This window comes from Pseudoneobacillus rhizolycopersici (assembly GCF_054786815.1).
Window position 1 is genome coordinate 57672 of the sequence record NZ_JBTOOE010000011.1, and the last position, 95548, is coordinate 153219.

83 protein-coding genes and 1 riboswitch (1 of these 84 running past the window's edge) are annotated in these 95548 nt (G+C 40.6%); of the genes, 18 read left to right on the top strand and 65 right to left on the bottom strand.

What is annotated here, in order from left to right; genetic code table 11:
• From rapZ to ACX9YW_RS12900, 4 genes are all read right to left on the bottom strand, one after another.
• A protein-coding gene (gene rapZ, locus ACX9YW_RS12885) for an RNase adapter RapZ (protein ID WP_460346946.1) crosses the window boundary here: on the bottom strand, positions 1 to 744 show its 5' portion. 150 nt of this gene lie to the left of the window's left edge; the window shows 744 of its 894 coding nt (coding positions 1-744); it begins with the start codon at positions 742 to 744; its stop codon lies beyond the left edge, outside the window.
• Between the two features lie 30 nt (positions 745 to 774).
• Positions 775 to 1236, bottom strand: a complete 462-nt coding sequence (locus tag ACX9YW_RS12890; protein ID WP_460346948.1) for an NUDIX hydrolase — start codon at positions 1234 to 1236, stop codon at positions 775 to 777.
• A gap of 287 nt (positions 1237 to 1523) precedes the next feature.
• The gene (trxB, locus tag ACX9YW_RS12895) at positions 1524 to 2471 is read right to left on the bottom strand and encodes a thioredoxin-disulfide reductase (RefSeq protein ID WP_460346950.1); all 948 of its coding nucleotides are present in this window, start codon (positions 2469 to 2471) and stop codon (positions 1524 to 1526) included.
• A gap of 99 nt (positions 2472 to 2570) precedes the next feature.
• On the bottom strand, positions 2571 to 4073 hold the full coding sequence (locus tag ACX9YW_RS12900; protein WP_460346952.1) for a tetratricopeptide repeat protein: 1503 nt from the start codon (positions 4071 to 4073) through the stop codon (positions 2571 to 2573).
• A gap of 348 nt (positions 4074 to 4421) precedes the next feature.
• On the opposite strand from ACX9YW_RS12900, the gene ACX9YW_RS12905 reads away from it, so the two are divergent.
• The 3 genes from ACX9YW_RS12905 (at position 4422) to ACX9YW_RS12915 (ending at position 6678) form a co-directional block, all read left to right on the top strand.
• Positions 4422 to 5666: a CAP domain-containing protein gene (locus tag ACX9YW_RS12905; RefSeq protein ID WP_460346954.1), complete on the top strand. Its 1245-nt coding sequence runs from the start codon at positions 4422 to 4424 to the stop codon at positions 5664 to 5666.
• Between the two features lie 121 nt (positions 5667 to 5787).
• Positions 5788 to 5925, top strand: a riboswitch (guanidine-I (ykkC/yxkD leader).
• A gap of 115 nt (positions 5926 to 6040) precedes the next feature.
• Complete coding sequence (locus ACX9YW_RS12910) at positions 6041 to 6367, top strand: DMT family transporter (protein WP_460347106.1); 327 nt, start codon at positions 6041 to 6043, stop codon at positions 6365 to 6367.
• Positions 6364 to 6678: a DMT family transporter gene (locus ACX9YW_RS12915; RefSeq protein WP_460346956.1), complete on the top strand. Its 315-nt coding sequence runs from the start codon at positions 6364 to 6366 to the stop codon at positions 6676 to 6678. Before ACX9YW_RS12910 ends, ACX9YW_RS12915 begins: the two co-directional genes overlap by 4 nt.
• Before the next feature lie 103 nt (positions 6679 to 6781).
• Here the strand turns inward: ACX9YW_RS12915 and ACX9YW_RS12920 are convergent, their stop codons facing one another.
• The 5 genes from ACX9YW_RS12920 to hprK form a co-directional block, all read right to left on the bottom strand.
• Complete coding sequence (locus ACX9YW_RS12920) at positions 6782 to 7324, bottom strand: acyltransferase (RefSeq protein ID WP_460346958.1); 543 nt, start codon at positions 7322 to 7324, stop codon at positions 6782 to 6784.
• Positions 7321 to 8001, bottom strand: coding sequence for a pyrophosphatase PpaX (gene ppaX / locus ACX9YW_RS12925; RefSeq protein WP_460346960.1), 681 nt, complete (start codon positions 7999 to 8001; stop codon positions 7321 to 7323). The genes ACX9YW_RS12920 and ppaX overlap by 4 nt, the downstream gene beginning before the upstream one ends.
• Positions 7991 to 8938, bottom strand: a complete 948-nt coding sequence (locus ACX9YW_RS12930; RefSeq protein WP_460346962.1) for a nucleoside recognition domain-containing protein — start codon at positions 8936 to 8938, stop codon at positions 7991 to 7993. The genes ppaX and ACX9YW_RS12930 overlap by 11 nt, the downstream gene beginning before the upstream one ends.
• A 26-nt stretch (positions 8939 to 8964) precedes the next feature.
• Entirely contained in the window at positions 8965 to 9786 is an 822-nt protein-coding gene (lgt, locus tag ACX9YW_RS12935) for a prolipoprotein diacylglyceryl transferase (protein WP_460346964.1), read from the bottom strand.
• Between the two features lie 143 nt (positions 9787 to 9929).
• Positions 9930 to 10865 (bottom strand): HPr(Ser) kinase/phosphatase, encoded by a 936-nt coding sequence (gene hprK / locus ACX9YW_RS12940; protein ID WP_460346966.1) that lies wholly within the window; start codon positions 10863 to 10865, stop codon positions 9930 to 9932.
• Between the two features lie 180 nt (positions 10866 to 11045).
• On the opposite strand from hprK, the gene ACX9YW_RS12945 reads away from it, so the two are divergent.
• Entirely contained in the window at positions 11046 to 11774 is a 729-nt protein-coding gene (locus ACX9YW_RS12945) for an N-acetylmuramoyl-L-alanine amidase (RefSeq protein ID WP_460346968.1), read from the top strand.
• Positions 11775 to 11805: 31 nt separating this feature from the next.
• Here ACX9YW_RS12945 and ACX9YW_RS12950 read toward each other — a convergent pair whose 3' ends face one another.
• From ACX9YW_RS12950 to ACX9YW_RS12990, 9 genes are all read right to left on the bottom strand, one after another.
• Positions 11806 to 12171 (bottom strand): phage holin family protein, encoded by a 366-nt coding sequence (locus ACX9YW_RS12950; RefSeq protein ID WP_460346970.1) that lies wholly within the window; start codon positions 12169 to 12171, stop codon positions 11806 to 11808.
• 81 nt (positions 12172 to 12252) lie between these two features.
• The gene (locus tag ACX9YW_RS12955; RefSeq protein ID WP_460346972.1) at positions 12253 to 13359 is read right to left on the bottom strand and encodes a DUF4097 family beta strand repeat-containing protein; all 1107 of its coding nucleotides are present in this window, start codon (positions 13357 to 13359) and stop codon (positions 12253 to 12255) included.
• 37 nt (positions 13360 to 13396) lie between these two features.
• Positions 13397 to 13723 carry a magnetosome magnetite crystal formation protein family gene (locus ACX9YW_RS12960; RefSeq protein WP_460346974.1) on the bottom strand — a complete coding sequence of 109 codons (327 nt, stop codon included), beginning with the start codon at positions 13721 to 13723 and terminating at the stop codon, positions 13397 to 13399.
• A gap of 103 nt (positions 13724 to 13826) precedes the next feature.
• Positions 13827 to 16706, bottom strand: coding sequence for an excinuclease ABC subunit UvrA (gene uvrA, locus ACX9YW_RS12965; RefSeq protein WP_460347108.1), 2880 nt, complete (start codon positions 16704 to 16706; stop codon positions 13827 to 13829).
• Between the two features lie 82 nt (positions 16707 to 16788).
• Positions 16789 to 18768 carry an excinuclease ABC subunit UvrB gene (uvrB, locus tag ACX9YW_RS12970; RefSeq protein WP_460347110.1) on the bottom strand — a complete coding sequence of 660 codons (1980 nt, stop codon included), beginning with the start codon at positions 18766 to 18768 and terminating at the stop codon, positions 16789 to 16791.
• A gap of 180 nt (positions 18769 to 18948) precedes the next feature.
• Entirely contained in the window at positions 18949 to 19179 is a 231-nt protein-coding gene (locus ACX9YW_RS12975) for a CsbA family protein (RefSeq protein ID WP_460347112.1), read from the bottom strand.
• Positions 19180 to 19202: 23 nt separating this feature from the next.
• Positions 19203 to 20138, bottom strand: a complete 936-nt coding sequence (locus ACX9YW_RS12980) for a cation diffusion facilitator family transporter (RefSeq protein ID WP_460346976.1) — start codon at positions 20136 to 20138, stop codon at positions 19203 to 19205.
• A gap of 92 nt (positions 20139 to 20230) precedes the next feature.
• On the bottom strand, positions 20231 to 22387 hold the full coding sequence (locus ACX9YW_RS12985) for a heavy metal translocating P-type ATPase (RefSeq protein ID WP_460346978.1): 2157 nt from the start codon (positions 22385 to 22387) through the stop codon (positions 20231 to 20233).
• Positions 22384 to 22779, bottom strand: a complete 396-nt coding sequence (locus ACX9YW_RS12990; RefSeq protein ID WP_460346980.1) for an ArsR/SmtB family transcription factor — start codon at positions 22777 to 22779, stop codon at positions 22384 to 22386. Before ACX9YW_RS12990 ends, ACX9YW_RS12985 begins: the two co-directional genes overlap by 4 nt.
• Positions 22780 to 23040: 261 nt before the next feature.
• Here ACX9YW_RS12990 and ACX9YW_RS12995 point away from each other — a divergent pair, with 261 nt between their 5' ends.
• Positions 23041 to 24624, top strand: coding sequence for an ATP-binding protein (locus ACX9YW_RS12995; protein WP_460346982.1), 1584 nt, complete (start codon positions 23041 to 23043; stop codon positions 24622 to 24624).
• A 208-nt stretch (positions 24625 to 24832) separates the two neighbouring features.
• Here ACX9YW_RS12995 and narI read toward each other — a convergent pair whose 3' ends face one another.
• From narI to ACX9YW_RS13045, 10 genes are all read right to left on the bottom strand, one after another.
• A complete protein-coding gene (gene narI, locus ACX9YW_RS13000; protein ID WP_460347114.1) occupies positions 24833 to 25528 on the bottom strand; it encodes a respiratory nitrate reductase subunit gamma in 696 nt (231 codons plus the stop codon).
• An 18-nt stretch (positions 25529 to 25546) separates the two neighbouring features.
• On the bottom strand, positions 25547 to 26152 hold the full coding sequence (gene narJ, locus ACX9YW_RS13005) for a nitrate reductase molybdenum cofactor assembly chaperone (protein ID WP_460346984.1): 606 nt from the start codon (positions 26150 to 26152) through the stop codon (positions 25547 to 25549).
• Entirely contained in the window at positions 26149 to 27651 is a 1503-nt protein-coding gene (gene narH / locus ACX9YW_RS13010) for a nitrate reductase subunit beta (RefSeq protein ID WP_460346986.1), read from the bottom strand. Before narH ends, narJ begins: the two co-directional genes overlap by 4 nt.
• A complete protein-coding gene (locus ACX9YW_RS13015; protein WP_460346988.1) occupies positions 27641 to 31312 on the bottom strand; it encodes a nitrate reductase subunit alpha in 3672 nt (1223 codons plus the stop codon). Before ACX9YW_RS13015 ends, narH begins: the two co-directional genes overlap by 11 nt.
• Complete coding sequence (locus tag ACX9YW_RS13020; RefSeq protein ID WP_460346990.1) at positions 31293 to 31583, bottom strand: hypothetical protein; 291 nt, start codon at positions 31581 to 31583, stop codon at positions 31293 to 31295. Before ACX9YW_RS13020 ends, ACX9YW_RS13015 begins: the two co-directional genes overlap by 20 nt.
• Before the next feature lie 30 nt (positions 31584 to 31613).
• Positions 31614 to 31928, bottom strand: a complete 315-nt coding sequence (locus tag ACX9YW_RS13025; RefSeq protein ID WP_460346992.1) for a hypothetical protein — start codon at positions 31926 to 31928, stop codon at positions 31614 to 31616.
• Entirely contained in the window at positions 31918 to 32397 is a 480-nt protein-coding gene (locus ACX9YW_RS13030) for a hemerythrin domain-containing protein (protein ID WP_460346994.1), read from the bottom strand. The genes ACX9YW_RS13025 and ACX9YW_RS13030 overlap by 11 nt, the downstream gene beginning before the upstream one ends.
• Positions 32398 to 32924: 527 nt before the next feature.
• Positions 32925 to 33455: a GNAT family N-acetyltransferase gene (locus tag ACX9YW_RS13035; protein WP_460346996.1), complete on the bottom strand. Its 531-nt coding sequence runs from the start codon at positions 33453 to 33455 to the stop codon at positions 32925 to 32927.
• Between the two features lie 208 nt (positions 33456 to 33663).
• Complete coding sequence (locus tag ACX9YW_RS13040) at positions 33664 to 34863, bottom strand: PDZ domain-containing protein (RefSeq protein ID WP_460346998.1); 1200 nt, start codon at positions 34861 to 34863, stop codon at positions 33664 to 33666.
• Between the two features lie 230 nt (positions 34864 to 35093).
• Positions 35094 to 36566 carry a S41 family peptidase gene (locus ACX9YW_RS13045; RefSeq protein ID WP_460347000.1) on the bottom strand — a complete coding sequence of 491 codons (1473 nt, stop codon included), beginning with the start codon at positions 36564 to 36566 and terminating at the stop codon, positions 35094 to 35096.
• Between the two features lie 375 nt (positions 36567 to 36941).
• Between ACX9YW_RS13045 and ACX9YW_RS13050 the strand changes: the two genes are divergently transcribed.
• The 3 genes from ACX9YW_RS13050 to ACX9YW_RS13060 all read left to right on the top strand — a co-directional run bounded on the left by ACX9YW_RS13050 (position 36942) and on the right by ACX9YW_RS13060 (position 38302).
• The gene (locus ACX9YW_RS13050; RefSeq protein WP_460347002.1) at positions 36942 to 37145 is read left to right on the top strand and encodes a DUF1657 domain-containing protein; all 204 of its coding nucleotides are present in this window, start codon (positions 36942 to 36944) and stop codon (positions 37143 to 37145) included.
• Positions 37146 to 37218: 73 nt separating this feature from the next.
• Entirely contained in the window at positions 37219 to 37422 is a 204-nt protein-coding gene (locus tag ACX9YW_RS13055; RefSeq protein WP_460347004.1) for a DUF1657 domain-containing protein, read from the top strand.
• A gap of 19 nt (positions 37423 to 37441) precedes the next feature.
• Entirely contained in the window at positions 37442 to 38302 is an 861-nt protein-coding gene (locus tag ACX9YW_RS13060) for a DUF421 domain-containing protein (RefSeq protein WP_460347006.1), read from the top strand.
• 47 nt (positions 38303 to 38349) lie between these two features.
• Here the strand turns inward: ACX9YW_RS13060 and ACX9YW_RS13065 are convergent, their stop codons facing one another.
• From ACX9YW_RS13065 to ACX9YW_RS13115, 11 genes are all read right to left on the bottom strand, one after another.
• A complete protein-coding gene (locus ACX9YW_RS13065) occupies positions 38350 to 39609 on the bottom strand; it encodes a murein hydrolase activator EnvC family protein (protein ID WP_460347008.1) in 1260 nt (419 codons plus the stop codon).
• Between the two features lie 90 nt (positions 39610 to 39699).
• Positions 39700 to 40593, bottom strand: coding sequence for a permease-like cell division protein FtsX (gene ftsX, locus ACX9YW_RS13070; protein WP_460347010.1), 894 nt, complete (start codon positions 40591 to 40593; stop codon positions 39700 to 39702).
• Positions 40583 to 41269, bottom strand: coding sequence for a cell division ATP-binding protein FtsE (ftsE, locus tag ACX9YW_RS13075; RefSeq protein ID WP_460347012.1), 687 nt, complete (start codon positions 41267 to 41269; stop codon positions 40583 to 40585). Before ftsE ends, ftsX begins: the two co-directional genes overlap by 11 nt.
• 437 nt (positions 41270 to 41706) lie before the next feature.
• Positions 41707 to 42015, bottom strand: a complete 309-nt coding sequence (gene cccB, locus ACX9YW_RS13080) for a cytochrome c551 (protein ID WP_460347014.1) — start codon at positions 42013 to 42015, stop codon at positions 41707 to 41709.
• Between the two features lie 54 nt (positions 42016 to 42069).
• Entirely contained in the window at positions 42070 to 42939 is an 870-nt protein-coding gene (locus ACX9YW_RS13085; protein WP_460347016.1) for a YitT family protein, read from the bottom strand.
• Between the two features lie 204 nt (positions 42940 to 43143).
• Positions 43144 to 43461, bottom strand: coding sequence for a cytochrome c3 family protein (locus ACX9YW_RS13090; RefSeq protein WP_460347018.1), 318 nt, complete (start codon positions 43459 to 43461; stop codon positions 43144 to 43146).
• 254 nt (positions 43462 to 43715) lie between these two features.
• Positions 43716 to 45614 (bottom strand): cytochrome c3 family protein, encoded by a 1899-nt coding sequence (locus ACX9YW_RS13095; protein WP_460347020.1) that lies wholly within the window; start codon positions 45612 to 45614, stop codon positions 43716 to 43718.
• A gap of 101 nt (positions 45615 to 45715) precedes the next feature.
• On the bottom strand, positions 45716 to 46687 hold the full coding sequence (locus ACX9YW_RS13100) for a 6-bladed beta-propeller (RefSeq protein WP_460347022.1): 972 nt from the start codon (positions 46685 to 46687) through the stop codon (positions 45716 to 45718).
• A gap of 19 nt (positions 46688 to 46706) precedes the next feature.
• Positions 46707 to 47405 carry a tetratricopeptide repeat protein gene (locus ACX9YW_RS13105; protein WP_460347024.1) on the bottom strand — a complete coding sequence of 233 codons (699 nt, stop codon included), beginning with the start codon at positions 47403 to 47405 and terminating at the stop codon, positions 46707 to 46709.
• Between the two features lie 21 nt (positions 47406 to 47426).
• Entirely contained in the window at positions 47427 to 48590 is a 1164-nt protein-coding gene (locus ACX9YW_RS13110) for a NapC/NirT family cytochrome c (protein WP_460347026.1), read from the bottom strand.
• 30 nt (positions 48591 to 48620) lie between these two features.
• Positions 48621 to 49979 carry a NapC/NirT family cytochrome c gene (locus ACX9YW_RS13115; RefSeq protein WP_460347028.1) on the bottom strand — a complete coding sequence of 453 codons (1359 nt, stop codon included), beginning with the start codon at positions 49977 to 49979 and terminating at the stop codon, positions 48621 to 48623.
• A 449-nt stretch (positions 49980 to 50428) separates the two neighbouring features.
• On the opposite strand from ACX9YW_RS13115, the gene secA reads away from it, so the two are divergent.
• Together secA and prfB are read left to right on the top strand one after the other, a co-directional pair.
• Positions 50429 to 52939 (top strand): preprotein translocase subunit SecA, encoded by a 2511-nt coding sequence (gene secA, locus ACX9YW_RS13120; RefSeq protein ID WP_460347030.1) that lies wholly within the window; start codon positions 50429 to 50431, stop codon positions 52937 to 52939.
• A gap of 611 nt (positions 52940 to 53550) precedes the next feature.
• Positions 53551 to 54652, top strand: a protein-coding gene (prfB, locus tag ACX9YW_RS13125; RefSeq protein WP_460347032.1) for a peptide chain release factor 2 whose coding sequence is annotated in 2 segments (ribosomal slippage) — positions 53551 to 53622 and positions 53624 to 54652 — 1101 coding nt in all. Because the reading frame shifts where the segments join, the coding sequence is not laid out codon by codon here.
• Positions 54653 to 54766: 114 nt separating this feature from the next.
• Here the strand turns inward: prfB and ACX9YW_RS13130 are convergent.
• From ACX9YW_RS13130 to ACX9YW_RS13195, 14 genes are all read right to left on the bottom strand, one after another.
• Entirely contained in the window at positions 54767 to 55477 is a 711-nt protein-coding gene (locus ACX9YW_RS13130) for a response regulator transcription factor (RefSeq protein WP_460347034.1), read from the bottom strand.
• A 135-nt stretch (positions 55478 to 55612) separates the two neighbouring features.
• Positions 55613 to 56641: an ABC transporter ATP-binding protein gene (locus tag ACX9YW_RS13135; RefSeq protein WP_460347036.1), complete on the bottom strand. Its 1029-nt coding sequence runs from the start codon at positions 56639 to 56641 to the stop codon at positions 55613 to 55615.
• Between the two features lie 3 nt (positions 56642 to 56644).
• Positions 56645 to 57634, bottom strand: a complete 990-nt coding sequence (locus ACX9YW_RS13140) for an ABC transporter ATP-binding protein (protein ID WP_460347116.1) — start codon at positions 57632 to 57634, stop codon at positions 56645 to 56647.
• A gap of 23 nt (positions 57635 to 57657) precedes the next feature.
• A complete protein-coding gene (locus ACX9YW_RS13145; RefSeq protein WP_460347038.1) occupies positions 57658 to 58602 on the bottom strand; it encodes an ABC transporter permease in 945 nt (314 codons plus the stop codon).
• Between the two features lie 16 nt (positions 58603 to 58618).
• Entirely contained in the window at positions 58619 to 59581 is a 963-nt protein-coding gene (locus ACX9YW_RS13150; RefSeq protein WP_460347040.1) for an ABC transporter permease, read from the bottom strand.
• 181 nt (positions 59582 to 59762) lie between these two features.
• Positions 59763 to 61406 carry an ABC transporter substrate-binding protein gene (locus tag ACX9YW_RS13155; RefSeq protein ID WP_460347042.1) on the bottom strand — a complete coding sequence of 548 codons (1644 nt, stop codon included), beginning with the start codon at positions 61404 to 61406 and terminating at the stop codon, positions 59763 to 59765.
• A gap of 31 nt (positions 61407 to 61437) precedes the next feature.
• The gene (locus ACX9YW_RS13160; protein ID WP_460347044.1) at positions 61438 to 62682 is read right to left on the bottom strand and encodes an S-layer homology domain-containing protein; all 1245 of its coding nucleotides are present in this window, start codon (positions 62680 to 62682) and stop codon (positions 61438 to 61440) included.
• Positions 62683 to 63334: 652 nt separating this feature from the next.
• Entirely contained in the window at positions 63335 to 63883 is a 549-nt protein-coding gene (gene hpf / locus ACX9YW_RS13165) for a ribosome hibernation-promoting factor, HPF/YfiA family (RefSeq protein WP_460347046.1), read from the bottom strand.
• 243 nt (positions 63884 to 64126) lie between these two features.
• Positions 64127 to 64780 carry a ComF family protein gene (locus ACX9YW_RS13170; protein ID WP_460347048.1) on the bottom strand — a complete coding sequence of 218 codons (654 nt, stop codon included), beginning with the start codon at positions 64778 to 64780 and terminating at the stop codon, positions 64127 to 64129.
• A gap of 56 nt (positions 64781 to 64836) precedes the next feature.
• Entirely contained in the window at positions 64837 to 66261 is a 1425-nt protein-coding gene (locus ACX9YW_RS13175) for an ATP-dependent helicase ComFA (protein ID WP_460347050.1), read from the bottom strand.
• Between the two features lie 104 nt (positions 66262 to 66365).
• Positions 66366 to 67205 (bottom strand): DegV family protein, encoded by an 840-nt coding sequence (locus ACX9YW_RS13180; protein ID WP_460347052.1) that lies wholly within the window; start codon positions 67203 to 67205, stop codon positions 66366 to 66368.
• A gap of 137 nt (positions 67206 to 67342) precedes the next feature.
• Positions 67343 to 67504 (bottom strand): YwzD family small protein, encoded by a 162-nt coding sequence (locus tag ACX9YW_RS13185; RefSeq protein WP_460347054.1) that lies wholly within the window; start codon positions 67502 to 67504, stop codon positions 67343 to 67345.
• A 122-nt stretch (positions 67505 to 67626) separates the two neighbouring features.
• On the bottom strand, positions 67627 to 68316 hold the full coding sequence (locus ACX9YW_RS13190; RefSeq protein WP_460347056.1) for a response regulator transcription factor: 690 nt from the start codon (positions 68314 to 68316) through the stop codon (positions 67627 to 67629).
• A 22-nt stretch (positions 68317 to 68338) separates the two neighbouring features.
• Positions 68339 to 69484: a sensor histidine kinase gene (locus ACX9YW_RS13195; RefSeq protein WP_460347058.1), complete on the bottom strand. Its 1146-nt coding sequence runs from the start codon at positions 69482 to 69484 to the stop codon at positions 68339 to 68341.
• Positions 69485 to 69727: 243 nt separating this feature from the next.
• Here ACX9YW_RS13195 and ACX9YW_RS13200 point away from each other — a divergent pair, with 243 nt between their 5' ends.
• Positions 69728 to 70372 carry a YigZ family protein gene (locus tag ACX9YW_RS13200; RefSeq protein WP_460347118.1) on the top strand — a complete coding sequence of 215 codons (645 nt, stop codon included), beginning with the start codon at positions 69728 to 69730 and terminating at the stop codon, positions 70370 to 70372.
• Between the two features lie 148 nt (positions 70373 to 70520).
• The gene (locus tag ACX9YW_RS13205; protein WP_460347060.1) at positions 70521 to 71546 is read left to right on the top strand and encodes an LCP family protein; all 1026 of its coding nucleotides are present in this window, start codon (positions 70521 to 70523) and stop codon (positions 71544 to 71546) included.
• 787 nt (positions 71547 to 72333) lie between these two features.
• Here ACX9YW_RS13205 and ACX9YW_RS13210 read toward each other — a convergent pair.
• Positions 72334 to 73395: a glycosyltransferase family 4 protein gene (locus tag ACX9YW_RS13210; RefSeq protein WP_460347062.1), complete on the bottom strand. Its 1062-nt coding sequence runs from the start codon at positions 73393 to 73395 to the stop codon at positions 72334 to 72336.
• Between the two features lie 339 nt (positions 73396 to 73734).
• On the opposite strand from ACX9YW_RS13210, the gene ACX9YW_RS13215 reads away from it, so the two are divergent.
• The gene (locus tag ACX9YW_RS13215; protein WP_460347064.1) at positions 73735 to 73959 is read left to right on the top strand and encodes a hypothetical protein; all 225 of its coding nucleotides are present in this window, start codon (positions 73735 to 73737) and stop codon (positions 73957 to 73959) included.
• A 3-nt stretch (positions 73960 to 73962) separates the two neighbouring features.
• Positions 73963 to 75360 carry a SpoIID/LytB domain-containing protein gene (locus tag ACX9YW_RS13220; RefSeq protein ID WP_460347066.1) on the top strand — a complete coding sequence of 466 codons (1398 nt, stop codon included), beginning with the start codon at positions 73963 to 73965 and terminating at the stop codon, positions 75358 to 75360.
• Between the two features lie 75 nt (positions 75361 to 75435).
• Here ACX9YW_RS13220 and ACX9YW_RS13225 read toward each other — a convergent pair whose 3' ends face one another.
• From ACX9YW_RS13225 to ACX9YW_RS13255, 7 genes are all read right to left on the bottom strand, one after another.
• The gene (locus ACX9YW_RS13225) at positions 75436 to 76191 is read right to left on the bottom strand and encodes an S-layer homology domain-containing protein (RefSeq protein ID WP_460347068.1); all 756 of its coding nucleotides are present in this window, start codon (positions 76189 to 76191) and stop codon (positions 75436 to 75438) included.
• Positions 76188 to 77702 (bottom strand): murein biosynthesis integral membrane protein MurJ, encoded by a 1515-nt coding sequence (gene murJ / locus ACX9YW_RS13230; protein ID WP_460347070.1) that lies wholly within the window; start codon positions 77700 to 77702, stop codon positions 76188 to 76190. Before murJ ends, ACX9YW_RS13225 begins: the two co-directional genes overlap by 4 nt.
• Before the next feature lie 55 nt (positions 77703 to 77757).
• Positions 77758 to 78843 (bottom strand): glycosyltransferase family 4 protein, encoded by a 1086-nt coding sequence (locus tag ACX9YW_RS13235; protein WP_460347072.1) that lies wholly within the window; start codon positions 78841 to 78843, stop codon positions 77758 to 77760.
• Positions 78844 to 79998, bottom strand: a complete 1155-nt coding sequence (locus ACX9YW_RS13240) for a polysaccharide pyruvyl transferase family protein (protein ID WP_460347074.1) — start codon at positions 79996 to 79998, stop codon at positions 78844 to 78846.
• A gap of 129 nt (positions 79999 to 80127) precedes the next feature.
• Positions 80128 to 81810 (bottom strand): N-acetylmuramoyl-L-alanine amidase, encoded by a 1683-nt coding sequence (locus tag ACX9YW_RS13245; protein WP_460347076.1) that lies wholly within the window; start codon positions 81808 to 81810, stop codon positions 80128 to 80130.
• A gap of 88 nt (positions 81811 to 81898) precedes the next feature.
• On the bottom strand, positions 81899 to 84655 hold the full coding sequence (locus ACX9YW_RS13250) for an S-layer homology domain-containing protein (RefSeq protein WP_460347078.1): 2757 nt from the start codon (positions 84653 to 84655) through the stop codon (positions 81899 to 81901).
• Between the two features lie 233 nt (positions 84656 to 84888).
• The gene (locus tag ACX9YW_RS13255) at positions 84889 to 86331 is read right to left on the bottom strand and encodes an O-antigen ligase family protein (protein WP_460347080.1); all 1443 of its coding nucleotides are present in this window, start codon (positions 86329 to 86331) and stop codon (positions 84889 to 84891) included.
• A 259-nt stretch (positions 86332 to 86590) separates the two neighbouring features.
• Between ACX9YW_RS13255 and ACX9YW_RS13260 the strand changes: the two genes are divergently transcribed.
• On the top strand, positions 86591 to 87628 hold the full coding sequence (locus tag ACX9YW_RS13260) for an S-layer homology domain-containing protein (RefSeq protein WP_460347082.1): 1038 nt from the start codon (positions 86591 to 86593) through the stop codon (positions 87626 to 87628).
• Positions 87629 to 87650: 22 nt separating this feature from the next.
• Here the strand turns inward: ACX9YW_RS13260 and ACX9YW_RS13265 are convergent, their stop codons facing one another.
• The gene (locus tag ACX9YW_RS13265; protein ID WP_460347084.1) at positions 87651 to 88181 is read right to left on the bottom strand and encodes a L,D-transpeptidase; all 531 of its coding nucleotides are present in this window, start codon (positions 88179 to 88181) and stop codon (positions 87651 to 87653) included.
• A gap of 198 nt (positions 88182 to 88379) precedes the next feature.
• Between ACX9YW_RS13265 and ACX9YW_RS13270 the strand changes: the two genes are divergently transcribed.
• A complete protein-coding gene (locus ACX9YW_RS13270) occupies positions 88380 to 89558 on the top strand; it encodes a C39 family peptidase (protein ID WP_460347086.1) in 1179 nt (392 codons plus the stop codon).
• Between the two features lie 78 nt (positions 89559 to 89636).
• Positions 89637 to 90962, top strand: a complete 1326-nt coding sequence (locus ACX9YW_RS13275; RefSeq protein ID WP_460347088.1) for an S-layer homology domain-containing protein — start codon at positions 89637 to 89639, stop codon at positions 90960 to 90962.
• 86 nt (positions 90963 to 91048) lie between these two features.
• Here ACX9YW_RS13275 and ACX9YW_RS13280 read toward each other — a convergent pair whose 3' ends face one another.
• Both ACX9YW_RS13280 and ACX9YW_RS13285 read right to left on the bottom strand, forming a co-directional pair.
• Complete coding sequence (locus ACX9YW_RS13280) at positions 91049 to 91189, bottom strand: YwzD family small protein (RefSeq protein ID WP_460347090.1); 141 nt, start codon at positions 91187 to 91189, stop codon at positions 91049 to 91051.
• Between the two features lie 147 nt (positions 91190 to 91336).
• On the bottom strand, positions 91337 to 93589 hold the full coding sequence (locus ACX9YW_RS13285) for an S-layer homology domain-containing protein (protein ID WP_460347092.1): 2253 nt from the start codon (positions 93587 to 93589) through the stop codon (positions 91337 to 91339).
• A gap of 266 nt (positions 93590 to 93855) precedes the next feature.
• Here ACX9YW_RS13285 and ACX9YW_RS13290 point away from each other — a divergent pair, with 266 nt between their 5' ends.
• On the top strand, positions 93856 to 94653 hold the full coding sequence (locus ACX9YW_RS13290) for a hypothetical protein (protein ID WP_460347094.1): 798 nt from the start codon (positions 93856 to 93858) through the stop codon (positions 94651 to 94653).
• 63 nt (positions 94654 to 94716) lie between these two features.
• Here ACX9YW_RS13290 and ACX9YW_RS13295 read toward each other — a convergent pair whose 3' ends face one another.
• Complete coding sequence (locus ACX9YW_RS13295) at positions 94717 to 95142, bottom strand: VanZ family protein (RefSeq protein WP_460347096.1); 426 nt, start codon at positions 95140 to 95142, stop codon at positions 94717 to 94719.
• Positions 95143 to 95548: the final 406 nt, after the last annotated feature.

A 95548-nucleotide genomic window follows, 5' to 3' on the forward strand; every position in this document is an offset into this window, starting at 1 on the left:
CCCTTCACGCTTATAATGAGGCAGCATGAAAGCAAGTAGGTCGGTTACTTTTTCTAAAAACTTTTGCGTTTCGCTCCATTTGAGCACGTAAGTGAATACTTCTTCATCCAATCCCGTTTTTGGGCGCATATGCTCGATATAATGTGGGTTTGGCAAAAAGCGAACGTCAAACACAAGGTCCGCATCGATTGGAATGCCGTGCTTGAAACCGAACGACATGACGTTGACGGTGAAAATATTTTTCCGATCGGCTTTGTATTCGGTTAAAATCTTTTCCCGCAATTCACGAGGTTTCAATTCAGATGTATTGTAAATTTGTTGTGCACGTCCCTTTAATTCTTCAAGCAGTTGGCGTTCAAGCTTGATGCCTTCCAAAGGAGAGCTAGATGGCGCCAACGGATGGGATCGACGCGTTTCTTTGTAGCGTCTAACAAGTGCTGAGTCGTCTGCATCTAGGAACAGCACCTGCGGGGTAACCCATGATGTTTCCGCCAGTTCGTCGAGTGATTTAAATAGATGGTCAAAAAACTCTCGTCCACGGAGGTCCATGACAAGGGCGACTTTATTCATTTTATTACCTGATTCCTTCATCAATTCAAGAAATTTAGGCAACAAAGTTGGCGGTAGGTTGTCGACGCAAAAAAAGCCTAAATCCTCAAAACTTTGGATGGCTACCGTTTTACCCGCCCCTGACATCCCTGTAATAATAACGATTTGTGTGTCATTTGTTGAACCCGTACTCATCTTGTATCCCTCCTTCGAAAAAGTGCTTTATTATGAACTAGGATCTAAGCGATAGCTAAGCAATTTAAAATCAGGTGTGTACGTGAAGGCACCATAAATGATACCTTTTCCGTGAATCATATAGTCGAGAATGTGATAATCACCTTCGGCCATGGGAAGTTCGCGAATTTTTTCAGGTGCATGCCAGGCCAGAGTTCCTTCTTCTGATGACTCTAGATTGACCCCATCGGAATCGTTAGCCACAAAGGTAAACATCATCCACTCCGATGAAACGCTTCCATTTTCTTCTATTGAAATCGTAAAAATCCCTTTAATCTGGGGGTTTTTCAAGTAGATACCGGTTTCTTCGCGATATTCCCGGATGCAAGAATCACGAACCGACTCGCCTGGCTCCATTTTTCCGCCTGGAGCAACCCACCAACCACGACGCGGTTTTTGTAACAATAATAATTGGTTATTTTTGATTAAGACACAATTCGTCACTCGTTGCACGCTCTCACCCCAATAGAATGGATATGATTCTATTTATTATACTATTTTTGCAAAACAGTAACAATGAGGATAAAATAGGACTTTTTTTAACAAAAGAATAAAGAACCCGTTATAACTCCGTTGAACAAAAAAAAAGGGCACAGGAGTCATACTCCTGTGCGAGAAGGTATATTTTAAAAGGGGGTCAATTTCTTACTATTATCATACCCCAGCAATATTTCACTACTGTTACATTCTAATTAAAGCTGCGTTACTTTTCCGTGAAAAATATGTTAACAGCTTTCAGACTATTTGTTTTTTAGTTCTTCTAGTAGTTCTTCAATGTAGTGTTGAGCACTGGATGCAGCAATACTGCCGTCCCCTGTAGCGGTTACGATTTGTCGTAACGTTTTTTCACGAATGTCACCAGCCGCAAAAATACCAGGAACTTTCGTTTCCATTACTTCGTTCGTTTCGATATAGCCATTTTCGTTTGTAATTCCTAGAGATTCAAATGGCTTAGATAGCGGCAGCATTCCGACATAAATAAATACGCCATCTGCTTTGAATTCTTGCTCTTCACCCGTTACGGTCGAGACAAGCGTTAAGCTGCCAACTTTACCGTTTTCATCATTAATTTGTTTGACGGTATGATTCCAAATGAAATCCACTTTATCATTAGCAAAAGCGCGATCTTGAAGAATTTTCTGAGCCCGAAGCTGGTCGCGTCTATGCACAATCGTTACCTTAGAGGCAAAACGGGTTAAGTACACACCCTCTTCAACCGCTGAGTCTCCCCCACCGACAACTACGAGTTCTTTTCCTTTAAAGAAAGCCCCGTCACAGACAGCACAATAGGAAACCCCACGACCGCCTAAGTCCTTCTCACCTGGTACACCGATTTTTTTATACTCAGCACCGGTAGAAATAATAATCGCCCGTGCTTTATATTGTTTGGAACCAGCAATAACGGTTTTGTATTCCTTGCCGTCGATAATTTCCTTAATATCCCCGTAGGCATATTCTGCGCCGAATTTCTTGGCATGCTCAAACATCTTCGTAGAAAGGTCTGGCCCTAAAATATGGTCGTAACCTGGGTAGTTTTCTACTTCCTCGGTATTGGCCATTTGTCCACCAGGAATTCCTCGTTCCAACATTAAAGTAGATAAATTGGCGCGCGATGTATATACAGCGGCAGTCATCCCTGCTGGCCCTGCACCCGCAATGATCACATCATAAATTTTTTCTTCTGACATTTTTTACACTCCCTCTGAGTAACATCCCGTGTCTCGAGAATATTATTTCCTAATAACCTTATCCTATAAAAATAACACCGTCCGAGTCCACGAATATGCTCACTGAAGCAGGTTGTTCACTATTTTTCCATATTTTTGAACGGTAGAAAGCGATACATGATATTTTTCCGCCATTTCCGTTTGCGATACTTTCTCACCGCGCAACTTAAACCAGGTGTATTCCACCGCTGCTGCCCAAGCGGAATGATTTTTAAACGAATAATCTGAGTCCAACGATTCGCTAAAAATCGAAAACCATAATAAATAAATTCCAGCTTTTAAAGCACCTATTGGGCGGTGATGCTCATATAGTTGTTTTCCAATTTCATGGGCGTCGTCGGTGACCAATTTCTGCCGTCTCACATCTGTTTTAATTGATAATAAATAATCTTGCTCAAGGTTCGTTAGATTTGTCATTGATTTTGTTTCCAAAGTGGCTATAAGCTGATTTTTTTTCGCCGATATATCAATGAGAAAAATCGCAAATAAGCGTTCCTCGATATAGTCGCTTTCTAGCTTTTGGAAAATGGAGGCAGTGTGATCTTCATAGCCGCCTAATACCGGATATTCCGCATTCCATGGCTCATGGCCATCTTTATCAGGACTGAGTTCAAGAACGATTTTCCAAATCGATTTGGCAAACGAATCATGACCGGAATAATAGGCCGTGTAGGATAACCAATAATAAAAGGAACCGTCACCATCAAACCCCTTTTTATAAAGCTTTCTTAGCCAAAAATAACCTAACTCATACTCACCGATAAGAGCGAATGTAGCTCCAAGTTTAAATTGATGTTCTACGTTTAGTGGGTTAATTTTAGCAAGTGTTTCCTTCAGCTTAGTTAAAGGTACAGTCTGATTTTTGTAATAGGCGAAAACCGCTTGGTTACAAATGGCATGTAGGTTACCAGGATTTTTTCGCAGCACGTCTCCTAAAATCTTGTATGCCTTTTCTGACTCACCTAAGTAAAAATAAGCAAGCGCCAGATTATTATAAGCTGACCAATACTCAGGATAGTCCTCAATAACCTCTTTTAAAACTTCAATGGCTTTCGGGAAGTAGCCGGATTCTAGCAGCTCACGGGCTCGTTCTTGCTTGACCATGAGATCGTCCTGCTCATACAGATCTTCATCCAGAAAATCTGCTTCCATTGTTAACAGCTCGAGTAATTCATCTGTATCGGAAATAAACTCGCCGTCTGGTTCGAGTTGTTTATATAAATTAGCATGATGATAGGCGTCTTTAAACAGCCCTAGATGGGCAAAATTATTAGCCAAGAAATAGTGGCATTCCAACATTTCTTCATCAAGATCCTCGAGAATTTGATGTAATTGACGATTCGATTGCTCGAACTCACCCATTTCCGTAAGGACGATCGCTAACTGGCAAGCAATCATTGGTTCGCCTGGCTCCAATTGAAGCGCACGCTGTAAGTACTTTTTTGCGCGTGAAAAATCACGGCGCCCAAAAGCCTTCAGCCCCTTCGTAAAATAATATTCACCTGTAGGAATAAAGGAAAGTAACTTCCCCTTCTCATTCATTGCCTTAGAATCTCTAATCATCGATTCCTCCAAAAATATACACAATAATAACTAAAGTATTATAACACAACAACCAAGCCCTCGAAAAGCCATAATTTATCACATTAAAGTAAGTGCGGACTGTCCCGCTATACATTAACGCGTTAAAGCGTGTGGGGACTGTCCCGCTCTGCACTAACGCGTTAAAGCGTGTGGGGACTGTCCTACATAATTTAAAGGACGAAGTGCCATTAAATGTATGCCACTTGCTTTAAAGTGTTAAAGTGTTTTGGTTTTTCCTGTTTTCCTGTTATTTGCCACTTATGTTTTTTGGGGGGCAGTTAAAAATAGTAGTGCATCATGTTGTGCAAAAAGAGGAGGAATTGAAGAATGAAGAAACCGTTCAAAGTCCTTGCCACAAGTGGTTTATTATTAATGTTAGCTGCTTGTAATACGAACAACAACGCTGCTTATGATGCATTAAACCCTGGTGATAACAATAATCCGACAAGGGTTACCCATAGAGGGGATAATCTTGGTGATGCATTCCGTTTAAGAAATGGTCAAGACACTGCTGAAGAGATCAATACTAAAAGAACCAGTTATCGTGGAGGAACATCGAGAGACATTGATACCACCATTCGTGGGAATAATGTCAATAATTTTAATTACCAGAACGATAATCGAAACGGCTTCAACACTGCTTTTAACCGAGACAATGACAACGGATTCCTTGACGGAAACGCTGGGACTCGTGACTTTAGTTTTAATCGTGCAGGTAATCGCATCCGAAATGATTTCAGACAAGCAAAAAATAATATAGAGGATACGATTTCAGCTGATTATACAACGATGAATAGTGGGCAATTTCCACATACTAAAGCGGTTACCATTCAGGATGCCAAGTACGGCTATGTTGTGATGTCGCCACAAGGCCAACAAATCACAACGCCGGATCTACAATCCGTTACTGAGGAATATGCAAAACGTTTCCAAACACAACTTGCTCAGCAGTATGGGAACCGCAATAATATCCAGCCGTTTGGAAATCAGCAGCAAGCAGCTCGTCAAGGCCAGCAATGGAACCAGATGCAACCGCAGATGGGACAGGGTGGCCAACAGCAGACAACCCAACAAAAGCAGCAGCAAACTGTTCAACGACCTGCAGCACAAGCACAGCCAAAGCAACAAACGCAAACAACACAGCCTAAATCACAAGCAACTACACCTGCTAAAACAACCCAAACTACACAGGGTATTAGTGCTTACGAGCAAAAGGTGATAGACTTAACAAATGCTGAAAGACGTAAGGCTGGTGTCCGCGACTTAGTTGGTGATGCAAAGCTTAGCTCGGTTGCTAGAACTAAATCGAACGATATGCAGAAAAATAGTTACTTCTCTCATACAAGTCCGACTTACGGCTCTCCTTTTGACATGATGCGCGATTTTGGTGTTACGTATTCGACCGCTGGTGAAAATATTGCCCAAGGTCAACGGACACCAGAAGAAGTCGTAAAGGCTTGGATGAATAGTGAAGGACACCGTCGTAATATTTTAAACGGGTCATTTACTCATATTGGGGTTGGCTATGAATCGACAGGTAGCCATTGGACGCAAATGTTTATTGGAAAATAATAGCTACGTTAAGTTTCGATGCTTAATGTGGTGAATGATGGGGTCAGTCAGTTGACTGATCCCTTTTAATTTTTTCTTGCCACCCGGGCTAAGACGTGTATAATAAATTACATGTTAATAAAGAAGTGTTTTCTAGGGTTCCGCATTATGTTGGAAAAGTATCCGTTTTTCCATGTAATGGTCTGGACCGAGAGAAAACCCATGGCTCCAGTTCGGTTTATTTTTAGCCATGTCACGGAGGGATAAAAGCCCGGGAGATTATAAGTAATTATAATTTCCTGGGCTTTTTTTGTTTGGCTAAATAGGGATATGACCATTTTGCAACTGGGCAACTGGAAGGAAGGGTGGATTTTCAAGTGAATAGAGAATGGTTAATGGTATTTCTGGCAGCATTTTTTGAGGTTTTTTGGGTCATAGGTTTAAAACATGCAGATAATACTTGGGAATGGATAGGGACTGCAATCAGTATTATTATTAGTTTTTATGTACTGATTGCCGCAGGGAAAAAACTTCCTGTTGGTACCGTGTATGCGATATTTGTTGGCTTAGGAACAGCAGGTACAGTAGCTTCAGAAATCCTATTTTTTGGTGAGCCGTTTAAGTTCGTAAAATTATTTTTGATTTTACTTTTATTAATTGGAGTCATCGGTTTAAAGCTGGTAACTGGCGATAAGGTTGCTGATGGAGGTGAGGATCAATGAGTTGGTTATTTCTTTTATTTGCTGGTCTACTTGAGATGATTGGTGTGGTAATGATCAACCGACTCCATCAGAAACGAAACTGGCCATCGATGTTAGGTCTATTGGCGGGCTTTGGAGGTAGCTTCCTTTTTCTTACCCTCGCGATGAAAGAACTTCCAATGGGTACAGCTTATGCTATTTGGACAGGAATCGGCGCATCTGGGGGGGCCATCCTCGGCATCCTACTCTATGGCGAAGCACGCGACTGGAAACGTATCCTCTTCATTAGCTTGGTCCTACTCGCCGCCATCGGCCTCAAACTTGTCGGATAACTAAATATTGCTTTAGCGCTTTAAAGCATGTGGGGACTGTCCCCACTTACTTTAAAGCACTAAAGAGTTTTAGTGTTTTAAAAAATTCACATGCTTTAAAGTGCTAAAGCGGTTTGTTGGTTTGTTGGTAGATGGGGTCGTCTGACCAGCGTTGTTGGAGTTGTTCTTTGGTGTAGATGATGCGCATGGGGTTGCCACCTACGAAGCATCCTTCAGGAACGTTTTTGTGAACAAGAGTGCCGGCGGAGACGATGGCTCCGTCTCCGATTTCCACGCCTGGTAGAATCGTTGAATTCGCGCCAATCATCACTTCGCTCCCAATCTTAACATCACCAAGTCGATATTCCTTTATCAAATACTCGTGGGCCAGAATGGTCGTATTATAACCGATTACGGTATTCCGACCCACGCTAATTTTCTCTGGAAACATCACATCCAGCATGACCATTAAGGCAAATGAGGTATGCTCGCCAACCTTCATTCCTAGAAACGTCCGATACAACCAATTTTTCATCCCCAAAAACGGCGTATAACGTGCAAGCTGGATCACCATAAAATTTTTGACAACCTTCCAAAACGGCACGGTTTTATAAACATGCCATAAAGAATTAGCTCCCTCTACCGGAAAACGTTCCGTATTCCTCATGAATGACCATCGCTTTCGGAACCACCAATGCTTTTATCCCCTAGGATGCACAGCAAATCAGCCATCTCCTCGAGAATAATATCCGGCTGGTAGCTCTCGAGATACTCGCGCCCCTTCAGTGACCAAGCCACTCCAGCCGTCAAGGTCCCGGCATTTTTCCCCGCAAGAATATCATGGTGATTATCCCCTACCATCAATGTTTCCTCAGGACGTGATCCGAGTTGCTCCAATGCTTTAAAAATCGGTTCTGGGTCTGGTTTTGCCTTACTTACATGATCCAACGCCACAATCACATCAAAATAAGAATCAAGTTTCGTATGGATAAGACCTTTTTTTACAACATCTAAAATCTTTGTCGTCACAATTCCAATTTTGTAGCCGTGCTCTTTTAACGCTTTAACGGTATCCAAAACAGTCGGAAAATCAGTCACCAGCTCATTATGATGGGTAAGATTAAAATTCCGGTAGGTCGCAATCATCTCGTCGACATTCGCTCCATCCATTGTTTCAAATGTCTCCCGAAGCGTTGGCCCCATAAATGGGAGAACATCCTCCCTTTTATAACGGCTTGGGTAATAATGCTCCAATGTGTGTAAAAAGGAAGCAATAATGAGTTCGTTCGTATCAATTAATGTTCCATCTAAATCAAATAAGACGGTATTTATTTTACTGTTCATAGGTGACTTCCTTTCTTTTTGACACAAGGTTTCGATTCCAAATGAAGGAGACAATCAACGTTAGCACAACCGCTACACCAAGTCGGATTAATAATAACGGCAGGACAGGAATGCCGAGCGGCACAAAAATAAGTGTGTCCTCGACGACAGCGTGGCATGCCACAAGGAAAATGATCGCTGTCGTTACGTCCTTATAGCTAACTCCGTCTTCCTTAACCGCTTGAATCATCACACCGGCTCCATATGCTAAACCAAACAGTAAACCAGCTGCGAGTGTTGTTGAGGTATTCTCCTTCATCCCCAGCGCTCTTGTCACCGGCGACATCCAGCGCGAAAACACATCGAGCCATTTTTTATCTTTTAAAATTTGAATCGCAATCATTAAAGGGATTACAATGACCGCTAATTGGAAAATACCAATACCTGCTTTTTGAATAGCTTCGATTAAAATGGCTATGATCCCTGTGACTTTTTCCTCTTTTGCTGGAATGAGACCATACTGAGCAATCGAGCTGCCTCCATGCCAGACTAGATGGATGGTGATGGCTGACAAGAACGCCAGTCCAAGTCTGACCAACAATACCACCCACAGTTTAACGCCAACCTTGATGGCAACCCCACTCTCGACAAGAAGATTATGAGAAAATGACAACATCACGGCAATAATAAACACTTCTTTTACGGTTAAATCTAAGGTTAAAATGGCTCCAATTGCCGCATAAAGGTTTAAAAACGTCCCCAATACAAGTGGAATCGCCGCATCCCCGGAGAGCCCCAAAAGCCCCATCCCCGGTGCTATCAAATTCATTACCCACGGTAATACAGGGGTATATTGAAGTAGGGCAACGATTAAAGTAACTGGAAAAATAATTTTTCCGAGTGTGTAGGTTGTTTTTAAACCAACAAAAAATCCCCTTTTAATAGATCCCGCTAACATAACTGTCATTTCTCCCTTTTATACACTTATAAATTTGCCGCATCTAAGTATCGTTTATCTGCTAAACCTGATTTTCGGCGATAGATAATGAGGATGACTGAAAGAACAATTAAGAAAATCGAAATCGTTTGCGCGATCCGAAGATGTTCGGTCAGCATCAGACTGTCGGTCCGTAACCCTTCGACGAAGAAACGCCCGATAGAATACCAAATTACATAGGTTAAAAATAGTTCACCACGGCGCAGATTTACTTTTCGTAGCAAGATTAACAGAATGACCCCGAGAAAATTCCATAATGACTCATATAAGAACGTAGGATGGTAGTAAGCACCGTTTATATACATTTGATTAATAATAAACTTGGGCAAATGGAGATTCTCTAGGAACGAACGGGTAACTTCTCCCCCGTGTGCCTCTTGGTTCATGAAATTCCCCCAGCGGCCAATCGCCTGTCCCAAAATAATGCTTGGTGCGGCAATATCCGCTAGTTTCCAAAACGAAATTCCCCGTGATTTTGCGAAAAAATAGCCCGTTAGAACCGAACCGATTAACGCCCCATGGATGGCAATGCCGCCCTCCCATATCTTTGGGATTTGGGCTAGATTCTTGGAATAATAATCCCACTCAAAAATAACATAATAAATCCGGGCTGAAATGATCGCAATTGGTATCGCCCATAGCAGTAAGTCTGGGAAAGTCTCCTTCTGCAAATGGCGACGATCAGCCTCACGCATGGCAAGCCACATGGCAAGCACTAATCCAGTAATAATAATCACACCGTACCAATGTACCTGTAACGGCCCCAAATCAATCGCCAACGGATTCAATGGCTGAATATTCTCCTCCATACTTCCACACACTCCTCCTTTAGCACTTTAAAGCAAGTAGGGACAGTCCCCCACCACAACACCGCTTTAACGCTTTAAAGCATGTGGGGACTGTCCCCATGTGCTTTAAAGCGTTAAAGTGTGTTTGCTTTTGTTTTTGTTGGTTATTCTTCTTCTTGGTCGCCTTCTTCGATGCGATCGTGAAGTCGGGCGTTGAATTGTTTGGCGGCGTCCACACCCATTTTCTTTAGTCGGTAGTTCATGGCGGCTACTTCAATGATGACGGCAAGGTTCCGTCCGGGACGAACTGGGACTGTTAGTTTGGTGATATCGGTATCAATGATTTTCATTTTCTCCTCATCAAGTCCAAGACGGTCATATTGTTTGTTTTTGTCCCAGATTTCCAAGTTAATTACTAGTGTAATTCGTTTATTACTGCGCACCGCACCAGCACCGAACAATGTCATCACGTTGATAATCCCTAATCCCCGAATTTCGAGTAAATGCTCAATTAGTTCAGGCGAATTCCCCACTAGCATCCCCTCAGCCTCTTGGCGAATCTCTACACAATCGTCGGCAACAAGGCGGTGTCCACGTTTGACCAACTCCAGCGCGGTCTCGCTTTTACCAACGCCACTTTTTCCGGTAATTAGCACCCCAACGCCGTATATATCAACTAATACCCCATGCACAGCGGTCGTTGGCGCCAGTCTCCCCTCCAAATAATTGGTCAAAAGGCTGGAAAATCGTGTTGTTTTTTGTTTAGAGCGCATTAATGGAACTGCTTCTCGTTCACAAGCATCAATGAGCTCTTGAGGAATTTCCAGATCACGAGTAATAATGATTCCTGGAGAAATGTCTGTACATAAACGTTCAAGTCTGGACAGACGGTCAAAATGATTTAATTGTTGTAAAAAAGATAGCTCCGTTTTTCCTAGCAACTGGATTCGTTCAGCAGGGTAATATTCAAAATACCCGGCAATTTCCATCCCTGGCCGCGATATATCGCTTGTAGTGATTGGACGATTAATCCCTTCCTCACCACTAATCAGTTCTAAATCGAATTTTTCAATAATATCCTTTGTCCGGACTTTAACCAAAGATGCGCCACCTCTGTTCATTTGGATTATGTACTTTCCCTATTTTAGCACTATTTACACTAAAAGCGGAAGTGCGGAAGGTCTGCCCAGCATTTACCAATCATTTATCCATGTCCGTTTTAACGTTTCGTTCATATCTTAGGAATGAGGCAATATTTTTAAAAGGAGAGGAGCGAGAGTATGAAAATAATGTTAGATGCAGGCCATGGCTATAATACCCCGGGTAAAAGAAGCCCCGACGGTTTTCGGGAGTATGAATTTACCCGGTCAGTGGCCACTTATGCAAGGGGGTTACTAGAAACGTATAAAGATGTGAACGTCTACTTTTCCCATTCAGATGAACGGGACGTGCCCCTAAAGGAACGGACGGACACAGCGAATAAACTAGGAGTCGATTTATTCCTATCGATTCACGCCAACGCATATGGAACGACTTGGAACAGTGCCAATGGTATTGAAACATATGTATATGTCACGAAACCAACAAGATCATATGCACTGGCACAAAAAATTCAACGACAATTAATTACCGCCACTGGTCTTCGGAACCGCGGCGTAAAAACCGCTAATTTTCATGTTCTACGGGAAAGCAAAATGGATTCGGTATTAATCGAATGCGGTTTTTACACAAACCCCGAAGAAGTAAAGCTACTTCGTTCAGAGGCGTATCGCCGTACTTGTGCCGAAGCCATTACTAAGGCAATTGTCGAGCAATACAATTTAGTTAAAGAAAAAACATCTTCCACCTCCACCACGACTCCTTCACCAACAAAACCAAGCAACCCAACTGCCTCAAAAGGTCTTTACAAGGTTCAAGTCGGGGCCTTCTCCCAGCGGGAAAATGCCGAAGCACTGGTAAAGCAGTTGGAGTCAGACGGTTACACGGCTTTTATCACCTTCCAAGAATAAAGAAAAGTGAGCCGAAAAATCTACATTCGGCTCACCTTTTTTGTTTGTTTTTATCATCAAAAACTGTTTTTTGAATGATTGTATTAGCAACCGACATGATGATCGAAATAAGCAAGGTCATCCCAAAACTTGATATTTCAAAAACATCACCCATCATTCGATCTGTTATCATCAACGTAACCGCATTAATCACAAACAAGAACAGACCAAGAGTAAAAATCGTAAACGGCAAAGTTAATATAATCAGCAATGGTCGCACTAACACGTTTAGAACGGATAAAATAAAGCTTGCCGCCAAAGCAGCCCCAAATCCGCTTAAATGAAAGTCATCTTCGAAAAAACCCGCCAATGCCATAAATAGAACCGCATTGATAACAATACTAATCAGCCACCGCATCGATAGGTTGGCCTCCTTTTCCGAAAAATGGAAGCGCCAGTTAACGGAAAATAGCCGTCTAGGCGCCTCGTTTAGCCTATGTTAAAATAGCTTCTGATCGCGGTCAAGCGGTTTGATTTTAATCGTTCCCGTTTTTGTTTCCGATTGAATTTTTAAGACATTCTCCTGCTCTTTAATGGATTTAAAATAAAGAAATTTTTGTACCATTTCACTTTTCTCAGCGATAATTTCAATACCCTCCAGCTTCACATTAAAATTACCAAGATTTGTTTTTAAATCACCTGACACGGCTACCTCTTCTGGTACATAAAGGTCAATATTACCCGTTGTTGCCTTTAAAGTCACACGTTCAGTAGCCGGTCCAGTTAAAGCACATAGAATATTTCCATTAAAGGTGTGCAAATTGCCTTTTTGAAAATCACCTTCAAACTTAATCGCACCGTTAATCGTTTCAGCCTCAAAATTTTCAATCAAGCTTTTCTTCACTTGAATACGTCCATTTGCCGTTTCCAGTTCGCCCTTATGGCCTTTTAGATTCTCTATCGTAATTTTGCCATTAGCAGTATCCATTTTTAAATCTTGTATATTCATATTTTCTGCCGTAATTGGACCATTATACAAGCGGACTCGGACCTTATCGTAATCGGTCTGTGGAATATACATTTTCGCGTCAACTTTCATCCATTTATGTTGCGTCTGGAATGACAACCGATTGTTTTCAACAGAGAACACAACACCTTGTAAGAACGTCGTTCGTGCCTCCTCTAATGTTTCAACCCGATAGATTTTCGCTCCACATTCGACTCGAACCTCTTGTTGGTCCCATGGAATCAATTTTACCGAGCCATTGGCAACATGGACATCGATATCATTAAATTCAACAGCTGGTTGTTGAAAAATATGAGCGATCTCAATTGATTTACCGAAGTTAAAATCAATATCAATTTCCTTCATCTTTTTAAAAGCGGAGTCTACAAACTCAAAAATCTTCTCTTTCGTCGATTGGAATTTATAATACGACTCATCCTTCTTCTCAGTATTCTCTACCTTTATATGCGCGCTTAAATCGTCAACTGGTGGAGTGCTAGGCGCCTTCTCCAAACCTTCCAACAATGTTAAAGCCTCTTCAACCGTAAGCTTTCCTTCCTCGACCATTTTTAATATTCGAGCACGTTGTTGCTTCATCATTTTTCCTCCTCCTAATGTCCTATGTCTACTCTAAAACCTATTCATTTTGTAATACTTTTACGCCTTTAATAATGTTCCAAACGACCACAATTAAGCTTAACAAACTACCTATACCTACTCCCAAAAACATAAAAATAGGGAAAACACTATCTGTTCCTGTTGACAAATCTAATAAAACAGCGATGATGACTATTGGAATAACAATAAGTGGGATTAAATGCGACAAAAAAGCCTTTTTCGCATGGGACTTCACACGCTCATCATCACTCACAAAATACACGATAATTGGAAAAATAAACCCAGCAAATAGGACACTAAAATAACTTAACGCAGACAACACTTTATTCGTGTTTAAGTCCATCATTGATCATCTCCCTCATAACTAAATGTACGATTTACATTTTAGAAAGTTTCGCAAAAATAAAAAAACTAGCCTCGAAAAATCGAAGCTAGTTGTATTTTTTTATTTATACCTTCGCTACATGGTTCTCCATAGCTTGAAGGTCCTTTTCCATCCGAGCTCGGTCGCGTTCGAGAATTGGTTTTAAGTATTTACCGGTGTAGGATTGCGGAACTTCGGCAACCTCTTCAGGCGTTCCTGTCGCGATGATTGTCCCACCTTTGTCGCCACCTTCTGGCCCCAAATCAATAATATAATCGGATGCCTTTATCACATCGAGGTTATGCTCAATGACTAACACGGTATCTCCGTTGTCAACTAGGCGTTGTAAAACGACAAGCAAACGGGAAATATCATCAACATGCAAACCGGTTGTCGGTTCATCCAAAATATAAATGGAACGACCAGTGGAACGACGGTGTAATTCCGATGCGAGCTTGACACGTTGTGCCTCTCCACCAGATAAAGTTGTCGCCGGCTGACCGAGCTTAATATAACCGAGTCCGACATCATAAATCGTTTGCAGCTTGCGCGCAATTTTCGGGAGATTTTCAAAATAAACCAATGCATCCTCCACGGTCATATTGAGAACATCAGAAATGTTTTTTCCTTTATAGTGCACATCCAGCGTTTCCCGATTATAACGTTTACCATGACATACTTCACATGGGACGTAGACATCCGGTAAGAAATGCATTTCAATTTTAATAATCCCGTCGCCTTTACATGCTTCGCAGCGGCCGCCTTTTACGTTAAAACTAAAGCGGCCTTTTTTGTAACCACGCACCTTAGCTTCATTCGTATTAGAAAAAACATCACGAATGTCATCAAAAACACCTGTGTAGGTAGCAGGGTTCGAGCGCGGAGTCCGCCCAATTGGCGATTGGTCAATATCAATGACTTTTTCAAGATAATCAAGACCGGTCATTGACTTATGCTCGCCTGGTTTCGCCTTGGCTCGATTGAGCTTTTGCGCTAAGTTTTTATAAAGGATCTCATTCACTAGCGTACTTTTCCCAGATCCGGATACACCTGTTACCGAAATAAATACGCCTAACGGGATTTTAACATTTATCTTTTTGAGATTATTTTCGACTGCTCCTTTAATCTCAATGTAACGTCCATCTGGTTTGCGTCGCTCCAGCGGCAAAGGAATGTACTTTTTCCCAGATAAATATTGGCCGGTGAGCGAGTTCGGATCACTCATCACTTCTTCCGGGCTACCCGCAGAAATAATTTGCCCACCATGGACACCGGCACCCGGACCAATATCAATTAAATAATCAGCGGCAATCATTGTATCTTCATCGTGTTCAACAACAATGAGGGTGTTTCCGATATCACGCATGTTTTTCAATGTGTCGATGAGGCGATCATTGTCTCGCTGATGTAACCCGATGGATGGCTCATCCAAGATGTAAAGGACACCTGTTAGACGGGATCCAATTTGCGTCGCCAAGCGAATTCGCTGTGCTTCTCCTCCTGATAAAGTTCCAGCTGCCCGGCTCAATGTTAAATAATCTAATCCAACATTCACTAGGAAACCTAAACGCTCATGAATTTCACGTAAAATAAGATTAGCAATTTGTTTTTCTTTTTCGGTTAGGTCCAAATGATTGAAAAACTGCTGCGCCTCTTCAATTGATAGATTAGATACCTTTCCAATGTGCTGTCCGGAAACAAGCACTGCTAAGGTTTCAGGTTTTAATCGATAGCCCTTACACTTCGGACAGTGATGTTGGGCCATATATTTTTCCATTTGCTCACGAATAAAATCGGAGCTAGTGTCTTTGTATCGGCGTTCTATGTTGGTTAGCACACCTTCAAATTCAATATAACCTTCACGGAGCTGACCAAAATCATTTTCATAGCGGAAAAAGATTTTATCGCCACCTGAACCGTGTAACACTTTATCCATTAAATTCTTTGGTATATCTTTAACTGGAATATCCATGTCAATGCCATAGTGGTTGCATACCGCCTCTAAGAGCTGCGGATAATATTGCGAGCTCGTTGGCTCCCAAGGGGCGATGGCATGATTTTTTAAGGAAAGCTCCCAATCTGGAATAACGAGATCCGGATCCACTTCGAGCCTTGAACCTAATCCATCACAGCTTGGGCAGGCCCCAAATGGACTGTTAAAAGAAAACATCCGAGGCTCCAAATCTCCTATCGAAAAATCACAATGTGGACAGGAGTGGTTTTCACTGAAGAGCAACTCCTCTTCGCCCATTACATCGACAATGATTTTGCCTTCCCCAAGTTTCAAGCCGCTCTCGAGTGAATCTGCCAAACGGGAGGCGATTCCTTCCTTGATAACGACCCGGTCCACCACGACCTCAATTGAATGCTTTTTATTCTTTTCTAGTTCTATATCGTCACTTAAGTCGAGCATTTCCCCGTTGACTCGTACACGGACGTAGCCCTGCTTTTTAATATCTTCTAAAACCTTTACATGTGTACCTTTTCGCCCTTGGACAACTGGTGCTAAGATTTGTAATCTTGTTTTCTCTGGGTATTCTAAAATTCGGTCTACCATTTGCTCGACAGTTTGTGAGGAAATCTCAATACCGTGGATGGGGCAAGTAGGTCTACCGACTCTTGCATATAATAGACGTAAATAATCATAGATTTCCGTCACTGTTCCAACCGTTGACCTCGGGTTACGGCTTGTTGTTTTTTGATCGATGGAGATCGCAGGGGATAACCCTTCAATCGTATCGACATCCGGTTTATCCATTTGCCCAAGGAACTGGCGAGCATAGGCCGATAATGATTCGACATAGCGCCGTTGTCCCTCGGCGTAGATTGTATCAAAGGCTAGCGAGGACTTTCCTGAACCGGAAAGCCCTGTGAGCACAACAAGCTTATCTCTTGGAATCGTGATATCAATATTTTTTAGATTATGTGCCCTGGCTCCTTTGATAATTATTTTATCCATTGCCATAGTTGTTACGTTCATCCTTCCGATTTCGAATGTATATAGTAGGGCGGGTGCTTTTCTGCCCGCCTGTTAGATTAGTAATGATTTAGCTTTCTGCCCTTAATTCTAGTATGAGGTCACGGAGCTCAGCGGCGCGCTCGAAATTAAGCGCTTTAGCAGCTTCTTTCATTTCTTTTTCCATGTCAGCAATGACCTTTTCGCGTTCCTTTTTGGTCATCTTCGTTAGAGTTTTCGCAGGTGTGTATTCTTCCTGTTCTTCCGCAGCATGTGTTGCCCTTATAACATCGCGAATGCCCTTTTGAATCGTCTTTGGTGTAATTCCGTGTTTTTCATTGTATTCCTCTTGGATAGCCCGACGACGTTTCGTTTCATTAATCGCAATTTCCATCGAGTTAGTTATTTTATCAGCATACATGATGACATGACCGTTGGCATTACGGGCAGCGCGGCCAATTGTTTGAATAAGCGAGCGCTCCGATCTTAAGAAGCCCTCCTTGTCGGCATCAAGTATCGTCACTAACGAAACTTCAGGAATGTCGAGTCCTTCTCTTAAAAGGTTAATTCCCACAAGAACGTCGTATTTTCCAATCCGTAAGTCACGAATAATTTCAATTCGTTCCAATGTTTTGACTTCAGAGTGAAGATATTGAACCTTTATGCCGATTTCTTTTAAATAGTCAGTAAGGTCCTCGGACATTTTTTTCGTTAATGTTGTGACGAGGACACGTTCATTTTTGGCAATTCGCTCTTGAATTTCACCAATGAGGTCATCGATTTGCCCTTGGATTGGTCGAACTTCGATTTTCGGATCCAATAAGCCGGTCGGGCGAATGATTTGCTGCACCATTTCCGGTGTGTGTTCATTTTCATATGGCCCAGGTGTAGCTGAGACATAAATGATTTGATTCACGTGTTTCTCAAACTCATTAAACATTAACGGACGGTTGTCTAACGCTGAAGGCAGACGGAAGCCATGTTCGACGAGGACATTTTTTCGCGCCTGATCACCGTTATACATCCCGCGAATTTGCGGTAGAGTAACATGGGATTCATCAATCACAATTAAGAAATCCCGTGGAAAATAATCAAGTAGCGTATATGGTGTTGACCCAGCCTCTCTTAACGTTAAGTGACGTGAGTAGTTTTCAATCCCAGAGCAAAAGCCCATTTCACGCATCATTTCCAAATCATAATTAGTCCGCTGTTCGAGACGCTGCGCTTCTAGTAGCTTGCCGTTTTCGCGCAGGTCGGCTAAGCGTTCTGCAAGTTCTTTTTCAATATTGGCAATTGCAAGGCGCATTTTTTCTTCACGAGTGACGAAGTGGGATGCCGGGAAAATTGCTACATGGTCACGCTCTCCGATTATTTCACCTGTAAGAGCATCCACCTCACGAATCCGTTCAATTTCGTCTCCGAAAAATTCTACCCGAATACAGTGCTCATCGCGTGAGACTGGGAAAATTTCAACGACATCGCCACGAACTCGAAAGGTACCGCGTTTAAAATCAATGTCGTTTCGTTCGTATTGGATGTCAACCAGTCTATGTAAGAGCTGGTTGCGTTCGATTTCCATACCAACTCTTAATGAAAGTACCATCTCTCGGTATTCTTCCGGCGAACCTAAACCGTAAATGCAGGAAACGCTGGCAATGACGATGACATCTTTTCTCTCAAGGAGAGAAGATGTCGCTGAGTGGCGCAGTTTATCGATTTCATCGTTAACACTGGAGTCTTTTTCGATAAAGGTGTCGGTCGATGGGACATAGGCTTCCGGTTGAAAGTAATCATAATAACTGACAAAATATTCAACGGCATTATTCGGAAAAAACTCTTTAAACTCGCTGTATAGCTGGCCTGCGAGTGTTTTATTGTGGGCGATAATCAAGGTTGGTTTGTTGATTTCTTTTATGACGTTGGAAACGGTGAAGGTTTTCCCTGTACCTGTTGCTCCGAGCAAAGTTTGATGGCGTTTTCCTTCGTTTATTCCTTGGACAAGTTTTTGGATGGCCTCCGGTTGGTCCCCTTGTGGCGTATAATTCGAGACAAGTTCAAATTGATCCTTCAACAACGAATTAGCCTCCCGTACAAAGTTTTTTATTAGCTACTTTCATTCTACCACAAACTATCCAAAACAAACCAATTTTATGCGAACGGGTATTCGTTTTTTTAAAAAAAGGTTAAGTTATTAAAAATAAAAAAATCTGTTAGGAGTGATTGACTACTCTTAACAGATTTTCCTACAAATTTACGCATTTCGCTTTTGCTTAGGTTTCATTTTAGCAGCTAGCCAAAAGCCGACTGTCAGCGAAAAAGCATCAATAATCATCAACGGCCACGTATTGGTGTAGCCTTTATAGACGGACGCTGCGATTAGCGCAACAGTTAGCACCAGTCCGATAAAACGGTTATAGGTAACCCGGGTAAATAGAAGGACAAGAATCCCTGGGATAAATAGCGCTGAACCATGGCGAAGAATTTCTATCAAGCAACAACCCTCCTTTAATTACACGATCCATGCGGATTCGGGCAGCCAACTTCAGCCCGTTCAACCTGAATGGTACAATGTTCAATTCCAAATTCTTCATGTAATAGTTTTTGGGCTCTTTTTAAAACATCATCATGGATACCGTTTTCGCTGATAGCCAGATGGCAGCTTAACACCGGGTACCCGGAGGTAATGGTCCAAATATGCAAATCATGTAGGTCATTGACTCCTGGAAGTTTTAAGAGAGCATTTTTGACGGAATTGCTATCGATTTGAATCGGGGCTCCTTCCATTAATATATGAACGGAATCCTTTATTACGCGATAACCACTGATTAATACTAGCGCGGCGACAATCACACTCGCAAGCGGGTCGGCCCATCCCCAGCCAAAGAACATAATAAGCAGCGCGGCGATAATGGCACCAAATGAACCAAGCATGTCTCCTATGACATGAAGCAAGGCGCTTCGAACGTTGAGGTTCTCTTTGTCACCTTTCATTAAAATCATTGCAGCTATAATATTTACGATTAATCCGAGTGTTGAAATAATCAACATCCCCGTACTTTGAACGGCTGGCGGATCCTGGAATCGATGGAAAGCCTCATAGAAAATATAAAAAGCGATAAGGACAAGTGTGATTCCATTTAGCGCCGCAGCGATGATTTCAAATCTTTTAAACCCATATGTTTTGTCTTTGGTAACCTTCTTCTCTCCTAATTTTATCGCAAAAAAGCTTAAACCTAAAGCGACAGCATCGCTTAGCATATGGCCGGCGTCCGAAAGCAACGCCAAACTATTGGTAAGGAATCCCCCGATTACCTCGACCACCATGAATGCACTTATAATGATAAACGACCATAATAACGCCGTTTTATTGCTCGAATGGTGATGATGCCCGTGGGAGTGGCCATGACCATGTGCGTGCCCATGGTGATGATGATGCCCCATAAAATCTCCTCCTATAAATACATACCAACACTTTAACGCGGTGAAGTGTGTGGGGACAGTCCCCCACCGCTTTAGCGCGTTAAAGCGGTGTGTTATTTAAGTTTTCGTAGTAGTCTTAGGCCGTTTAGGGTGACGAGGAGGGTGGCGCCCATGTCGGCGAAGATGGCGATCCAAAGGGTGAGCCAGCCTGGAATGACTAGTAGCAATGCCAGTATTTTGAGTCCAAGGGCGAAGCTGATGTTTTGTTTGATGATCATCATCGCTTTGCGACTAAGCTGAATGGTAAAGGGCAGTTTCTCAAGGTCGTCAGCCATCAAAGCAACATCTGCAGTTTCTAAGGCAGTGTCAGTACCCGCTCCACCCATTGCAATTCCAACTGTTGCCGAAGCCAGTGCCGGCGCATCATTAACACCGTCACCAACCATTGCCACTTTCCCGAACTGTGTGCGGAAATCCTTAATCGAGGTTAATTTCTCCTCCGGCAATAAATTTGCCTTTACATCAGCAATGCCTACTTCCGAAGCAATTGCCCTAGCCGTTTTCTCATGGTCTCCCGTTAACATAATCGTTCTAACAACCCCAAGTTTTCCAACCTTTTCGATTACACTTTTACTACTGTCCCTTACTTCGTCACGTACAGCCAATAACCCTTCAAGCCCTTCAAGGGTCCCAAATAACATAACTGTTTTTCCTTGCTGTTGGAGGAAAGCTACTTTTTCGCTTACTTCGCCACTCATTGACTGACCCATCATTTCCGCTGCAAATGCTTCATTTCCAATAAAATGAGTCTTGCCGCCAACACTTCCCCGTAAACCTTTTCCAGTTACAGAATGAAACTCTTCTACATGCATCCCCTGAAAACCTACCACAAGCTGTTCCTTCTCCAACCAATTTAGAATTGCCCTGGCCAATGGATGCTGTGACCGCGCCTCAAGTGCCGCAATACCAGTCAAAACGTTCTTTTCACCTTTTGAACCAGCCAAAAACTCTACATCCGTAACCTCGGGAACCCCCTTCGTTAGCGTCCCCGTTTTATCAAAGGCAATTGCCTTTAACGCTCCCATTTCCTCAAGGTAAATGCCGCCCTTAATCAATACCCCATTCCGTGCGGCTGTTCCAATTGCTGTAACTATTGCAACCGGGGTTGAGATAACGAGGGCACATGGGCAGCCAACTACTAATACGGCTAAGCCCTGATAAATCCACTCACTCCAGTCACCGGCAAACAAAAGCGGCGGCACAATTCCAACTAAAAAGGCGACCACAATAATCACAGGTGTATAATATTTAGCAAACCGGTCGACAAATGCCTGAGAAGGAGCCCGTTCCCCTTGAGCTTCCTCTACTAGATGAATAATCTTCGCAATCGTTGTATCTTCCACCCGTTTCGTAACTTCTACTTCCAAAAATCCTTCTCCATTTAACGTGCCGGCAAACACCTCATCACCAACCGCCTTCACAGCAGGAACTGACTCTCCTGTAATGGCAGCTTGATTGATTGCTGAAATTCCTCTCAGTACTACACCATCCATGGCGATTTTCTGCCCAGGTTTGACAAGCATTATATCGCCGATCGCAATTTCCTTAACCGGCACCAACCGTTCCTGACCGTTTCTAAGAACCAGCGCCTCTTTTGGCGCGATATCCATTAGCATCCGAATCGAATTGCGTGCCTTATCCATCGAATACTTCTCGAGGGCTTCACTAATGGCAAACAAAATGACAACAACGGCTCCTTCACTCCACTCGCCAATAATCGCCGCTCCTATGATAGCGATTGTCATTAATGTTCGCATATCAAATTCCAACCGAACCAAATTTCGTAAACCAGCCCGAAACAGTCTAGCCCCACCTATTACAATCGCAGCAGCAAAGGTCAAAACGGTTGCCACACCGTTCTCCCCATAAACAGAAGACGAAACATAACCTAACACCAAAAACAAGAATGCCGCCACTAGGCCAGCATTTTTTTGTAAAAATGATGCCTTAGCCACAACTTCCGGTCCAGAATCTTGAACCACTGTAATATTCTCAAAAGAACCCGCTCGTTCCAATGCAGCAATCGTAGTTTTTCCATACACAGTAATTTTTGAAGCTGCAAAATTGACGCTAGCATCCATCACACCATCCAGGTGTTTAACGTTCTTTTCAAACGTCGCCGCACAACCTGCTCAAGAAAAACCTTCGACACGGAATACCTGTTTCTCAGCATCCAATTCCAGCCCAACTGCTCCGGCTTTATCAGTCATCTTCCCTCGTCTCCTTTTACAATTAAAGTTGGGTGGTGCACATGGTCATGATGGGCAAACGCGATATTAATTAACTGTCTCACATGTTCATCATCCAAAGAATAGTACACGAGCTTTCCTTCTTTGCGAAACTTTGCGAGACCTAACTGATGCAAATGACGTAAATGATGCGACGTCGTTGCTGTGGTTGCACCAACAATATTGGCGACGTCGCAAACACAAAGTTCATCCTCAAGCGAAAGCGCATAAGCAATTTTCATCCGTGTTTCATCAGATAATGCTTTAAACAGTTTGGCAACGTCAAGAATGCATTGTGATTTAAGCTGTTGTTGTACCCGAATTACCTTATCCTCATGGACACAGGTTGTTTCACAAATAGTAAGGTCCTTCAAAGGAATCACCTCTCATAATCATTTACATGCTCAAACACCCGTTTGAACATATCCTATTCAAATAACGATTTGAATGTTCATTTTATTTAGGATGACCTTTTCATTCAAACATCCATTTGATTATATAATATTCAAATGAATGTTTGAGTGTCAATATTTTTTAACAGTAATGGAAAAATAGGGGAGGATAAAGTATAATGAAAATTGTCAATATTTGCTCTATTATGACGCGTATCTAAAACAGTAAAGGTGGTGATGAAGATGGAGTGTAAATCAAAAATCATAAGATTTCAAAACTATTTACTAGAGACAAAGGGCTCGTACCTTTTGGCTTCATTTTGTGCTGCTTTAGGAATTCGTATTTGGGGGGAAGTTGACTCCACAAGCCATGAAATTCTAGCACTACTATTTACTTGCATGATGCTTCTTGCAACTTTTTTTCGAAAAAATTTGATTCTCTTTTATCCTTTCATCATCACTTCCATCCTATTCTTCACCTATATTGGTCATTTCGCGAACTTGGATTATTATGTTTTACTGGCCTTGTCGAATCATTTTCTCATTATTTGCGCGTTTTTATTTCCCAATCCCTTTACTACCCTTTTAATTGGTTGTATCAATGTCGGTTTACTATTAAACTATCATGATCAGGTATCCCCTTATTATATAAGGGGCAGTATCATCGACTTTGTCATTACTATCATCTTTTACTCCTTCTTGGCTTATTTAATCCGTTACCTATATAAGAAAAAAACTGAATTGCAACTAAGCGAAAAAAACAATCAACTTTTGCTTAGTCTATTGCCTGACCCGCTCATTATTCATCAGGGGGGGAAAATTGTCTTTATTAATCAAGAGGGGTTAAAATTAATTCGCGCCAGAAAAAAAGACAAAATCATTGGCAGACGGATATTGGACTTTGTTCCTGTTGAGTATCATAAGACTATTTTTTCAAGAATAAATGAAATCTATTTATTAAAAGAGATGCGTACCCCAAACGAAATAAAGATTCGGACGCTAACCGGAGAAGTTATCGATGTTGAGACAACCGGAAATGCAATTAACTATCATGGCATCCCAAGTATCCTATCGATGGTCCGCGACATTACGGTGCAAAAAAGTCAAACGGCTGAATTAATTCAAAAATCGGATAAGCTATCATTAGTTGGCCAGCTTGCTGCAGGAATTGCTCATGAAATTCGTAACCCACTGACTTCGTTGAGAGGATTCATTCAGCTCTTACAATATAAATCAGATGAAAACAAAGATTATTGTGAGATTATGCTCTCGGAATTGGACCGAATAAATTTAATAGTGGGCGAGTTTTTAATATTAGCTAAACCGCATATGATTCAATTTACCAATCGGGATATTAACCAAATCATTCGACATGTATTAACATTAATCGGTACGCAAGCAGTCATGAAGAATATCCATCTCATTGACAAATTGGCAGATGGCCTTCCAGTCATCTCCTGTGAGGAAAATCAATTAAAACAGGTCATTATTAATATGATCAAAAACGGGATCGAAGCAATGCCCACTGGCGGTACCATTACTGTGGAAACGGGGATGTTTAGCTCTGATCAAATTTATATTCGCATCACCGATGAAGGTAACGGAATTCCCAAAGAAATCCTTAATCGACTTGGCGAACCCTTCTATACAACCAAGGAGGCTGGTACAGGACTTGGTCTAATGGTATGTTACAAAATTATCGATAATCATCAAGGAATACTTCGCGTTGAAAGTGAAGTCGGGCGTGGGACCACCTTTGAAATTATATTAAATACTCCTTTATCCACAAAAATACATATAGAACGAAAAACTGCTAACATTATTTAATTGAAAAAAGCGAAGCCTTCAACAAAGGTTTCGCTTTTTCAATATACCGGGGATAAAGATGTGGACAAAATTGCGTTACATGTGGATAAAGTGGATGATCCTGTGGAAAACACCCCGAAATTATGTTGATAACCTATTTGTCCTTGTTAGTAACTTACACTTACCCACAACACATTGTTATTAACTACACTTTTTCGTTCTAATACCTTTACTCATTATTCCGCTGATAGCCATTTCTAGCCCGGTATTGCTGTGGTGCCCGTGTTGGATAGCGCACTGGAAAGCTGAACATATGGACAAGTTTAGTAAATGGAATCGCTGCAAATAAGATAAATGAAACAATGACATGTACTTTAAAGAGGGCTGGAACCCCTATCATCAAATCTGAACGTGGCTGGAAGGTAAATAAACTACGAAACCAAGGGCCAATTGAGAGACGGTACTCGTATTCACCTACAGTTGTATTGTAAATTAACGTCATATATGTACCTAACCCTGCCGTTAAAAGCAACCAAAGAATCGTAAAATAGTCACTGCCAGTTGTATGGGCAGCCACTTTCGGGAAAGCAAACTTACGAATGAGCATGACCACTAGGCCAAACACCACCATCAGTCCGGCTAGCCCGCCTCCTACAATCGCAAAAATATGATAGGTTTCATCGCTGACCCCTAATGCCTCATACACCTCCAGCGGAATTAAAACTCCCATTACATGACCGATAAAGGCAAAGATAATCCCGTAGTGAAAGATTACCGATCCCATCCTCAGCCATCTTTTTTCAAAAATTTCCGTCGAGGGGGCCGTCCAGCTTTTACCGCGAAACACAAAACGGTAAAAAGTCGCAACGATTAAAATCATGCCGCATAAATAGGGAAAAATAGTCCACCAAAAAATCTGCTCAATCAATTATTCCACCCCCTCTTAACGATACAGTAATGGATATGGCAATTCTTCTAGATCGGCTTGCTCACGTTCCTTTTCTAGTAAGGAGATTTCCGCTGCCCCAGGTGTTTCAAAGACATAGCGCATTAACAGCTCGATTCCTTGATAATACGGATGGTCCTCTGGTAAATGATTGATAATACGCTGTAGCGCATAGGCTAACCGACGCGCTAACTTCTCCACCGAGTCAGATGGTGGGGCCGCTGCTAAAAATTCCAAAAGCAGCGGAATATAGTCAGCTAGGTCATTTCCCAAATACTCAAAACCGTTTTCATAGATTAGCTTTTGCAAACCGATTAATGCATTCCCGCGTTTACGGCTATCGCCTAGCTCGTGAGCAGTTAGATATAGACTCGTTTGATCTTTGTAATCAAACGTTTCCACATACAATTCCTGCAGTTCTTTCAAGGAAGGAATTTCATAAAGCGGCTTTAAGCTAAGTAGGATATCTCGTCTTGTTTTCAGAGCGGAGATTTCATCACGAATGAATTCATCTAGATCCGTGCGTCCCTCGAATAATTCATCGTCCGGATAGTCCAATATTTTGGCAGCCATGATTAAAATGACTTTTTGTTCATGTTTCATGCGTTTTCACTTCTCTCAAATGGATATGTCGTCATTCCTTCAGGTGGTGCCAAATCTTCGATACTGCATGCCCCTTGTCGATAATGGAGGTCATCCATCATTTCGCGGCGGGCAGTTGGAATGACAAAGCGCTCATTATATTTAGCCACAGCTAAAAGTCGCGCCATTTCCTCTAATTCGTCCGCGCTTGTTTCTGCCTCGCGCAGAAGTTTGACTAGCTTATCCTCTTGATAGCCACCAACCGTTTTTTGGCGCATATAAACGCGCATCGCTGACATTTTTAACAGAACCTTGCGAATCACCGAGGTATCATCTGCGGAAAGAATCGATGCTAAATATTCCATTGGAATCCGCATTTCATCGACGGCAGGAATATAACCATCAGCACTAAGCTCATGCTCATTTGTAATATGATTCATGATAGGGCTTAATGGTGGTACATACCACACCATCGGCAACGTCCGGTATTCTGGGTGCAATGGCAACGCAATTTTCCACTTCATCGCCATCTTATAAACCGGTGATTCTTGGGCGCCTTTAATCCAACTGTAATTAATGCCCTGCTCCAGTGCCTTTTCTATGACTTCTTCATTAAATGGATCTAAAAACACACCGAGCTGCGCTTTGTATAAATCCTTTGGATCCTCAACTGAAGCTGCCTCTTTGACCCGGTCGGCATCATATAACACAACGCCGATATAACGAATCCGCCCCACACAGGTCTCAGAACAAATGGTTGGCAGCCCGGCTTCTGTACGTGGATAACAGAAATTACATTTTTCCGCTTTATGGGTATTCCAGTTGTAATAAACCTTATGATAGGGGCATCCGTTCATGCAGAAACGCCATCCCCGGCAAGCATTTTGATCGACAAGAACTATTCCGTCCTCCTCGCGTTTATATAAGGCACCGGAAGGACAGGAGGCAACGCAGGACGGATTTAAGCAATGCTCGCATATTCGTGGCAAGTACATCATGAACGTTTTTTCATACTCCAGCGCGATATGATCTTGTAGCTTCTGAACATTCGGGTCCATCGGCACGATTTCGCTCCCACCAGCCAGGTCATCATCCCAATTTGATCCCCACGTCGGCTTGTCGATATATTTTCCAGTAATCATCGAACGAGGACGAGCAACCGGTATGCTATCTCCTTTTTTGCGATGATGGAGATGTTGAAAATCATAAGTCCAAGGCTCGTAAAAATCGTCCATTTCCGCCATGTTCGGATTATAAAAAATGTTGGCCAGTTTCGAAATCGGTCCGCCAGCTCGCAAATGAAGCTTGCCGTTTCGAAGTACCCATCCGCCTTTATAACGGTCAGTATTCTCCCATTCTTTCGGGTACCCCGGACCAGGGCGGGTCTCAACGTTGTTATACCAGACATACTCCATACCCGGTCGATTTGTCCAAACGTTTTTACAAGTAACTGAACAAGTATGGCAGCCGATACATTTATCCAAATGCATGACCATGGCTACTTGCGCTTTAATCCTCAAGCCAATCGACCTCCTTTAACGGCCGGATTATCGTCATTGTGTCGCGTTGACTTCCAGTTGGGCCATAGTAATTAAAGCCATAGCTAAGTTGTGAATATCCGCCAATCATATGTGTCCCCTTCGGATAAATTCGGGTCACGCTGTTATGAGTTCCACCGCGCACTTTGTTAATCGTATTCCCGGGAACCCCCATCGTCCGGTCTTGGGCATGGTGCATGTACACCGCACCACGAGGCATCCGATAGGTTAAAACAGCACGGGCGACTACGACGCCATTTCGGTTATAAAGCTCAATCCAATCATTATCCTTAATGCCAATCTCGGCACCGTCTTCCTCATTCATCCAAACGACCTGCCAGCCACGGAACAGCTGGACCATCTGGTTCGTATCGGTAAACATCGTATGAATGCCCCATTTTTGATGTGGTGTCATATATCGCAGTGTAATCGATTTGCCCGTGTTTTCTATTTCCGGGTCACCTTTGATGAACGCCCCCCTCGTAATTGGTGGAATGTATAATGGTAATCCTTCACCGTAATCAAGCATGACCTCGTGATCAAGATAAAAGCTTTGCCTTCCGGTTAGGGTATGCCATGGAATTAAGTATTCTTTATTGACTGTAAACGGTGAATATCGGCGGTTATCATTTTCCAAGCCGCTCCAGACTGGTGTCGAAATTGCCGCCCGTGGTTGGACCGTTAAGGCATCAATGGTGTAATCCTCTTCTTCACGACCCTCGGAAATATGTCCGAGTTTTCGGCCGGTTTTTTCCTCCATCGATTTCCAACCTTCCACCGCACGTTTGCCGTTCGTCGCCCCTGACATTAACAGAATCGCATTGCAGGCTTTTTTATCCGAATAAAGATCGGGATAGCCTTTACCGATACCTTCGTGTTTTGAAGGACCAAGGCGGTCAAGCAATTCCTTGTACACTTTTTCACCTGGGTATTTCACCCCTTTTGTTCCATAGCCGTTTTTAATATTTGGACCTATCGTAATCCACATATCGTAGACATTCGGATAGTCGCGTTTAACAAAGTTGAAGTTGGCCATGGTTTTACCCGGAATCGCCTCGACATCTCCTTTGCGCCAATCCTTAACTTTCCCGAATGGTTGGGCAATTTCATTAATAGTGTCATGGGCTAATGGCGACATCACCAAATCCTCTTGGGCAGGGAGATGGTCTTTTGCCAGCTCTGAGAAGGCTTTGGCAATCTCACGGAACGCATCCCAGTCACTTCGGGTTTCCCACGGCGGATTGATTGCCGGATTAAACGGATGGACAAACGGATGAAGATCGGTAGAGCTAATATCGTGTTTTTCGTACCAAGTCGCCGCCGGTAAAATAATATCCGAGAACAAACCGGAACTAGTCATCCGGAAATCCATCGCGACAAATAAATCGGTTTTTCCTTCTGGTGGCTTTTCCGTAATATTAACTGTTTCTGGCTGCCAAGAGTGCCCGCTATCGGTTAAGAGGGCGTCCTGAGAGCCAATCAAATGCTTAACAAAGTATTCATGACCCTTTCCACTGTCACCCAACAGGTTTGAACGCCAATTAAAGAATACCCGCGGGAAATTGCGGGGGTCATTCGGGTTTTCCACCGCATATTGCAGCTTTCCTTCAGCGATTTGTTTAGCAATATCGGTGATGACACTTTGGTCGTCCTTGTGGCGAGCACGCGCTTCTTTCACGATGTCCAATGAGTTTTGTGAAAGCTGTGGAAAGCTTGGCAGCCAACCAAGTCGTGCGGACATCGCGTTAAAATCGGCTGGGTGAATTGAGGAGTATTTGCTCCCCCACTCTGTTTGCTCTTCTTTTTTCTCATATTCATAACGAAATTGCTCCGTTGCAAAATAGAAGAACGATGTCCCATTCATTAGGCGCGGTGCCTTGACCCAATCATTGGCAAAGGCAATTTGCCCGAATCCTTCGATCGGACGAACCTTTTCCTGTCCAACATAGTGCGCCCAACCGCCCCCATTGACTCCTTGCGAGCCAGTAAGTAGGACCAAGTTTAAGATGGAACGATAAATTTGATCGCTGTGGTACCAATGGTTCGTTCCACCTCCTAAAGCAATCATCGATTTCCCATTAGTGATCGCCGCATTTTCGGCAAATTCACGAGCAACTTGGATGACATGTTCCTTTTTTACCCCTGTAATACTTTCCTGCCAGGCAGGTGTATAGGCGAGATTGGCATCATTATAGTCAGTTGGGTAATCTCCTTGGAGACCACGTGAAATTCCCGTATGTGCCAGCATTAAATCATAAACGGTTGTAATAATAAGCTCATTACCAGCTTGGTCATTTAACTTTTTATATGGCACCCCACGTTGGACGGTCCCGCCATCCTTCTCACCAAAATACGGAAATTCGACCATCGCAACACCATCAGAGTCTTGGAGTAAACTCATTTTGGGATTTATTGGACCTAATTCAAGATTCCACTCCTTACCGGAGTCCCAACGAAATCCTTGGCTACCGTTTGGAATCACCGGCCCATTTGTTACTTCATCCCATACGACTGTTTTCCATTCACCAAGTTCATGTTGGTCTGAAAGGTCCGATGCCCTTAGAAACCGGTCGGAACGGTAGAGGTCACCTGGGCTTTGTTTGTTTAAAATAATGAGGAACGGCAAATCGGTGTAGGTTTTGGCGTATTCTAGAAAATATGGCGTTTCTTTATCGACATAGAATTCTTTTAAAATGACATGCGTCATTGCCATCGCTAGGGCGCCGTCGGTTCCAGCCTTAGCTGGCAGCCACATATCGGCAAACTTTTCATATTCGGCATAATCCGGACTCACCCCCACGACCTTCGTCCCGTTATAGCGGGACTCCACCATAAAGTGAGCATCAGGTGTCCGCGTTTGCGGGATGTTCGTGCCCCAAATGATGAAATATTTTGTGTTGTACCAGTCACCGCTTTCAGGAACATCGGTCTGGTCGCCCCAAACTTGCGGCGAAGCTGGCGGTAGATCTGCATACCAATCATAAAAACTTAATATGGTTCCACCAATCAAAGAAAGAAATCTTGATCCTCCCGCATAACTGGCCATCGACATCGCTGGAATTGGACTGAACCCTACAACGCGATCTGGGCCGTATTTTTTTATCGTGTAAATGGTTGCAGCTGCAATCATTTGCGTGACATCCGACCAGGTGCCACGGACAAAACCGCCTTTTCCACGAGCTTTCACATATTGCTCCCGTTTGCTTGGATTGGTGACAATATTTTCCCATGCCTCGACTGGGTTGTTGGCGCGGGAAAGCTCATCTTTCCATAATTCATAAAGGTCGCCGCGAACATACGGATACTTCACTCTAGTTGGGCTGTAAGTGTACCAGGAAAAACTTGCACCACGTGGACAACCACGCGGTTCGTATTCCGGAAAGTCATCGCCTGTGGACGGGTAATCGGTTTGCTGGGTTTCCCAGGTGATAATCCCGTCTTTGACATGAATTTTCCAGCTGCAAGAACCGGTACAGTTGACTCCATGGGTCGAGCGGACTGTTTTATCATGTCCCCAACGATCGCGGTAAACCTTTTCCCAATCGCGTGGCCGCGGGTTTTCCTCGGTCCAGCCATCATTTATTCGATCACCACGTACTAAATGCTTCATCGCGTTCAAGAAATTATTTTTCTTCTTCTCCAAATTCCACCCTTCCTTTCAATGCGGCTAGAGGGTTAAAATCTTCCCCCAGCAGCCGATATGAGCCGACACCGAATTCAAATTCCTGAAGAAAGACACTCCAGGAGGAGGCATTTGCTGCTGCGATAATTAAGCGTTGCAATGTATGCATATCGTCAATTTCATAGATTTTTACAATCATGTCACCAGAGATTCTTCCAAATCGCATCTGTAGGACCGCAATTAGGTCCTCGCGATCACCAGCAAGCATTGCTTCATTTTCAAAAGTAAACATGATGTTCACTCCTTTTTTGTGTTAACAAACCTATAGCTTGATCATTTTGTAATAATCGACAATTAATTGCGATTTGCATTTCTCAGCGGCTTCATTGAAAAATTCCGTCACATCTTCATCTGGGCTTTTGACTTGGTCTTCGGTGAATCTCGTGCTCATTTTTTCAGCAAAATTAGTCGAAAAACGTAAGCAAACTTCAAAGCCATCTTTTTGTTTAGAAACAGTTGAATGGACATCGTACGAATGAATATTGTGTTGGGAAAATACTTCGACCATTCTTTCGTAGAGGGCTGATGCCGCATAACGCAGCAGTTTTCCCTCTAGCTGTGGTTGATTATGATCCATAATCAAGCTCCTCTTCGTGATGTTGCAGGTGATTGTGCTTATGTTTGTCTCCGGTTAAAAGTTTGTTCATTTCGTCTTCATTATGTATCTCATCCACGATGAGTAAAGCATCAATCAAACTTAGTAATACATTCGACGCTTTCCCATTCGCTAGCAATGCTTTCATTTGGCCCACAATACGGCGCATTATGTCATGATCACGCGTTAGTTGAGATATAAGCGTTTGCTGCTCTGGATTTTCTTCGAGAATCTCCTTATATAACCCTTCTTCTTCTGCCTCGGCATGTTTGAGCGTCCGCGATTCCCAATGTTCGATAACAACCTCGGTTATTTGTAGGGATAGCATTTCATTTCCCTCATTAAGTGCGCGACGCAATAATTCCTTTAATTCCTTTGCTTCATTTAAGGCAGCCTCGTGAATCATCGAATGGGCTGACTGCAACTTTAAACTTGGACCTGACATATTCATCCACTCCTCCCACATTAATACTCTAGATTAACGTGTCCAAATATTGGTTAATTATTAGCGTAGAGGAAATTTTTTGAAAAATTGTCACATTGTTTTACAGGCATTTTCCATTTAAAACGCAAAAAATCCAGGTATCTTTATACCTGGTTATTTAACAATGTGATTCATTATTGATTCTTATCGGAGGTCTTGTAAAATTTAGTATGTATGAGGTAACTTGGTAAGCCGACCTTCGAGTTCTTCGGTAAGTTTTTAACGGGGATTCTCAAAAACCTGTCGAACTTGGGATTCTTCGGTAAGTTTTCATCGGAATTCTCCCAAAACCTACCGAACTTCGAGTTCTTCGGTAAGTTTTTACCGGAAATTCCCCAAAACCTACCGAACTTCGAGTTCTTCGGTAAGTTTTTAACGGAATTCTTCAAAAACTTACTGAACTTGGTCACCGTGGGGTAGGTTAGGTTTTTACTTAATATCACAAAAAACCTACCGCACATGTTATCACAGTAGGTTTTTCCCTCGATTACTGATTACTGTTCTACTATACTTTTATGACGATAAAAATAGACTAGGTTATCTTGAAGTTCCGGGTCCTGTACAAAATTTAATCGTTTCATTAGGGCTAATGAGCGGGTATTTTCCGGTTCGACTGTTGCATCTAACGTAGAAAAACCAACTTCGTTAAAACCATAGTCGACAACCGCCTCCATGACTTCATTCATCAGTCCTTTTCCCCAGTAAGCCTTCACTAAATCAAAACCAATTTCAGCAATAATGCCTTCCGGTTTTCTTCGTAAATAATGAAAACCGCATGTCCCGATAAATTCATTGTTTTCTTTGTAAAATAAACCCCAACGACATCCTGCATCGTCTAGGTGAAATTGAATGATTTCCGCTGCTTCCTTCACATCCTTACATGGCTCGATATCCATGAATTCTGTCACACTTGGATCAGAGAAATGTTGATACACTAATTCTGTATCTTCCAATGTTAAAATTTTTAACACGACTCTTTCTGTTTCGAGTTTAGTATAGTTAAATAAGGTATTTTGACTGGTCATGACCTGGTTCTCTCCTAAACTATTTTAAATGTTTTTTAGTAAAGATTTACAATTTACTAGTCAACTAATTATGTTCTATCGTTCGTTTAAAAGTCAATCACTACTTAGGCATATTTTGGTAATAAATAGATAGATTATCGATAATGTTAACAACGTAAAATAAAAAAGCCTTAAAGGCAAATCCTCTAAGACTTTGTTTCGATTATTATTAAACGGCTTTCGTGCCATACTTTTCCTGATCTGAAACGAACAGAACGCCAAGCTCGTGGTGTTGGCCTTCGTAAAGGGCGCTGCTCACAAAACGTATTTGGTCGTTTACATCAAGAACATCAAGTTTGCAAAATGCGCGGTTTCGATGTAAGGCTTCATAAAAATCCACTTCATTTTGAATCGTTTGACCGTTTACCTTCGTTATGACTTCACCGACTTTAAGCTCCATTTTTTCAGCAGGTGAGTGGGGAAGGATACCCAGTATCATAATGCCGTTGTTTCGTTTCGAGAAATAAATCGGCGCATTTTCCTCTTTTAGGTGCTGTCGAATGGTTAACATTTCACGACCAATCATCGCGAAAGCAATGGCGGCAATCGTGATAATCGGTAGCCAATATCCGCCAATAGCAATAGTCGTTGTGAACACACCAAGCATGAGAACTTTTTTCCCAAATAAAGTGACGGCTTGTTTTGGAAGCTGGCTTTGGATTTGCTGGTGAAAACCGATTGCAAACGGAACAAGTATAAATGAGTAAGTCTCACCGCCTATATGAAAAAGCGGCCACCAGTCAAATGGCAACGATAGTGTTTCCCCTGGCACGAGTAAAAAAATCGGAACAGCCCAAAGCCGTTTCGCCTCATGTAGTCCAACCCATTGACCACGTTTGCTTTTTAGGAGCATTGGTGAAGTAGCAAATGAGCCATTTTTTATGATTAAAATCCCTTCAACCATAAGAAGAATCGCTATTAAAATGCCGATCGACGGGAAAATTTTTCCATCAAGATTTGCAAATGTATCTGAAAAAAATGGGATTGGTAAAGGTTTACCCGCTAGGAAAATAAGTGCAAAAAAGCTGGCACCGATTATGTAGGCTGGTGAAACCAACCGTATTTTTGTCGTAGCACTTAATAAAATGGTTGTTGTAATGATTAATAAAATAGCACCGATTGGGATGACCATGCCCACTGAAGCAAGCAATACGGAAACAATACCGCCAAGCAACAATCCGGATGGCCATAGCTGACGTAGCTCAAAATAAGCATTCTGACTACGGACATGAAAATTCCTACGCTCCCGTTTGACCCGCGAAACACCAAGAACCGCCGCTAAAAAAAACAAATAATAAAACAAGGGATTTAAAAATAGTTTCCCCGTCCCATTTAATAAAGCCAATAGCCAATTCCAAACGTAATCCAAAGCCAACCACCTACTCCCCATCCCTACTAAACTATTAAACCCATTCTACCAAATAAACACATGACAGTCGAGCGCCCTTTAACCTATTAATCCATTAAAGCGTGTATAATTATTAAAGCGTTAAAGCACTTTAGCACTTTAACGCTTTAAAAAACTCGGGGACAGTCCCGCTATGCATTAACGCGTTAAAGCGTAGCGGGACTGTCCCCACATGCTTTAACGTGCTAAAGTTATTTTAGGTTGGAGGCGGCGATGGCGGCGATTTCTAAGGCGGTTTGGAGTTGGTGGTCGTTTTGTTCTTTGCGAACGGCTTCTAGGACTGCTTTCTCCAATGCCTCTGCTGTATTATTGTCAATCTCGCCACTTGGGTTTAGTCCGTGTTGACGTTGAAAAGCTTTCACAGATAGTTCGGTGCGACTGTTAAAGTAGCCGTCAAGTCGACCCGGTTCGTAGCCTAAACCTTTCAAAATCATTTGAGCGTTTTTAACTTGATCGTTGTTCATTTCGATTTTCAGTGGTTTTTCTAACTGGAGCGGATGGGCTTGGTAAATCGCTGGCTGCTTGACTTCGATATCCGGCTTAACTCCCTCCTTATGAATCCAATTTCCATCAGGCGTTAACCATTTGAACAACGTGAGTTTAATCATGCTTCCGTCTCCCATTGGTACCGCCTGCTGGACGGTTCCCTTGCCAAATGTCTTTTCCCCAACTACTTTATAGCCTTCTGCCTCTTTTAAGGCACCCGCTAAAATTTCTGAAGCCGAAGCACTGCCTCTGTCGACTAACACAACAATTGGATAAGCCTTTTCCTTCTTTAGTGAAGAAAAATAACGTTTCTTATCACCATTGCGTGCTTCGATTTGCACATAAGGTTTTTTCTCTGTGACCAACTCTTTTAAAATCTCTTCGACGCTTGATAAAAGACCGCCAGGATTGCCTCTCACATCCAATACTAATCCTTTAATATCATTCTTTTCCAAGACCTTTAGCTGTTTCTTAAAGTCTTCTGCCGTTTTTTCAGAAAATGAGGTGATTTCCATATAGCCAATCTTTTCGCCATTTTCCTTTTTCACCGCAGAATGGACCGTTTCTACCGGAATCTCATCCCTTTTAATATTGACCGTTATGGGATCCTTTAGTCCGGAACGCAATATTTCTAACGTCACGGTAGTTCCTTTTTTTCCTTTAATTTTGATCGTCGCCTCGTATAAATCAAGCCCTTCCACTGAAACACCATCTACTTTTAAAATTTGGTCATTTGGCTTTAATCCGGCTTTCTCAGCGGGTGAATTTTTAAATGGCGCAACGATAATAATTTTACCATCAGACTCACTAACCTCGGCGCCGATTCCTTCAAACGACGAGTCTAACGCTTGATTAAATTGGGCAGCTGTTTCTTTATTCATATAAACCGAATACGGATCGTCTAATTTTGCGAGCATTCCTTGGATTGCTCCTTCAACAAGCTTTTCTCCCTCGACTTTTTCAACATACCTTTCGAGGATCTTGTCATAAGCTTGTTCGATCTTGACCAAATTTCCGGAACCAGTTCCTTCTGTAACGGCCGCACCTGGCATTCGATTCGTATGCTGTTCAAGCTGGGATTCTTGCGTTTTTTCCAGCCACGTCATTCCGGCATAGGTTCCACCAGCTCCGGTGACTAGCGAGCCTGCCATGAGTATCGCGATAACTTTTCTGTTCATTATTTTCCCCCTTACAAAACTGCTCTCCCTTGGCTGTTTATCTTTTTCTAATACATATGTCTAAAACGGACGAGTTATGCTTAGAAAAGCGGAAGCGCCCGTTTAGCGGCGTATGGAATTCAGCCCTCCGTTCTTTCGATAAAGGAAACACGAATCGCGTTTTATGCGATTCGATGTTGACTTATCTCCGGTCATGTAAAAATCCAAAAGCCGATTTTTACTCGGAGGGTGAAGTCCACTAGACGCTGGGCGCTGTAGCTAGACAGTTAAATAGTCCAATTTTACAAAATCCATTTTCCTCCATTCATATTCAACATGTCAAAGGAAACACTACAAAAGTACTACCGAATTTTATGGAAAGAAGGAATGGAAAGAATGACAGTAGGTACTCAAGTAAAACAAACAATTGCCGGTTTAAAAAGTGCACAAGCAAACCTAGAAGCATTTTCATTAGCCACTGAAAACCAAACAGCTAAACAATTATATCAATCCGCTGCACAGCAAACACAAGCGATTATTGATACACTGTCACCACGGCTGCAGCAAATTGAACAAGAAGAGCCCCAATATAAGCAATAAAACTCATCGTGAATAAGGAGGTTGGCCGTTACAAGCCAACCCTTTTCGAATTTATTCAGAGAGGCTGATCGTTATGACCATAGCTGCCAACGTTAATCAATGTCTTACAACCATCAAAGGCATTACCGCACAGTTATCCATCTTTGCACTTAATTTTGAGGATGAAACCGCCAAACGAGTTCTTCATGAAACCATGCTTACTATGGAAGAAGTGAAAAAGGACTTGGAAAAACGGATTACGGAAATCGAGTGGGAAGAGCCGCAATACAAAAACTAGATCTCGGGAGGTGAGAATTGTGGCTGAATCGGTTCATATTATTATTCGAGCGATTGTATTTATTCTTTTTGTATTTATCATTACCAAGGTTGTCGGCAAGAAACAAATTTCTGAGATTACCTTTTTCGAATATGTATCCGGTATTACGATTGGAAGTATTGCCGGAGAAGTCATTATGGGACTTGATAGCAATATCTCTCATGGGTTAATTGCGATTTTGATCTTTGGGGTCGCAACGGTTATCGTCGATTTAGCTTCCATTAAGAGCAAAAAGTTTCGAGATCTTGTTGAAGGGAAAAGCACAGTCCTCATCCAGGGTGGGAAAATTATGGAGGATAACCTCAAAAAGGAGCGGTTTACGGTTGATGAACTTTCTGAGTTGCTACGGCGCAAAAATGTCTTTCGTGTAGCCGACGTCGAGTTTGCCACCCTTGAGACCACCGGGGATATTAGCGTGTTATTAAAGAAGGAAAATCGCCCGCTAACACCAAAGGACCTCCAGATGTACGTCCCAAGTGAAAAGGAACCATGCACGATTATTATGGATGGCAAGATTTTAAACGATGCCTTGGCTCAATCTGGTAAAACCCGCGCCTGGTTGAATATTGAACTTCAAAAGCTTGGGGTTACCCTCTCCAACGTCTTCTTTGCCCAAGTGGACGCTTACGGACAACTAACCGTTGATTTATACGATGATAAAATTCAAGTACCTCAATCACAGGAGCGCCAACTTGTCATGGCGATGCTCAAAAAATGCCAAGCCGACCTCGAATCCTTTGCGTTGGAAACACAATCGCAAGAGGCTAAAAAAATGTACCAGAGAAATAGCCAGCGCCTCACCGAAGCCATTGAAAAGCTTAAACCATATCTACAAAGCTAAAAAACACAACTTAGTTGGCTAAGTTGTGTTTTTTTGAACATGGAATATTAAATTGGAACATAATTTAACGGATTGACTGCATTCGATTTTGCGTCATTCCAAGGTCCTTTGTGAACTTCAAAGTGTAAATGTTGACCTTGTGAGTCACCGGTATTCCCCATAATACCAAGCTGTTGGCCTTTCGAGACAACTGCTCCTTCACCAACATGGCGTACGCTCATGTGAGCATAAACTGTTGTGAAAATTTGTCCGTTGATTGAGTGAGCAAGGAAGACAACATTCCCATAGCTAGGAGAATAATAGGAACGAATGACCACTCCGTCCGCAGCAGCCACAATCGGCACACTACTGCGGTTGGCAATATCGATTCCGTAATGAAATCTTCCCCAACGATGGCCGAATCCAGAAGTGAATACTCCCGCTGCTGGTTTCGTAAAAGTACCATTTGAAACAGGTGGAGTAGCACTACTGCTACCACCGTTTGCCTTATTTTTTTCCGCTTCGCGACGCTTTCTTTCAAGCTCCGCTAAACGTTCTTTTTCTAATTGGATCGCCCGCTGAATCGCTTTTTCTTGAGCGGCTAAAATCTCAGCTTGTTCTTGGGCTTCCATTTTATGATTATGAATTTGATCTTCCTGATACTCTAGTTGCGCTAATAATTTATTTTGTTCGGCTTTTTTCGTATTTAAGCTTGCCTTTAAACCTTCAAGGTCTTTGCGCATTTTCTCTAGATTGGCAAGTTTCGTTTCCACTTCAGCCTTTTTCGTTTCTAAAAGCTCTTTGTCCTCGGAATGCTTACGTAAAATGTCTTGGTCCGCCTCCATAATCGTAGCAACCGCACTAACACGGTCAACAAAATCGCTAAATGTGGAAGCACCCATCAATACATCTAAGTAGCTCACTAGACCTCCAGTTTCCTGGAAATTGCGAGCACGGTCCTTTAAAAGCTCATTGCGCTTTGCGATCCGTTCTTCTAATTCGGTAATTTCCACCTTTAATGTGGCAATTTCTTGTTTTGTTTCCCCAATTTGCTCATTCTTTTCGCGAATTTTTTCGGCGGTATCGTTAATGGCTAAATCATAGCGCTCGATTTGGTTGCGAACGGATGCCTGCTCTGATTGGAGTTTATTAATTTGCTCGTTGGCGTCGTCAATCTTTGATTCTAAATGACCTCGTTCATTGGAGATTTGTTCTTTTTGATTTTTCAAGTCTGATAGTTTGCTGGCAAACGCAGGTGAACCTGCTAATAAACTACCAATTCCAATCATAAAGGTGAATAGTAGTAAAATAATGGGTCGTTTTTTCAAAGTTCGATTTCTCCTTCCATCTTTGTATATGTACAGGTTAATCGTGTTTTCGAAATCCCGGAGATGGATTTAATCTCCGGGCATTATGGTTTAGATTTTTAAAAACTTTCGCACTGACATAAGGCTGCCCCACATTCCTATGATTGCCCCCATTAGAATGAGTAAGCCCGAGACCTGATAGATAAATGGTTCAAAGGAAATGATTGTAATAAAACTCCCTTCAAGCTTCGGAGCCAAATAATCATAGGCATAATAGTACGCACTTGAAATCAGGGCAATCGGAACGACTGACCCAAGAATCCCCAGCCATAATCCTTCTAGAAAAAATGGCCAACGAATAAAGGCATTTGTTGCCCCTACTAATCTCATAATCTGAATTTCTCGTCGACGTGCCACAATCGTAATCCGAATCGTATTGGAAATGAGGAACATCGCCGTAAATAATAAGCCGATTATTAAAGCTAGTCCAACATTTCGGCTGGCACCTAGGAATTTAAACAACTTCTCAACATGGCCTTGGCCATACTTCACTTTGGAAGCGTAATTCATTTTTTCAATTTGCTTTGCTACCTTCATTGTATCAGAAGGTTTTTTCGTTTTAATGATGAACACGTCGTTTAACGGATTTTCTTGTTCAATTAACTTAAGAGCCGCTCCTTGTTGTCCCATGCTCTTCATCATATTTTCGAGCTCGGTCTCCTTAGAGGAATAAACGATGGATTTCACTTCTGGAATATCGTCAATTTGCTGCCTTAATGTCTGCTGGTCCTGATCATTGGCGGCGACATCAATATGCACACGAATGACAACATCCTCTTCGATGTTTTTCGCCACCTGATTCAAATTCATCATGATGACGAAAAAGACTCCGACCAAAATCAGTGTTACCGTCACCGCACTGACAGAAGCAAATGTCATCCAACCGTTCCGTGCCAAGCTTTTAAAGCTTTCTCGTGTGTGACGGCCAAGTGTTCTAATTTTCATAGCCGTAATCACCTCTTTGCTCGTCACGAACGATTTTTCCGCCTTCGATCGCAATTACACGATGTTTAATCGAGTTGACGATTTCGCGGTTATGGGTGGCCATTACAACGGTCGTGCCTCGATTATTAATTTCTTCGAATATCTTCATAATCTCCCAAGTGGTGTCGGGGTCAAGATTCCCCGTAGGCTCGTCGGCGATTACCACCTTCGGCTTATTAACAATCGAGCGAGCGATGGAAATTCGCTGCTGCTCCCCACCCGAAAGCTCATTTGGGAATACTCTAGCTTTGTGCTTGAGATTAACGAGTTCAAGCGTCTCCATCACGGCCTTTTTAATATACTTCGGATTTTCTTCAATTACTTCTAATGTGAAGGCCACATTCTCATAGACCGTTAGTTTCGGAAGCAGCTTAAAGTCTTGGAAAACGACGCCGATATTGCGTCGTAATAGCGGAACCTTTTTCTCACGTAGTTTCGAAAGGTTAACGCCATTGATAATAATGTTTCCCGATGTCGGCTTCTCCTCACGGTACATCATTTTGATAAAAGTAGATTTGCCAGCCCCACTTGGACCAACAACATATACAAACTCACCTTGCTTAATTAAAACATCGATCCCATTAACGGCTCTGACTCCGTTTGGATATTGCATATAAACATCTTGCATTTCAATCATTTATAATCACCTTGTGGGTATTTAGTAGTTTATGTTCGAGTTTTTGCGACAAATTATTATTAAGCCAAAACCATTATACCATCATAAACCGACAAAAAACTCTTAAATTATATTACAGTTTCTTTTCAATAATGTCGAATGAAGGTGTGATTTCCCTACGCTAGGAGTTTGTTGGAAAGAAGATAGGACTATTGGCCTTGGTGGTGTAGATTTGGTGCGTTGGTAGATGGTGAACTTAACCGTAGAGTGGGTGGGTTTTCTTCAAGGTTTGGCATTTCTGTGAATGTTTGGCATATCTCAAAAAAGTTGGGCATTTACTACAGATTGTTTCTGCGAAACCACCATTTTTTTGTGAAAAATGAGGAAAAAGTAGTATTTTTAATAAAAAAGACGAAAAAAACACTCCATTCTAAAAAAACAGAGTGTTTCGGTTGAAATTATTTTTTATTAGATAACCATTCAGCAACTGCGGATGCTTCTTCACCTTTAATGATTCCGCCAGGCATACCACCGCGACCATTTAAGATGATGTTTTCAATCTCGTCTTTTGATAAACGAGAGCCAACGTCGCTGATTTTTGGAGCGCCGCCGCCTTCAAGATTGTTACCATGGCATGTAGAACATTTTTGTGCCGTTATTTTTTCAGCATCAACTGTCCCACCAGTTGCTTTATCATCGCCACCCCCGCCACAAGCAGCTAATACTAAACCTGTTCCCATTAGTAATGCAAGAAACTTCTTTTTCACAATTTTATCCCCCTAAGATAAATTATGGTATTTCAATTTACTATTATATCAATGTTACGGACGTTTGAAACCCTCACCTAACACCTCGGAAGCGTCCATAACAATGATAAATGCAGTAGGGTCAATGCTTTTCACTAATTGTTTCAATTTTGTGAACTCCGTTTGATCGACCACACACATGACCACTGGCCTCTCATGATCCGTGTAACCACCATATGCACTTAGTTTTGTCACACCACGATCAATTTTATGCAAAATTCCTTCTTGAATTTCTGCCTGCCTGTCCGAAATAATCAACGTCATCTTCGAACGGCCAATGCCGATTTGAATCAGGTCAATTGTTTTTGTGGTAACATAAAGGGCAATGAGGGCATAAAGACCACGTTCGATATCAAAAACAATGGCTGCTGTTAGAACGATTAGACCATCGATAATCATGACACAGGTTCCTAGGGTCAGACCTGTGTATTTATTGATTATTTGAGCAGCTAGGTCTGTTCCCCCCGTTGAGGCCCTTCCTCGAAAAACGATACCAAGCCCGAGCCCGACACCAATTCCGCCGAAAAGAGCAGCTAATAGAGGATCGGTGGTCCATGGCGCCATATCGTTTGACAAGAACACAACAAATGGTAAGAAAATTGTCCCGACGAGGGTTTTGATGCCAAATTGCTTGCCCAGGAGGACAACACCAGCGATAAATAGTGGGATGTTAAAAGACCATTGAACAAATGCCGGCTCCCAACCCATCGTGGCTTTCAAAATGGTACTAATCCCGCTGACCCCACCTGATGCGACTTTGTTAGGGAGTAAGAACAAGTTAAAAGCTAGGGCGATAATGGCTGAGCCTAGTAATATGTTTATGTACTCTGTCACTAATTCGAGCTTCGGATTATGTATGTGGATAGATTTTCGTTTTCGTTTCATTATGGTTAATTTCCCCTTACTTATCGGTTTTTCTTTTCGCCGAGAGTGAGTATAGCATGGAGTTTTCAAGGTGTAAATATCATTGCGGTGACGTGGTAAAGGGGGAAAGTTTTAGAGTTATGATATGTTTGATTGTGTAGGTTTATACTATATAAATAAAATAACCAACAGGCTGACTGCTGGTTACTTATAATTAAATAAAAGTCAGGGATTCATTAGTTCTGTATTAATTAGTAGCTTAGATTGTGTTGCCTTATGAGTACTATGACATTGGGCACATGAATTTGTGTTTAATGGTTCGTCAATTGTTACTTCTGGACAAATTAGTATTGGTTCTTGTTCTTCCAAATTAACCTCATCAAAATTATTTTCACTAACAGGTTGGGCATCACTGTAGACATTATTGCCTGATAGCCCTAGGTCATTATATGCAAAGGAAGAATTCTGATCAAAAGAATATTTACTAGACAAAAGGATGAAAATTAATAAACTCAGCATAATTATTTTTTTGGATGTACCCATTATATTCATCCTTCCAATGACAAATATTCTTTATTAGACAAGAAAAAACTTATCTAATATTATTATAGTCTAAAAATAGATAGAAACTGAATGTCTAAAAAGTGAAGTAAAATTGACATTTTTATGACTAGGCAAATATAATATAAAAAACAAGGTAATGAGATATGCGAAGGCATACTACTACCTTGTTTTAGTTGAATATTAAATTTTTCGGATAGGAACTATCAAATAGTGGGGCTATTTGGTAGTTCTTTTTACGGTGTCCACGGCATTAATTTTTGCCCCTTTGTTACACTATCTGATTGGAAACCATTGATAGAATCTGTTTTATTAAAATCATTGTTATTAATAAATCCTTCAGATTTAGATGAAGTATGACATCCATAACATACAGCCATGTTTGTAAAACGTTTTAAAGCAGAAGATGCATTTACGTCTGTTAAGAATACTTTAGCTTCATCATCTGTGAAGCCTTGGGTTTTAAGATCTTCATATGTTCTACCTGTTGCATCACGCATAATTTTTGCATCAGTTCCGTGAGCATAGTGACACCGTTCGCAGTTATAGCTATCACTCATAGTGTGGTGATTATAGTTACCGTCAATACCAGTTGCTGTTTTTTGACGAGTAAAGTAGTCGGTATGACATGCTCCACACCATTCGTTCATTTGAATACCTTTACCTGCTGAAGTTAGATAATTGTTATCAGTTGCTTTTGGTTGATATCCATTTGCTGCTGCAGGAATTACATTGCCCAGTTTATCTTTGTTACCAGCTACATATCCTAATTGAACTACGTAAGCTTTTTGAATATCAGTAACTTTTGTAATAGTACCATCACCAGGTGTACCTGGTACTTTATAGAATGCTTTACTATTGTTAAACCACCATGTTCCTGCTGTTGCAAGTGATTCGTCTGTTCCAGCTGTTCCAGTCGGGAAAACTTTAGTTGTATCTTTATAAACCTTCGGCCAACTAGAGGTATTTTTCACACCAGTTTTTGCTACATATACACCAGGTGCATTTACCCATGCTGTGCCTTTTCCATCAAAAGTTCTTTGCAATTGAAGAACCCTGTCTCCTACGCTTAAGCCAGTATTTTCATAGTATGCTCCAGGTGCAATATCTGCTCCAGTAATTGCAAAATCTCTAAAAATATAATCGTTTAAATTAGCTGCAGTATAAGTGTTAGCAGTTGTTGTTGTTGGTCCTTTATCTTTAAAAACGGGAATATCAATTAACTTGTTTCCATATACTGTCCCGTTCTTAACACCATCAACCTCTATAGAAGTTCTTTGTACAGTAGCCATACCGTTCGGGTTCCCAGCAAGTAAACGATCAGAGAATGATCCATGTGGATCATGACAACTAGCACAGGTAAATTCACTGGTCCATTTTGCTCCTATAGCTTTGGCATTCGAACCTGGTGCAGCACTAATTTCCAGTGCACCTGTTGACATATGAACAGACATATTTCCATTGTGTGTACCACCGAAAGTACCTGCACCCATATCTTCAGCATTTGAAGTTCCAAAAACATTATAGAATCCTAATGTCCCATCATGACACGCGGTACAAGTATTGTATGCACCGTTTTTAAATAATAAACCACTAGATGCAGCTGTATGTGTTTGGTGACAGCTAGCGCATGAGTTAGTGTTATTTTGATAGGATCCGTGTAATTTGTGCGGCCCAGTTGTTGTTTTATCATTTTTCATTTGACCGTCAGGGTTTTTAATGAAATTACCTTCTCCGGTTTTATTTGCGTTTGGTAAGTCGTTATCTGGACGTGTTGGATCTGTTTTAGATACTGTTCCGTTGTGTAGTACTACCTTTAATATAGTTTTTCCCGATTCACCTTCTGCATTGATAGCAGCTACTTCTACTTTATACTGTTGATTTTGATTTAAACCAGATTTTGTGAATGTAGCGGTTGGTACAGCTTCACCAGTAGTAGAACCATCCCAATAAACTTTATAACTTGTGGCGCCCTCAGGTGCCTCCCAGGTTATTGTTACAGTATCTTTATTAGGAGAAGAAAATTTTAGCCCGGTTGGTGCATTTGGAGCACCGGCCGCTAAAGCGACTACGCTAAACATCCCCACCAGCAAAAGTGTTAGTAAGAATGCAAAGCTAATCTTTACCTTACTCATTTAAAAAACCTCCCTTATCTCTCTCTTTTCTCATTATCAAAGGTAATTCTTTAATCCTCCGCTTCACGTTAAGGCATCACCCCCTTAAGTAATCTAAGAGATTAATTATAAACAGCAATTCTTTGATTGACCGTATCAGTAATATAAATAATTCCGTTTTGGTCAATGTTTAACCCATTTGGTAAGTAGAATTGCTCGTTTTCATCTCCCATACTACCAATTTCAAAGATTTTCTTTCCGTCCCGGTCAAACCCAGAAATACTGGAAGCTAAATTATTGACCACATATAAAACACCTCTTGAATCTACCCCCACACCCCGCGGATTAACGAATGTAGATTGCCCAGTTCCCCCTTCTGAACCATTGATTGTTGCTAGATACTTACCTTGATTATCGTATTTAATAACTCTTTGATTCCCTGAATCTGAGACATAAATATTGTTGTCATTATCCAAAGTCACGGCATTTGGAGCAGCTAATTTATCTTCAGGATTTTGCGCATAACTGATTTCCAATATTTTCTTCCCATCTAGTGAGAAAACGAAAACTGAACTTTTTTTAATATCAGTAACATACAACCTATTATCAACTATTCGCAGTCCAGCTGGAGATTCTATTACACTATTTTTAGGATCTTTTTCATTAAAATATTTGATAAATTTCCCTTTTGAATCAAAGATTGATATTTTACCAGTGTACATATCTGCAACATATACATTATTCTTCTCGTCACCTGTGATTCCATATGGGAATCTGAAATCACCTTCTCCTTCTCCCTCTTGACCAAATCTAAAGAAAGAGGTTCCAGATGTATCAAATACCTGAACTTGTTTATTGTTTGTATCAGTTACATAAAGAAATTCACCTATTTTTGCTGCATCCATTGGTTTATTTAGAGGACTACTAAAATCACCATTAATTAAATAGTTAAAAACTGGTTTTGAATTTTGATCTGCAATATTGGCTACTTTTTCTACTTTGCTATCTAACCCTAGGAAATATACACCTGCAAAAAAAACTGTGGTTAGTAAGACAATACTACTCATAAGGAAATATAAGGTTTTCTTCTTCAAAGGGATTCACTCCTTCTTGTTACTTCTTGGAATCATTCGATGCCAATAAATCTAAAGCATCTAGAGCAGGTCGATATAAAGGATCAAAACTCAATGCCTCTTTATATATTTGCTCTGCTTCCTTTACTTTACCTTGTGCTTGGGCAACTTGACCTATTTCATAGATGATATCTGTATTAGTGGACATAAAGTTAAGTGCCTCTTGTAAGGATTCGTTTGCTTTATCGTACATTTTCAATTTTCTATAGGCGATACCTTTAAGGAGATGGCCCTTGTAATCCCTCGGGGCTAATTTAGCTGCTTTTGATGCCATTTCCAAAGAATCCTGTGGTTTGTTTTGCTTATCATAAACTATTGCCAAATTCAAATAGCTGGGATAGAAATTCTTATCAAGGCTTATTGCAGTTTTATACTGCTCGATAGCATCGTTAAATTTATCTTTCAAAAAAAATGCATATCCAAGTTGTACCCTTAACTCTGGGTCATTGGGTTTTAGATCTACTTGTTGTTTATAGTGCTCTAATCTTTTTTCTAGTTGAGCTGTATCTTTATTGTCCCATAAATATTTATCACTAATAAAATATCCAACTGAGAGACTAAAACCCAGTGTAAATAATAATATTAAAGTTGCTTGCCACCATTTTATTCTGTTAGTTTTAATTTTCGTAACAGAGTCTTGAGAGACAATTTGATCTTTGGGTTTAATTTCAGCGTCCATAAGATCCCTCCTAAACACTTATTATTCCTTGTGACACGTTGAGCATGTCTTCCTATTGTGACATTGATAACATGACTGCTCTAATTTTTGATTAACAGGTACCTCAATAGGATGTGTTAATCTAAAATCATTACCATGACTTGAAGGGTGACAACTTCCACAAGTAACATTTGAGATATTGTTTTTGCCAGTTTTTTGATAATCATGACAAACTAAACATTTTTGTTGGTTTTGTTTTGCATGCAATCCATGAGTGGTGATGAAACCCTTAATATGACTTTCTGGTCTGGTAGTATGACAGTTCTTGCAAAAGGTATTTTCTTTCGCATAGTCTTGTACAGTGATCTTTTTATTTGTTGTTCTTTCTTTTCTTAAAAACTGTGTATAGACTGATTGTTTTTCGAAACCAGTTATCTCTTCTTCTGACATGTATTTATGACATTCATTGCAATTTGCTAAATTTTCCTTTGCTTCCGAAGGGTGTAAAGAATTTTTAAATGAAGCTTTTTTGTGGCTTGCTGGATACATTCCAGTTGTATGACAAGCATTACATTCTAGCGTAATTTCTCTAGATTCATGGCAATTCATACACTTTTCCATTTTAGGACGTACAAAAGACCTCTCACTCATAATGGAGTGCCCTACTTTTTCATCCCACAGATCATAATCTGTTTTAAAGGTGACTTTACGCTCCGCAACTTTCCCATGAGCGACTCCACTGTGACATTTAATGCAAGCGACATTCTCTTTTTGATGTTTATCATGCGGAATAATGATATCGCCAGTTGGTGTTACTTCCCGATTGTTCATATTGTGACACTTTTCACAAGCGGAATCTGGAATCTCATCCGGCATTTGGATGGGAGCCGTATAAGTTTGCGAAGCTTTCTTATACACTTGAACGAGGCCGTTTGCTTTCGATTTGGCATAGTCTTCTTTGGTTGAGCCGGTGTGGCAGTTGACACAAGCGACCTCGCTGTGGCTGGATGCCTTCCAAGTGTAGTATTCTGGCTTCATTTCATGACATGAAGCGCAGAACTTGGAGCTTGAAGTTGTTTCAAGCCCCAGAAATCCAACTGAAAAGAGCACTATCAGGAAAAACAACGTTAATGTCATTACTTTGATTAATCGTCCACGAAAACGGGGAGGGGCGACGTTGGGTATTTCTTTGTGCTCCTCTTCCATTTGATTACCTCCTGTTTACGACGGGCTTAGTTAAGATTTCTTATCGGTTTTAAATCCGGTTCGGTGACAGAATTCGCAATATACATCGGTTGGTGCCGTCGGAGTTTCAGTGCCAGGTTGTGGTTTTTCACGATCGTGACAGACAAAACATTCTGCTTTTTGCTCGTCGGTTTTCGCTTGTGGTGCATGAGCTGTTAACCATTGGTCGCTATCGACATGTCCTGGTGGGCGGTTACTGTGACAAGCGCTACAGAAATTGTTTTTACGAGAGTGATTTTTAACCATTTTAATATTGGCAACGTATTTGTCTTTCTTTTTACTATTGATTAAATCGACAATATTTTCTTTTGGTAACTTTTTAATCCATTTGGAATCTTCATGGCAATTCATACATTTATCAAGTTCATTTAATGCAACATCACCGTGACTTTGATCCCACTGATTACGGTCATGGTTTTTCGGAACCGCTACTTCTTTGTGACATGTGAAGCATTCCATCGAAAGCTTTACGTCTTTTTTTTGCTTGCCAATCGCTTGTAGAATGATATCTTGCGTATGGTCTTTAACAGTTGCTTCGCCATGTTCGGTTGTGACTTCCTCATGTGCCGCTGGGGCTGCAACTTTGATCTCATGGTTTTCTTCTTTTTTCTTCCCATGACCATCTGTATTTTCAGGTAAGCTATAGGCGATATCTTCCCAAGGCTTTTCGCCGTTGTTGACTTTGTTATGACAATCGATACAGGTTCCCATGTTTGGTGATGTGTACTTCTTGGAAATTAATTTGTCGGCGTTTTCCTTTGTCCAGTAATCCAAATCTGCTTGATGGTTTATTCCGCGTTCGACTACTTTCGCGTGGATAACCCCAGCGTGACAAGTGATACATGGAATTTCAGCATCTTTAATATGTCCTTCATGGTTAACAATTAAGTCCCCTGTAGCTGAAACTAAACGATTTTCCGAGTGACATTGGACACAGTTGATGTTCCTAACAGGTACGGTTTGCACAATGGGGTCTGGTGCTCCAACGACGTGATAGTAAACTTCTTTTAAAGACTCAACTTTATGAAACATCATATTTTTTACGCCTGGTTCGATATGGCATTGAACGCAGCTTATTTGATTATGGGCACTTGCTTCGAATGTCACATGTTCTGGGGCCATCTCGTGACAAGTTTTACAAAATGATGGAGTTGACGTGAAAGCGATTGCTCCATATCCGACTCCAAACATAGCAACTGAAAAAAACAACAAGGCGAATAGAAGTCGCCATCGATTTAATGGGTTTTTCCAGTCGATGCCTCTAAATTTTCGCCAGAGCCGTTTTATCAAACCAGGTTTCTTTTCCCTGGAGCCTTCTTGAATGGCTTTTTTTCTGTTCCAAAAGGCCATTTGAAACCACCCTTCCCTATTTCTCTAATTCTCTCTTTTTTATCCATTTTTCTCTCTATATTCGTAGTATCTGATATTTCCAGAAGAATTTCCAATGTACATTTTGTGAATAATTTTGCAATGTGAACTTCCTCACATTAAACCGGTTTTCACCTTGCAAACAGTGTATTCACAGATTTGACATAATGAATATTAATCGTATAAATATGTATAAATATTCATATCTATTGATGTTATATACAGTTTTCGAAACTGTTAAATAGGTGAAATGGTGAAAGCTTTGTTAAGAACTTGTCTTTTTGTGAAAAATAAAATCTAACTAGCTGGCTAAAGTTTATTTTTTACAAAAAGGGTTTGGCCTTAGGCAGTTTGTTGTCTGATATGAAATGAAGTGGTAAAATTGATTCAAAGTATTTACGTTAAAATTGATTCATGAAGGAGCGTTTTCAATGCTTGGAATTTTAAATAAAGTGTTTGACCAAAATAAACGCGAAGTGAGGAAGCTGCAGCGCATTGCCGATCAGGTGGATGCTTTGTCAGCTGAGACGGAAAAATTGACGGATGACCAACTTCGTGAAAAGACGGAGGAGTTTAAGAAACGCTATCAAAATGGGGAGTCTTTAGATGACCTTCTAGTTGAGGCGTTTGCAGTTGTTCGTGAAGGTGCCCGCCGTGTGCTAGGTTTATACCCATATAAGGTTCAATTAATGGGTGGTGCAACACTTCATGAGGGTAACATCGCTGAAATGAAAACTGGGGAAGGGAAAACATTGACGGCAACCTTGCCAGTTTATTTGAATGCCATTTCTGGTAGAGGTGTTCATGTTGTTACCGTGAACGAATACTTAGCAAGCCGTGATGCTCGTGAAATGGGGCAACTCTATGAGTTTCTTGGTTTAACAGTTGGGCTAAATTTGAATAGTATGTCAAAGGAAGAGAAGCAGGCTGCCTATGCTGCAGATATTACTTATAGCACGAATAATGAGCTTGGTTTCGATTATCTTCGTGATAATATGGTGCTTTATAAACATCAAAAGGTTCAGCGCCCGCTTTATTTTGCTATCATTGACGAGACTGACTCGATTTTGATTGATGAAGCGCGGACACCATTGATTATTTCCGGGACGGCGGAGAAGTCGACTTCCCTATATATTCAGGCGAATGCGTTTGTACGGATGTTGAAGAAGGATACGGATTATACATACGATGAAAAGACGAAGGGTGTTCAGTTAACGGAGGAAGGAATGTCGAAGGCCGAGCGCGCATTTGGTATCGATAATCTATTTGATATTTCTCATGTGGCGCTGAACCACCATATTAGTCAAGCATTGAAGGCTCATGCGAGTATGCACCTTGATGTTGACTATGTGGTCCAGGAAGGCGAAATTGTCATTGTTGACCAGTTTACTGGTCGTTTAATGAAGGGTCGCCGTTACAGTGAGGGCTTGCACCAAGCGATTGAAGCGAAGGAAGGCTTAGAGGTGCAAAATGAGAGTATGACGATGGCGACGATTACGTTCCAGAACTATTTCCGGATGTATGAAAAGCTGTCAGGGATGACGGGAACAGCAAAGACTGAGGAAGAGGAATTCCGCAATATTTATAATATGAATGTTGTTGTGATTCCAACAAATCGTCCGATTCAACGTGACGACCGTCCTGATTTAATTTACAAGTCAATGGATGGAAAGTTCCGTGCTGTTTGTGAGGATATCGCTAGTAGGCATGCGACTGGACAGCCGGTACTTGTCGGGACAGTTGCGATTGAAACTTCCGAATTAATTTCTCGTTACTTAACAAAAAAAGGTATTCCACATAATGTCTTAAATGCGAAAAATCATGAACGTGAGGCCGAAATCATTGCAGAAGCCGGGCATCGTGGTGCTGTAACGATTGCGACGAACATGGCTGGTCGTGGTACCGATATTAAGCTTGGAGAAGGCGTTCTTGAGCTCGGTGGATTAGCCGTTATTGGAACAGAGCGACATGAGTCGCGCCGGATTGACAATCAGTTACGCGGACGTTCTGGTCGTCAAGGAGACCCAGGGGTTACGCAATTCTATTTATCAATGGAAGATGAGTTAATGCGCCGATTTGGTGCTGATAATATGAAGGCGATGATGGAGCGCTTAGGAATGGATGATTCTCAGCCAATCCAAAGTAAAATGGTTTCACGTGCCGTTGAATCGGCTCAGAAACGCGTCGAGGGTAATAACTTCGATGCTCGTAAACAGCTATTATCTTATGATGATGTATTGCGTCAGCAACGTGAAATTATTTATAAGCAGCGTAATGAAGTGTTAGATTCCGAAAACCTACGTGAAATTGTAGAAGCAATGATTTTAGCGGTCATTGAGCGTAATGTAGAGGCACACACAGCCAAAGAAGAAGAAGAAGACTTGGATTTAGAGGCTCTTGTTGATTTCGCAGAGGGAAATCTTCTCCATGAAGGTGATATTACAGTAAATGATTTACGCGGTAAGGATCCGGAAGAAATGGTGGAAGTTATTTTTGCGAAGGTGAAAGAGCGTTATGACGAGAAGGAAGAAATGTTATCCGAAGAGCAAATGCGTGAATTCGAAAAGGTCATTTTACTTCGTTCGGTTGACTCTAAGTGGATTGATCATATTGATGCAATGGATCAATTGCGCCAAGGTATCCACTTACGCGGTTATGCGCAAATCGATCCACTCCGTGAGTACCAGTCAGAAGGGTTTGCGATGTTTGAGAATATGATTGCATCGATTGAGGATTATACAGCGAAATACATCATGAAGGCGGAAATTCGCAATAACCTACAACGCCAAGAAGTGGCCAAAGGACATGCGGTTGACCCTAAACAAGGTGAAGGCGGCAAAGTGAAGAAAAAGCCAGTCGTCAAGGCTGTTGATATCGGCCGTAATGACGAATGTCCATGCGGAAGTGGTGAAAAATACAAGAACTGCCATGGAAGACAGTAATTTTATTGTGCCAGAAGGGAGAGCTTTTGCGGCTCTCTTTTTTTGGGTGGGTGAAGGTTATGGTTTTTGAATGGATTAATATTGGTAAATGGATTTACTCCGGTATAATTGGGTTTAATCTCGTATAAATGGATTTAAACCCGTATAATTGGATTTAAACCCGTATAACTGGATTTAAACCCGTATAACTGATTTAAACCCGTATAATCGGATTTAAACCCGTATAATCGGATTTAATCCCGTATAATCGGATTTAATCCCGTATAATTGGATTTAATCCCGTATAATCGGATTTAATCCCGTATAATTGGATTTAAACCCGTATAATCGGATTTAAACCCGTATAATTGGATTTAAACCCGTATAATCGGATTTAATCCCGTATAATTGGATTTAAACCCGTATAATCGGATTTAAACCCGTATAATCGGATTTAAACCCGTATAACTGGATTTAAACCCGTATAACTGGATTTAAACCCGTATAACTGGATTTAAACCCGTATAATTGGATTTAAACCTCTATAACTAAATTTATAACACTCATCAGTTATGAACATTTAGATTTAAGAGGATATAATAGGTAATATATTTTTTAAGAGGTGACTAGTAATGGAATTAGCAGAAATTCGCAATGAACTTGAGAAAACAGCTAAGAAATTAGCAGACTTTAGGGGGTCTCTTTGACCTTGAAAACAAGGAAGCACGCATAGCCGAACTGGATGATGTCATGCTTCAGCCTAACTTTTGGGATGATCAGCAGGCCGCCCAAACAATCATTAATGAATCTAACGGCCTGAAAGAGCAAGTAAACGAGTTCTATTCGTTAAATGAATCGCAAGAGAATCTTGATCTGACTTTCGAACTTGTTAAGGAAGAACAGGACGAGGAACTTAAGGCTGACCTTGAAGCCGAGCTAGTTGAGCTTATCTCACGTCTAAATGAATATGAACTACAAATGCTTCTTAGTGAGCCATATGACAAAAACAACGCTATTTTAGAGCTACATCCAGGTGCTGGTGGGACTGAATCACAGGACTGGGGTTCAATGCTCCTTCGTATGTACACTCGTTGGGCGGAGAAGCGTGGCTTTAAAGTAGAAACACTTGACTATCTTCCCGGAGATGAAGCAGGAATCAAAAGTGTAACTTTGTTGATAAAAGGACATAACGCCTACGGTTACCTTAAAGCCGAGAAAGGCGTACACAGACTAGTACGAATCTCTCCTTTCGATTCTTCCGGTCGACGTCATACAAGCTTCGTATCATGCGAAGTTATGCCGGAATTTAATGACGAAATTGAAATTGATATTCGTACGGAGGATTTAAAGGTCGATACTTATCGCTCAAGTGGTGCAGGTGGACAGCATATTAATACAACGGACTCTGCGGTTCGAATTACACACTTACCAACAGGTGTCGTCGTTACCTGCCAAACGGAACGCTCGCAAATTAAAAACCGTGATCAGGCGATGAAAATGCTAAAAGCGAAACTTTATCAACGTGAAATCGAGGAAAAGGAAAAGCAGCTTCTTGAAATCCGTGGTGAGCAAAAAGAAATCGGTTGGGGCAGCCAAATCCGTTCCTATGTCTTCCACCCTTATTCCATGGTCAAAGACCATCGGACAAATACAGAATCAGGCAATGTACAAGCCGTCATGGACGGAGAACTAGACAACTTCATCAACGCCTACCTAAGATCAAGACTAGCATAAAACACTTTAGCGCATTAAAGCGGAGCGGGACTGTCCCCACTTGCTTTAAAGCGCTAAAGTGTTTTTTGTTGCAAAATAAAAACCCTGCTTTTCGCAGGGTGTTTTATGTTTGTATTAATCTGCAACGATTTCTACTGTTTCATTTTCGTCGACGTGTAGTTTGTATCCGATTCCCCAAACAGTTTTTATGTTGATGTTGATGTTGTTTTGTTTCAGCTTTTTTCGAATCCTGTTCAAATGGGTATCTATCATACGATCGTCGTCAAGGTGCTCGTAGCTCCATACAACTCGGAGCAGTTCCTCACGTGTCACAACCTCATCCTGTTTCTTCACTAGGGTCCAAAGAATCGAAAATTCCTTTTTCGTAAAGTTTAATACTTTTTTATCGTAGTGAACTTTAAAAGTAATTTTGTTCATCTTCAAACGACCAAATTGAATTTTGTCTTCCTCGGCTGATTTTTTCGCGGCAATGTGATCGAGTAGAACATTTATCTTGCACAATAGGATTGGAAAGGTTACCGGATAGGTAATAACATCATCCGCCCCCGCTTCAAAATACTTAATTGTTGCCTCTTCTGATAGGGGTTTTCCTAAAACGATAATAATAGAGTTTAACTTTTGCCTCATTTGTCGGCATAGCTCAAGGCTATTCACATTTAATAGACTGTGGTTGATCAGAACTATCGTTGGCTTTGACTCAATAGCCGTAATTAACCCTAATAAACCGTTATTAAATGGATGCACCTCAAAGTATGGTTCGAAAAATTGGGATAATTTATTACTGGTTTGGGAATCTTCTTCGATTATCAACAATTTTTTTTCCATAGTACTCCCCCATACAGTACTAAAGACACTTATGCCTTAGTTATATCATATCACAATCCTTTCAAATGTAAATAATTTCGTAAGATTCGGAATATGACATGTATTTTTGTTACAAAGAGCAAACTTTTTATTATATTAAGATAACGGATAGTGGCAAGCAACGAATTGATTATCACCAGTTTTAACAAATTTTGGAGCTTCTTCACGACATTTAGGTTGTGCATAAGGACAACGAGTATGGAAGTAACAGCCAGATGGCGGATTAATCGGACTCGGTACATCCCCTTGTAAAATAATCTTCGGCTTATCACGTAATCTTGGATTTGCGATTGGGTTAGCTGAAATTAATGCTTGAGTATATGGATGTTTCGGTGATTCGAACAATGTATCCGAATCGGCTAATTCAACCATTTTCCCTAAATACATAACCCCAACACGGTCACTAATATGGCGAACAACATTAAGACCATGAGACACAAACAGGTAAGTTAAGTCGAATCTCTCTTGAAGATCTTCAAGCAAGTTAATAACCTGTGACTGGATTGAAACGTCAAGAGCTGAAGTAGGCTCATCAAGGACAATGAATTTAGGGTTTAAAATTAATGCACGGGCAATTCCGATACGTTGTCTTTGTCCACCGGAAAACTCATGTGGATAACGTCTCATATGGAATGCGCTTAAACCAACTAGTTCAAGAACTTCCTTAATTTTGTCTTCACGTTCCCTTGGATTGTTCATGCCATGAATTTTTAACACACGCGAAAGTGTTTCCCCAACACTTAATCTTGGGTTTAATGATGAAAATGGATCTTGGAAAATTAATTGCATCTCTCTGCGTGCTTTTCTTAATTCAGCATCTGATAGAGAATAGATATCTTTTCCATCAAAAGTTACAGTTCCGCTAGTTGCCTCTAGGAGACGTAATAATGTACGCCCAGCTGTTGACTTACCACAGCCACTTTCTCCTACTAGACCCAATGTTTCCCCTTTTAAAATATCAAAGCTTAAACCGTCAACAGCTTTAACATGCCCTTGAGTTCGACCTAATAAGCCACCTTTAATTGGGAAATGCATTTTAATATCTTTAACGCTAAGTAGAACGTCTTGTTCACTTTTAACTACTTTCTTTTCATTTGCGACTGATTCGATAACTCCGCTTACCATGTATTACGCCTCCCAACGATCCGTGTATTTCCAGCAGCGCACAACTTCTTCATCATTAATTTGTTGAATTTGTGGCATTTCCGAATGACATAATGCAGTTGCATATTCGCAACGGTCTGCGAAACGGCAGCCAGGAGGAAGATTTAATGGATTTGGAACGACTCCATCAATCGCATAAAGCTTTCCAACACGCTTTTCTGCACTAGGCATCGACTTTAGCAAGCCTTCTGTATATGGGTGCTTAGGGTTTTCAAAGATAGTAAATACATCACCTTGCTCCACAACTTGACCGGAATACATAACTACTACGCGGTCAGCCATTTCAGCTACGACACCTAAATCATGAGTGATTAACATGATTGACATGTTTGACTTTTCTTTTAAACGCTTCATTAATTGAAGAATCTGATTTTGAATCGTTACGTCAAGGGCTGTTGTTGGCTCATCAGCGATTAGTAGTTCTGGATGACAAGCTAAGGCAATCGCGATCATGACACGTTGTCTCATCCCACCACTTAGCTCGTGCGGATATTGGTTAATCCGACGCTCAGGTTCAGGGATACCTACTAGGTTAAGGAGATTAACGGCTTCCGCTAACGCTTCTTTGTGATTCTTCTTTTGGTGAAGCATGATTGTTTCAGAAATTTGATCTCCAACTTTATATACAGGGTTTAACGATGTCATCGGCTCTTGGAAAATCATTGAAATACGGTTACCGCGGATTGCGCGCATTTCTTTATCCGATTTTGATAATAAGCTTTCTCCGTTAAACTTAATGTCTCCGGCTAAAATTTTTCCAGGAGGCTGAGGGATTAAGCGCATGATCGATAAAGACGTTACACTTTTTCCACTTCCAGATTCACCTACGATGGCAAGAGTTTCCCCTTTTCTCACTTCGAAACTAACTCCGTCGATAGCAGGAACAGTTCCATCTTCTGTATAAAAATATGTTTTTAAGTTTTCAACTGATACGAGTGTATCTGTTTTTGTCATGGTAGTAGACATGATTGTTCCTCCTATTCTTTCATTCTTGGGTCAAGAGCGTCACGAAGACCATCACCAATAAAGTTTACTGCTAATACGGTTAAAATGATAAATGAACCAGGGAAAATAACAATCCATAAATAATCCATAACTGTCGTTAACTCTTGAGCGGATGTTAACATGTTCCCCCAGCTTGGAGTCGGTGGTTGAATACCTAATCCTAAGAAGCTTAGGGAAGACTCTGCTAAAATGTTTGCTGCAATGTCCAAGGTCGCAATAACTGTGATTGGCGCAATCGCATTTGGCAATACATGGTAAAAGATGGTACTGTATTTTTTCTCACCCGTCGCTCTGGCCGCTTCGATGAAATCACGTTTTTTGATGGATAAAATCTCACCGCGCACGATACGCGCCATTCCTGTCCAACCAAATACCGATAATACAAGTACGGTAGACCATAAAGATGGAGTGATGATTGCTGCAACGATTAATAATAAGAAGAAAGTTGGGATTGATTGGATCGCGTCAACGATACGCATCATAATGTTATCAACCCAGCCTCCGAAATAACCGGAAACAGCTCCATAAACAATACCGACCGATACTGTACAAACCATTGCTAAGAGCGCAACACTAAGTGAAATTCTTGCTCCGAAAACGATACGAGTCCAAACATCCCCACCCATAGAGTCTGTACCCATCAAGTGGAATTTAGACTCATCATAAAGATTTCTACCCGGAGGTAAGAAAGAATCTAAAATATCAAAGCGGTCAGGTCGAAATGGTGTTAATAATGGTGCAAAAATAGCTAATAAACACATAATTGAGAAAACGACTAAACCGATAACGGCTAATTTATTTTTACGATAGCGTCTCCAAATAACGGAAGCTTTACTTTCAATTTTATATTCATTTCCTGCTGGTTTTGGTTTGTTCATTTGAGCAGGACTATTGACTGTTGGATTAGGCATCCCCATTATAAGTTACTCCTCTCTAGTTCTTGCCTAACTGGATGCGCGGATCCACGATGGCATAGAAAATATCTGCAATTAGGTTTGAGAAAACAACCATTACACCGGCAATCATCGTTGTTCCCATGATTACTTGATAGTCGCGGATAAAGATGGCGTTAACCGTTAATCTTCCCATTCCTGGCCATGCAAAAAGCTGCTCAATAAATAGGGCACCACCAAATAATGCAGGTAATTGTAAAGCTAAAATTGTAATAATTGGAATCAAAGCATTACGTAAAGCATGTTTAAAAATGACTTTTCCTTCGGATAAACCTTTTGCTCGTGCTGTTCTTACGTAGTCCATCTTAATTACTTCTAGCATACTTGAACGCATATAACGTGATTTCGAAGCGATTAATCCAAATGCTAGAGTTAAAGAAGGTAGTATTAAATGGTGAATCCGATCCCATAGGTCAAATACTTCATAATTTTCTCTCATTCCCGAAGCAGGGAACCAAGCTAATTTTAAGGAGAACACAAGAATAACAACCAATGCTATAAAGAACGATGGTACGGCAATACCTAAAAACGAGTAAAACGTAAAGAAATAGTCGAAAACCGAGTATTTTTTAATGGCTGAGTAGACTCCAATTGGAATGGCAATAAGAATTGAAATGATGATTGCGGTAGCCATAAGCAACAATGTTGCCGGTACCCTTTGTAGGATTTTCTCCAAAACAGGTTGTCCATCCTGGAAGGAGTAGCCCATATTCCCATCTATCACTAAAAGCTTAAGCCATTTATAATACTGAACGTAGATAGGATCATCGACTCCTAATTGTTCTCTGATTGCCGATAGATCCTGTTCATTCCCAGCCTCAGGGTTTTCATACATAGCTGTTGGATCCCCAGGAGCAAGTGACATAAGTAAGAATGAAATAATAGAGATTATTAGTAAAAGAGGAATCGATTGAAGTACTCTTCGAATAATATATTTAGTCAAAGGTCTCACTACTTTCTGTTAGCATAATAAGATTACGATCGGTCTAGTCTAATTTTGAAAAAAGACTATCTCTCATAGTAGGGAGGAAAATATCGCTCTATAAGTCTATAATTTTCCGAATCTTTCAATAATAAAGCCGTAGCGACTCTCGTCGCTAACGGCCGCTTTAAACTACTAATATTTATTTTCTTTTTGCTGCAGTGCCCCAGTACCAGTCTTCTAGGTTAAACATTGCACTTGATAATGAAGTTTTGATACCTTTTAGATCTTTGTCATGACCCATGTTCTTCATTGGGTGAACTGTCCAAATCAATGTAGCATTGTCAGCCATGTATTTATGCATTTCTTGGTAAAGCTTGATACGCTTGTTGCGATCTTCTTCTTGTAGGTAATCATCTAACCACTTATCGATCTTAGGATCGTTGATGCGGTTACGGTTGTTACCTGCTTTGCCTTTTGCTGGGTCAGGAATGTTTGAACTGTGGAAGAATCCGCTATGTTCAACGTTTCCATCATATCCGCCCCATCCTAGAGCAAATGTATCTAATTCACCATGTAAATACTTGTCAAGGAAAATTGACCATTCTAAACCACGAACAGTAACTTTTACACCAAGCTTAGCCCAGTTTTGTTGAGCAAGTAGACCGATTTTTTCACGTACTTTGTTACCGTTGTTGAAGTAGAATTCGAAATCCATTTTTTGGCCGCCCTTAGTACGGACACCATTTTCCAATTTCCATCCAGCTTGATCTAGAAGGTCAGCTGCTTTCTTTTGATCAAATGGAAGAGCCTTAACATTTTTGTTATATTGAGGAATCTTCGGATGGAACGGACCTGAAGCTAGGTACGCTTTACCTAAGTATAATTTAGATACGATAGACGGACGGTCTAAACCGTAAGTTAACGCTAAACGAACGTTCTTATCGTTGAATGGCGCTTTCGCTTGGTTCATACCGACAAAGTCGAATTGACCGTAATCCCACTTAGTAATTTTAAGATCTTTATCTTTTGCAACCTGAGCAATTGTCGCTGGAGTTAGTGCTTCTACCCAGTCAACGTCACCTTTGATTAGGTTGATTGCTTCAACGTTTGCATCTGGAAGGATACGAGTGATAACTTCATCCATGTATGGACGACCGTTCCACCAGTTTTTGTTCGCTTTAACAACGATACGCTCGTCCGTTTTCCACTCTTTGAAAATAAATGGACCAGTACCTACTGGGTTACGGTGAAGTGTATTATTTTTGTTATAGTCGTCAACACCCTTAGGGAACTTATGTTTAGGGATAATTGCTGCAGGAAGTACGTTAGTTAAGATTAACGCATCCTTCTCTTTTAAAATAATTTGAACTTGGTAATCGTTGACTACCTTAACCTCTTTGATTGTTTTGAAGTCACCGATGTAGCTGTTGATTGACTTCGGATTCATATACATATCAAAAGAGAATTTAACGTCAGCAGCAGTAAATGGCTTACCATCGTGCCACTTAACTCCTTTACGAAGGTCGAACGTGTAAATGTTTTTCGCTTTATCGAAAGACCACTTCGTTGCAAGACTTGGAACTGGATTACCTTGTTGATCAAGGTTAATCATTCCTTCAAAGATCATGCCTTGGATACGGCTTGATGCAGAGTCAGAAGTAGTGTATGGAATTAAACGCACAGCGTCAGAGAATGAAGTTAAAACAACTTTACCGCCGACTTTTTTAGGATCGAATCCTTGGCGTGCTGCATCTGCAGAGTGAGCACCTAAGAAAGAAAATCCGCTAAGAGCAACTGCTGATGCTAAAGAAGTAGTAATTAATTTCTTTTTGAAGTTTTGCATCTTGTTAATTTCCCCCAATCGTTTTTATAGATTATTTTTTGTCAGTAGCTGTTACTTCTAATGTAAGAGCCAAGCCATCTGAACCAGCAGTGATTGCACCTTTAACGTCTTTACCTGCAGCAATTAGAGCAGAAATGTCAGCTAAAGTTTTGTCTGTCTTAGTTTCGCCTTCTACTAGCTTAATCGTAGCACCTTCAGCTAATGAGAAAGATTGAGACTTAAGAGCAGTGTCGCTGAAATCGAAAACTAGTTTATTCTTTTCAACTTTAAACGCGCGGCTCTTAACACTTGTGATGTATGGCTCGATGACAGTAATTTCGTCTGTTACTGTATCAGAGTAAATACCACCTTCAAAAGTTACATTAGCTTTAGATGCATAGTTAGAGAACTCAGTGAAAGTGAATGGAACATCCTTGCTGTTTGGTAAGCTAGAAACAAGTCCATTTAATAACCAGTTTTTCGCTGTGCCGTTAAGTGTTAATGCACCAGCAGCAAAACCTAATTTACCATCTAGCATTTCTAGACCATTACCAGAAGCAAATCCAATTTCACCCTTCTTGTTAAGGTTTAATTTAACATTTGTTCCTGCAGCTAGGTTACCAGCATCTCCAGCTTGACTGTCTACAAAGATTGAAGAGTTCTTAGCAATTTTGTAGCTCTTATTACCTGAATCAGTTTTTACAACTAGAACATCGCCGTTCATAACTTTAACTACGATACCGCCAGCAGTTGTGTAGCCTTCTTTAACTGTCATGTAGTTGTCGATTGCTACAGCAGCTTCTTCTCTAGTTACGACTGCATCTAAATCTGTATCAATGTCTAGAACACCTTTGCGCTCTAAGAAATATAAATGATCGATTGGACGATTAGACCAAGATTTTTTGAAACCTAGTCCGAAAGCTAAACCTCTTGCTAGGTCAGCATTTGTAATAGCGTTTTTAGGCTTAAATTGGCCTTTGCTATTAACTGTTAGAATTCCAGCACTTACAGCTTTTGTAACTGCAGAGTTATTCTTAACATCTGTAATTTTCACAGCTTTAGGAGAGCCTAAAGTCATGATTCTTGACGAGATTTCAGCAAACTCTTGACGAGATAACCCTTTCTCTGGGTTGAAGTTTGCACCGTTGTTTACAACGATTCCCAGTGATACTACCTTACTAATTGCAATTTCGTTTGAACTTACATCATCAAAACTTACCGCCATTGCAGAAAGACTGCTAAATGTTAGTGTAGTTGCTAATGCGCCTGTAACGATAAATTTCCGCCAATTCAACATGATTTTCCCCCTTAGAAATTTGTAAAAAGTAAACCTAGATCAGATAGAAAAGGTTCCCTCCCTTGTTGCAAGTTTTAAAGTTGTTAGAAAATTAAGATATGTCTAAAGTTATTTATAGCATAAAAGTCACAGAAAAAAACCCTCAAAAAGTCAACATAAAAATAACAAATTGTTCAACCTGTCGAAATTAGAAACTTTCGAAACCCGAAGGATATTTTGTCAACATTCGTCGATTTAGCCCGGTTTTTGACGTAATTATCATACAATTTGGACAATTAATGCAATTTGTCTAGGTGTGTTTTTAACAAAAGATTCACTTAATTCTAACAAAATTCTAACTTTTTAATGTTAATAGACATAAATTTTATTAAATTGACGTAAATAAAGTTATCTTTTTGACAGGATTAAAAAACGCTTTTCGGGAAAATTGTTTGGTTTTTCCCCCTTAACGGGCTTAGAAATAACATTAATAAAAAGTAACTGGGTAAGAATTTCTCAAGAAACAATTTGGGACTTCTTGATGAAAAACTCACATATATATGTAGAGTGGGGGAAATTTGAGATTTTTCCTTAGTATTTAGGGGGTAAAGGACTATAAAATTTCAAAATAATAGAGCCTACCCATTAAGGTAAGCTCCTATTTTGTTACTTTTTAGTGAGTTTCAATTAAGCCGTAGCGGCCGTCTTTACGCTTATACACAACGTTTGTCCGATTTGTTTCTGAATTTGTGTAAACGTAGAAGTTATGGCCTAGCATGTTCATTTGCAGAATCGCTTCCTCGCTGTCCATTGGCTTTAGATCAAAACGCTTAGTACGCACAAGTTCTAAATCATCTTCATCCACAATGGCTTCAGGCGTTTCGGTTGAAGTAGCAAAGAAATTGCCAACATCACCCTTTTCACGGAACTTACGATTTACCTTTGTCTTATGCTTACGAATTTGACGCTCTAATTTATCTGAAATTAAGTCAATAGCCGCATACATATCATCATTAGCTTCTTCCGCACGTAATACTAGATGTGGAAGTGGAATCGTTACCTCAACCTTAGCCTTTTTATCATGATAAACTTTTAGGTTAACGTGTACATTTGCCTCTGGTGTTTCAATAAAATAGCGCTCCAATTTTGAGATTTTTTTCTCTACATACTCTCGAATTGCTGGAGTTACCTCAATGTTTTCACCACGAATGACATAATTCATAAGTGAGCTCCTCCTTTTAAAAAAAGACTATGGTATTACATTTCTATTTTACCCTATGAAAATCCTGCTAAAACAGTAAAAATTTTAATTGTCATGATATTGACGAAATCTGATGAATAATTGTGACAATTATCGCTTGAAACTTGACAAAATACCTATTTACAGATTAAAAAAGCAGGATAGTGAGAAAATAGTTGTATATAAATTCTATTATTCCCTTATAGGATTATTCCACCCTATTTACTATCCTCTCGCAACAGTAATGGCAATGATCTCCGTTGCACCTGCTTCCTTCAAGGCCCTGGCTGCATGCCTTAAGGTGGATCCGGTTGTATAAATGTCATCGACAAGGATCACTTTCCCTGAAATGTCGATAGTGGTTTGGAAAACTTGCGGCAAATGAATACGTTCTTGGCGTGATTTCTTCGATTGCTTTTCACTATGAAATCTTGTTAATGCTTTAGTTAATGGTACTTGCGCTTCGGTGATTAGTGCTTCAGCTTGATTAAAACCTCTTTCCTCTAGCCTTTCGTTGCTTAGTGGGATCGGGATGATTAGATCCGGGTTGGATTCCTTAATCAATTTCTTTATATCTTTTGCAAAAATTTTCGCAAGGGCATAATCTCCACGGTATTTAAATTTTGCAATGATTTCCTTGAGAAACTCGTTATAAACATAAAGTGAATAATTTTTGTTTAAGATCCCCTTATAGTCATTATCTTCCTCCCAACGACAACAATCTAAACAAATCTTTCCTACACGATACCTAGGTTCTAGCAGTTCCAAAGGACGAAAACAAATTTCACAACGCTCACCTTCAATCCTTTCAAGCCGTTCGAGACACTCACTACATAACATTTCCTCACCGGATTTTTTAATCAAATCAATCCAACTCAACGAGGACTCTATTTTCCTATGACAGTACAAACACATCTCTTGTCCCAGCCATCTTTTTAGCATTCGTTTAGCAGTCCCTTCTTTTTTGCTTGGAGGTTCATTTGGTTGATTTGATTTTGCGCTTTAACCATCGCTAAGCTTTTACCATAGTGAAAATAGGTGATGTTTCCGCTGGGAAATAGCGCACTGCGTCCTACCCGACCAGCGATTTGGACGAGTGCACTTTCGGTAAAGATATCTTCCTCTGCACCGACGACAGCCACATCCAAATTGGGGAAAGTGACTCCTCTTTCAAGGATGGTCGTCGTTAGTAAAACAGGCATTTTTAAATTCCGCATCGCCAGCACCTTTTCTTTTCGTAAAGGATCCTCTGCATGAACGGCTTCGATTTTTTCACTGAGTCCACGAAAGATAGGCAAGGCCCTTTCCATCAAACGAATATTTGGAAAGAAGATTAGTGCCTGCTTTTCTTCATTTATTCGAATCTTTGCCCATTCGAGAATAGTTGCTGGCAATTGATTTTTCATTAATTTCTTTTTCCAATTTCCACACCAAGCAAAGGTTGGCACAGGTAGCGGAAAGCGGTGAAATCTCGCTGGGATGGTGACATAATTTCGTTTTCCTAAACGGCATTCTCGCTGCCATTTTTCATTTGGGGTTGCCGTAAGAAATAGGAGAGAAGACTTTGCTTTTCGTGCTTGGCCAACGGCAAACTGTAGGGATTGATCTGCTGTGTAAGGAAAGGCATCCACTTCATCGATGATCATCATGTCAAAAGCTTGATAAAACCTTAATAATTGGTGAGTTGTAGCAATGGTAAGCGGGGCATACTGATGTCGGTCATCACTGCCGCCAAATAAAGAGGCGATTGGTGTGCTGGGGAATACGTTCTTTAATCTAGGTGTTAGTTCCAGGACAACATCGGTTCGTGGGGTGGCGAGACATATTCGTTTCCTTTGCTGTAATGCTCGTTGGATTGCCGCAAATAGAATCTCGGTTTTTCCAGAACCACATACGGCCCAAATCAATATGTCATGATCACGTTCTACTGCCTCAACAGCTTTATCAGAGGCTGCTTTTTGACCAACAGAAAGGGTGCCGGACCATTCTAACGGTTTTAATACTTTGCCAATTTCTTCAGGAGAGGGACCGCTCCAACAAACCAACTTACTACAAGTACTAATTCGCCCCATCATGATGCATTTTCGGCAATAGAAGCATTTCTTCCCACAACGTGAACATGGATACTCTCCAAATAAGTTACCATCTTGATTATTGCAACGGTTACAGCGCAATAGCCCTTTCTCACGCACAATACCCTCTCGGTAAAAAACATAGCCATTATTAAAATGTTGATTAATTTCTTCTATAGAATATGGAATTTCTTCCAATAATAACTGTCGACCGGTTAAATATAATTGAAGTTTCGGGTTAAAAAGGAAATTTGGATCGAGGACGGTGGTCAGTGGTTTTTCATTCATTTATAAGCTCCTTCTTTTTTAAAAGTAACGTAAAAACGCCACCCAAATCATGATAGGAATGGCGTAATATCTATGCTGAATACTTCTTTCCGTGTGTGAGGGATTTATTTTTTCACCCAGCCAAGACCCATAGAGCCTTCGCCTAAATGGGTGCCGATGACGGCCCCAAAGTAGCTAATCATAAAGTCAACATTAGGAAACTCTTCCTGAAGCTCGGCTTTCCACTCGATTGCATCGGATTCACGGTTGGCATGAATAATGACTGCGCGATAAGGTTCACCACCTTTTACGGCCTCACCTAAAAGTTCCCCCACCCTTTTCATTGCCTTCTTGCGGGTGCGGATTTTTTCAAATGGTTCGATTTTTTTATTGACGAAATGTAGCAGTGGTTTCACCTGCAGCATGCTGCCAATAAAGGCCTGTGCACCTGATAGTCGTCCTCCGCGCTTGAGGTGAACTAAATCATCAACCATAAAATACGCATTCACAGACTGCCGCATTTCTTCAAGTCTGGCTAAGATTTCCTCTGGTGATCTGCCACTTAGAGCCATTTCCGCAGCCTCAAGAACATAAAACCCCTGGACCATACAACTAATTTGTGAATCAAACGGATAAACCTTAATTCCTTCGACCATATCCGCTGAAGTAACAGCCCCCTGAAAGGTTCCACTTATGCCGGAGGATAGGTGGATGCTAATGACCGCATCATAATTATCAGCAAGTTTTTGATAGAGCTGTACAAACTCGCCCACTGATGGTTGTGAAGTTGTTGGAAGTTCTTTTGTTTTTACTTCTTCAAAGAAATCTGCTGCAGAGATTTCTTTTTCCTCTTGGTACGTTTCAGTTCCAAATATAACGCTTAAGGGAATCATATGAATATGAAACCTCTCAAGAACTTCTTTCGGTATGTATGCGGTACTGTCCGTGACAATTGCCGTTTTCATAATAAATGTTACCATCCTTTTTAGCAAATAACTATCTACATTTATTGTAATTGAAACGTAAGAAAAATGCACTTATTAGACATGACAAATGTCATGGTCTAAATGTAATAAACTGCAAAATCAAAAAAAGGTCTATTTTAGACCTCTTTTTGTTGTTGGCTGCTTTTTTTCAAAACTGGAAGCAGCATTTGTTTAATTTCATCTACTAAGCCCAAAACCGATATGTCCTCATTTGATAATCCCTTTCGGTACGCCTCCCTCATGACCAAAAAGAATAATTTCTGATCCTCTGGTGACATAGACAAAACCCTTTCCACGGTTCCTAAGTGGAAAAATATTTTTTCAAGTTTTAATATCTTATTCTTTGCGTACTCATTTTGTGACGAAAAAAATCAGCTCTCCTTTAGGAGAGCTGGAAATGTTAATTGACATATACCCAACCATGTTTAATGGCTTCGACTACAGCTTGAGTTCGGTCGTTGACGTTCATTTTTTGCAGAATGTTGCTGACATGATTTTTAACGGTCTTTTCACTAATAAAAAGGGCTTCACCAATACCGCGATTACTTTTTCCATCAGCTAGCATTTGCAATACTTCACATTCGCGTCGAGTAAGCAAATGTAATGGTCTGCGAACATCTAATTGTTGAAATTGACCTTCCTCTTCATGATGGGTTTCATTGATTGCTAATCGGCGGTATTCCTTGACTAAATTATGGGTAACCTTAGGATGTAGATATGAACCACCATCAGCGACAACCTTAACGGCATCAATAAGTGCATCTGCATCCATTTCCTTTAGCAAATAACCAGTGGCCCCTGTTTTTAGGGCATGAGAAACATAATTTTCATCATCATGGATCGATAAAATTAAAACTTTGGAATCAGGATAATGCTCAATTAATTCACGGGTCGCTTCAACCCCATTAATTTTAGGCATGTTGATGTCCATAATCACGACATCTGGGTGATAGGTTTCGACTAAATTAAGTGCTTCTGAACCGTCATCCCCTTCTGCCACTACTTCAAAGTTTGGCTCAAAATCTAAAATTCGCTTTACCCCTTCACGAAATAACTGATGATCATCAATGATTGCAATTTTTGTAGGCATATTTCTCTTCCTCCCCTGTCCCTTACATCATTTCTACTGGAATTTTGATATTTACGATTGTTCCTTGACCAACCTTTGTATGGAAGTGAATTTCCCCATCAATTAATTCGACACGTTCCTTCATTCCGATGATGCCAAAAGATTGGTGTTTTACCTCATTCAAATCAAAACCTTTACCATCGTCTTTTATTGAAACAGTAATCTGATTCTGTTGAATATTTACTTTTACTTCAATTCCTTTTGCTTCAGCATGCTTAATGGCGTTATGAACAGCCTCCTGTATCAAGCGGAAAAGCGAAACTTCATATTTGGTTGGCATTCGCTGATCCAAACCAAAACTGATAAAGGTAATTTTTATATCTTTATGGTATTCTTCGGTCGTTTGTAAATATTTTTTCAGCGTAGGAATCAATCCTAAATCATCTAAAGCCATTGGTCGCAAATCATAGATGATTCTTCTTACCTCATAGAGTGCTGAACGTACCATTTTTTTAAAATTCTTCATTTCTTCAAAGGCTTCTTCTGCTGATCTTTCCCGAAAAATTCGTTCAATTAAATCCGACCGCATCATAACATTAGCAAGCATTTGTGCCGGACCATCGTGAATTTCTCTTGAGAGACGCTTGCGCTCTTCCTCCTGAGCTTCGATGATTTTCAAGCCAAAATCCTGTTTTAGCTCGGCAGCCTCTAACGCCTGTCCCATTTCCCTTAGATCTCTGGCTAAATAACTCATGACGATAGATACCTGTGGGATGAGCTCATCGGCACGATCAATTGTCTCTTGTATCCCAAACAATCGCCTTTCCAACTCATTACTTCGGTTAAGCAGCTTTTTTTCCTGTTGACGTTTTTGTAAAAGCTCCATTTGCAGCCGGTTAATTAATTGATTTACCTCATCCAATTGGTCTTTATAATTAGCGATAGATTGCATGGTTAACACAGACAAATGACTTTTAGCAGCCTCTAACTGGGACTCTAGCTTATCAGCCTCATCGGCAATTCTTCGAACCGTTAAATGAACTTCCTTTAAATCATCGGTAATGCTTTCATACTCACTACGACACGTTTCACTAATTTGAAAAATCTCATCCACACTCGTTCCAACCGTATCGACCATTTTATTTAATATTTGATCAAGTAGCCTTGAATCGAATTTTTTTCTCACCATATAGCGTCCCTCTTAGTCCTTTAGCATGATAAAAATGTAATTAATTCCCTACGAAAGGATACGGTAGAAGAAAGAATTATTTGTCCGTGCTTACATCGATTTACCCTATTATTTGCTCCTTTAAACCTAAAACAAGGATAAAAATGATTATTAAAAATGAACCCATCCGGGAAATCATTTATAATAAGAATTATAACACGAAACGACAAGTTCTGCTTTAGATTAACGGAAAGGAGAATGGGTATGCTCTCCCACTACTATACAGTAAAAGGATATGGTGAGAATGAAATCCTCATTGAACGGTCTCGTTTTATCGCTCATATTAGCCGTGCTGAAACCGAGGAAGAGGCGTTAGAGTTCATAGGAATGATTAAGAAAAAGCACTGGAATGCCACCCATAACTGCTCGGCATATTTAATTGGCGAACATGATCATATCCAAAAAGCAAACGATGATGGTGAACCAAGTGGAACGGCTGGTGTCCCCATTTTAGAAGTCCTGAAAAAAAAGCATTTAAAAGACACAGTTGTTGTCATAACCCGCTACTTTGGTGGAATAAAATTAGGTGCAGGCGGTCTCATCCGTGCTTATGGAAAAGCAACTTCTGAAGGTATTAAAGCAACCGGAATCGTTCTTCGCCAACAAATGCAAGTTATCCATACGAAGGCTGACTATTCTTGGTTGGGAAAAATCGAAAACGAAATTCGAAATTCGATTTATCAGCTAAAAGAAATCCACTATTTGGAAAACGTCGAATTTGAAACCTATATAAAGGAGGCTGACGTACCAAATTTTATTGCTTGGATGACCGAACTGACGAATGGCCAAACTACTAATACAAAAGGTGAAATCCTCTATCTTGAAGAACTCATTGACATTGGTGTTTAGTGCATTTCAAGCTTATTGGTAGACATTGCTAGTATATTCTCCAAAAAAATTCAATTTACGAAAATCTAAAAAGGTTGTAAAATGGATTTTGGCTCATAAAATTATCACTAAAAGGATTTTTACCTTTTTGTAAAAGGAGAAAATAGATATGTCTCTAAATAGACGTGGTACTAAACTTCAAAAAAAGAAGTCAAGCCGTAAAAAATGGATTTATTGGATTGTCGGGCCACTCCTAGTCTTATTATTGGCTGGAGGAACTTTTGCCACTTATTTATACAATAAAGCCGAAACGGCAATGACCAAATCGTATAAACCAATTGATCGAAAAACAACTAAACGGGATGCCAAAGTCAACCCGAAGTTTGATAATATTACCGTTTTATTTGCAGGTCTGGACGAAAGTAAGAAGCGTGGAACTCCGGCTCTTCGAACAGATGCCTTAATGTTGGCAACATTTAATCAAGAACAAAAGTCGGTTAAATTGTTAAGTATCCCACGTGATACCTATGTGTACATTCCTAGTAAAGGAAGACAAGATAAAATCAATCATGCTTACGGCAAAGGCGGTATTGCCTCTACCATTGAAACGGTGGAGGAATTACTAGATATACCGGTTGATTATTACGTTAAAATGAATTTCGAAGCCTTTATTGATGTCGTCGAAGCCCTCGGCGGTGTCGACGTCAATGTGACCAAAGCCATCGATGAGATGGATTCAAAGGATCGGCACCATGCCATCAAACTTCAACCAGGTTTCCAATCCCTTAATGGTGAAGAAGCATTAGCATATGCCCGGACAAGAAAGATAGACAGTGACATCGAACGTGGTAAGCGTCAGCAAGAAGTTATTAAAGCGATTATTGCCAAAGCCTCCTCAGCAAAATCCATTACTAAATACGATAATGTGATTGAAGCTGTCGGTGAAAACATGGAAACTGACCTTTCTTTTAGCGATATGAAGACGTTCATTGACTACGCAACGGCCGGAAACAAATTAAACGTTGATTCTTTATCTCTAGAAGGATCCAGCATGAGAATTAGTGGTATTTATTATTACCAACTAGACCAAAGTTCGCTAGAGGAAGTTAAATCCACTTTAAAAACACAGCTTAAGTTTGGCAAGGTCGATAATAGCGATGCATCACCTACTACGATTAATAAGAAAAATGGATAATACGGCTGGCCCTGTTTGACAGGGTCAGTTTTTTTGTGCTGTTTTTTGGTAGTATTGGTCTAGGATGTTTTTTGTGCTGTTTTGTGCTGTAATCTGGTTTGTGCTTGTGTTGCGTTGTGCTGCGTTGTTTTGCGTTGTTTTGCGTTGTTTTGCCCGCCGTTTATCCTATTATACCGGATTTTATATGGGAATAAGGTTGGGAAAATTTTCGGTGTGGTATTTATATGAATTGCAAAGGTAGGCTGGGGTGAGGGACATTTTTGGAAGAGTTTAAGGGATAGGGATCATCGTGGCTAAAGGAGTTTTATGTGAGGGGGAATTACTTTGGGCTTTTGATTCCGAAACTTGTGAGATTTGGCGGAGTTTGGGAATTAATTTTGGATTTTGATTCCTAAACATGAGGAATTTGGTGGAGTTTGGGAATTAAGTTCGGACTTTGATTCCCAAACTTCGGGGCTCTCCTAGAGTTTGGGAATTAATTTTGGCTTTTGATTCCTAAACATGAAGGCTTTCCTGGAGTTTGGGAATCACTTCGAATAAGTCATTCCCAATCGCTAAACTTTTCCCCAAGTTTAGGAATTACTTCGAATAAGTCGTTCCCAATCTCACACTCTTTCCCTAGGTTTAGGAATCACTTCAGGGAAGTCATCCCCTTTCCATTCAGCAGGTTTAGGAATGTCCCCACGCTACGACAACCGCAATCCAGGGTCTTCGTCGTTTGGTGGTATCAAATCGTGCTTACATAATAAAAACCCCCCGGATTGCTCCGGAGGGCTTTTGGATTATGTTATCGATCTTTTACTGTTGAAATACGTAGGTCACGGAAGAACTTTAGAAGTGGTCTGTGGTTATGTCCCATTAGACCGATTTTTTCAGCGAATACCTCGATCATTAATAATAGCACTGCTACTACGATAAATGAGCCCCATACCTTTGCTTGTGAAAAAATCACTGCGGTTAGCCCGAAGAAAGCGGCCATTGCGTAAATGATTAACACCGTTTGACGGTGGGTGTAGCCTAAGCGTAATAAACAGTGATGTAAATGAGATTTGTCAGGAGCCGATAACGGCTTTTTATTGACAATCCGTCGGATAATCGCAAAGAAGGTATCTGATATCGGTACTCCGAGAATAATAACCGGTACAACGAATGAAATCAGCGTTACATTTTTAAACCCTAGTAAGGATAGGACAGAAATAATGTATCCTAAGAATAACGCACCTGTATCGCCCATAAAAATTTTCGCCGGGTGGAAGTTGTAAATAAGGAATCCAAGCGTTGAGGCTAAAACGATTCCAGCCATTGCAACAACGAAGCCGTCGCCCTTTATCATCGCCATGCCGGCAATCGTAATTAAGGCAATTGAGGAAACCCCTGCTGCAAGTCCATCCAAGCCATCAATTAAGTTAATGGCGTTGGTCACACCAACAATCCAGATGATTGTAAGCGGAATACTTAAATAACCGAATTGAAGTTCACCACCGAACGGAAGGTTGATAAATTCAACTTGAATACCGCCGTACATCACCACAATTAAAGCAGCGGCGATTTGTCCCAGCAATTTGATTTTAGCTGAAAGTTCAATCATATCATCCAAAATCCCGGTGATGACGATAATAATGCTTCCTAACACAATCGCCATCGATTCGGCGCCTTCTGGTTGTAAAATTAACATACCAATAATAAAACTTATATATATCGCTAAACCACCGAGTCGTGGCATAATTTTTTGATGGACTTTTCGTTGATTCGGTTTGTCAGTTGCACCAATTTTGAATGCAAGCTTTTTTACCAGCGGAGTGATCAGTATTGATGCTAATAAGCAAATTCCTAAGGTCAAATAGAACATGAAGACCCTCCTTAAAATTATCATACCCAAAAAGTTTTCAATCAACACCAAATTCATTCGAATTCATATTTCTAGAATTTTCAAATTACGACACATTTTTCCAATAACAAGTTTTGACAATTCTAGTCTATTAGTCTTATAAACACAGCCAAATCGAATTATATCATAGACTTCTATGAATGGGAATAGATTTACTTGCGAACACTTTCCGATACTTTTCGACTTTTTCCCCTACCAATCTACTATTTTGCATTTTCCATGATAAGTGAACTGACAATCTCACAAACTTTGCTATAATATATTTACGAGTATAATAGTTGTCCAATTGGGGGTTTTAAGATGAAAAAGTTTATGACAAAAAAGATTCTATCTGTCTTTTTTGCCTGTGGTTTACTTGTGAGCATCAGTTCTACTGCGCTTGCAAACTCAGATACGGTTATTGCTAGTGTAGATTGGGTCATGAGTAAAATCAATCCATTAAATACAAAAGTGGCGAATCTTGAAAAAAAGGTTACTGAACTGGAAACTCAAGTTGAAATACTTAAGAGCCAGGTTAATAAGTAAGGGGTGAGGACAATTAAAAAGCGAATTTTCCTCCCAATCCTTCTATTAGTGGCATTGCTGTTTTCCACAACAAACGGATTTGCTGCTGAGGAAGGGACACCGGTAGGACCAATTTCTTATAAAACCGAGGTTCGGGTAAAATTACTCCCATCTGGCACAAGTTTTACAACTACGTTATACGGGAGCTATGAAATCGTTAATCTTGATGATGGAACGCTGATTTCTTATCAAACTGCCCCTAAATTTTCTATCGTTAGTGGTAAGGTTACTTTAACAGCTGATGGCAAAACATGGAGCTCAAAAAATGGGTTTGCTATCAATGAGTTATTGGAGGATGACGGCAATTATGTGGAAATCTCCAAAATCCTTACGGCATCTGGGACTGCAAGTACGAGATATCGGGGCTCTTTTGAAATTCTCCCTGCACAAACCGTTCCGTTACTCATTAATCGCCTCGCAATGGAGAATTACTTAAAAGGGGTCGTACCAAGCGAAATGCCGGCTAGTTGGCCGATGGATGCCCTTAGAGCGCAGACAATAGCCGCAAGAAGCTACGCCTATAAGCAAACACAAAATAAACCTCCAGGCACTTATTTAGAGATGACGGTTTCCAGCCAGGTTTATGGTGGGATGTCAAAGGAAACAGCACGAAGCAACCAAGCAATTATGGACACGAGTGAAATGTATGCCACTTATAATAATGTTCCGATCGAGGCCTATTTTCATTCTAGTTCTGGTGGGTACACGGAAAATAGCGAAAACGTTTGGAGTGGCAATCTACCATATATTCGTGCAGTCGTAGATACTTATGACAAGCATAAAGACAATAAGCATTATGGTTGGGAAGCAATTGGACAAACAGCGACCATTTCACAAAACTTAAAATTGACTAACAATCAAATTTTAGCTGGGTTAAAGGTGTCTGAGCGCGGGCCAAGTAATGCGGCAACGAAGGTTAGCGCAAGTGTCTACGATAAAACAACAAAAACGACGACCAATATTCCGTTAGTACCAGGCCTTGTGTCAACTCCTGATCGGTTACGCTCGTTTTTTGGAGTGACCTTAAAAAGTATTAAGTTTAATATTTATACCGATTCTGAAGTGAAGATTCGCATGGCCGATGGTACCGATAAGAATACAACTTCCTTATTAGGGTATCAGTTGCAAAACGCTGATGGCTCAACAGCCTATATTGAGGATCTAAATCTTCAGGTTAAAACGTTAAATGCAGCGGCTACCGTTCCGACTAGACCGTTATCGTACCGTTTTAAAGGCGATGGCTGGGGCCATATGCTCGGGATGAGCCAATGGGGTGCCCGCGGTATGGCAGAGGCCGGCTTTACACACGATCAAATTATTAAACACTATTATACCGGCGTTGAAATAAAAAAATTGCCATAGGCGATTGTATGTTTTGACAAAAACTAGCATAAATTAAGAAAAGCTAATTCGCTTGGCGAATTAGCTTTTTTCAATCTATTTTGTATTTAGGGCACGATAGAGAAAGACGGAGAATTGCGAACGTTTTGTTGGGTCTGCAGGTGAAAATTTTCCACCACTGCCAGTCGCGATTCCATTTTGGGTTACCGCTTTAATCGAATCATAGCCATCATTTGTTTTCGCCACATCGGAATAGTCCTGATAAGCTGCCGCTGTCGTTTTTAAGGCAAATGCTCGTTGCAGTACAACAGCCATATGCTTTCGTGTCATCGGTGCGTTAGGCATAAACTTACCGCCACTACCTTTAAAATAGCCCTTTTCGGTAACCGTCATAATCGCCTTTCGGGTTGCCAAATCATCTTTTACATCAGTATAGATGGAAGGCGTCTCACTAACAGGCAGTTTGAGTGCCTTCACAAGCATAGCGGCTGCTTGAGCCCTTGTAATCGAATTTTCCGGCTTGAACTGTTGTAGTTCTACATAGCCTGAAATTAAATTGCGATAATATAATGACATGATTTCCGGAAATGCCCAGTATTCCTTTGTCACATCTTTAAATACCTCTTTAGAGGCGGAGGGTTGTCCTGCTAAGAGTGCTTGGATTTCTTTTTCTAATAGGGCCGTTCTCGTCTCCAGACCGCCTACCTTTGTCGTCACCTTTGCGACCTCTGACTCCGTCCAATCAACACCTGCAGCCTCGGTCACCATATTTGCATCCGCCTCCAGCTTAGAGCAAGCGGTCGAGCCAATCGCCAATAGTGTGACAATCAGCAGCAAGAATTTTTGCTTCATGTTGTTGATTTCCCCTTTTTTCGTAATATTAATGTCAGCTCTGAAAAGCGTAATAGCTTGACCCCTCCTAAAAATACTACAAGAAAGATAAGCCCGCCAATCAGACTATCGACCCAAATAGAGCCTGTCCGAATATAGGTTGATGTAAAATACATCATGATGATTAACGCACCGTATAAGACAGCCGACTTTATCCACTGTTGTCCGCTGTTCTTCAGTGTTAATTTTAACATAAAGCGTGCAAGCATCATTAATAGGATTAAATTTACAATGGAGCTAATGGAAGTGCCCCAGGCGATGGCTTCGGCACCATAATCCGCTAGCATGAGCTTTGTAATTCCGATATTAACCCCGAAAACACAAATCAAGCTGATCACGACAGTTAAATAAGATTTTTCCATCGCGTAAAAGAAACGCGATACATACACATTACCCGCTAATGCAAACATGGAAAGCGCAAAAATTTGTAGAAATGGTGTCGTTATCCTTGTTGATTCCTCTGTAAAATTCCCGTACTGAAAAACAATCGATACCAAATCTTCCGCATAAAAAAATACAAATATTGTAACTGGCAGTAACAATAGGCTTAATAGGCTCATTCCTTTTTGATAGAGCTCTGAAACACTCTCACGCTCATTGGCCCCGACTTTTTTAGCCAACATTGGGTAAATCACCGTTGTCACAGCAGTCATTAATACTGCCTGTGGAAACTGCGTTAACTTGGAAGCATAATTGAGCGCGGAAATCGTTCCGTCGCTTAAATGGGAGGCAAAGGACCTTTGAATGAACGTGTAAAACTGTAAGGTTGCTCCACCTAACATAATTGGCAGGGCAATTAACCAAAGCCGCTTTAATTCTGGGGTTTGCTGAAAACGAAATGTAAGATGTTTGATAAAGCCCTTTTTTAAACCGACCAAAAGCATAACGACCATGAGAGCTGCCCCTAAGAGCGCCCCAAGTCCATAGGAGTCGACAAACATCCACGGGGTCAAAACAGCACCAATTAAGAGGAAGGCTAAGTTATACACAAGGGTCGATAGTGTTGATAATTGAAAGCGTTGATGCACATTTAAGATGCCACTTAACCACATCGAGGCTACTAAAAAGAAAGTCGATGGGGCCATCCAGTAAAACAGTCTCCGTGTCATCTCCAACTCCTCCCCTTCCAAGCCACGGAAGGAAAGCCTTAATATCGGATCGGCAAACAGCATGAGAAGGGCCGTTAAAAGTCCTGTCGTAACGGTAATATACGTAAACGTGGACGAAAGGAATCCCTGTTTCTGTTCGCCTTCAGAAAGCTTACTATAGACGGAAATAAACGCAGTGGTGATGGCACCGCCGACAACAATATATAAAAAATTTGGAATCGTGTAAGCGGTAAAGATACTATCAGCCTCCATCGATGTCCCATATTCAAAACCGATGACCATTTCCCGGAGGAAACCGATGAGCCGAGCCAAAATATTAATAACTGCCACCGCACCAATAATTTTAAACATTTTTCCCTTCATGGTCGTTCATCCTCTTTAGTCTTAAAATAGAAAGGAGCTGACAATAGTCAACTCCTTATTTGGAAAGCTGATGATAAATTGTCGTAAGCTTGGCGATCATTTTCTTTTCATCATTTTCCGCTGCCTTTTGATCACCTTTTTCAATCAATTCCTCTTTCAACGCTGGATTCTCAAGAACTTGTAAAATCGCCTCAGCTAAAGGTGGCGCCTGTCTGGCAGGTACAAGCATTCCGCTGCCATCCTTCAATAAATAATGGAGACCACCAACATCAGCTCCAATGACAGGAGTGTGGCAGCTCATTGCCTCGACCGCGACTAGTCCGAACCCTTCTAGATGCGACGGTAGCACAAATACTTCTGCAGCAGACATCCATTTTGCGAGTTGGGGTTGTGGTAGGGGTTCGATAAAGTGAACCCCCTCACTGATAAGCTGATTTAATTCATTACGGTAGCTAGCATTACGGCTTGCCCCTATTAAATAAAGCTCCGTCTGTGGACGTTTTACTTTTACCTTCTGAAAGGCTTCGAGGAGTTCCGTTAGTCCCTTTTCACGGATGATATTACCGACAAACAAAACCGGCTCGACCCCATCTGGTATTTGTAGTTCCTGTCTGACGGTGGCTTTCGGATATGCCTTAAAGACCTCGCGATTAACCCCCATATTGATGACGGAAAGTTTGGCCGGGCTGACTTGATAGTCATGGTTAATTTCCTGGTAAAGCGCCTCGCCGACAGTTACGACATGACCTGCTTCCTTGAGGATTTTTTCCGTCCATTGACGAATTTTAGGATTCTTTTTTGCCATTCGATCGATATCGCCGCCATGGGCTGTGACAATGTACGGTTTACCTAACAGCTTTTTATATAAAAGCGCTAGCAACCCGGAAGGAAACACATAATGGGCATGAATCACATCGTATTTGCGTCCCTTCATGATCAAGTTGATTTTCGTTTCAGCAACCCAGCGCATGTATTTGCTGATGACGTTTTTTTTGCCAGTTAACGGATTTTTAATCCCGATGACATCGACTTCGTGACCGACTGCTTTCAGTGCTTCAACTTGATTTTTCACAAAAATCCCAAACGTTTTATGGGTATCGGTCGGGTACATATTACTAATAACTAGGATTCTCTTTGCCATTTATTTTCCCTTCTTTGCCGGCAGCATCGAGAATTGCTTTAATCCCTTTGCCGCTTTTGCTTTTAGCTCGCCTGAAATGCGGTTTGCCTCTAGCTGGGTGACTTCCCAGTTCTCATCCATATCAGAAATAATGTTCAAAAAATGCTGATTGGACTCGGAAAGATCTGCCATTGATAAACATTGGTCCCCTTTGCCGACCATTTCCATAAAATGGGCCACTTTATGGTGATAGCCAACACCTATAACTGGTGTTTCAGCATCAAGCGATAGAATAATCGAGTGCAAGCGTGTACCAATGACCACATCCATTTCTCCGCAAACATCAATCAGCTGTGCTGGAGATAAGTGCTCTTCATTTACCACAACGCCCTGTTTTTGAGTCATCGCTTCATAAATATCCTTCGTTACCCATACATCCTGTGGATATTTGGTTGAAAAGAAGGTTACTTGAACGTCCTTTTTGATGATGAGCTCGTCCAAGTTTTTCGCCATCCCTTGAACATAGGCTTGATATTTCTCCTCATCGGCTTCTGGCCAATACTTGATGTTGTAATACGGAACAGCGGTCACGCCGATTTTTGTAATTTTGCTGGATAGCCTGTGTTTTTTTTCAGTTGTTAACGTAAAAGCTGGGTCACCGATGATATTGATCGGCTTTTTGACGCCTACCTCTTCAAGCAATGCTTTTGATTCCGGATCACGAACGGAGATGGAATCAGCTACACCTGCTAATTGTTTAATGAAGAATTTCCCAACTGCAGACGTTAGAGGACCCGCTCCGCAACCATAAACAACGACCTTGGCACCGCCCATCTTGCCTAAGATTCCGTATGTACCATAAAGCGGTGCTTCGCGTTTATAAAGGTCCATTAAAATTCCACCGCCGCCAATGATGACGAGGTCAAGCTTATTCACGATTTTGCGGCTTTGTTTGACCGTTTCCGCAAACGTTTTAACAATGGAGCTTTTTTTATAATAAAGCGGATAGGAGTCAACGCCGTACCGCTCTTTTGTTTGCTCTGGGTTGTTGCTGAACACCGTAATATCCTTGGTGGTAACATCAAAATGTGTCGTTAATTGCGTGATGATTCCTAAGAGAATCGCCTCATCGCCATTATTGTTATTTCCATAGTTTCCGACAATCCCTATTCTCATGAACAAACTTCCTTTACTATCGAATTTCGCTTTGGTAATTATAACATAACCTTAGGGAAAGACGAAAATTGTTTTATTTTGCGGTAGATTACCCATCCCAACAAAAAAAGGAGCGCAAGGCTCCTCTCTTTATTTTAAGTAATAATTTTTTATCCCCTGATAGATGGCTTCCGCAAAGATGTTTTGGTAAGACTCCGATATCATCTTTTCACGGTCGCTTTTATTCGGTAAAAAGCCCATTTCGACTAACACAGCTGGGACCGAATTATTTTTAATAACATAAAATCCACTATCTTTAATGCCGCGATTATACATCCCTGCCTGCTTGACAATTTCCTGTTGAATTTCGTAGGCTAGCATGCGACTTTCCGGGCCATTCATATTTGTTGATGTATTAAAATATGTCTCTGTCCCGTTAACAGTGGTGTTATTTTGAACCGAATTGACATGAATGCTAACAAAAAGTTCAGCATATACGTCTTTTGCCTTTTGTACACGCTCGGATAATTCAAGGAAGGTGTCGCTATCACGAGTCATCACGACCTGGGCACCTGCTGCTATTAATTTATCTCTGACCTTTTTCCCAACGCTTAACACGATATCCTTTTCCTGATAGCCGTCATAGTGTGTGCCTGGATCTTTAAGACCATGACCAGGATCGACGACGATTATTCGCCCTTTTAATGGAAAGTTAGAATCAGCTGAGTAAAGCTTTAAGTATGATTTATGAACGTATCCTGTTATACCATCGTGGTTAACTTTCGCCCAATAGCCGTTAATACCGACAATTGTTACCATGGTTCCAGGTTTAAGTTGTCCTAAAATAGTCGAAGAGGCTGATTCAGCCGAGCGGATGTTTAACGCAGTCTTCGAAATGACCTTTCCTTGAGAAGAAATGGGCCCTGTTACCTTAAGACGGTATTTTGGGTCAATTGCCCTTGATAAAAAGGCAGAAAATTGTGCTCGGGTAATGAAACTTTCCGCTAAAAACCGATAGTTGCTGCCATTCGTTATCCCATTGTAATGCATTCTTTCAATATAGGAATAGGCCCAATACTTCTCCGTCACATCAAAAAATACAGGAGTGGATGGCGAATAACCATTATACTCAAATGAGAAGGCTTCAACGATGATTTTCGCCATTTGCGAGCGTTTTAGTGTGTCGTTTGGACCGAAACGACCATCCTCATATCCTTTGATAATCCCTAGTTCATAAGCACGCTGAATGTAACCTGCAGCCCAATGATCAATAGAAACGTCGCTAAATAACTGTGTTTCAACTGTTGCTTGCTTTTCCCCAATTGCTTCGATCATCATTTTGGCAGCCTGTGCTCTAGTTACCTTTTCCTCTGGGCGGAACGAAAACATTCCATCCTGATTTTCGTAGCCATTAATAACCTTTAAATTTGATAGGTGTAAAATGTTTTCATATGCCCAGTAGTTTTGTTGGACATCTTGAAATGGGCTTGTCATATTTGTAATTCCGGACAAAATCCCCATTTCCTGTTCACATTCTTTTTGGGTGCCTGGCACCGGTTCTACCGGCATAATTGGCTCTATCGGTTCACTATCCGAAGGAGCCCCAGGATTGGTTTCTGTTGGGGCTCCCGTTGTTGATGTAGAATGGGTTGGTAATGTCTCACTATTTTCTTTAGATACAGGTTCAGATTCAGGACAAATATTCGTTTTGCCCTCTTGAATTGGAACTGAATTGGATGTTTCAGTATTTGCTTTTGCCCAAATTTCGCTTATAGGGGAAAAGATAAGCAAGCAGCACAAAGCAGCAGTTATTATTTTCAGTTTTCTTACCAATATCCTTCCTCCTTTAACAAAATTCGACATGCTCGTATCATAGCAGAAAACTAGATTAAGATAAACTACTAATTCTATAAACTACCAATTACTGTTTATTTTTCGTTAATAACCGGTATAAAAATGCACTATATTGAACGCGTGTCACGGTTCCACCAGGCTTAAAAGTGCCATCTGGATATCCTGTTGTAATTCCATTTGCTGCTAAAGCTTGAATTTGTTTGCTTGCCCAATAATCTGGGGTAACATCACTAAAGCCCTTTTCGTAAGTGCCTGATAGTGAGTAGGCATTGACAAGAATAGCGGACATTTGTGCTCGAGTTAGATTCCCTTCCGGATCAAAAATGCCGTTGCCTTTTCCACTCATAATCTTACTGCCAACAACCGCAGCGATTTGGGCATAATAAGGATGCGTTTTCGGTACATCCGTATAGGAGATATCCTTTACGTTTTTCGTATCAAGATTTAATGCTCTTGAGAGTAATACAGCCGCATGAGCACGAGTTAGCTTGTTTTCTGGTAGGAATGTGCCATTTGGATAACCACTTATGATTCCTTGGGAAGCTAAATATTCAATTTCTGTTTTAGCCCAAAACTTTCCTTTCACGTCACTAAACATTGGCTCTTGATAGTCAGATAAAAAGATCGCTTGAAGCTTATCTAAATAGATCGCGCCTTTACCTTGCTTTTCCAAAACCGATTCAGCAAGGTAAATTTGCTGGATGGTGATTGGACCGACTGCAGCCGTTGGGATAGCAGCCTCAACATACTTCCAACCTGACCAATTTAATTTTCCTTCATCGGTAAAGTTTAGCGTATGAGATTTACCGGCACTATCGGCGATTTTTCCGCGTAGCCAGTGGCTTTGGCCATCACCATAAACCCATAAGCCGAGTTTAAGCGGACTTCCATCTACCGTAAATTTTCCGTTGAGATAAGCCGCTTTTGTTCCTGTATCGGCAGTCGTAAAGTCATATTCTAACTTCATAGCTGATGTACCATTTTTAACAGGTTCCGGGTTTTGAACAGTCTTCATCGTTGCATTCGCTCTTGCTGTCGAAACAGTCCACTTCGTGCTGTCCTCGAAATCATCGACTAAAATCGGCTCATCCGTTACCGTGACCGATGTACTAACTGTTGATTGACCGTATTTAGCCGTGACAATGCCGGTTCCCTTTTTGATAGTCGTTAACGTGCCATCTTTGGAAATCGAGCCAATTTCACCCGATAAGGACCATTCAACTAAGTTTTGATTATAGATTAAAGGTTGTCCTGTTGCATCAAAGGCGGAAGCTGTAAATTTATGAATTTGTCCTTGTTGCAGGACAGGATTTTCTCGATTTAATTTAAACTGGTCGATAGAATCGACAACGGTGAGCGGAAGCTCAGTCACTGCTTTGCCATATTGCACGACCATTTTTCCATCACCTTTAACCGCGCCAGTTACTTTTGTGCCAGTTGCTGTTGCGATTTGCGATGGGATGGAAATTTTAACATCCTTAGGGTTTACTGTTAGGCTATTAAAATATTGGTCTAGTACATAATCAACATTTATATCAAGGGTTGATCCTACTAATAGTTTTCCTTGCTGTTTTCTTGATGCTTTCATCTGGGTCGGTTCACCAAGTGGTGCCGTACTAACAGCCTGTAAAATCGTTGAAACAGCCCGTTCATTTCCGTCAGAAGGTGAATTCATCAAACTAACTTGGTTTTGACCGTAAAGGCGTGTCGCTAATGTAGTTGAACCACCGCCATCAAGGTTAATGGCACGGTCTGCACCGAGTTTCACTAAATAGTCGGCAAAATCCTTTAAATTCATTCCAGTGCTAAACCCAGGTTGACGTCCATCAACCGTCACAAAGAAGACACGATTTTTCGATGAATCAATCGCGACTGCTGTCCGCGCTGTCACTTCTCTTGCTCTTGAACTATTTAAATCGATTGTTAGAAATGGCTTACTGTCTTTAACGAGCATCGGGCCACTAGCTAATAAAAATTGGGCATTCATCCATTTTGTATCAATGGCAAAACTTACGGTCATTTTATCACCAATCTTATACCCGGCCATTCGGTCATTCCACATCTTTCCGTTAAAAGAGACGACGAAACCGTTGGCAGGAATTTTTGTATTGGTTGTATCACCATAAGGGCGTATTTGTTGTATCGTACCTGTTAATTGGTCACCAAATTTGACTGGCTCAGAAATACTAGGTTGGTCAGTTACAACAACTAATTCTGTACCGTACTGATTTGTATTTGTATTACCGTCGCCAAATGAAGGCGTATAAACAATTAATTCATCGCTATTACGAATCCGGTTAAATCCTGAAATCGGTGAATTTATATTATTAAATTGGATTCGGTTATTTAGCTGGAAATAATCAATTTCCGCTTTGCCATCAGCAGTAATTCCAAAGGCAATCGGTTCATTTACATATTTATCGGTACCTGTCGAAATAATCCCGCCATTATAAAGGGCATTATCCTTGGCGATTAAATACATCGGCATTCGACTTTCAAAAAATGAGCCATTGATTGCACCGACAACGCGATTATTGTCAGTTCTAGGGAGATTGGCACGAGAGGTGGTCGTCATGAGTTTATTTAGCGGACTTGGGATTCCAACTTCTACCTTGGTAAAAGGGTCTGCTAAGTTAATGTCTAAAATATTCATAGATTGATTGTTACTAGTTTGATAAGTGACATTACCATAGACTACCCCTGATGAGACCTGTAATTCGTTATTCATTTTACCTGGGTAGGGGCCAGCCGCTTCAGTATCCTTACCCGGATATATTCCGAATAGCAAAGCAGCTGTAACCGCTACTTTTAGTAGTTTCTTCAAAATTTCTCCTCCTTACACAGTTTGCTATAAAATTGGCATTCTATTTATCTCTTACCATATTAGCAAAAAATGTCGCCAAACTCTATCAAACAATCTTCCTAAACTGACAAATTATGAGTCAATTTCACAGCATATCTAGCAATCTAGCAACATTTTCAAAATATTTCCCGGAAAATAGACATTTTATGCAAAAAAAGAGAAACCAGTCGTTAAACTGATTTCTCATTCATCCTTTAATTCTGTTTTTTGGTTTTAAATGAGTAAGCACCGAGGATCATAAAGTAGAACAAGGTGAACAGTTTTAACTCCCAAATATTATAGTATAGTCCCATCACACCTGTCGAAATCCATAGGGCAATCATAAAATTCGATAAATAGACATTTTCTTTACGGCGTTGCCAGAACATAACCAATAATCCCAAAAGGAAAACAGCAAAGGCGATGACACCCATCGTACCTGTTTCGGCAATGACTTGGATATATTGATTATCGGAGTAGAAGTTTTTCCCTCCATATATATCAGAGCGAATTCCGTAATTTGTATAGATTGGTGAGCCATATGAAAGTGTTGCAGAATCCCCAAATGTTCCGAATCCTGATCCCATTACCGGATAGTCTTTAAAAACCTCGAAACCTTTTTTAATGTAGAATATCCGACCGCTTTCTACCATCAAATCAACATTTTCGGCAGAGGTAAGTCCGCCTAAACGACCACCGATTCCTAATCCCTCACCGGTTCCATTATTGTATTCCACCTTAATATCAAGTGATTTTACAAAATCAACGCCCCATTTAATGGGTTGATATATGAGGATAAAACCTAACAGGCCAGTAATAATAATTGGGCCGATGATGTTCCATTTTTTCGATAAAAGGATAAAAACCACTAATCCAACGACCATCGCGATCCATGTTCCTCTGGAACCAGTCCAAAGAAGGACGCCAAAAAACACGACTAACGATGAATATAAAAACTTTCGTTGAGCAACTTTCACCTCATAAAGTAAATAAAGCGCGCATACGATGGCGAAACAAATTAAAATCGCTAATGAGTTCGGATTCCCTGTCATTCCGTAAATACGAGCGAAATTCGTTGTCGATAGTGTCTTTTGACTCCACGTTTCTGGAAGTAAAAGCTGTCGAAGTGACAATCTTTCAATAATCCCATGAATACTAACGATTACTCCAATAAAGACGACGACCCAAGCAAAATCAAGGTAATCCTTACGCTCGATTTTCATTCGCGACACAATAAAATACAATAAGTACATGATGATAAAGGTACGAAGCTGGAAAATGACTGCTCCTGGCGAAACCCCCATTAGGATTCCCACAAATGCACCGATTATTAAAAAGGCGAAGAAGCCCCATTCAAAAATGTGGAACCGGAACCAGGATTTCCAATCCTTACGAGTTTCATAAAGAACCCGTAATAAAACAACAAATGTAACAACATCCCCTACAAGCTTTAAGCTCGGGTTCACTTCTATTAAGATTGGCCGAATTGGCACATATAGTAACAATAGCAAGAGGGCATGTTTTGGTTTATAAAACGAGTAGGCAGCGAATACGCCTGTGACAAGAACAAGTGCAATCTTACCTGGTAGGAACATCCCCAGTAATAACAAAACAAAAGCTCCAAATAAAAATCCATACGACCGTAAATTTAAATCCATCCGACTACCTCTCCATCACTTAAGCTACATTTTTATAGACATATCTTAGACAACTATACCTTAAATTTTTCCAGTTCGTCAAAGGCTAAATACTTGAAAAACGACATAATTTTTAGCCAATTTTTGGCTAAGCATCGAAAACGCTTTTCTGTCTATGTTTTAGTCATATTTGTTTATAATGCTTTTTTTCCTTTCCAATATTTTGGCATGGGATTGATTGACTTTTTTCTTTAGAATGAGAAATAGGGGGTTTTTATTTATGAGATTATTTCATGTGCTTGCGGCATTGTTGGTCGCGTCTTCCGTTTTTCCTATGACAAGTTTGGCGGCGGAGAAGACATCATTACATTATATTGCCGACGATTTCGATGCAAATTTCTGGGCCTACAATGAAATCGATGATTTTTTATCTGCAGATATTATTGATGGGTCGGTGACCTATGAGGACCAATATCCAGTTGTAACCGTTAATCCTGATGGAAAGATCACGCGGGCACAGTTTACGAAAATGATTGTCAACGCTCTTGATTTACAACAAAATGGTGTTTCGGAAACTTTTACTGATGTTAAAGAATCTGATTGGTATGCTCCATATGTTGCGATTGCGAATAGCCATGGAATAATTAAAGGCTCTAACGGCAAATTTCTTCCGAAAAATGATATTACCCGCGAGCAAATGGCTTTAATGATTTACCGCGCTTTTCATCATACGATTACCTTTGAACAGGGCAACAAAACTTTCACCGACATCAAACAAGGCACAGAAAGTGCTGAGGCGATTAACAAAGCAGCTGCCAATGATATTGTGAAAGGTTATGGAGATCTTTTTAAACCCAAAAATCTAGCAACGAGAGCCCAAGGAATTATCATGATTCATCGGGCATTAAGACAAGAAACCAGTCAACTGCCAACGATGGAGCAGCTATCATCCAGAGTTAATGAAATGTTAACGAAAGAAAGAGACGCCTTAATATCGCAAAATATTCAAGGTCTCGAATCCGTTTATCATCAATATGCGACTGGCCATTTCCGCATTGCTTCGCTTGAAACTGTACAAGCCTACGACTATATGAAGAATATGGGTCAGGCCTTTCAATTTGAACCGGTTGGTGACTTCGCCGTTAACGTCTTAACAGCTAATAACCGTGTCGCAACTGTCTCTGTCAATAATCTTATTTATCATGTCACAATACCGGAAGGCGGGCAACAAACGACCGATATGTCCGGTACGGTTTCCTTAAAAAAAGATCTAAATGGCAATTGGCAAATTTATAATGTCATATTATCCAAAAAATAAAGGCTACCATTTTTGGTAGCCTTTATTTTTTGGCGATGATTTTTGTCGAATGCTTTTCGGCCAACACTGTAAACGTATCTGTAGAGGTGACAATCACTACCTTGGCCTTTACACTAATACGGTCATAGAGATTGCGAATGTCCGCATTATGCATACGGATACAGCCTGCTGAAACATATTTTCCGATTGATTTTTCATTATTGTTACCGTGAATGGCATATGGGAAAGTGCCATTATCACTTGCACTAATTCCCATCCAGCGATCTCCCAATGGATTACGAGGGTCTCCCCCTTTTAATTTTTCCTTAAAGTATGGTCGATTTTTAATTTTCTCACGGATATAAAAGCTGCCTTCTGGAGTCAGCTTAGGTGTTTTTCCCGTCGCAACCGAGTACGTCTTGATTAACTTCCCATTTTCAAAAAATGCCAATTCATTCGTCTTTTTATTTATGATGATTAACTGTTCCTTGGTAGCGGCAGCATCAGATGGTGTCGGCCAATTTAATAGCCCAATACCGAAAATCAGCCATACCATCATTAATCGCTTCAACATGAAATGCCCACCTTCCTTCTCTTTACCACAATATATACGATGTTTATGACCACATTCCCTTTTAAATTCCAAGTAAATCTCTCTCCAAAAACTGACATATTTCTGGAAAAAATGCAGAATAATGGCTATTTTTACCGCTTAAACCCTATATCTATTGTATAATAGTGTTTATGAATTTAATAATTTCGGAGGATGCTAATGTTTAAGAGTTTTTCTAGATTAACTGTTCTAGTTGCTTTCATTTTTCTGCTTTATACCGACCAAGGCTATGCGAAAACGGTTGATGCCCCCCATATTAAACAGCTGCCAGAACTGGCACGGGGCTGTGAAGTGACCTCACTAGCCATGATGCTTCAGCATGCCGGCATGAATGTCGGGAAAATGCAGCTTGCTAAAGAAATAAACAAAATCCCTTTTAAGTCAAATGGACTTCACGGAAATCCATTTGACGGTTTTGTAGGTAATATCTACACCTTTAGTGAGTCGGGGCTAGGTGTTTATCACGGACCTATTCAAAAACTTGCGGAAAAATATGTACCGGGACGTACCGTAAACTTAACAGGCACCAGCTTTTCCAATATTTATCGAATGCTCGATAAAGGGATGCCCGTTTGGGTGATCACTAACTCTTGGTTCAAAGAGCTACCTGCTTCACAGTTTAGGACTTGGCAAACGAAAAAAGGTCCTTTAAACATTACCTACCGTGAGCATAGTGTCCTCGTCACAGGCTATGATGCAAAGTACATTTACTTTCATGACCCACTTTACCATAAAGGAAACAGGGCTATTACAAAAAGCGACTTCATCGCCGCTTGGAATCAAATGGGCAAACAAGCGATCAGCTATTATCCGAAAAATGCAGATTGGTCTATCGATACAATTGACCATTGGGCAAAGGATGAGATTGCCTTTTTAAAAAGAAAAGGCTTAATCAGTAACAATCCCCAAGGGAAATTTGCACCAAACGAACCGATTACAAGGGCAGAAGCCGCCGTTCTAATTGACCGTGCTTTAAATATTAAAGTAAAGCCTTTTAAAAGACTCACCTTTACCGATGTGAAAACATCCAACCCAGCTTATGTATCGGTAGCAAAAGTGGTGCAACTTGGATATATCGATGGTGCGCCAAATTTTCTACCACAACAACCTTTAAAGCGGAATGAAATGGCGCAATTATTTTCCCAGGCATTCCACCTGCAAACACCTATTCACCCCATTGTTTATAACGATGTAAAGGTGAATTCAAAGTATTACCATTCCATCCAATCGCTTGCGGCTACAAGAGTCATTAGCACCAATGGGTCATTTCAGCCGCAAGGCCAGGTTACAAAAGCCCAATTCGCCTCGATTTTAGCGAAGCTTTTAAAAGAATCATAGGCAAAAAGGAATAATCAAGAGGTCCCTCGAATGTATATTAAGAAGTGAGGAAATTTTATAGTAAGGGAGATGCATGTTTTGAAAAGTTTTAAAACTAGTAGATTGCTAAGTTTGCTGCTACTGTTTGTCTTCGTTTTAAGTACAGTGGTTCCAGGCGGGGCTCAGGCTATTGGAGGAAAGGTTCATTATGTGGCCCTAGGTGATTCATTAGCTGCTGGCCAATTAGCAAAAGCTGCTGACGGAACCATTACTTTCGATAAAGGATTCTCAGGTATCATTGCTGAACACTTCGACCAAAATGGTGAGTTAGCAAGTTACACGAACAAATTCGCTAAGTCTGGTTATAGAACAGACCAAGTTTTAAAGGATATCGTCGATAATAAAGAGGTTGATGGTATTAAAGTTCAAGACAAGATAAAAGCTGCATCGCTTATCACAGTTACTGCTGGCGCCAATGATGTTTTACAGATTGCAAGCATTGATCCCGTAAAGGAAACCGTTACCATTAACTCCATTGATTTTCTAACGGTCAATAATAAAATTCAGGCAAATTTAACGGGAATATTAAAGGAAATTCAAAAATTAAATCCTAGAGCGGAAGTCTATGTGTCTGGATATTATAATCCGTTTCCATACTTATCGGCTGACCAACAAGTGCAATTAAAGCAAATGCTTACACATTTAAACGGCGGCATCAAGAAGGTTGCCGAGGAGAATGGGGCAAATTTTGTGGCAATGGATGGTATCTTTGATGGGAACAAAGAGCAGTACCTACCAAACCCTTATGATATCCATCCTTCATTAGCAGGCTACCAGTTGATGGCCAATACCTTTATAGCAGCTTATAAAGCAAATGTACGCTTCCATTTTGTCGATGTTCCGGAAAATCTTTCTGGGTACAGCGAAATCAAATATTTAGTTGAAAACCGCATCATGAAAGGTCTGTCTGACACACATTTTGGTCCTAAGGAATTCGTGACTCGCGCTGATGCAGCAATGGCCATTATGAACATCTTACCTTATGATCGTGAAGTACCAGCAAACCCAGGATTTGCAGATGTACCTGAAAGTCATCCTGCTTATTGGGCCATTGCTCAGCTTACTAAAAAAGGTGTGTTTATGAAAGCGAATAATTTTAACCCAGACTCACCATTAACCCGTGGTCAAATGGCTAAGATTCTAACGCTGTCTTTCAACTTAAAATCAACCGGATCAGCAGGCTTTAAAGATATTAAAACCAATGATCCCGTGAAACCATATGTCGATGCGCTTTATTCGGCCAAAATTACTACCGGCTATCCGGATTTAACCTTCAAACCGAATCAACAAACAACTCGTGCAAACTTTGCCCAATTTTTAGTCAGAGCTTCTAATAATCTAGTGAAGACAACGGAAAGATACTAGACAAAAAATCCACCTTATGCAACTAAGGTGGATTTTTTTTCATCATATAAAAAGAACCTCGATGATTTCTGGATCGAGATTCTTGGTTAATCTTTTATAAGTAGCACCTCTAGCTTTTGAGTGATTTCTTCTAAAAGCGAAGCGATCGTAACTTGGTCGGATTGTTTGCCTTGTTCGTAGGCATCTTTAATAATCGTATAAAACATCTTCTTTTGTTCTTCAGACATGTTGTTACCTTCCATATTCAAAATGCTCTCTAGTAAAATTTTACCCGTTTAAACCTAAAGTAGATAGGATTAAAGTCACATTTCTTAGGTTAAGAAAAAACAAGGCACTAGAAACAGAATATCTAATGCCTTGCCTCTTGAAAGAAATTACTTAATTTGGTTCATTAGGTTAGCAGAGATTAGGAATTCTGCTAGCATTTTTGCCATTTGATCACGTTTTGTTTTGCCAGAAGGATCAAAGGTAGAGTCCCCTTTACCATTCATAATTCCTGCTTGGTAAATGGCTTCGATAGAAGGCTTGGCCCACTCTTGCATTTTCGACGCATCTTTAAAGTCAGTTACTTTCTTTGTCTTATCCAGTTTCTTCGTATCGTATTTCAAAAATGGAAGCTGCATCGCACGGTGTAACATCGCTGCTGCCTGTTGGCGAGTCACTTTTTCATTTGGAGCAAAGCGTCCGTCCGGCATACCTGTAATAATTCCATATTTCAAAGCTGCCGCTAATTCGCCGTTTGCATTAAACCAGTCTGATTCTTTTACATCCTTGAATTTTTGTTCATATTTGCCACCTGGTAAGCCCAATGCTTTTACTAATAGAACAGTAAATTGTGCACGAGTCATTTCTTCACCAGGAGCATAAGTGTCTTCTGATTTACCATTAATGATTAATTTTGAAGCTAATGTTTCAATATATTTTTCAGCCCAGTTTTTGTTGTTATCAACATCTTTGAATGTTTTATGGTTTGAAATAATCGAGTACTTAGAGTTTGTCAGTGATTTAAAAGTTGCTTCCGTTCCATTGAATAAAGTAGGAACAGACTCCAATGTACCATCATCTTTGATACGAACCCCAACATTGTTATTGGAATCAAATGCCTTATCTCCTTTGATAGAGCGTTCTACATAGGAAGTAAAGGTTGTAATTGGTTCTCTCTTACTGCCTGAAACAGCCTCAACCGTAAATTCAATTGTCTTAGAAATGACTTGAACACCATTTTCTACTTTAGGTGATTCAACTACGTTAACTGAAATGATGATATTAACATCTTCAGCCGATACACCTAATGTTTGTGCCAATTGAGCCACATTTACTTCTGAAGAAGGTAGTTTATAAGCTGCCTCTTGTGTTCTAATTTCGACAACCGCATTTTGGTTTCTTTTTGCTGCTTCGGTAAATAAGCTAGCAGGTAGGTCTGCCATTACTAGTTCACCTGCTTTTGGAACCTCTAGGTTAATGTGAACAGTATTATTGGATGAAGTAATTTGGTTTGCAACATCAGATACTTTATCTTTTGGAACCGTCGTCACTACTGTTGGTTGACCTGAAGGTGTTGTACCTGGTGTAGGCACCGTTGCACCTGGGAGATGTGGATTAGTTCCAGTTCCAGTTCCAGGTCCAGGTGGTACAGGTATAATGACGCCACCTCCGCCACCACCACTAGCAGTTACTTGGACGCCTTTCTTAGTCATAAGCGTTAATCCATCAAACTTCGCATATACATCTACAGTTCCAGAATTTTTAACGATTAATTTGTTTTTATCAAAGTCTGCAATAGAAGGATTATTTGTTTCCCATTTTAATTGAGTCGTAAGTGCCCCAATAAACGGACCAACAGCAATTTGCAGTTGGAACTCATTCCCATCAGCTACAATTTTTGCACCTTTTTCTTCAAAAGCACTTTGAATCATTGCTGAGCGAAGACCATGATTGACGTCTACCACTTCATTGTTTATTTTATTTACGAGTTCGAATAATTCAACAACGCCAATACCCAGATTACTTGATAATTTATTTTTTAACTCAGAATAATTGCCTTTTTTAAATACATTATCAACGGCAATTCGTAAAACGGCATCAGAGGATGGATTTGGCCCTTTAAGTGCCGTTTCAATGGCATCGAACATTTCGCCTTCCAAATCTTTAGTAAACTTGATTAATTGCTCTACTACAATATCTCCATTATTTTCGAAGACTGTATTAAAAGAAGTAGCATTATCGGTTCTGTATTTTTTTACCGCAGCCGATAATTCAGCTTGGCTAGCGTATTTTGTATAGATAAGCGTTGCTGTATTCTGCATTAATGTTGCGAAACTTGATTGCTTACTAGGATCAATTGATAGAGTAATTTGATTTGCTGTTGCGATGTTATTAATTTTCGCAAAGTTCAACAGGGAAATGGCACCTGTTGGCGTACCTGAAAAATTATATTTTCCTACGTTCATATAAAAAGGAAAAAACTTCGCAGCTAATTGATCAATATCTGCGTCTACACTTGTTGTAGTCGCTGCAATAGCTGATGTTGGTTGAATCAATGTTCCCGTGGTTAATACTGGCGTAAAGGCGACGGTTGCTGCAAGCATCGCACTTACCGCTTTTTTACTAAAAGGATATTTTTTCAATTTCCATTCACCTCATTATTTTTTTACATTTCCTATGTAAAGCTAACACTTTAACAAATAAATGTATTATCCTAAGTTAATATTACTTTTAATATTACTTTATTAAACTTAGATATTCAATGATTCTAGTAAAATTTATACAATTCATCTTTCATACACGTTTCCCATGTTATCATAAAAGTTAATTTTTGTAAAAGGAATACTAATATATGATTTTGTGGTAAAATTTAAACGATTAACAAGCTGAAGGGAGCTATTCTATTAAAATGAAAAAAGTTTGGAAATATGTTTTGGCTATTTTGCTAGTCCTAATCATAGGGACGGCAGGGACGGTATACTATTTTATTAATATTAAAACCTATGATGTTGCTGATGAACAAATTGATGAGATTATTGAAACGGAATATGATATTGTTTTACCCGATGATATAGTCGTTGATGAGCCGATGGATTCAAATAATTCAACTGAAAACGGAATTTCCACTTCCACTGACAAAGGTCAACAGGAAGATAAAACTGGAGATTCAAGTAGCAACAACACGAATAACCAGCCAACAACCAATTCATCAAAAACAAATAAGCCAACATCTCAGACAACAACAGGTGGTAAATCAAGCACAACAAGCACCAATTCAAATAACGCTAACAAGAGTACCTCTGGACAAGACAAGCCCAGTCAAACCGATAATTCAACAGAAGCACCTGTAGAAGTGACAGTTAAGAATATAAAGGATAAGTTCCGTCCAGTATTCAAGTCCTTAGAGTCACAAGCAAATGGAAAAATAGACGCACTAATGTCTAGAGCTTTTAATGAATATCAACAAAAGAAAGAAAATGGTGAATCCATTTCCTATTCTTACTTTTATCAAAAATACACCTCTGCCGGTCGTGATTTAGAAAACAAAACCGATGGAGCCTTTAACTATATTTATAAAGCACTTGAAAATGATTTACAAAAGCACGGCTACAGTGTCTCACATGCTAAACCATTTAGAGAACAATATGAAGAAACCAAAAAAGACCGTGAAGCAGCGTTATTTAATAAAGCAAAACAAGCACTTTAATAGATGATAAGAGCAGTGAGTGAGATACTCGCTGCTCTTTCATTTTAAGCTGGAATATATATACTACCCTTCTCTTAATACGTTTTTGGATTTGAGCAAATACATACTTAAGATGACTAGTAACCCAGCTACACTCCCTAGTAAGTCAAAACCGATATCAAAAAGCCTTCCACCTCTATGTAAAAATAACTGTAGCGTTTCAGTAAGAATGGATAGATATAGGTTCAAACTAATAATAAACTTTAACGGTAAATGATTGAGATAAAGGAGAAGGGTAAATATAAAAAAGGAAACGGCATGCCCCAATTTTCTTAGGATAAACTGTGTATCTAGTGCATTTGGTAATGGGTAGAGGAATTCTGCAAAATTCGGTTCTGCATTCCATGCGAACGATATTTTCCCCTGATGAATAAGGTGCTCCATGCTTTCTGTGCAGGTAAAAAGAAAGATAAGGCCCGCCCAGCTAATTAGTGATATCGTTCTTAACATTTGTTATCTCCTAGCCTTTAATTGATATAAACCATTATTGGCAGGATTGGGTGGCGGCATACTTTAACTAGGATAAAAAGAGTGGGTTCGGACTCGGTTTGCTTTTTTGGGCACTTTCCTGTCCGAATAGCACCCTCATTCAGACTCAGATCAGCTTTTTTTGACCCCTTCCTGTCCGAATAGCCAACCTACTCCCACTCGGTTTGTCTTTTTTGATCCTTTCCTGTCCGAATAGCCGCCCTATTCGGACTTGGATTGCCTTTTTTGATCCTATCCTGTCCGAATAGCACCCTTATTCGGACTCAGATCAGCTTTTTTTGACCCCTTCCTGTCCGAATAGCACCCTTATTCGAGAGCGTCTAAAATTTTGTGTAAATGGATATACTTTCCAATTAAGGAGATGATC

Coding starts and splice junctions, on each gene's coding strand:
- ACX9YW_RS13035 (WP_460346996.1), bottom strand. CDS start 33,455: ATGACCAGTCAAAATACCTTATTTAACTATACTAAACTCGAAACAGAA.
- ACX9YW_RS12900 (WP_460346952.1), bottom strand. CDS start 4,073: ATGATTAGAGATTCTAAGGCAATGAATGAGAAGGGGAAGTTACTTTCC.
- ACX9YW_RS13110 (WP_460347026.1), bottom strand. CDS start 48,590: ATGGAAGAGGAGCACAAAGAAATACCCAACGTCGCCCCTCCCCGTTTT.
- hpf (WP_460347046.1), bottom strand. CDS start 63,883: ATGAATTATGTCATTCGTGGTGAAAACATTGAGGTAACTCCAGCAATT.
- ACX9YW_RS13205 (WP_460347060.1), top strand. CDS start 70,521: ATGTCTCTAAATAGACGTGGTACTAAACTTCAAAAAAAGAAGTCAAGC.
- ACX9YW_RS13195 (WP_460347058.1), bottom strand. CDS start 69,484: ATGGTGAGAAAAAAATTCGATTCAAGGCTACTTGATCAAATATTAAAT.
- ACX9YW_RS12950 (WP_460346970.1), bottom strand. CDS start 12,171: ATGCGGTGGCTGATTAGTATTGTTATCAATGCGGTTCTATTTATGGCA.
- ACX9YW_RS13200 (WP_460347118.1), top strand. CDS start 69,728: ATGCTCTCCCACTACTATACAGTAAAAGGATATGGTGAGAATGAAATC.
- ACX9YW_RS13115 (WP_460347028.1), bottom strand. CDS start 49,979: ATGGCCTTTTGGAACAGAAAAAAAGCCATTCAAGAAGGCTCCAGGGAA.
- ACX9YW_RS12955 (WP_460346972.1), bottom strand. CDS start 13,359: ATGATGAAGCAACAACGTGCTCGAATATTAAAAATGGTCGAGGAAGGA.
- ACX9YW_RS13030 (WP_460346994.1), bottom strand. CDS start 32,397: ATGAATATGTCAGGTCCAAGTTTAAAGTTGCAGTCAGCCCATTCGATG.
- ACX9YW_RS13095 (WP_460347020.1), bottom strand. CDS start 45,614: ATGAGTAAGGTAAAGATTAGCTTTGCATTCTTACTAACACTTTTGCTG.
- ACX9YW_RS12930 (WP_460346962.1), bottom strand. CDS start 8,938: ATGTTAGCGGGATCTATTAAAAGGGGATTTTTTGTTGGTTTAAAAACA.
- ACX9YW_RS13050 (WP_460347002.1), top strand. CDS start 36,942: ATGACAGTAGGTACTCAAGTAAAACAAACAATTGCCGGTTTAAAAAGT.
- ACX9YW_RS13280 (WP_460347090.1), bottom strand. CDS start 91,189: ATGTCTGAAGAACAAAAGAAGATGTTTTATACGATTATTAAAGATGCC.
- ACX9YW_RS12995 (WP_460346982.1), top strand. CDS start 23,041: ATGGAGTGTAAATCAAAAATCATAAGATTTCAAAACTATTTACTAGAG.
- ACX9YW_RS13290 (WP_460347094.1), top strand. CDS start 93,856: ATGAAAAAAGTTTGGAAATATGTTTTGGCTATTTTGCTAGTCCTAATC.
- ACX9YW_RS12960 (WP_460346974.1), bottom strand. CDS start 13,723: ATGATGGACTTAAACACGAATAAAGTGTTGTCTGCGTTAAGTTATTTT.
- ACX9YW_RS12920 (WP_460346958.1), bottom strand. CDS start 7,324: ATGAGGAATACGGAACGTTTTCCGGTAGAGGGAGCTAATTCTTTATGG.
- ACX9YW_RS13260 (WP_460347082.1), top strand. CDS start 86,591: ATGAGATTATTTCATGTGCTTGCGGCATTGTTGGTCGCGTCTTCCGTT.
- ACX9YW_RS13140 (WP_460347116.1), bottom strand. CDS start 57,634: ATGACAAAAACAGATACACTCGTATCAGTTGAAAACTTAAAAACATAT.
- ACX9YW_RS13225 (WP_460347068.1), bottom strand. CDS start 76,191: ATGAAGCAAAAATTCTTGCTGCTGATTGTCACACTATTGGCGATTGGC.
- ACX9YW_RS13020 (WP_460346990.1), bottom strand. CDS start 31,583: ATGTTTACTTTTGAAAATGAAGCAATGCTTGCTGGTGATCGCGAGGAC.
- secA (WP_460347030.1), top strand. CDS start 50,429: ATGCTTGGAATTTTAAATAAAGTGTTTGACCAAAATAAACGCGAAGTG.
- ACX9YW_RS13085 (WP_460347016.1), bottom strand. CDS start 42,939: ATGAAACGAAAACGAAAATCTATCCACATACATAATCCGAAGCTCGAA.
- ACX9YW_RS13155 (WP_460347042.1), bottom strand. CDS start 61,406: ATGCAAAACTTCAAAAAGAAATTAATTACTACTTCTTTAGCATCAGCA.
- trxB (WP_460346950.1), bottom strand. CDS start 2,471: ATGTCAGAAGAAAAAATTTATGATGTGATCATTGCGGGTGCAGGGCCA.
- ACX9YW_RS13210 (WP_460347062.1), bottom strand. CDS start 73,395: ATGTTCTATTTGACCTTAGGAATTTGCTTATTAGCATCAATACTGATC.
- ACX9YW_RS13130 (WP_460347034.1), bottom strand. CDS start 55,477: ATGGAAAAAAAATTGTTGATAATCGAAGAAGATTCCCAAACCAGTAAT.
- ACX9YW_RS13190 (WP_460347056.1), bottom strand. CDS start 68,316: ATGCCTACAAAAATTGCAATCATTGATGATCATCAGTTATTTCGTGAA.
- ACX9YW_RS13105 (WP_460347024.1), bottom strand. CDS start 47,405: ATGGACGCTGAAATTAAACCCAAAGATCAAATTGTCTCTCAAGACTCT.
- ACX9YW_RS13295 (WP_460347096.1), bottom strand. CDS start 95,142: ATGTTAAGAACGATATCACTAATTAGCTGGGCGGGCCTTATCTTTCTT.
- ACX9YW_RS13145 (WP_460347038.1), bottom strand. CDS start 58,602: ATGGGGATGCCTAATCCAACAGTCAATAGTCCTGCTCAAATGAACAAA.
- ACX9YW_RS13215 (WP_460347064.1), top strand. CDS start 73,735: ATGAAAAAGTTTATGACAAAAAAGATTCTATCTGTCTTTTTTGCCTGT.
- ACX9YW_RS13090 (WP_460347018.1), bottom strand. CDS start 43,461: ATGGGTACATCCAAAAAAATAATTATGCTGAGTTTATTAATTTTCATC.
- ACX9YW_RS13185 (WP_460347054.1), bottom strand. CDS start 67,504: ATGTCACCAGAGGATCAGAAATTATTCTTTTTGGTCATGAGGGAGGCG.
- ACX9YW_RS13255 (WP_460347080.1), bottom strand. CDS start 86,331: ATGGATTTAAATTTACGGTCGTATGGATTTTTATTTGGAGCTTTTGTT.
- ACX9YW_RS13180 (WP_460347052.1), bottom strand. CDS start 67,205: ATGAAAACGGCAATTGTCACGGACAGTACCGCATACATACCGAAAGAA.
- ACX9YW_RS13240 (WP_460347074.1), bottom strand. CDS start 79,998: ATGAGAATAGGGATTGTCGGAAACTATGGAAATAACAATAATGGCGAT.
- uvrA (WP_460347108.1), bottom strand. CDS start 16,706: ATGGCAATGGATAAAATAATTATCAAAGGAGCCAGGGCACATAATCTA.
- ACX9YW_RS13270 (WP_460347086.1), top strand. CDS start 88,380: ATGTTTAAGAGTTTTTCTAGATTAACTGTTCTAGTTGCTTTCATTTTT.
- ACX9YW_RS12945 (WP_460346968.1), top strand. CDS start 11,046: ATGAAAATAATGTTAGATGCAGGCCATGGCTATAATACCCCGGGTAAA.
- lgt (WP_460346964.1), bottom strand. CDS start 9,786: ATGGAGGAGAATATTCAGCCATTGAATCCGTTGGCGATTGATTTGGGG.
- ACX9YW_RS13055 (WP_460347004.1), top strand. CDS start 37,219: ATGACCATAGCTGCCAACGTTAATCAATGTCTTACAACCATCAAAGGC.
- murJ (WP_460347070.1), bottom strand. CDS start 77,702: ATGAAGGGAAAAATGTTTAAAATTATTGGTGCGGTGGCAGTTATTAAT.
- ftsX (WP_460347010.1), bottom strand. CDS start 40,593: ATGAAAATTAGAACACTTGGCCGTCACACACGAGAAAGCTTTAAAAGC.
- ACX9YW_RS12910 (WP_460347106.1), top strand. CDS start 6,041: ATGGTATTTCTGGCAGCATTTTTTGAGGTTTTTTGGGTCATAGGTTTA.
- ftsE (WP_460347012.1), bottom strand. CDS start 41,269: ATGATTGAAATGCAAGATGTTTATATGCAATATCCAAACGGAGTCAGA.
- ACX9YW_RS13265 (WP_460347084.1), bottom strand. CDS start 88,181: ATGTTGAAGCGATTAATGATGGTATGGCTGATTTTCGGTATTGGGCTA.
- ACX9YW_RS13235 (WP_460347072.1), bottom strand. CDS start 78,843: ATGGCAAAGAGAATCCTAGTTATTAGTAATATGTACCCGACCGATACC.
- ACX9YW_RS13135 (WP_460347036.1), bottom strand. CDS start 56,641: ATGGTAAGCGGAGTTATCGAATCAGTCGCAAATGAAAAGAAAGTAGTT.
- ACX9YW_RS12980 (WP_460346976.1), bottom strand. CDS start 20,138: ATGGGGCATCATCATCACCATGGGCACGCACATGGTCATGGCCACTCC.
- ACX9YW_RS12905 (WP_460346954.1), top strand. CDS start 4,422: ATGAAGAAACCGTTCAAAGTCCTTGCCACAAGTGGTTTATTATTAATG.
- ACX9YW_RS13160 (WP_460347044.1), bottom strand. CDS start 62,682: ATGTTGAATTGGCGGAAATTTATCGTTACAGGCGCATTAGCAACTACA.
- narJ (WP_460346984.1), bottom strand. CDS start 26,152: ATGAAACATGAACAAAAAGTCATTTTAATCATGGCTGCCAAAATATTG.
- ACX9YW_RS12915 (WP_460346956.1), top strand. CDS start 6,364: ATGAGTTGGTTATTTCTTTTATTTGCTGGTCTACTTGAGATGATTGGT.
- ACX9YW_RS13175 (WP_460347050.1), bottom strand. CDS start 66,261: ATGAATGAAAAACCACTGACCACCGTCCTCGATCCAAATTTCCTTTTT.
- ACX9YW_RS13045 (WP_460347000.1), bottom strand. CDS start 36,566: ATGAACAGAAAAGTTATCGCGATACTCATGGCAGGCTCGCTAGTCACC.
- ppaX (WP_460346960.1), bottom strand. CDS start 8,001: ATGAACAGTAAAATAAATACCGTCTTATTTGATTTAGATGGAACATTA.
- ACX9YW_RS13025 (WP_460346992.1), bottom strand. CDS start 31,928: ATGGATCATAATCAACCACAGCTAGAGGGAAAACTGCTGCGTTATGCG.